This is a genomic window from Bacteroidales bacterium (assembly GCA_023228145.1).
Classification (GTDB): Bacteria; Bacteroidota; Bacteroidia; order Bacteroidales; family CAIWKO01; genus CAIWKO01.
On record JALOBU010000007.1, the window covers coordinates 1 to 115,343 of the forward strand.

Consider the following 115,343-nt stretch of genomic DNA (forward strand, 5'->3'; position numbering starts at 1 on the left):
CAAGATAATTTAACGAAAGAAAATTTCACTTTTCGGTCGCCAATAAAAAGCATTATGAAAAGCCCTCTGGAGAAACTGATTTCAAAATGGAATATTTTACCGCACTAAACGTCAGAAGTCAGGAATTAATATTGATTACAGCTCATTCTAAAAACGTACTAATAAGAATAAATTGTACCTCGTAATGTCAGATCTTTTCTAACATCTTCTCTATTAGATTTTCTGCTCCTTCGGCTATATCAGAAATTCTGGCATTCAACATATAGCAAGGGGTTGTAAAAATATTATTTTTCTCATCCACAGCCACTTCCCCGTGACCCGTGCCAGTATTATGCGCCCCCATGATTTCCAAATGCTTTGCTGTTGCCGGGTCGGTGCCAATAGTAACAGTAATATTACCAAACACCTTGGCAAGTATCACGGGGGCAATGCACAATGCGCCTATCGGTTTATTTTTTTCTTTCATGGCTTTCAACGCTTTTTCAACATCTGCATTTATTTTCATTTCTGTGCCATCAATAGCATAAGTGCAAAGGTTTTTTGCAGCGCCATAACCTCCGGGGATGACAAGTGCATCAAATTTTTCAGCATTAAATTCCGACAATGGGTAAATATTCCCTCGAGCAATGCGTGCAGCTTCTATCAATACATTGCGGGTTTCTTTCATCTCTGTTTTCGTATAATGGTTCATGACATGATACTGATTTATATCCGGAGCGAAAATAGTATAAGAAGCTCCGAGCTTGTCAATAGCGAGTAATGTCATGACGGCTTCGTGTATTTCTGAACCGTCAAGGTGTCCAGAACCTGCGAGAATAACGGCAAACTTTTTCATTTTTATTTTTTAATTGTCAAAAATACTCAAATTTTTGATTTCTGTTTCTTGGTTTAAAACCGGCATTTTCTATGGCGGAAATCATTTCGTTTTTATTCATACGGTATGTTGCTCCTGCCTTTGAAACTACATTTTCTTCTATCATCACCGAGCCAAAATCATTGGCACCTGCATGCAGACAAAGCTGTGCCACCGGGACGCCTACTGTTAACCAAGAAGGTTGTATATTGGGAATATTATCTAAAATAATGCGGCTCATTGCTATCAGCCTTATATAATCATTGGCTGAAATTAAATTTTCAATTCTGAATTTTTTACTCAAAACAGTTCCTTTGTGTTGAAAAGGCCATGCAATAAAAGATAAGAAACCATAAGAGTTCTCAGGTTTTTCGTCCTGGATTTCACGAATTCGGATCAGGTGTTCTATTCTCTCCTCCGGAGTTTCAATATGGCCAAACATCATAGTTGCAGAAGTAGGTAAGTTCAGTTGATGAGCAACATGCATGATTTCAAGCCATTCTTCTGAAGTGCATTTTGCAGGAGATATTATTTTTCTTACCCTGTCGGAAAGAATTTCAGCTCCGGCTCCGGGCAAGCTGTCAAGCCCTGCCTCCATTAAATCTTCTAAGACAAACCGATATGATTGTTTCTCTTTTTTTGCAATGAATTTTATTTCGGGCGGTCCTAAAGCATGCAACTTCAATAAAGGAAATTGTTTTTTAAGTGTTTTAAATAAATCTGTATAAAATTTTAAACCCAGTTCAGGATGCATACCTCCCTGCAACAACAATTGATTACCTCCAAGCGAAAACAATTCTTCAATTTTTTGTTTGTATTGTTCCAAAGTTGTTATAAAGGCATCTTTATCATTTTTCTTCCTGCAGAAATTACAAAAAAGGCACTGAGAAAAACAGACATTTGTTATATTTACATTCCGGTCTATAATCCAGCCAACATAATTTCCCGGATGTTTTTTCTTTCTTATCTCATTGGCAGTATAAATAAGCTCCGGCAACAAAGCTTCCTTGTATAAATAAATAGCTTCGGCTTTTGATATGACTTGTATTTTTAAAGCTTTATCAAGTATGGTGCATACATTCATACTGACAAATTTACACATTTTGGATTTTGTGTGTTAAGTGCTTAAAAGCTTTTTAGCCTATACTATTAAAAATGTATAAGCCGGTTAAAAAAAGTTAAGCTTTCTGAGTTATCAGGTGGAAGATTATATTCCCAAAATTTGTTTTACCTTTTCAGAAATAGCTTTATTATCAGCCTTTCCGGATAATTTTTTTGCTGCCATACCCATCACTTTGCCCATATCTTTCATTGATGTTGCTCCAACTTCCGCAATGATGCTTTTGATAATGGCTGTTAATTCATCTTCTCCTATTTGTTGGGGCAAATACTTTTGAATGATGTCGGCCTGATACAGCTCGGTATCTGCTAAATCTTTTCTGTTTTGAGAAATATATATTTCAGCGCTTTCCCTGCGTTGTTTTACAAGTTTCTGAAGGATTTTAATCTCGGTTTCTTCATTTACTGTTGCATTGCCTTTTTCAGATTTTGCAAGTAATAATGCTGATTTTACGGCACGTAAGGCATCCAGCAAGCTTTTATTTTTTGCAAGCATTGCCTGCTTAATATCTTCATTAATTTTTAATTCAAGGCTCATGAGATGCTCAATCTACATTATCATGCAAATATGAATTTGGCTTGATGTCGGTTTTTTTATCGGACGTTTCACCTAATGAAAGGTTTGAAATTTCAGATTCAGAGGAAGGTTTGTTATCTACCATCGGAAAATTGCGGCGTAAGTATGCAGGCTTATCTTCAATTTCTTTTAACCCCTCCTGATTTTTAATTTTCTGGCTTAATTCACGCAAATCACTCACCCTACCTGTACTTTTATATTTCAACAAATCTTTATCCGTTTTATCCAGTTCTTTTTTTGGCACATTAGGATTGAACTCATTATAATCCTGTTTTAGTGGCTCATTAACATGTGAGGTTACTGTTTCAACTTGTTTAATATATTTGAACATTCCAAAATCATTATCTTCTATTTTCAGTTCAACCTGTACAGGGCTTTCTTCTCCCACAAAATTAATGACACTATGTGATTCTTCTTTGATGTTTTTTTGTTCATCTGAAGTTTTAACACCTGAATATTTATCTTCTTGCTCAGTGTCTTTTTTTATCAATTTCATTTCATTTTCAACAACAGGTGCTATATTTTCTGTTTTTTGTATTTTTTCATCCAGGTCCCTGACTTTTCTCTCCTGTTGTTTTGTGTCATTCGACATAAATTCTGAATTGATGTCCTGCTTAAATCCAGAGGCAATAAGTGTAACGCTAATGTTATCGCCAAGGCTGTCATCATTGCCGTTTCCCCAAATTATTTCTGCAGTCATCCCTGCAGCCGATTGAATATATGAAGTTATTTCCGAAACTTCGTCCATAGTAATTTCTTCTTTACCGGAAGCAATATAAAGTAAAATGTTTTGAGCACCATTGATATCATTATCATTCAACAAGGGTGAGGAGAGAGCCATTTCCACCGCTTTTACTGCACGGTCCTCTCCTTCGGCAATACCTGTTCCCATGATGGCAGCTCCGCTGTTGCGCATTACAGTATTCACATCATTAAAATCCACATTAATATACCCCGAAACAGTAATAATTTCAGCAATTCCTTTGGCTGCAACAGTAAGAATATCATCCGCCCGATGAAAAGCCTCAGAAAGTTTCAGGTCGCGGTATAACTCCCTGAGTTTATCATTGCATATCACCAATAAAGTATCCACATATTTTCTCATTTCTTCCAGTCCGGCTTCTGCCTGTTGTTTTCTTTTTTTCCCTTCAAATGAAAACGGAATGGTAACTATCCCCACAGTTAATATTCCCATTTCCTTTGCCACCTGTGCGATAACGGGAGCAGCTCCGGTTCCGGTTCCGCCTCCCATACCGGCAGTAATAAATACCATTTTAGTATTTTTTTGTAATATTTCTTTTATTTCATCAATGGTTTCCAGAGCTGCTTTTTTCCCTGTATCAGGAATTGCTCCGGCGCCTAAGCCTTCTGTTAAAGAAGCTCCCAGTTGTATTTTGTTGGGAACCGGGCTCATATGCAACGCTTGCTGGTCAGTATTCGATACTATAAAATCCACACCTTTTATTCCCTGGTCATACATATGATTAACGGCATTGCTGCCACCACCACCGACACCAACAACTTTAATGATTGAAGGTGTATTACTTTGCATATCGAATTTTATTGTCATAGGCTTTTTTATTGAAAGTACTAAAATAAAACTAATATTAATTTTCAGTAATCTTTTTGTAAAATAATTATTAACTGTTCATTGTTAATTCTGCGTTAACAAAACCGTACTATTTCACATCTTCATCAAAAAACTTTTTCCCCTTTTTAAAAAACGCTTCAAAAAAACTCCCTTTTGTTCTTTTGGAATGGTTTTGTATCTGGTCTACTTTTATGACTTTGGGTTCAATGATTTTGCTTTGTTTTTCAATACCTTTAAGCACCAGGCCTACTCCAGTTGCAAACATGGGTAATGCCATGGCTTCTGCCACATTATCGGCAAGATGTTGATTAGGGTATCCAATACGAGTTTCCATGCCGGTAATAAACTCTGCAAGCTGGGAAATATTTTTTAGTTGTGCCCCGCCGCCTGTAAGTACTATCCCGGCGATCAGTTTTCTTTCAAAGCCCGACGATTTAATTTCATTATACACATATTCCAGTATCTCTTCCATTCTGGCCTGAATGATTCCGGCAAGGTTGCGCATACTGATTTCTTTTGCCGGTCTTCCTTGTATGCCCGGTATGGATACAAATTCGTCGGCTTTGCTTTCGCTTGCAAGTGCCGAACCGTATAATATCTTGAGTTTTTCGGCATGTTTTTTAATTATTGTACATCCTTCCTTAATATCTTCGGTAACAATATCGCCTCCAAGAGGAATAACAGCAGTATGCCTTATAATGTCGTCCTGAAAAATTGCAATATCGGTTGTGCCGCCTCCGATATCAACCAATACCACCCCGGCTTCTTTTTCTTCAGCACTAAGCACGGCATCAGCAGATGCCAATGGCTCCAGAATCTGGTCAACAATCTCTAACCCTGCACGGTCAACACAACGATAAATGTTCTTAACGGCCGTTACCATTCCTGTGATAATATGAAAATTTGCTTCCAGGCTTGCCCCGGCCATTCCTATTGGCTTTTTTATTCCGGTTTCTTTATCAACAATGTATTCCTGGGGAATTACATGAATAATTTCTTCACCGGGGTTTGTTTGAAGGCGGTACATATTATCAATTAACTGATTAATATCCTCCTGTGTAATGGTACTCTCCATCGAATTTCTAATAATATTACCTCTGTGCTGTAAGCTTCGTATATGTTGTCCGGCAATACCAACATTAACACACTTAATATTTACCCCTGATTTCAGTTCAGCTTCTTTTACAGCTGCTTTAATTGACTCAATAGTGTTATCAATATTGATAACCACGCCCCTTTTCACTCCTATGGATTCCGCGGTGCCATACCCTAAAATCTCAATTTTGTTAAATTCATTACGGCGGCCAACAATAGCAGCAATTTTGGATGTGCCGATATCAAGTCCTACAATAATTTCTGATGATTCCATATTCTTATAAATTTATTTTTGAGCAAATTATCTGATTCTTATACTTCACATTAATGGTATCATACTTATCCCAACCTTCAATAAATATAGATTTGTTATAGAAAAGCTCCAATTGTTCAAACTTTTGTTCCATATCTGTTTCATCTCCAAAAATAATAATATGTTTTCCAACTTCGGGTAACAATTCAAAATTTCCCACAGAATCAACTACAATTTGTTGTATCTGTGCCTTAAAGAAATCATTTTTATTTATAAATCTGGCCATTTTGTAAACTTTATACAGCGTTGTCATAAAATGCGCAGAATCTTTCATAATTTCTGCTGAATCTATATCCAGATTAATAACATTGTTATAAATATTGGGAATTTTGCCAGTTACCAAAACAACCCTTGCTGATTTTTTTTCTGGCACGGGCATCATGCGCCCGTCATCGCTCAAGTAATATATTTCATCAAACATGTTTTGAATTCGTGCGATAGGCAAACGTTGAGTGATTTCAATCTTAAGAATTCCTTTTATCGTTGTATATACTTTTGATTTTAATACATATGGATGGCCGTTCACCAAGCATTCTATTTTTTCAGTATCAATATCAGACAAATTAGTTCCAACTAATGAATTGTTATACGAATTAATATATGTTCTGACATCCTGTTCGGTTAAAAATGTATTATTTTCAGAAGTATTAATAATTATCTGAATGGCCTTACATTTATTCCTTCCATAAATTTTTACCACAAAAACAACCAATACTGCAAATAAAATTACAGAAACAAACCACAATACAATTTTAATCCATTTTCTTTTCATTTTTTTTCAAGAGTTTCTTCAATGGGTAAAACCAACCGGTCAATATCACCTGCTCCCATGGTAATTAGAACTTCAATATTGTTATTCCTTACAAATTCACAAATCTCGTTTTCGCTTAATATTTTTTTATTATCAATTATCATTTTTTTCAGTAACATGTCGGAAGTTACTCCTTCAATGGGTGTTTCCCTGGCAGGGTATATTTCCATTAAAATTGCTTCGTCAAGCATATCCAGCGTTTTGGCAAATTCATCAGCAAAATGTAATGTCCTTGAAAACAAGTGCGGCTGAAAAATTCCGGTTTTTTTTTTTCCGGGGTACAAATCTCGAAGAGTTGATATTACGGCTTTCATTTCTTCAGGATGATGAGCATAATCATCAATATAAACCATGTTTTTTTTCTCATACCTGATATCAAACCTCCTGCTGATACCCATGAAACTTTCGATACCTTTTTTAATCAGTATGGAATTCACTCCTGCAAGAAAACAGGCGGCAATGGCAGCCATCGCATTTTCAACATTATGCATTCCAGGAATTTGAAGCAAAACAGGTACTTCTTCCCCACGTAAACACGCCGTAAAACAATAATGCGAATCCTCTATCCTTATATCTTTAGCATAAAAATCCGTTTTGGATTGGAGGGAATATCTGTACGAGTTTATATTCTTGTTTGCATTAATATCTAAGTCTTTTTTAATTAAAAGATTTCCGTTTTCTTTTATTTTTTGAGCAAAAAGACGGAAGTTATCCTGAAGATTTTGTTTGTTCGAATAAATATCCAGATGATCCGCATCCATCGCAGAAACAATAGCTATATCTGGCGTCAACCATAAAAACGAACGGTCGTATTCATCGGCTTCCAGAACAGCTATTTCAGCATTTTCACATGTTATAAGGTTTGAATTATAGTTTTTAATAATCCCTCCAACAAATGCATTGACAGGTGTTCCGGCTGAAAATAAAATATGCGCGATCATTCCTGTTATGGTAGTTTTCCCATGAGTTCCGGCAATAGCAATAGAATACAAATTATTGGTCAATTCACTCAAAACTTCTGCTCTCTTTTTAATAAGAAACCCGTTTTTTAAAATGAACTGATATTCTTTATTATCTTCAGGGATTGCGGGAGTATATACCACCAAATCCGCTTGAGAAGGGATTTTTTCAATATTTTCTTCATAATGCACATCAATACCTTCCTCCACAAGTTGTTTTGCAAGTTGAGAAGGTGTTTTATCATAACCGCTTACATCGCAACCCTGTTTTTTAAAATATCTTGCCAAAGCACTCATGCCTATGCCTCCGATTCCTAAAAAGTAATATGTTTTTCGGGTGTTGTGCATTATTCTTGTTTTTTTATCATATCCAAGATTATATCGGCAATACTATCCGCTGCATTTTTGTGTGCAAAACGTGTAATATTGCTAACGATTTTTTCACACATCTGTTTATCATTTATCAACCCAATAGCTTCTTTGACAAGTATATCTCTGGCTTCATTATCCTTCACAAGGATTGCAGCCGTTTTTTTAGATAATGACAATGCATTCTTTGTTTGATGATCCTCTGCCACATTTGGCGACGGGATAAGTATTGCAGGTTTTTTAGTTACACAAATTTCTGATATGGCAATAGCTCCGGCTCTTGAAATCACCAAATCTGCGGAAGCATAAGCATAATCCATACGGGTAATAAAAGCGTAAGCTGCTATCCCAGCATCCTTAAAATCATTACATGCTTGTTGTGCGGTGGCAAAAAAAGCTTTTCCTGTTTGCCATATCAATTGAATATTGTTCTTTTTAAATAATTCCAATCCATTTAGAATTGCTTCATTTATTGTGCGTGCCCCCAAACTACCTCCAACAACCAGAATTGATTTTTTTGTATTATCAAGCCCAAAAATTTTCAGCCCCATCTCTTTTTTCCCATCTAAAACATAAATATCCTGCCTGACCGGATTGCCTGTCAATATAATTTTTTCTTCAGGAAAATACTTTTCCATACCTTCATAGGCAACACAGATCCTGTTAACATTTTTTGATAAAATTCTATTTGTTATTCCGGGATATGAGTTTTGTTCTTGAATCAATGTAGGTATTTTCAGGTTTGATGCCACCCTTAATACGGGTCCGCTTGCATAACCACCCACACCAATAACTATATCCGGTTTGAATTGTTTAATAATTTTTTTTGCTTTTACCAGACTCCCAATTAATTTGAAAAAAGTGGAAATATTTTTTAATGTGAGTTTCCGTTGTATTCCACTTATATTTAATCCAATAATCTGGTAACCTGCTTCGGGAACTTTTTCCATTTCCATGCGTCCTTTAGCTCCAACAAAAAGTATTTCTGCAGAAGGACATTTTGCTTTAACAGCATTTGCAATTGCAATTGCAGGAAACACATGGCCACCAGTACCGCCACCACTTATTATAAATTTTTTATCAGTCCCCATTGGTAGTATTTATTTTTATCTCCGCATTATCTTCCTGTTGCTTTTTTTGTTTTTCCAGTTCATCATTGGCCCTGCTGATACTTAGCAATATACCTATGCCAATGCTGGTCAGCCAAATGGATGTACCTCCATGGCTAATCATGGGAAGTGTTTGACCGGTATTCGGCAACAAATCAAGTGTAACTCCCATATTTATCATTGCCTGAAAAACAATAACAAAACTTATTCCCAGACACAGTAATGTTCCGAAAAACTTATCGCATTTAGACGCGATTCTTATACCCCTGTATAAGATGATGAGATACAAAAATATGATAACAATAGCGCCAATCAAGCCATATTCCTCTATGATTATTGCAAAAATAAAATCAGAAAACGCTTGCGGTAAAATATTGCGTTGAGTGCTGTTCCCGGGAAATTTCCCCACAATCCCGCCTGTTGCTATCGCAATTTTTGCCTGATTCACCTGAAAAACATTGTCAGGGGTTTTTTCTGATTTAATCCCTAAAAATGTCTCAATTCTGCTTTCCACTGTTTTAAACCTGCCGATACCCGGAACTTTTTTTGCTATCAGATAAAACATTCCCCCTGTAACAAGCATTACAGCCAGAAGAGATAAAATATATTTTGTCCTTACCCTGCCCACAAAAATCAGTATCAAACAAGTAGCAAATAGTATAGCTGATGTTGAAAAATTTGAAAGAAGAATCAAGCCGCAAACCACAACAATAGGAATTAATATTGGTAAAAAACCTTTTTTAAAATCACTCATCTCTTCCTGCCTTCTGGAAAGAAGGCGTGCCAGATACATAATAATTGCCAGTTTTGCGAAATCTGAGGGTTGGAATTTAAGATTAATAACCGGCAAAATTAACCTGCGTGTTGCTTCGTGTTCTGTTTCCCCTTTAAATATTGTTATTACTAGCAGAATAACGGAAATAAACAAAGCTATCTGAGATATCTTTGAGTAATGTGTATATTTAATCAGATGTGAAAAATACATCAATACCAAACCCATTATCAGAATTAATATTTGTTTTATCAGGTATTGCTCCGGAACCACTTCCTTGCTATAAGCAAGCGAGCCTGTAGCGCTATATACTGCCAAAACAGACACCATAGTTAAAATAATAACAACAACCCAAATAACCTTATCGCCCTTAACTAATGAAAGAAGTTTTTTCATTGCTTGTTTTATTTACAAATTGTAAACAGCTCTTTTAAATTGAGTCCCTCTGTCTTCATAATTTTTAAACATATCAAAACTGGCACAGGCAGGAGACAATAAAACAATATCCCCGGGAACGCCAAGGTAATATGAGGTATGAACAGCTTCTTCAGCAGATGTTGCTTCTTTTAAAACAGGCACTATCGGTGTAAATTCTTTTAATATTTTTTTATTATTAGTTCCAAGACATACTATGGCCTTAACTTTGCTTTTCACCAAATCTTTTAAGGCAGAATAATCGTTACCTTTATCAAGGCCTCCCACAATCCATATCACAGGTTTTGTCATGCTTTCAAGGGCAAACCATGTTGAATTTACATTGGTCGCTTTTGAATCATTATAAAACTCTATTCCGTGAACTTTTGTCACAAACTCAAGGCGATGTTCAATACCCCTGAATTCGGAAAGGCTTTCTTTGATAATGTCTTTGCGAATATCAAAAACCCTTGAAATAATGCCTGCAGCCATAGAATTGTAAAGATTGTGCCTGCCAAGTAATGAATAATTTTCCATTGATATTTTTATTTTTTTTGATTTAATATTAATAACCAATTCATTGTTTTTTACATAAGCTCCATTTCTTTGATAAGTCGAATGAAGTGAAAACGGTATGACAGAAGCCGGAGTGTTTCGTTTATTTATTTCTTCATGAAGTACTTTATCGTCTGCACCATAAATAAAATAATCTTTGCCGGTCATGTTTTGTATAATTCTGAATTTTGAATCCACATAATTCTGAAAGTTCCAATTGTATCTGTCCAGATGGTCTTCCGTAATGTTCATTATCACCGCAACGTCAGCTTTAAAATTGTACATATGGTCAAGCTGAAAACTGCTCAATTCCAGCACATAATAATCATGTTTTTTCTCGGCCACCTGACCCGCAAAACTTTGACCGACATTGCCTGCTAATCCAACATTTAAACCTGCTTTTTTCAGAATATGATAAGCAAGTGTACTTGTTGTTGTCTTCCCGTTACTTCCCGTAATACATACTTTTACAGCTTTAGTAAACCTTGCTGCAAATTCTATTTCCGAAATAATCGGGGTTCCGCGATTTCTGATTTTCAGCAGCAATGAATTATCATCGGGTATTCCCGGGCTTTTTATCACCTCGTCTGCATTCAGGCAATTTCCCTCCGAATGTCCTCCTTCTTCATATCTTATGTCATTATGTAAAAGAACGTCCTTATATTTATCGCTAATTTTTCCTGAATCTGACACAAAAACATCAAAGCCTTTTTTTCTGGCCAGTACCGCCGCACCAGTTCCGCTTTCTGCACCACCAAGTATCACAATACGGGGGTTCATTTTTATTTCATTTTTATCTAATTTTTAATGTTATTACAGATAAAACCGCGAGCAATATTCCGATTATAAAAAAGCGCATTACTATTTTTGCTTCGTGATAGCCTGACTTCTGGTAGTGATGATGCAAAGGCGCCATTTTAAATATTCGCCTTCCCTCCCCGAAACGTTTTTTTGTATATTTAAAATACCCAACCTGCAATATAACCGACAAGCTTTGTATCAGGAAAACACCGCAAAACAAGGGTATCAGCAATTCCTTGCGAATCACTATAGCAAAAACGGCAATGATACCTCCCAACGCAAGGCTTCCCGTATCTCCCATAAATATTTGCGCAGGGTATGAATTATACCATAAAAAAGCAATACAAGCACCAATAAAAGCGCTTATAAATACTACCAGTTCTCCGGAGTTTGGAATATACATGATGTTCAGGTAGTTTGCAAACACCATACTGCCGGAAACATAAGCAAAAATGGCCAAAGTAACACCTATAATTGCCGAAGTGCCCGTTGCCAGACCGTCCAACCCGTCTGTCAGGTTTGCCCCGTTTGAAACGCCGGCAATAATAAATATCACAATAAGTATAAAGATTAAAAAAACCCATTTTTGATAACCGTTTCCCATCCACGCAATCAGATTTGAATAGTCAAATTCATTATTTTTAACAAATGGAATGGTTGTCTTTGATGATTTTATAGTTTCTTTAGAATAAATCTTTGATGATTCGCTAAAGTTTTCAACTTTAAAAATGCTATTTGTATTTACAAGGTTTTCTTTCAAATTAATATCAGCTCGTTCTCTAATTACCACAGATTCGCTAAAATACATTGTCATCCCCACAATTACTCCAAGGCCTATTTGTCCCAGGATTTTAAATTTCCCGGCCAGGCCCTTTTTATTCTTTTTAAACACCTTGATATAATCATCAATAAAACCAATAATCCCAAGCCAGATAGTGGTTATAATCATCAATATGATGTAAATATTGTGAAGTTTCGCAAATAATAATGTCGGAATAAGAATAGCACAAAGTATAATAATGCCGCCCATAGTTGGTGTCCCTTGCTTTTCAATCTGACCTTGCAATCCGAGGTCTCTAACGGTTTCTCCAACCTGTTTTTTTCTAAGGTATTTAATTATCCATTTCCCAACAATCAGGGAAATAAAAAGTGAAGTAATAATTGACATCGCTGCACGGAAAGAAATGTATTGAAACACTCCTGCTCCGGGGAAATCAAATTGCTTATCTATATAATCAAATAAATAATAGAACATAACTATAAATTCATTAGTTCTTTAATAATTTTTTTATCATCAAAAGGGGTTTTCACACCTTTTATTTCCTGATATTTTTCATGGCCTTTCCCGGCAATTAAAAGAATATCTCCTGCTCTTGCTAAAGCATAAGCAGTTTTTATTGCTTCTTCTCTGTTAATAATTTTAAGCACTTTCTTCCTATCTGTTATTTCAATGCCTGTCATCATGTCGTCAATAATTGTTTCCGGGTTTTCCGATCTGGGATTGTCCGAAGTGAATATAACTTTTTGGCTCATAGCAGCAGCAATTTTCGCCATTTCGGGCCGTTTTGTTTTGTCGCGGTCACCACCCGCACCCACAATGCAAATTAAATTTCCTTTGCCTTGCCGAATTTGATTAATGGTGCTCAATACATTTTTCAAAGCATCAGGTGTATGCGCATAATCAATTATAGCTACTACATTTTTTTCGTCTTTTATGCTTTCAAAGCGTCCTTCCGGAGCCTGTAACCCACTCAGAATTGTTAATACCTGGTTTTGTTCCTGTTCAAGGAGAACAGCTGTTGCATAAATAGCAGTAATATTATAAGTGTTAAATTCTCCAGCAAGTTCAGACCATAGCTCTTTCCCCGCAATTTCTATATGCATACCATCTAAGGTGTTCTCAATCATGCGGCTCTTGAAATCTGCCATTTGTCTCATGCTGTATGTATATTTTTTTGCCTTTGTATTCTGAATCATTACCTCGCCATTGCGGTCGTCAATATTGGTAAGGGCAAAAGCATCAGAAGATAATTTGTTAAAAAATGATTTTTTTGCTTCAATATAATTTTTAAAGGTTTTATGATAATCCAAGTGGTCGTGTGTAATGTTTGTAAATATCCCACCCTTAAAATTCAGCCCGGCTATGCGTTTTTGTACCACAGCGTGAGAACTGACTTCCATAAAACAGTATTCGCATTTTTCAGCAACCATTTCAGATAACAGTTTGTTAATGGCAAATGAATCCGGGGTTGTATGTGTTGCCGGAAGATATTTGTCATTTATGCAATACCTTATAGTAGAAATAAGCCCGGCCTTATATCCCAGGTTTCTGAACAAGTGATAAAGCAATGTGGCAATTGTTGATTTTCCATTTGTTCCGGTAACTCCAATTAATTTTAGTTTTGATGAAGGATCATCAAAATAATTTGAACAAATCATTCCAAGCGCAGCGCCACTATCATTAACCTGAACATAAGTAACACCTGTCGATAGTTGCTCAGGTGTTTTTTCACAAACTATTGCTATGGCGCCATTTTTAATTGCGCTTTCAATATATATATGCCCGTCAAATTGTGTTCCTCTTGTTGCAACAAAAAGACTGTTTTTAATCGCATCATTTGAATTAAAACATATAGTACTAATAGAAACATTCTCTGTTCCGTAAATACCTTTAACTTTTAAACCCTTTAATATATGTTGTAAAATCACGTACTGCATTTGCTACACATTACTTTCCAATTTAAGTATTATCGTTTTTTTCTCTTTATTATACAATTGTTCTTGAACTCTCCCCTTTCCTCTTACAATAACTTTAACTCCTGTTTTTTCCAGAAGATATACAGCATCTTTTGCCGTCATCCCTTTTGTATCAGGCATCCATTTATCCACAATCCTGACATCAGATTGATAGACCTGATTTTTATTTTTATTTAGAGATGACCACTCTGATGTGTTTTTACCCTTTATAAATGGAAAATTCAGATGAGTACATATTTTTTCAATATCACTTCTGTAGCCTATACTTAACTGCGGAAGCGATAATTTTTCCGGCATTTTATTTTCTTTTATTTTAATGTCAACCCTTGTAGAATATACTTTATCCGCTATCTCCTTAAATACCGGAGCGGCCACATCGCTTCCGAAAACATTTATGCCTTTCATATTGAATTCAACAACAATACAGGAATACATGGGGTCATCAGCAGGAAAATATCCGCAAAAAGAAGCAACGTGCCCGACAAAGTTTCCGCCACGGTCTTTAATTTCGGCAGTACCTGTTTTCCCTGCAATTTTATAAACAGAAGAACCAATATTATGTGCAGTACCTCTTATAACAACCCCTTCGAGTAATTTTTTGACTTTTATAATTGTAGACTTTGAACAAATTTGTTCAATCAAAACTTCAGGATGCCTTTGTATTATTGTATCACCACTGGGTTTATGTTTTCCGATTGCTTTAACAAGCATCGGCTTCATATATTTTCCGTCATTGGCAACAGCATTATAAAAAGCAAGAATTTGAAGAGGTGTTAGTTCTGCGGCATAGCCAAAGGCAACGGCAATAAAGTCAGCTCTTACAAAAGGGGGTTCCATAAAAGGAAAAAACGGACTGGTTTCTCTGTATAAATCCACTCCGGTTTTTTGTGTAAGGCCCATTCTAATAATAAGGTTTTTGAATTTATCTAATTCAATATCGTTTTTATTATTGGGGTCTTTTTTAAATGCTTCCCTTGTTAAATAAGTAATCCCGACATTTGATGATTTTTCAAAAGCTTTCCCCACTGAAATATATCCATATCCTTCTTTATGACTGTCCACAATAGTCTTAGGATAGTCACTATACTTTATTTGCCCGCTTAGCACAATAAAACTTGTGTCATGCCGGCCACGCTCCAAAGCGGCTATGACCGAAGCAAGTTTAAGTGTTGAACCAGGCTCAAACCTTTGTCTGTATGCATAATTACGCTTTTCATAGTATTTTCCATCTTTACCTATAGAAAGATTAGACATGGCTTTAATATGCCCTGTCTTAACCTCCATAAGTACTGCACAACCCCAGTCGGCATGAGTTGAATCAAGACTTTTTCTCAGGGCACTTTGGGCAACATCCTGCAGATTAATATCAATAGTAGTATATAAATCATCGCCATTAGATGGCCTTAAATTTGTATTATCCGGGACATCCACAAACGTTGTTCCTACTTTACGTTGTACAACAAAACCTTTTTGCCCGCGAAGTTCATTATGATAATGTCCTTGCAGCCCGATAAAATGTGATTCCGAACATTTTTTAATATCCAAAATACCAAGGCGAACAGGGTTTTCTGTCTTTTTGTATATAGAATCAATATAACTGATGATATCTTTTTTACTTGGAATTCCATCTTTAATAACAGGAAGTTTCGTAAGCTCCTGTAGCTGAAAAACATCAATCTTTTTTTTCATTACTCCGCCACGTTTTCCCCGATATGTATTAATCAGGTCGTCGCGGTAATAATCTCGTGAATATTCACCAAAAATATTTGAAAAGCTTTGGCTTAAAGTATCAAGATTTTTTATACATTTTTTTTCCTGATTTTTTAAATCTTTAATCCGGATTGAAACATCATATTCTGCGAGACGTTCATAGCCTATAGTAAAATAAGCAAGATTTTTAAGCGGATATATTCTTTTAAAAGTTTTTGTAATAGTTAATGCATCGTGTTTTTCTTTACCCAAAAGATTATAAAAGCGTTTTATTTTTTTTAATTCAGTCAAATTAACTTCCTTAAATAATAAATAATATTTATTGTTTTGCGCTTTCCGTAATTGCTTAATATATTTACTTCTGTTTTTTGTTGTTTTATCATTAAACAAACTCAGATAGGTTCCCATATACCCTACATATTTATTGAAAGTAGAATCCTTCAGCGCACTGGTATCAAGATTGATATTTACCTGATAAACCGGCAGGGAAACAGCCAGTAAATCTTTGTTGTCTGCATATATAAACCCCGGCCTCGGATCAAAAGCAACGCTTATCTCATTTTTCTGACTGGCCTGCCTTTTCCAATAGTCCCCTTCAACAAACTGAATATGAATTATTCTCCCTACGATAATGACAGCGAAAATAACTACCAGAATATAAATCAGATATGCTCTTGCCAATATTGATTTTCTTTTCTCTCTCATGGGTTTTGTGTTGCCTTGTGTTTTTCCTCAGCATTAATTTTTGATTTGGGAGGAGTTTCAGGTTCTTTTATTCCGGTTTTTAAGCTATCCAATCTTTTTGCTACTTCCGACTGTAACTTAATAAGCATTAGCTCCGATTGTGTTTTTATATATTCATTTTCAAGTTCAATCAATTGGTCGCTTAAGATTGAAGCTTTCTTAATACCACGTTCATAGTTATAGGAGTTCCCGATATAAAGAGCCACTAAAAAACACAAATAAAAAACAAACGGCAATAGTTTTAGTACAGCCTGAGTTGTCAGAACCTCGCCGTTAAGAATACTTCTGAAAATTGACCATAGACGCAATTCGTGCGTTTTTTTTATTTTCTTTTTTTCCTTAACAGTTTCGTTTGTTTCTGTTTTAAATTCGTTTTGTGTCATTAGTTTTTTTCTGCAATTCTTAATTTGGCACTTCTGGCTCTTTTGTTTTGATTTATTTCAATATCATCAGGTGTTAAAGGCTTTTTTGTTATTAGGGTAAAAGGAGTAAAATAATTTCCAAACATATCTTTTTCCACTTCTCCATCAAACCTGCCGGATTTCATAAAATTCTTTACCATGCGGTCTTCCAGGGAATGGTATGAAATCACCGCCAGGCGCCCGCCGGGTTTTAAAACATCCAGACTTTGTGTAAGCATTTCTTTCAGAGCCTCCAGTTCCTGATTTGTTTCTATACGTAGTGCCTGAAATACCCTAGCCATAAATTTATCTTCATTGCTTTTGTCAATAAGTTCATAAATTGCCATTTTTAATTCATCAACGGTCAGGATTTTTTTGGAGCTTCTATATCTTATAATTTTTTTTGCTAATGCTTTATGATTATTTAACTCCCCGTAATTGTTAAAAATCTCAGAAAGTTTTTCCTCGGAATAATCATTCACTATTTCCACAGCAGTATTCGCATTACGTATATCCATCCTCATATCCAGCTTTGAGTTAAATCGTGTAGAAAACCCTCGTTCAGCGGTATCAAACTGATGTGATGAAACCCCGAGGTCTGCAAGAATCCCGTCAACAGGTATGGCTTTATAATATTTTAAAAAATGTTTCAAATAACGAAAGTTGTTGTTTAGTAAAATCAGACGCTCATCATCCACCTTGTTTTTAATAGCATCAATGTCCCTGTCAAAAGCCATAAGCTGGCCATTTTCTATTTTTTTCAGTATCTCTTTTGCATGTCCTCCGCCTCCAAAAGTTGCATCAACATAAATCCCGCCGGGCTTAATGTTTAATCCATCAACAGCCTCTTTCAACATCACTGGATTATGAAATATCTTCATCTGTCAGAAGTTCAATGTTCCCAAGTACCTTTTCAGCAAGGTCAGCATAACCTTCAGGTTCATCTGTTATAAGAGTTTCATACTTGTTCTTGTCCCAGATTTCTATCCTGTCTAGATATGCAAAAACCAAGACCTCTTTTTCAATACCAGCATATTTCAACAAACTTTTTGGCAAAAGCAACCTGTTAGTCCCGTCTAATTCAATTTCTGTGGCACCCCTGTAAAAATATCTTAAGAAATTCCTGGCATCTTTTTTATACCTGCTAAGTTTCTTTATTTCTTTTATGATGGTTTCCCAGGCTTCAACAGTATATAAACCCAAGCATTGCTCAAAACCCCGGTTTATAACAAATTTTTTAGCCGAAGTCAAAGGCAGCTGCTTTTTTAGCCCGGCAGGAAACACCAGCCTGTTTTTCCCATCAAGCTTACATTCAAATTCTCCTTTTAATTCCAGCATAAAAAATAAAAAAATTAGTCTGTAAAGATAAAAATAAATTTCCCACCTTTTTACACTTTTTTACACTTTTTTAGTAAAATAATAAAAAAAAACAAGCCACAAAAAATAACGGCCTGTTAATCAGCCACTTATTGTCTAAAATTGTTAATAAGTTTTTTTCGGAATTTATTGAAGGCTGATTTTAACCTTCGTCCCGGGACCTTTCTGGATTTCTGTATACCTTTTATATTCTATGGTTTCATTGTCAACAAAACAAAAATCCTCTCCGGAAGATGAAGTACAAATACTTCCACATTCAAAATTTATCGTCAAGTCGAACTTTTTCTTTTCTGCCGGCAAACCGTCAGAACCTCTTGTAATAACTATTATCCTGCACATTTCTTTGTAGCCATGTTTATGTTCCTGATTGATAATTATAAACATAATTTTTTTATTATCTGGCGACCATTCTGGGCCACAGATACCATCAATGTCCGAATAATATTCCAGTATAGATATCTCTTTTTTTGAAGGAATAAAATACTGTTTTATTTTATTGTTTTCAGCAAACGTAATTATGCCTTCATGTATGTTAAGCAAAAAAGGACATTTCATAGCCTCCTGAAAATTTTCAGGCAAATTCACTTTGATGTTATTGCTGTCATAAAGCGCATAATCAGCACAGGAAGCATAACTGTCTGTTTCAATAAACTTATATTGTCCATGGCAACAAAACATAAAACTAATAAAACAATAGTCGCAAATTTCTTCATGGAGTAGACAAATTTTATTTTACTATTTTTGCCAATATAATAAATATTGATTTTTAATACAATACAGAAAAAACGCTGTCTGAAACAAACTTTCAACTTGTATTTTGACATGAATTTATTTCTGAAAATAATTTTATTACCCTTTTCCATGATATATGGTATTGGAATTATTTTTCGAAATATATTTTATGATTTAAAAATTATACGCTCTTACGCTTTTCCTACGCCCCTTATATGTGTTGGAAATATTAACACAGGCGGAACAGGAAAAACACCGGCTATCGAATATATTATCCGTACGCTGCTTGAAAATAACATTACAAATTTGTTTACACTTAGCCGCGGATATGGACGGAAAACAAAAGGATACATACTTGCTGATTCAAAATCTACAGCAGAATTGATTGGAGACGAACCTTTACAATTTTTTCTGAAATTTCCTGAAATACAAGTTGCCGTTTGCGAAAAAAGGGCTCAGGGCATTCATAAAATTCTTAACAAATTTCCTTCAACACAGTGCATACTTCTTGATGATGCTTACCAGCACAGAGCTGTCCGGGCTGGATTAAACATATTGCTGACAGTTTATGACAACTTATATTCAAATGATTTGATACTCCCCTCCGGGCGTCTTCGTGAATTCCGTTCTGCCGCCAAAAGGGCAAAAATTATTATTGTAACAAAGTGTCCGGCAAATATTTCCGAAACAAAAAAAGATGAAATTATCAAACGCCTAAAGCCCGAGCCTCATCAGAAAATTCTTTTTTCATCCATTAAGTACCTGCCTCCTGTAGCTGTCAATACAGAAATGATGCACAAATATACTGACTTGAAAGAAGTCTTTGTCCTGCTATTTTCTGGTATAGCCAATCCGGAGCCTTTGGAAAAATATTTAAATCAAAACTGCAAAACTTTATTTTCGCTCCGCTTTAAGGACCATCATGTTTATTCTGAAAAAGATATGGATTTAATCTCCGGGAAATTCCTAAATATTGTTTCTGAAAATAAAATAATAATAACCACTGAAAAAGATTACAGCAGGCTTTGTACAGAAAAAACATTTGACAAATACAGGAATCTTCCCCTGTTTTATATACCGGTAGAAATGGAATTTCAGGAAAAAGACAAAATATTTTTCAATCAAACCTTATTAGACTATGTTAGAAAAAATCAATGAAACAATTAAGTTCATCCGAAGTAAAACAAATTTTGAACCTGCTGTTGGAATTGTATTGGGAACAGGATTGGGAAATCTTGCCGGCGAAATTCATAAGGTTGCCAGTATCCCATATCAGGATATTCCTCACTTTCCCGTTTCAACAGTAATAGGACATAAAGGGCAATTTGTGTTTGGTACACTCAAGGGAGTTAATGTTTTGGCTATGCAGGGACGTTTCCATTTTTATGAAGGATATAATATGCAAGAAATTACTTACCCTATAAAAACATTAAAACACCTTGGAATTAAAACGCTTATATTATCAAATGCCAGCGGAGGAGTTAACCCGGAATTTTCTATTGGGGATATTATGATAATCACCGACCATATAAACCTTATGGGCACCAACCCCCTGATAGGCAAAAATGATGACCTGATAGGGCCACGTTTTCCCGACATGAGTGATGCATACGATAAAAACTTAATTAATAAGGCACTTAATATTGCAAAAAAGAATAACATTCTATGTCGCACCGGTGTTTATGCTGCCGTAACCGGACCCTGTTTTGAAACACCTTCAGAATATAAATATATTAAGTTTGTAGGGGCTGATTGTGTGGGGATGTCAACGGTACCGGAAGTAATTGTTGCAAGGCATATGGGGCTTCCGGTTTTTGCAGTTTCAATTATTACGGATCTTGGAGTTGAAGGAAAAATCGTTGAGATATCTCACGAAGAAGTTATTAAAGCCGCCAACAACGCTGAGCCTAAAATGACAAAAATTATCAGCGAACTTATCACATCTGTCTGAACTTAACCTGTTCAACAATTCTGACTTTCCATTTGCCATTTTCTATTAGGCATTTACGGTATGCAAATGCCTGCAAAATTCCACCAGAAGCAATAAGTGCCGCTGCAACAATACCAACTTCTTCTTTGAATACCGGCTGTTCATTGTTTATAGAATTGTTTACCACATCAAGAACAAAATACATCGTACCAAAACCCAGCAATATGAGTGACGCAATTTCAAATCCAAACCTTGTGCGATAAATTATAGTAATATCTTTGATATTTATGACATAATTATCAGAAACCACAAATGAAGAGTCGAGGACATCTGTTATTTTCCCGGAAATTTTTTTATCCGTTTCTCCTGTCAGTAGAGAAATCTTATCTCCGGTGTAATATTTATATGATTTTCCCGTTGCTTTCCCTTCAAGAATAAGGACATTTTGGGCGTTTAAAATTAACGAAACACAAACAAGAAAAAAAACGATTACGCTTTTATTTATCATAACATTTCCAAAAGTGTTCTTTTGTTTCTGTTCATTTGCTTTACTACTTCATCATAAGAATGGTCAACCCATTGATATAATATTTCGTCAGTAGTACTTCCGTCAATTACGATAGTATTCCAGAATTTTTTATTCATGTGATACCCAGGTTGAACACAAGGATATCTCTCCCTCAATTCGATAGCTTTTTCAGGATTGCATTTTAGACTTAAAATGAAATCCCCGCTTAATCCTGTTAGGGCAAACATTTTATCCAAAACTTTAAAAACCAATGTGTCATTATCAAAAGGAAAGCATTCGGTAGCTCCCTTTTTCGAAAGACAATAAATCCGAAACTCTTCAATATTCATTATATTCATGGGTATTGTCAAACAAAAATAAATATTTATTTGAAATTAATTAATAATCTTTAGTTTAGCTACATTATTTAATGTAGTATTTAACAATGATTAACAAAAAAGAAAAAATTTATGCAATAAAAAAGAATATATTTGTTGACTTTTTCATTTAACTTAACTACCAATATATGTCTTTAAGACAAAAAACATCTGAGCTCAGGAAACGGATGCACGGTGCCTTACAGGGAGGTGGCGAAAAAGCAATTGAAAAGCAAAAAGCCACCGGAAAAATGACAGCAAGAGAGCGTATCCTTACATTGCTGGATTCTGATTCATTTCATGAATATGATCTTTTCGTGGAACATGCAGGAAAGGATTTTGATATGGATAAAAAATACCTGCCCGGCGATGGTGTTGTAACCGGAACAGGAACTATCAGCGGCTATCCTGTATGTATTTATGCACAAGATTTTACAGTTGCAGGAGGTTCTCTGGGATATATGCATGCAAAAAAAATTGCAAAAATCATGGACCATGCCATGAAACTAAAAGTTCCACTGATTGGGATTAATGATAGTGGCGGGGCACGTATTCAGGAAGGGGTAAATTCTCTTGCCGGGTATGGTGAAATTTTTTACCGCAATACGCTGGCCTCAGGAGTTATTCCACAAATTTCAGTTATCCTCGGCCCATGTGCCGGAGGAGCAGTGTATTCTCCTGCATTAACAGATTTTGTTTTTGTGGTTGACAAAATATCCAAAATGTTCATTACAGGGCCTGAAGTAATAAAAACCGTGCTTGGAGAAGATATTTCTATGGAAGATCTGGGTGGAGCTAAAGTCCACGCAGAGATAACCGGCAATGCACATTTCTATGCAGAAAGTGAGCTGGAGTGTTTTGATCAAATAAAAAAGCTGGTTTCTTTTATTCCATGGAATAATACAAAAAAAGCAGAACCATTCCCTATAAAACAACCCAAAACAAAACAATATAAAATATCGGAACTTTTTCCTACAGATTCAAAAAAACCATATGATGTAAGAAACATTATTAAAGCCATTTGTGACGATTCTGATTTTTTTGAAGTCCAGCAAATGTTTGCAGCCAATATTGTAGTCGGGTTTGCTCGTATCAACGGGCAATCCGTTGGATTTGTTGCCAACCAGCCCATGGTTCTTGCCGGAGTTCTTGACGTTGATTCTTCGGACAAAGCTGCCCGGTTTGTCCGATTCTGTGACTCTTTTAATATACCATTAATCACTTTCGTTGACTTACCTGGGTACCTGCCAGGCATTGACCAGGAACATGCCGGTGTCATACGCCATGGGGCAAAAGTTCTTTATTCATATTCTGAAGCTACAGTTCCTAAAATCACAGTTATTCTGAGAAAAGCATATGGCGGTGGCTATATTGCCATGTGTTCTCACCATTTAAGGGCAGATTTCGTCCTTGCCTGGCCAACGGCAGAAATTGCCGTGATGGGTCCAGAAGGTGCAGCAAATATTATTTTTAAAAATGAAATTCTCAACGCTCCCAACCCCGAAGAAGCACGCAGAAAAAAAATAGAAGATTATAAGGAAAAATTTGCCAACCCATACGTAGCAGCAGCATATGGTTATGTTGATGCCGTGATTGACCCCCTTGAAACCAGAAACTTTATTACTCATGCACTCGAAATTTCTGCACAAAAAAAAGAAGACAGACCTATTAAAAAACATGGTATTCCTCCCTTTTAATTGCAAATTACTATGAGTAAAAAAAAGAAACTTGTAAAACCGGAATTATATATTCTTAATGTGCTGGGAGAAGACTATAGTACTACACTAACTAACAAATACAAAAACAGAAAACCATATTCACCCTATACTCATAAACACATAACATCTTTTATTCCCGGTACCATTAAAAAAGTGTTTGTCGAAAAGGGAGATGAGGTGATAAGCGGGCAAAAACTTTTAATACTTGAAGCCATGAAAATGGATAATGAAATTATTACAAATATTTCAGGAAAAATTAAAAAAGTTTTTGTTAAATCAGGGCAAATGGTGAGTAAGAACGAGCTGTTGATAGAAATTTCCTAAACTATGATTTCCACACCCTCATTCAGGCTTTATTGAATAAATATTCAAATGAGTTTTTGTTAGAATATATATGTGTTCATTATTGCATAATGCACTTATTATTTCGTATTCTTCCGGCAGGGAAATTACAGCTTCTTCAAAAGTATTGATATTAAAAATTTTTATTTTGTTTGCTTCAACCAAAAAAATATCCTTTAAAAACACCTGAAATGAACATAGGTTTTTAAATGGTAAGAGTTTTAAATAAGTAGCATATCGGTCAAATACCAGTATTCCTGTTTCCGGAGCATATATATATAAATTATTGTTTGCCTCAACCATTGATACGGGAGAAATATCAGTTTGGGCAATTTCACTAATGTTTCCGCTGCTTTGAACCTGCTGTAATTTATTGTTAAAACGTATGATTTGATTTGTCAGCGGGTCATACAACCACAAACCATTTTCATAAGAGTTGGACATGAGTGTTGCGTTAGGATAATTCAGTTCGGAAAGCAAAATGAAATCTTTTTTCAGAGCCAACTTGTTATCAAGGTATTTTATTTTACCAAAACCTGCATTAAAAATCATTATTTTGAGGGGGTCGCTCACATCAACTCCGGAAATATGCCCGTCGCTAAATTCTGTGTAAGTATATAGTAAATTACCTTTAGCATCAAGTTTTTTTAGCGTACCCTCATTGATGAGATAAATATTTCCTAAATTATCGGCTGCCATGCTGCTTGCCTTCTGCTCAACAGCCAAAATTTTTTCGAGCTTATAAGCTTGTGCAAATGCAATGTTGATATAGCTCAACATAAAAAAAACAAACAGAATCCCTAATTTTCTCATTGTTTCGTTAAATTCAAAATCTCTTCAATATATTTTCGCCCGTTGTATAACCTGGGTACTTTGTATTGCCCCCCCAGCCTGTTGTTTTTTTTCATCCAATTGTAAAAAGTCCCTTTAGGCACATTGTGAAGTAATGGTTTTTTTAAAATCATATCATGATATCTTTTTGCTTCATAATCCGAATTGGCAGCTTTCAATGCATTATCAAAAACTTCACCAAAATAATCCAAACTGGCAGGTTCTGTTTCAAATTCAATACACCATTCATGGGTGCCATTGCTATTATCCTCAAAATATACCGGTGCTGCTGTATAATCATTTATCACGGCACCTGTTTTTTTACAGGCGATATCCAGAGCTTTATCTGCATTGTCAATCATTAATTCTTCTCCAAATGCATTTATGTAATTCTTAGTCCTCCCTGATATTTTAAACCTGAAAGGATTCAGCGAGGTAAATTTTATTGTATCGCCGATGATATACCTCCACAAACCTGCATTGGTTGAAATAATCAGTGCGTAATTTTTATCTGTTTCTACCTCAGCAAGTGATTTGGTTTGAGGATGCTCTTTATGAAATTCCTCCATAGGTATAAACTCATAAAATATACCGTAATCCAGCATCAGAAGCATATCATCCGCAAAGTTACGGTCTTGTATCCCAAAGAAACCTTCGGAGGCATTATAGGTTTCAATATAATTCATTTTATCTGAAGGAATAATTTTCTTGAATTGTTCAGCATAGGGAATAAAGCTTATGCCTCCGTGGACAAACAACTCCAGATTGTTCCAGACTTCAAGTAGGTTGTCACGGCCCGAAATTTCAAGTATGCGCCTTACCAGAAGAAGCATCCAGGAAGGGACTCCCGACAAATTAGTAACATTTTCGTTTATGGTGAATCTGACAATTTTTTCAAGCTTGCTTTCCCATTCATTCATTAAAGATACCGAAAGGTCGGGGGTTCTGATAAATTGTGCCCAAAACGGAAGGTTTTGTATAAGTATGGCTGACAAATCACCATAAAAAGCATCATTATTAAACTCGTTCATATCATGACTGCCACCAAGGGCAAGCCCTTTTCCTGAAAATATTTTTGTTTCGGGGTTATTATTGCAGTATAGTGTAAGCAAATCCTTGCCTCCTTTAAAATGACATTCTTCAATGGCATCTTCACTCATGGGAATAAACTTGCTTTTATCAGACGTTGTCCCTGATGATTTCGCAAACCATTTGATTTCCTGTGGCCATAATATGTTTTTTTCTCCCTTGCGCAAACGCTCAATATATGGTTTCAATTGGTCATAAGAAGACAACGGAACCCTTTCTTTAAACTGTTCTTGCGAAATCATTGATTTATAATCATATTTAATGCCCCATTCGGTATTTTTTGCAGAAGATACCAGCCATTGCATGCAGTCATTCTGTACTTCAACAGGATACTTTAAAAACAGCTCTATCTGATGCATACGCTGTTTCATAATCCACGACACTACCGAATTCAATAAAGCCATAACTAATGATTTCTTAGTATTTCAAAAGTACTATTTCTAAGCGAACTTTTTGCAAAAAATATATATGCCGTATATAAAAACTGAATTTTATGTTACTTTTGCAACATGGCAAATAACGAAGAATTATTCCGCAAAATCATTGCACATGCTAAAGAGTACGGCTTTGTTTTTCCGTCAAGCGAAATTTATGACGGGCTCAGTGCTGTTTACGATTACGGGCAATACGGTGTAGAACTGAAAAACAACATCAGGGCGTATTGGTGGAAATGGATGGTGCAATACAATGAAAATATCGTTGGCCTTGATTCGGCGATTTTTATGCATCCTGCCATCTGGAAAGCTTCGGGGCATGTTGATGCTTTTAATGACCCTATGATTGACAATAAAGATTCTAAAAAACGTTACCGTGCTGATGTCCTTGTAGAAGATTATATTGCCAAAATAGAAGAGAAAATTGAAAAAGAGGTTGTAAAAGCGTCTCAGCGTTTTGGTGATACTTTTGATAAAAAACTATATCGTGAGACCAATCCACGAGTTACAGAATATCAGAAAAAAATTGACGATATTAAGTCCCGTTTTTATTCGATGCTTGACAAAAATGATTTCGGGGGAATAAAAGTTTTGATTGAAGAATTGGGTATCGTTTGCCCCATTTCCGGGTCTAAAAACTGGACAGATGTTAGGCAATTCAACCTCATGTTTTCAACCCGTATGGGTTCGGTAAGCGATGATTCCGATGCTTTGTACTTACGCCCCGAAACAGCTCAGGGGATATTTGTAAACTTTTTGAATGTTATGAAAAGCGGAAGAATGAAAATACCTTTTGGTATTGCCCAGGCCGGTAAGGCTTTCCGCAATGAGATTGTTGCCCGGCAGTTTATTTTCCGCATGCGCGAGTTTGAACAAATGGAAATGCAGTTTTTTGTACGCCCCGGAGAAGAACTAAAATGGTATGAGCATTGGAAAGAAGAAAGAATGAAGTGGCATCTGTCACTGGGAATAGCCGCAGAAAAATACCGCTTCCACAACCATGAAAAACTGGCACACTATGCCAATGCCGCCTGTGATATCGAGTTTCATTTCCCTATCGGATTTAAGGAATTAGAAGGCATTCACTCCCGTACAGATTTTGACCTGATGGCTCACCAAAAATATTCTGGAAAAAAGCTGCAGTATTTCGACCCTGAAACCAATGAAAGTTATGTTCCTTATGTTATTGAAACCTCTATTGGCCTTGACCGGACATTTCTCGCTATCCTAAGCCATTCTTACAAAGAAGAAACGCTGGAAGATGGTTCTGTCAGGGAAATGATGAATATCCCTCCCGTTCTGGCTCCCATTAAAGTTGCGGTGCTTCCCCTCGTGAAAAAAGACGGAATGCCTGAAAAAGCACGCCGTATTTTTGACTCTCTGAAACTTAATTTTATGTGCCAGTACGATGAAAAAGACGCCATAGGCAGAAGGTACCGAAGGCAGGATTCTATCGGAACTCCTTTTTGCATAACCATTGACAATGAGACATTACAGAACAATACCGTTACTATCCGTTACCGCGATACTATGCTGCAGGAACGAATTAATGCGGAAAATGTAAGCCTGTTTATATCAGAAAAAATAAATCAATAAGTACTGATTTATGTCCCCAATAATATTATCTATTGACACTTTGAACTTTCATTATATTTTGTTATATTTGCTGATATAAACGACAAAAATGAAAATTTCCGTCATTTTACCCGTTTTCAATGAAGGGGATAATATTATCCCTATGTATCATAAACTTAAGGAAGTTATTGCCCCTTCGGGATTAGAGCCTGAATTTGTTTTTATAAATGATGGAAGCACTGATGGCTCTTACTCAATAATAAAAAATTTGTCTCTGGAAAACAGAAATGTTAAATTTGTCAATTTTTCAAGAAATTTCGGACATCAGGCTGCGTTAACCGCAGGGTTGGATTATGCCAGTGGCGATGCGGTAATAACTATGGATTGTGACTTTCAGGACCCGCCCGAGCTGATTCCGGAAATGATAAAAAAATGGCAGGAGGGCAATGAAGTTGTTTATACAAGAAGAAAACAAAGAAAAGACGGCTTCTTTAAAACTATTACTGCTAAATTATATTATAAAATTATTTACTGGTTTTCAGAATTCAAAATTCACGGAAATGTGGGTGATTTTCGCCTGCTCGGCAAAAAAGCGCTGGCAGAAATCAACAAAATGCGAGAAAAATCGAGATACCTGAGGGGGATGGTTCCCTGGATCGGATTTCAGTTTGCCATATTGGATTATGAACGCCCGTTAAGGATACACGGAAAAACCGGATATAAATTTTTACAAATGTTCAGGCTAGGCATGAACGGCTTGTTAAGTTTTTCTTTAGCCCCAATACGTTTTGGCCTGATTGCCGGGTTTTTTATCATTTTTTCAGGAATTGGATTTCTGATATACATGTTTTTTAATTATATGATTAACGACCAGTTTTATAAATTACTTGAGTGGATGGCTGTTGTTAATTATATTTTGATAGGTTTTCTTCTAATTATGATTTGGATTATTGCCGAGTACATCGGAAAAATTTTTAATGAAACAAAAAACAGGCCTATTTACATTATTAACGATACAGGCAATATCGAAAATATCAAATGAAAATCCTGGTTCTCAATTATGAATATCCGCCCTTAGGCGGAGGAGCCGGGGTTATTACGCAACAAATTTCTGAAGGGCTGGCATATCTTGGCCATAATATTACTGTTGTTACAACCTGGTTTGAAAAACTTCCTGAGAACGAAGAAAAAGACAACCTCAAAATCATCCGCCTGAAATCTGCCAGAAAATATACTTATCGTTCCAATGTTTTTGAGATGCTTTCCTGGATAAAGCACAGTAAAAAATTCCTTGCTGCTTATTGCTGTGAAAACAAATTAGATGTCTGCCTTACAAATTTCTCACTGCCCGGAGGAGAAGTGGGGTTTTTTCTTAAAAAAAGATTCGGCATCCCTTATACGGTAATTTCTCACGGACACGACATCCCCTGGTACTTTGCTAAAGAAATGTTTTTTTATCATTTGCTTACCTATTTTCGTATTAAGAAAATCTGCAAAGCATCGGCATTTAATTTTTTACTGAACGCCGACATGAAAAAAAATGCAGATAAATTTCTTGGTGAGAAAGACACAAGCAAAAACATTATAATACCAAACGGTTGTGATATGGATTTTTTCAAACCCGGGCAACATAAGAAATCCGGCACATTTAAAATTTTATTTACCGGCAGGCTCGTTCAGCAAAAAGATCCGTTTACTTTTCTGGGTGCTTTGAAGCAACTGGCAGAAAAACAAGTGCGCTTTACGGCAATCATTGTGGGGGACGGTATATTAAGAAATGACATGGAGAAGTATGTTAAAAACAATTTTCTGACAAATAATGTTACATTTAAAGGATGGATGACAAGAGAACAAATATTGGAAGAATACCAGTCTGCCAGTGTTTTTGTTCAGACATCAATTTATGAAGCCATGTCGGTGGCGCCTCTCGAAGCTATGGCTTGTGGCACGTATGTTATTTGCACACCAGCCGGAGCAAACAGGGATATTATTTTTGAAAATGAAAACGGCGATACTTTCTCCACAGGCAATTCATCAGAACTCTCAGAAAAACTTTTTAACTTTTATAACACAAAGTATAAAAACGGGCTTGTTGTGAGCAGTGAACTAATTGATAAAATACGGACTTTATACTGTTGGCGTAATCGTATTATTTTAAAATATCAGGAGTACCTGGGAAAAAGCTGCCGGTAAAATTATGGTCTTTTTGTTTTTTCTTTTTTAAAAACCCTTACAAATTTCCAGAAATATTTATTTATCAGGCCGGGTATTTGTTGCAAAGAAATTCTGATAATTACAACACGCAGTAGATTCTTAAATCGTTGTGTCCCGGGTGAAGGCAATAATAAGCCATATGTTTTGAGTAATTTGCCAATATATGACTTATAGGGGATTGCATTTTTATTGATACGGTTACGCCTCCACTCCTCATTTACCAGATGCAGTGCGTACCAGCTTTCCGGAACAGCATAATCCTTATACAACATCTTACGAATTATAAGCCAGCTGTCCTGGTTCGAAAAATCTTTGATGTAGTTATTGAGCTGTAACTCATTTATAGTATCATTCAGGATTTTTATCGGCAGGTTCCAGTCGCGGTTATTTTCATCAACAAGATGTACAGCCCTATCAAAGCACAGCTTCATCAGCTCGCTGCGGGGCGGGCATTTCATCATATTCCCGACCATGGCAAAATCGTGATGTGTTCTGAAAATATAAGGCTCATTAAAATCAAACGGCTTAAGGCACACCACATCCATATCCACCCACCATCCGCCGTATTCGTAAAGCAGTTTATACCTGAAAATATCGGAAAAGCCCGCATAGCTGCCTTTGCCGTGGCCAAACTGATTCGAATGCCTGTAACAAAAAACTTTTTCGCGGGGTATTATTTTGGAAGCATCCTTAACAACAAGCTTGTCGGGAAGTTGTGTTTCAATTACATCATAAGCCCAGAGCCAGAACTCATGGTTATTACGAATAAATGATTTTATACACAACAATTCCATAGCCGAAAGCTTTTTGCCAATCCATAATCCGTGTATTATTTTGTTTTCCTGCGAAATCATTTCAGAAAAATTACATTTAATTAAAATTTAGTGAATCTAAAATTCCCGCCTGTTTTAAATTCCATTCTATGCCTTTTGCCATAAGGTTATATCCTTTGGAATTAAAGTGCCCGTCAGTTTCCCAGTATAAACCACTCCTGTTTCCCGGATTAATACCCGCAATATTATTATTATAATCTCTCAAATCAAAGACAGGTATAATATTTTCTTTTTTTAGTTTTTTAATAATTGGGATATAAAAAGGATTCCCATCGTCAATAATTACAATTACAAGTTTAATATTTTTCTTACGTGATAATTCATAATATTTATTTATACACTTAGAAATTTCTTTTTCGGCTTCTATGAGTATTTTCTGGTTTTCGCTTTGGGGTAACAAATTATTGTAATGTAAAATATTATTAATGGCATAGCGAAAAATATAGCTAACGGCGTACAATCTTTCCCACCATGGGGCTTTTCTGTATTTTATTCCCGAGCCGGTAAATCGCTCAAAGCCGCCTCTCATACGGTAAAATTCAAAATCAGAAGAGCCTAATGCAAGCAAAACCATATCGGGAGAATACTTTAACAGTTTTTTTTCGAGCAATTTGTATTCAAAAAACGGATCGGATGATGATATTCCGGCATTTAAAACAGTGATTTTTTTTGTAGTATTATTTTTCAGCTTTTCCTTCAGCAGTGCCGGCCATGTGGAATCATAAGGTGCGCCTATGCCTTCTGTGAAAGAATTTCCCAGGCAGATAATACGGTATTCATTTTCTTCCTTAGTAATAGGATGATTAATGTCACGGAATCCATCATTATTTGCTGTTACAGGGAAAAAAAATCCTTTCCCATTTGACATGTATGTTGAATTGGGCTTATTGCAATAAACATCCGGCTGTTCTTCATTTATGTAACTTTTAATTACATTATATCCCGAAACATAAAAGGAACCATTTTGTTCGTTATAACTTTTATTTAATCCTGCAATACGCAGGACTGTTTCGGCACAAAGCCAGATACATCCGAAAATAATCAATACTGTTTTTAATGTTTTATATTTCCCGGGCGACAGCCTGATTTTTTTTGCAATCAGTTTTAAAATGTACCACAGTAATGTGATAATAAATAAAATCATCAGCACTGCCGTTATAAACATCGCCATGGAATATCTTAACAGAAGGTACCCGAAAAAAATCGCCAGGGCGGTAATCACAGAAAACAGTATCGTTTTAAACCAAAAGTGCTGTTTGCCGGATTCTGAATTAAATAATTTCACTTTACTGCTCTCAGTTTGTGTTTTTTTTGGCTAATACGGCTTCTGATGGAATCTTTTTCATTGCTGTTTAAAACAAAGTGTAAACAAAAGGAGCTATGGCTGAACCGCTTCCGAAAACAATAAGTACCCCTACCAGCAGCAATACTATGATAATTGGCAGCAACCACCATTTTTTCCGTACTTTCATAAAATTCCATAAATCCTTTAATGTTTCCATAATCATTCAGTGTTTATTTTTTATGTGGGATTATCCGGTTTTTCATTCTTTCATAAGTGAATCAATAATTCCCATTTCTTTCAATTTCCATTCAACACCTCGGGCAAACAATTCATATCCTTTTGCATTGTGGTGGCCGTCTTCGGTCCAGTAATATTCTGAACTGTTTGATGGCCCTATTCCTTCGTACACAATAAAGTAGTCCATCATGTTCAAAACCCCGTCAGGAATTTTATTGTGGAGCTTCTCACAAACATCTTCCAGTGCCATCATTTTTGAATTTATTTCGCCCTTTAAAGGATGAAAGGCCACGATAAAAATAAAATCATTCTTTTTTGCCAGCTCATTAAAAAGCACTACCGCTTCCATGATTTTCTCTTTATCGGCTTCATAGTTCTCTTTGGTTTTACTGCACAGTAATGCATCATACCCCAAGGCTGCAAACAAAAGCCTTGAAATACGCAGGGAAGCATAGACGGGTTCCCACCAGGGCGCTTTATTGAACACAACAGTGCCGTCAGGCCTGAAACGATCTATGCCGCCCCGGATATGAATATCCGTTATATCAGATATATTTACGGGCAGGATAACCATATCGGGTTTATACTTCATCAGTTTTTCCTTTACTAAAATGTATGAATAAAAGGGGTCGCTTCCACAAACGCCGGCATTCATGAAGGTAAGTTGTTTTCTTATCGGGTATTTCATAAGCCCTCTTTCAAGAAATTTCAGCCAGGTAGAATCGGCATGTGCACCGTCCCCCTCTGTAAATGAATCACCCACACCGATGATGCGGAATTCATTTTCAGATTTTATGATACTGTGCTCCCTGTCGGATAATTTTTCCGTGTTTATCATCCGCATATAGCAGTATTCGGCGTTCACCAGCTTATGATTGCTGTCCCATGTGTGAAAATATTTTTTGTTTTTGGTATTGTATGGGGAATAATAATAGCCGGGAAACCCATGTTCAAGCCTCGTGCTTTTGTACCCGGTGATTATAAACAAGACTTCTGTCAATAAAAGCAGCAAGGCGATGCTTGTTATGCTCAACCTTATCTCCTTCAGATGTTTCTGAGAGCGGGCTAAACGCTTAATGAACATTATCAGTATATAAACCAGCAGCATAAACAGGATAATCATAAACAAACCCGAAGTGTTTAAGTAAAAGCCTGTATATACGTAGAAGAAAATATGAATCAGCAGCACAAAAACAAATAAATACCAGAGCACTTGGTAAAAACGTCTTACCGGCATGTACTTCAGGAAAATAAACATGGAAGCTACATAAATAAAAAGCATTATTAATATAGCAATGAATCCCAAGTGGGCTTCTTTCCATGATAACATATTCCATACAATTGCCCAAAAAGAAGTCCTGGGTTTTAATTTTAAGGAAATATCGGCTTCGGTATCAGAATTTAAATGAAGGTTTTCAGCCGTGGTTTCTCTGCTACCATACAAAACTTTTACTTTCTTTATCAGAATTTCCGTGCCGGAATAAATCATAAGTTTCGAAAAATTCCTGTTGCCTTTGTATTCCCATACAGAATTTCCCGGCAGTTTATCCAAAACCAGTATTGTTTCCCGGGGTGAGTACCCAAATACTTTGATGTTGGCAGCCTGTGTTTCGGTCATTCCGTCCATGATTACATCAAATTTGCCGGATAGTAGGACCTTTGATAAATAGCATTTATAAGCAACGGCAGCCGATGCCGAAATTATCATCAAAATGATAAATGCTGTAATAACAACACGCCACTTATGTTTATGCTTAAACAATATTGAAGTTTTTAAATTTTTCGACAAATTCTCTCATGGCAAATTTAAACCAGTACGTATAAGTATCCGGCTGCTTTTTCATATCCTTTAACAGCGCCCTTATCTGAATATATTTCCATTCGTGCACTTCCTCTTTGTCCGGATGCGGTACTTCATCGGAAAAACCCAAATAGGCGTATACAATTTCGTTTTCAGTTAGTTCATTATCCAGTTTCACGGTGTACCTGTAGTTGAAAATCCATCGCAGTTGAGATGTAATCCCCATTTCTTCTTTCAATCTTTTCTCCGCTTGCTCACCTTCATTTTTTTCAGAGACAAAATGACTACAGCATGTGTTCGACCACAGACCAGCGGAATGATATTTGTTCAATGCCCTTTGCTGTATAAGCAATTCATTTTTTGAATTCATAATAAAAACTGAAAATGCACGATGCAACAAGCCTGTTTTATGCACGGTCATTTTATCCTTAAAACCAATTATCTTGTCTTTTTCATCAATTACAATAATATTCAGCATCTGATCTTTTTTATTATATAATTAATAAATCACAGAAAAAAACAACATAGCGCTTACTAATATCTATGCATGTCAATACCTTGTTTTAAATAAGTTTTTTCTATCTCTTCTATTATCTTTTTATTCGATTTGTTTTTTAGTTCCCTTATGATAATTTTTGCGGGAATGCCCTCGATTTCTTTATATAACAGGGCCAATAACTCTTTATTATTAAAATGATCAAGAATTTTATTTAAATTAATTATTAAATTCTCATTTGTTTGTTTTCTCACAATTTGTTCCGCTGTTTCGGGGTTAATTCTTTTATTAATTTCGAATAAAATTATTGTTTTTATCTCTTCAGAATCATCATGTCTTGTTTTACCTGTGTTTTTAATGAAGATGGCTTTGGCGGAATTATATACAGATATTACAGCTAATATGAAAAACACATGGGAGACCCATGCAAAAAATATAAAATAAGAAAAATAATGAAAAAGGAGAGATAAAAAAGAGTTCTTTTTTAACAACCTGTATGCAAGATGAAATAAATTAATGATTTTTGAATTGTACAACTGTCTTGTGAAATACATCCGGAGTTGTCTTATTTGATATGTATTTCTGTTATTTATAGTTCGCCATGTACTGGAATCATGCGAACTGATGTTGTATTTTTCATAATGCTTGTTTAAATCCGAATTAATCGGGATATTACAAGCAGCAACAGATGAGGCAATGCCATATCTCAAAAATCTTTTAACAAAGAATAATGTTTCAATGAAATTCAGGGTGTTTTCGCCAGGAAACCCGACAATCAGGTTGAAATTAAAACTAATATTAGCCTTGGCAGTATCCATCAGCACCCTTGCAGCTAATTTTCGTTCATAGCCCTTATTCATAAGCCTGAGTACCCGGTTGCTGGCGCTCTCAAGCCCATAATGCAGGTAATTGCAGCCCGCCTCCTTCATTTTTTTCAACAATTCAGGCGTCAGTTCTTTTCTTATAGCCAACTGAGAATCCCATGTAATATGTATTTGTTCCTGTATGAGCAGGTCACAAAATTTCTTTACCCCCTGAATATTGCCACCCATATTCGAGCATGTCAGCCAAAAGGTTTTTATCCGCGGATTTTTTTCCAGTTGATATTTGATTTCATCTGCTACTTTTACAGGATCCCTGAACTGGTATTTATTCCAGCAGGTCCATTCATTACAGAAAGAACAACGGTTTACGCAACCCCTGCTGATCATTACCGGCAAATGTTCCCAAGAATAATTATCCTGTTTAAAAAAACTCAGATCAGCAAAAGGAATATTATCAATGTCTGAGGTGGGAACATCATTTTTATAGTTTTCGGTTTCATCCATCATTAACCGGAACCAATATCCCCTGGTATTCTTGAATTTACCATTATTTTCATAATATGTAAGCAATGCAGGCAAGTCACTTTCGCCGTCGCCAGAACATACCACATCAATTTCGGGTTTAATTTGCCTTATACGGTTAAGGTTTTCATAACTGACGAAACAATAAGGCCCTCCCCAGAAAACGACTTTTTCAGGTACTTTACCCTTAATAATCCTGGTTAATTCATAACTAAACAAATTGCTTGTAGCATGAACGGAAAAACAAATCACACAAGGATTAAAGCTTAAAATCTCGTCAATAGCTTCGTATATTATTTTCTCAAAGGCCTCAAAAAGTTCATTAATAAAATCAGTGTTTGTAAAATCATTTTCAATTTTATAATTTGTCCATGATTCTGGATTAATATGTGTTTTATTATTTTTTGAGTTTTTTATCGCTAAATAAATATCTGTATTAAGGTCAAAACACCTTACTTCATGCCCGTCTCTCTTTAGCGCGCTGCCTAAGAGTGATAGCGCATAAGGAGGAGCTGTTGTTACCCATGCCGGACATTGTATCAATGCGACTTTCATATAGCAGTAAAATAAAAACTCATAAAATTGATGTCATAAATAATTTCAATGTAATGATACTGTTTCTATAATAGCTTCATGCGGATAAAAAAGAAAAGTGCCTTCTAATATTCAGCTTGATATTTTTTCGTTTTTCTTTTAAAGCATATTTAAGTTTCAACGATCTCTTTGTATACAATTTTTCTATCTGCAAAAGCAAAGCATTATAATTTCTGAGATTTTCTTTTTCTATTTCTGAATTTTCTGGCAAGTAAATACTGGTAAGTACTTTATGTATAATTTTTAATTCTCTGTTTGGCATACCAAATAAAGAGGCCTTTTGTGGGTAATAAACCGTATGAAAAAACAGCTTGACATTATTCGTATTTGAAAAATTAACCAAGTCAGGCAAGGTTTTCCAGTTCTGCTGCATCGGGCAAGCAGTAATAGTCAGTTCGGTATTATTTCTGTTACAATAATCAATGAAATAATGGATATTTTTCATTGTTTTCTCAAAATTCGCATTGATTCTTATTTTTTCGTATTTCTCTTTATCAACTGTATCTAAAGAAATATTGAATAAAAATCTTCCTTTCTCAATTAATGATTCTATTTCATCATTAAGTATAGTGGCATTGGTCTGAACGATCAGAAGGCATTTAGGATTAACCTCGATAATTTTTTTCCATATTTTATAAAAGACAGGGATCATGAATGGTTCTCCTCCAACAAAATGAGCCTGTTTCAAATGAGGAATATAATCTTCAAGTTGTTTTATAAAGTCATCATCATATGGGTTAGATAACGGCGGAAGTTTCAAGGAAGCTGTTCTTAGCATTGAAGAAGATTCCCCGTCACACATAAAGCACTCTAGGTTGCAGGTATTGGCCAGCTGGAATTCTATTTTAGTCGGGTATGTTTCATGCTGTGGAAAAAAACCATAATACCATGCTTTCATACTTTCCGGGCTGCCTTTCTTCAGGTAATACCTGCACGTGGCACAACCTTTATGCAATTTTTTACGTTTCATCAATGTTCGGAAACGCCTTATCTTGTTACCAAACCAGATATCATTCAGAGAATCTTTAGGATATTTGCCGTAGTAATATTTTCTATTTTCGCAACAAGGAAAAGCCTGTCCATAAAAATCAAAATAAACGCTCCGGTAGGGAGCATAGCAATATATATTATCTGTAATTTTATGATTATTTTTATTCTGTTCTTTTTTCATTTTCAAAAAGGAGACAAATGTGTTCTCTTTATCACAGGCTGTTCATTTTCATAAATTAAATGTAAAATAACTCAAAATTTCTGTTATGATTAGTGCCTGTATGATATGTATGCTTTTCAAACAAGATCTTTGTGCTTGAATTTTTCTTTTATGTCATAATTTGTATAAAAATGTTTTAACTGATACAGCAAATGATTAAAAGATTTAAGATTATATTGCGCAGTAATGGTCTGGCTGTTTATCTTAACTTCTGACAATTTAATATAAATGTTATTTAATTCTTCTCGGGTACATCCGAAAAAAGACACTCTGGCTGGGAAAAGTACTGTGTGAAAATGAATCTTGATATCGTTTTTATTTGAAAACCTGATCAGGTCGGGTATTTCCGTCCAGTTTTGCTGCATGGGGCAGGCAGTGAGCTTAAGGTCTGTTTTTTTTCGCCTGCAGTAATCAATAAAATAATATATATGAGCCATTGTGTCCTCAAACCTTGCATTTTTCCTTATACGTTCATACATATCTTTCTTCAGTGAGTCGATAGAGATGTTAAATGAAAACCTTCCCCTTTCCAGCAGAGATTTTATATTTTCATTAAACACAGTAGCATTTGTCTGCACTATGATCTCGCATTGCGGGTTCAGGCTGATGATCTTTTCCCATATTTTAAAAAAAACCGGAATCATAAACGGCTCTCCGCCCACAAAATGTGTTTGCTTCAGGAATGGGATAAATTCTTCCAACTGCTCTACAAAAGAATCGTCGTAAGGATTATGATATTGCTTTAATCCGATCTTTCCCCTGATTACGGATGAAGAATATGAATCGCACATAAAACATTCAAGGTTGCACTGGTTGGAGAGCTGGAACTCAATACGTGAAGGATACTTTTCAGTTCCCGGGACACATTCATAATAAGTGGATTTCGTGATCTGTCCGTTTCCCGGCGTTAAAGCAGGCTTGCATGAAACGCAGCCATGGTCTAAATTTCTTTTTTTGATCAGTAGCCGGAATTTATTTATTTTTTCACCAAACCATATCTCATGAATTGACTGATTGGGGTATTTACCATAAGAATAGGTTTTGTTTTCGCAGCAGGGGTATGCATTCCCGTGAAAATCAAAAAAAATACTACGGAATGGCGCTTTGCATACTATAGGATCAGAAAAAGACTGATTTTTGAACTTATTGATAAAGGCCAAATATATCTTTTGTAAAAAAAAAATTTTAAATGCGCTCATATGTTAATCATATCACCTGAGTTTGACAAAAATTATAAAGTTGTTTTAACCCAGCTTAAAGAAAATTATGATTTTACACGAATCAGATATTCTCCCAATTATAATATAAAAACATGATAATCCTTGCAAATATACCTAATTTATTGAGATATTACTGTGTTTTGAGAATAACTAACCCGTTACTTTTCAGGGATATTATATATTTCGAATTAATATGCCATAATAAACAATTTTGTTTCCTTGTAAAACAAATCTTACTTGGTCAGTCATTATATTTGTATGATCAAAAAATTCTAAAAGAGAACGACAAAATGAAAAAAATTCCAAAAGATTTACTAAAACAGTACAATGCAACGAGGGATCCATTTCAGACACATATATTTTGTCATGCTCCTTTCCGGTCCTTATTCTTTTCTTTAAATGGCAATGTTTATACATGTTGTGCAAATAAGAAATTTGTTGTGGGAAAATATCCAAAGAGATCCCCTCGTGAAATATGGTTTGGGAGGAAAATAAACAGGTTAAGAAAAAAACTTATATCCAACAATCTTTCTCTGGGTTGCAATTCGTGCGCCGAGAACATTAAAATGGGGAATTTTAATATTATGGCTTCCAAAATTTATGATAATGTGCCAACAAATGAAATATACCCCTCTAGACTTGATTTTAACCTGTCAAATATATGTAACCTTGAGTGCATTATGTGTAATGGCGGTGATTCATCTGCAATATTCAAAAAACAAAAAGCGCTGACAACTCTTCAAACAAAGCAATATAATTTAAATCTTTACGGAAAAAAATTTGTTGAGGAAATCCGGGAATTCATTCCCCATCTCAAAACTGCTTTTTTCATCGGGGGAGAGCCTTTTCTGATTAAAGTATTTTATGATTTATGGGAGATATTCACTGAGGTAAATAATGAATGCGAACTGGTCATTCAAACAAATGGTACCATTCTGAGCAATAAGATAAAAATGTTACTGGAAAAGGGAAGATTCTACTTTAATGTTTCCTTGGATTCGTTGGATAAAAAAACCTTTGAAATGATAAGAGTTAATGCCAACTTTGAAAAAACCATGTCGAACCTGGAGTACTTTATTGAATATGCTGAGAGAAAAAACACATACACAAACCTGACCGTATGCCCTGTCCAGCAAAACTGGAAAGAAATTCCGCATTTGGTGAATTTTGCAAACGAAAAAAAAATATCTATTTATTTTAATACAGTTTTCAAACCCGGATTCTGTTCATTTTCTGGCTTTAACAATAAACAGCGAAATGAGGTCATTGATTATTATTCTTCTTTTAATTTCCCCGAAAAAACAAATTGGGAACGAATAAACAAAGCATCCTTTAAAACTTTAATTAATCAGCTTAGAAACTTTTATTGAAATAATCACTGACCGAAATTGTCATGTAATGGTTACGTGAATCTGTAATGCAACAATAAATCCAGTGCAGTTATTTCTATTTTTTTAGTGAATCAATAATTCCCATCTCGTTTAGTTTTTGTATTACACCACGGGCAAATGCCTGATACCCTTTTGGCTTGTTGTGATCGTCCACTGTCCAAAAATAATCATTCGAATTGCTGGCTCTTATTTTTTCAACAGACTTGTAATAATGTAACAAATCCAGATACTGAATGTTGTTGTTTTCACAAAACCCTGATATTTCTTCAATAAAAAAACTCTTTCCGGTTTCAACTTCGTGTTTCCACGGATGAAGTATAACAACCATTTGAAAATTATTTAAAAGGGCAAGCTTCTGATATTTCAAAATCACATTTTTAATATCCTGTATGGCTTTAATTTCCTTATCCTTCTGCTGTGAAGGTGAAAGGAACTGAAGATTATAATTTAGAACTTTATGTACAAATAATCTAATAATATGACAGTATCCATACAACCACTCCCATTGGGGCCCATCAGTGAATTTTACAGTACCGTCATTCTGAAACCTTTCAAAACCGCCCCTGAAAGCGACATCTCCCAGATCGCTTATATTTATAGCGCAAAGCAAAAGGCTGGGTTTGTGTTTTAAAAGTAATTTATCAAAAATAATATATTCATAAAAAGGGTCGCTTCCGGCTATACCACCGTTGATAGTAAACACATTAACATTGCCTGTTAACAACCTGATATTTCTTTCCACTAATTTTAACCATGTTGAATCCTGATCCGTTCCGATTCCCTCGGTATAAGAATCCCCTATTCCCACAATGCGGTATTCTCTTTCTGCTTTTTCTTTAAAATCATTTTTTTCTGCCAAGCCGTCACTATTAGATTTGAAGTAATATTCAAACTCATTGGGGCTCGCAAACCTATGGGTACTGTTGGGTTCATATAAATTAAGCCAACTCTTGGGTGCTGTGAACATTGAATGATACTTCCCGTCAAAATAGGCTAGTTTTTCAATGGGAGTATACATGCCCCCCCACAATCTTAATATCAATTCAACAAGTATGAAAGAAGTTAATAAAGAGTAAAGCAGCAATCTGATATTTGACTTTGCTTTATCATTAGTTCTTGCCAAACGGAAATATATAAAAAACGCCGATATCAATAAATAGAAAAAAGTGACAATAATCCAATATCCTGTGAAGGCTTCAAGTCTAAAAAAATAAAATAAAATAGCCTGCACAAAAGAAATCCCGAGAAAGACTATTGAAATCCAAAAAAAAGAAGTGGTGTGTTTTTTATTCAAAATAGATGGAATGGCATATCAGTTAAACCTAAGAATTAACCTATCATCATAAATTGCATTCAGAAGATCATTATTTTCTTTATTTTCAGGATTTATCTTATTCGAATATACAACTATTACAAATAAATCTTTAAAAATATTTGAATCAAATTGCAGATTTTTTGTTCCTATGAATGAATTGTCTTTGGAATTATTAAATGTAATATTAATCTTGATTTTTGAAGAATCTTCCAATTTATTGATTGACAAAGGAAATGCAACAATAAATGTACTATCATACATGTTGTAACAAAAATAATATTTTTTAAAAGATTCAATGTCATTTGTTTTTTCCCCGGCAATCTTGTAAAAAGAAAGAGTTTCTGAATTCTGATTGTATATGACCGGTTTTTCTGTTTGCTTAATTGGGTCACAATGGCAAGTGTTTTTAAAAGGGCTGTTATCTTTGACGTACCTGACTTCCCCTAATCCAAAAAACGCTGCCATGCCCTGCCTGAAATGAAAAGTTCCCAGGTTCATATTCTTTTCAAAATCCTGATATAATACTGTTTGAGGTTGATGCTGAATTTTTTCTAAAACAACTATTTTTTTTCCGCAGCAAACATTATTATAGGTCCGTGTCAGTTTTTGTATCCGATGATCCATTTCTTTCTTATATGCAAAAATATCCCCGTTAAATATATCTGTATAGGCTTGTCGCACATTAGAAGAAGGAAAAGCGAAAGAGGAGATAAAAAGAATAATCAATAATACTTTAATAAGCGGCAGCATTCTGAACTCTTTAAGTATTGCTTTCCTTTTAAAAAATGATACATATGCCTGTATATTTAAAAACCATAAAGTAATAAAGAAAAAACAAATGGGATTGAATAGACGGTCCATATATAAATTTCCGTTCTCTCCAACAAGATAGTATGGGAGCACGGGAAGTATCATAAAAAGAAAAAATAGGACAATTGTTGTAAAAGGATGCATTATCAGATTCCCTTTGAAGTGGTTATTTTTACCTGAGACTTCAGATGCTGCTGGTATAAAAAGCAGGGATAATGCAATTAATCCGGGGTTAATAATTAAAAATTTTTTAATCGAAATAAACATTGAATTTATAGAAAACATTATCGCCTTAAATAAATTATTAAATCCCAGTAGCGATGAGACGTCGTTACTATTTTCATGCGACACAGAAATACGGTTCATGTTCCCCGGGGCAAAAACCACTATAGATGCAGTAACCACGCTAAAAAACAGAAACAACAATAAGATTTTTTTACAACTAAAGCACTTATAAAAAGCAAAACAACATGAAAAGAATAATATGGCAATAGAAATTGGAATATACATTTCGTGGAGACCATTCAGCATGAAAATGCTCAGAAAAATGAAAGTTGATCTTGCTACAGTAAATCCTTTTCTGAACCCATTAATTAGTAACGATATAAGCAACATTAAAAGCATTAAAGGGATAATATAAACTATCACAGCACAAAACCAATATAAACCGGTAGAAACAGACGGCATAAGATTAAAAAATATTGCAGTTATTAAAGAGCCAACAGTTAAAATTTTACTTATTTTATATTCACTGCCCAACAGATTGCGTAGAAATAAACAACAAACTCCCCAAAATGATATTATAATAGATAAAATAAAAAGCTTGTTTCCTAAAAGACTTTTAAACGCTAGCGGATTTATTAAATATATAATATTAGCAAAATATCTGCCGTCTTTGTTTAGATATGACGCAAATGGATTATTGAACATATCCTGTCTCATATTTGCTATAATATAATAGTCCTCCGGGGAAGGGTAAGCGAAAAATGACAGGAAAACAAACGGTATAACTGCAAGCAAAGAAACAATAAGCATTATGGAATAAAACGAAACTTTTTTTTCTACGGTAAGGGAAATTTTAAGAACCAGAGAATTTAATTTTTTATAAAAAATAATTGAAAACAATATAATAATTCCTGCCAGATTAATTAATAGCAACTTTTTAATTTGATCCCATTTTCTGATGGAAGCCAGCATTGATAATTTCGAAGCTTTAGTCTTAAATGATGGTGGTGTTATTAACACCGTCTGACCGTTCAGATCAAATTTTCTTTGCCAATGTTTATCAAGGCTGATATTTATAAAATCAAAAACCTCTTTTCCAGTTGTTATTTGAACAGCTGTGATGGCATCAATTATGCTATCATTAGCTCCGATACTTATTCCTTTAAAAAATCCATAGGGAGCATTATAGGTTCCGGTTGTTTTATTAAAAGACAGGGGTAATGTCCTGCCCCGGGGTGTTATACCACTTACCACAATTTTGTTCAGATATTTACTTTCAACACCTGAAATCTTTATACTGACAGGTTCGAAAGTAGCAACTTTTCCAAGATAGTTATTAAGAAAAAAGCCTATAATAACAAAAACTACTAAAAAAATACTTAAAACAATTAATTTCAAATACCTCTTCATAGTAATAATTTGTTATAATTATCGGTAACACCTTCAAATATCTGTTTGTTTTCCGCACCAGATAAAAGCAGGTCAGTTAGTTTCTCCTGAGGCATTTCTATCAGTTTGTGATTAAATGTATTGTCTGTATAAGTCCCGTATTTTATAAAATCACTGAATTGTTTTTTATATCTGGTTTTTAAGGTTTGTTTTTCAGGCTCCGGTAAGCCGCATAAAACTTTATTTTCTAAATAACTTTCAAGGGAATCCTTGTAGTGAGACAATAATATAGATGTATTTGACGAATTAGCCTCTTCTGTCCATGTTTTGATCTGTTTGAGTAATTGTATATAAGTCTCCTTATTATGTCTTTCATTAGGTGTGTTTGACGGGATATCAGCCCTGTTCAGGGTATCGTAAACATATTGCTGTGTCTTGGGGCCGGAATATTTTAAAGATAAATGAGGAGCAGGCCATGTTATATAAAGGAACAGGATAGCAATATTATTTTCGTTGCAAAAACGAATAAACTCCGGCATTTCATCCCAGTTTATGGTCATAAAACAAACCATCAGTGTAATGTGATTATAACCCTTTGTTCTGTTTAGTTCAAGAAGTTCTTTCAGGTTGGCTGTCGTTTTTTCAAACACAGCATTTTTGCGTATTGTTTCATAGCGTTCTTTAATAAACGAATCTATGGAAATATTAAGATAAAAATTTGACCTGTCAAGCAACATTTTTATCTTTTCGTTATAAGCTGTAATGTTAGATATCAGATTAATTTGTATTGCAGGGTTAATATCAATTATTTTCTGCCATATTTCCAAATAAAATTTAATCAGGAAGGGTTCTCCGCCTTTAAAAGAAACAAATTTCAGATGGGGTAAAAATTCATTGAGCTCCTGCAGAAATTTGTCGTCAAAAACAAAAGTTTTTTCATCAGGTATTATGCCGTACCTCCGCGAAACAGTGGATGAAAACTCGGGCGTACACATAATACAATCAAGATTGCACTGGTTGCTTAATTCAAATTCAAACGACACCGGATAAGCCGATTCATAGGGTGCATATTTATCATATCCCCTTGCAAGCACGAGTTCAAAATTCCCATTAAGAAGTTGTTCACGACACATGCCGCATCCGCGATTCAGGTCATTATTTTTAATGTGCCGTTGTAATTTTTGAACGCGCTCCCCGAACCAGATATCATGCAGGGATTGTTCCGGATACTTCCCAAGCAAGAACTTACGATTCCCGCAGCAAACGTAAATATTACCTTCAAAACTGATGTATAATTGCGTGTAGGGTAAATAACAGAGGTGCTTTCTGCTACTTGTCGGTCGTGTCATGTTGTATTTTTTAACTATACTAGGAAGCAACAGCGGCCTTTTTAATTTTTTTCTGTTAAAAAAATCTAATATCATGTTATAAGAAAGTATTTATTAAAAAATAATTATTTATCGAAATCTTCATCTATGTGTTGTTGTATTTTTTCTAAACTATAATTTAAAAACCAGCTGCCTATCATTTCTTCCGGTGTTTCAATAATTTTTAATAAAAGCTTTCTATATAAAGGTTTTTTACAATTATCTCTGAAAATAGAATCCATTCTGCGTAAAATTTCTTTATCATTTTGCCTTATAGTTAAAAGAGATGATGACAAAATACCATTAATTATAATCTTTTCAAGTTCATCTGTTTTTTTGTCAGCATAGCCCTGTCTGTCAGATTCTTTAATTTTCTCCTTTTCTTTCCAGCACTTCAATAAGTTAACCAAATCATTAAATGCCAAAGAATTTGCTCTTTCAATGTCGTTATTTTTTGGAAAAGACTGGCTTTGATAAAATAATAATATTTCATTTATGAGCTCCATCGAACTTTCCCATATTGAGCATTTAGAGGGATACCAGACACGGTTAAACGTAATAAATACTTTGTTGGTGTTACAAAAATTTATCAATTGTGGGATATCCCTCCAGTTTTGTTTCATAAAACATACAGAAATTCCCGAAAAACGGTTTTTGTCTCTGCAAAATCCGATAAAATAAAGAAGATTGTTGTAAGTAACTTCAAATGCCGCATTTTTCCGTATTTGTTCAAAATTATTTTTTACCAAAGAATCTATCGAGACATTCACGGTATAATTTCCACTGTTTAACAACTCTTTTATTTTATCATTTAATACCGTTCCGTTTGTTTGGACTATAATGTTGCAATCAGGATTTATCTTGATTATGGCATCCCAAATTTTATAATAAATCGGGATAAGAAATGGTTCTCCCCCTAAAAAATTTGCACTCTCAAGATAAGGTATAAATTCCTCAAGTTCATTAATAAAGTTGTCATCGTAAGGATATAGCCTTTCAGAGATATTATGTTTTGTTCTTGCTATAGCAGAAGAATTTTCAGAAGAACACATAATGCATTCGAGGTTGCACCGGTTCGATAGTTCAAATTGCATGTAGCGTGGATATTTTGCATCAGGATTCAGGTGGTCGTAATTTCTTGCCAATACTGTCTTATATGCCTTTTCTTCCCACTGCTCCTTGCATGGCTGGCAGCCGGGAAATAAATCCACTCTTTTTATTTTATGTATTAAATTTTTTCTCGATTTCCCGATCCAGGCTTCTTTTAAAGAAACTGCCGGGTATATTCCTAAAATATCTATTCTGTTATAACAACACACACCTATTTTGCCTTCATATCCCAGATAAAGATTTGTAAACGGAGCATGGCAAATGTATTTACAATCTGACGATTCCCGAAAAGAATTATACTCAGAAACAGTCTTTTTTGTTAACGATACAGGCTTTCTAAACATTAGTGCTGCTTTACTTTTTTCTTATAATCTTTCTGGAATGAAATTTAACAAACCCAGTGATACCATAAAATATTTTCTGTGCATAAAATTTTACAAAACCCGTAATACCATAATATAATTTACTGAAATGGAATTTTAGAAAACCAAAAAACTGGTAATAAAAATAATGAATGACAAATGCACGGACTTTATGGTAATACTTCATTCCCGGCTTCTTCATTCTGAAAAGCGGCTTAAATTCATGCAGTTTATAATTATTAATCCAAAGGTGTACAAAAAACGGCCTTTTATATAAACCATTATCTGCGAGCTGTTTTCCCAGGACTGATTTCTTATTTATTGCGTTTTTGTTGATTTTGCGCGACCTCCATTCTTCGTTAATCCAGTGGATGGCATACCATGTAGCGGGGGTATTGTAATTATTTCTTAAATAATTCCTGATGACGGCCCATTCATCCGAATTGGAAATGTTCAGGATGTATTTTTCAAGCCCCAGCCCGGCAATATTCTCATTAAGAATATTGATCGGTTTATTCCAGTCCGTGTTTTCGGCATTTACATGCGTGATAGCTTCTTCGTAGCACATTTTCATCAGCCTGCTTCCGCGGGGGCATTTCATGATGTTGCCCACCATCGGAAAATCATGATGTGTCCGAAATACATATTCTGCATCAAAATCAAATGGTTTTAAACAACATACATCCATATCCACCCACCAGCCGCCTTTTTCGTAAAGTAGTTTGTAACGAAATATATCAGAAAATCCGGCATAGCTGCCTTTACCATGGCCATATTGATTTTTATTATGGTAATTGAACACATCGGAACGTGAGATAATTTGTGCTGCATCTTCCAGTATTAGTTCTTCCGGTAACGGTGTTTCTATGATATCGTAAACCCAGAGATGAAACTCATGCCCGTGACGTAAAAAAGATTTGATACACAGCAGTTCAATTTTCGATAAGCAGCGTCCTATCCACAATCCGTTGATTATTTTATTACCCGGCATGCTCCGCAATACTAGACAATTATGTAATAATATCTTTTATCTGCTGTTCAATTCTGTCGAAGGAGTTGTTCATCAGCTGGCTTTGTAAAATTTCGCCCGGAAGTTCCAGGGTTTTCAGCAAAAGCATTTTGTATTGCGGATGTCCTTTGAATTTCTGAAAAAAGAAATCCAGCTTTTGCATTATTTCATTACGTCTCTTTGATGAAATATTTTTTGTTTTGATGGCCTCCAGAATACTGTCCCTTATTTGCTCTTCCAGTTCACTTTCTGGAGTATCAACATTTTTCTCCTCACTTTCTTCCAGGTCTTTCATTTGTTCTTTCCAGTTTTCAAGCAGGAATACAAGGTCGGTGAACGCCTGAAGATTGGCTTTTTCTATTTCGTTATTTTCAGGAAATTTCTGTTGACGGTAATAACCCAGTATTTCATCAATCAATGCATAAGAGCTTTCCCAGATGGCGCATTTGGGAGGCGACCACACCCGATTGAATGTTATGGGTATCTGATATTCGTTGCAGAAATTGATTAGTTGAGGAATGTCTTTCCAGTTCTGTTGTATGAAACATGCCGTGATTCCGAAATAACGCTTATTCTTTTTACAGAAATCAATAAAATATAAAAGGTTTTCGTAGGTGCTTTCAAAATCCGCATTAACCCTGATTTTTTCAAAGGATTCCTTATTAAGGCTGTCCATTGAAATATTAAGGGCAAAATTGCCTGAACTCAGAAGATTTTTTATTTTATCATTAAGAATAGTGCCATTGGTCTGCACCAGAATTTCACAAGCCGGGTTCAGCTGAATAATCTTATCCCATATTTTATAGTATATTGAGATAAGAAACGGCTCCCCGCCCAGAAATTTAGCACTTTGCAGATGCGGAATGAATGCTTCCAGCTCGCTGACAAATTTGTCGTCATAAGGCTTCAGTCGCTCTTCCTGCCCCAGTCTTTCCCTGGCAATGAACGAAGAATTTTCTTCGGAGCACATGACACATTGGAGGTTGCACCGGTTCGAGAGTTCAAACTCCATGCATTTCGGAAAAGGGCTGCCCATGCTGTAATGGTCATAATTTTTTGCAAGTACTGTTTTATAGGCTTTCTCTTGCCACTGCACCCTGCAACCGTAACATCCCGATAAAAGGTCTACTCTTTCAATTTTTTTTCTCAGGCTTTGCAGGGGTTTGCCGGCACAGGCAGCTTTTATCGAAGTTTCGGGATAGGTTCCAATCAGATGTGTCCTGTTGTAACAGCAAACACCGATTTTTCCGTCGTAACCGAAAAAAATATTTGTATAAGGAGCATGACATAACACAGGGTGATGAATACCACATCTCGTGGTGTTATATTCCATGATAATTTCTTTGGTAAGAGATACCGGCTCTTTGGAAAAATAATACGTGTATAATGCCTTGTACTTTTTTACCGTATCTTTCAATATCTTTAACAAGGTTCTTTTTTTTCTTTTTTTCATCTAAAGCGAAATAAAATTAATTCGTAATAATTTTCATCAGCAAGGGTTCATTCCGTTTGTATCACTATGTATTAAAAACTATCATCATTAGAATTTTATTTTTTTTATTAATTCCTCAACAGGGTTATTTATCAGCTCATCATATAATATTTCAACAGGGATATTTTTTATAGACTGATGCGCTTCTTTCACATCTATATTGTTTGCCTCAAGAAACCTAAGAATGCCGTCTATTTTGGAATGTATAATTTCCATTTCATGTTTTATCTGTGTATCATTAAATTTCCTTTGTTTCATCAGTATCAGCATCCGTTCGTAAAAATCCTGTTCATTTAATCCGTGCTCAGAGGGAATCTTCGGTTTTGGCATTTTCGATTCCTGCAGCCAGTTGTAAATCTGTGTATGAACAAGGTTATTATAAACTTTTACGTTATGAAAACTTTCCTGTTTGTCCTGTATAGGCTCGATGTGAATTTCGGATAATGTATTGTAAATATTTTCAAGTTTGGCAGTTGGCAATGCCCATATCGAGTGTTCGGCGGGCTGCTGAATGGTGTTAAACCAGAGCGGAATATTGCGTTCGTTGCAGAAATTCACAAAATCAGGCATTTCATGCCAGTTTTCTCTCATGGGATTGACCAGCAGGCATATGACGGTTCCTTTACTTTTGCAGTATTGATGGAATCTTTCAAAGTTTTGCATCACTTTGTCAAAATCCGCGTTGACACGTATACTTTCATAAATATTTTTGGTGAGAGAATCAATGGAAACATTGATATGAAAGTTTCCGCTTTCAAGTATCTCTTGCACTTTGTCGTTCCATTGTGTGCCGTTGGTGGCAACCACAATTTTCAGTGAAGGGTTCAGACGGGCAACATTGTTCCATATTTTTCTGCAGGTGGCACTTAAAAATGGTTCACCACCGTTCATTCTCATCTCTTTCAGGTGAGGGATGAATTCGTTGAGCTGTTCCACAAAAGCATCATCGTAAGGAGATAAGAAGGGAGGTTTTTTTTCCCTGTTCTTCCGGATGCTCGACGATAGCTGTCCTTTGCACATGATGCATTCGAGGTTGCAGGTATTGTCGAGTTCCAGTTCCATCATCACAGGGTATTTGCCGTGAGCAGCCGTAAGATCGTAAGCTTTGGAAAGTACCGATATATAATTGCCGTTCTGCAGGTTGGTCAGGCAGGCACCGCAGGTGTTTTCAAGGCGGTAATGCTTGATGTCGCGCCTCATCTGGTTGAATTTTTTCCCTTTCCAGATTTCTTTTATGGAATGAGCCGGATAGCTGTCGGGCTGTATAAAACTGGCCCAGCAGGGGGCCGCATCGCCGTGAATATTGAAATACATGTTTGTAAAGGGAGCATAACACAGGTATTTCCGTTTAAAAATACTACGCGTCGCATTATACTCTCTAATGATTTTTTTATCCAGTGAAGGCATTTTCTTGTAATTATATTATCTCAGCCATGCTTTTAATTGTGTTTCCAAATCTTCTTTTTTCATGGTTTTCATCCCTATTAATATATCTTCAATTCTCATGGTGTTAAGCTCTTTAAAAACAAACTGAAGTTTGTCTCCATAACCCAGTTTTGAAAGTTCGTTAACTATCTTATCTTTTGTTTTCACAGCTTCAACGCCGGGATTTTTGCTGTTTTTTTTCTTATAATAAGCCTCAAGACGTGAAACAAAAAAAGCCGCATGGTCTTTTATATCATTTATATTTGCTTTTGATTCGTTCTCGTGTTTCCAGTATTTCAGATGGGTAATAATGTCATGATAACATTTCAGGTTGTACTTTTCTTTTTCACTTTCGGAAGGAAAGTTAAATTGATTAAAAAAAGTAATGATGCCGTCAATTTCTTCAGGAGGCAGCGTCCATAAAGACAAGTCTTCGGGCCTGTATACATAGCTGAAAAAAACCGAGCACTCGAGTTTGTTACAATAATTGATAAAGTCCGGGATTTCTTTCCAGTTGGCTCGTTGCACTGATAAGCTAACTGACAAGTCTGTTTTTTTTCTCTTGCAGTAATCCGAAAACCATTCCACATTTTTCATTACCTGTTCAAAATTAGCGCCCACCCTCACTTTTTCAAAAACTTCTTTGTGCATGCCATCCATAGAAACACCAATTTCAAAAATACCGCGTTCCAGTAGTGATTTAATATTTTCGTTTAAAATAGTACCATTGGTGATAACAAAAATTTTTGTTTGCGGGTTTTCCTGAACAATTTTCTCCCAAATATCATAATATTGTTTTATCATAAAGGGCTCGCCCCCGTAAAACTTTGCCTCTTTGATATGTTTCAGGTAAGGCGTCAGCTGCTCAATAAAATTATCATCATAAATTTCAGGTGGTATCTTATCCCTGTTGGTTTCATTACACATAATACAATTCAGGTTGCAGCGGGAGCTCAGGTCAAATTCAAGCACTCGCGGCCGGTCAAGCCGGTATCCGCTGCTGTATTTGTCAAAAGTCATGGGTTTGATGCCGTTGAATTTCCGGGTTTTCAGAAAATTCAGGCAATACTCACACCCCCCCGTAAGTTCGTTGGCAAGGTGTTTTTTTATCAGTTTCCTGCGTACCGGTCCGGTCAATATCTGGTTGATGCTTTTTTTCGGATAATACCCCAGTATTATTTTCTGATTATAACTGCATGCCTGTACTTTTCCCTCTTTCGAAAACAATACATTGTTCATGGGCACATAACAGAAATGTTTCCTGGGGCCATAGGCACGGCATTTATTATAGTCCCTCAGCATATCATTTATTTCCCGGTTCCTGCCAAACATAAAAAAATGTATCAGCCCGGCTTTCATATGATTGTACTTCCTGTAGGCCGGCATCAACGACTGTTTTATTTTTACAATATAAGGGTTTGTTCCCGGCATTAAGAAATTAATACTTTATTCAATAATACGATTTTTTTTAAACACGGCAAAAACACTTTTGATATACCTGTTACAAAAAGCCTTGTAATAAAACCATTTCACAGGTTTGTAATAAAACCATTTTATCGGGTAATTATAAAGCCACAACATTTTATAACCCAGCCAGACAAAAAACGAAAGCATGGTGTGGTAAATCCATTTCAAACCTATATAAATCTTCAGCCCCAGCCAAATAATTTTATAATAAAGCCAGATGAGCACTTTTCTGAATAAAAATGAATAAATTACGGCCACAAGAATTGAGAGTAGCCAGTATATAAGTTTATTTTTAAAAATAACTACATGAAAAGCCAGCAGTAAAATATACCTCAGGTCAAAAAGGCACAATAACACAAGGAAGAAAAGGGGTACTATGTCTTCATAAATATCGTTAAGGTAGCGGTGCATAAACTGATGCACATTGAGTTTTGGTGCTTTATAAATGGCATATGCAGCTGAAACTGCTATTAAAATCAAAAGAACAACAAGATTTACACCTGTTTTACTTAAAATATAATAAGCTGCAACACCAAGGCTTAAGATTTCTAAAGGAATTAAAAAATTATTTATCAGCATTTGCGTTTTATGAACTCCCCTGTTCACAGCAAAGGTTATCAGCTGGTTATTCCTGTCGATGTCGTGGTCGGCTATCTGGTGCGCAAGGATATTGCGTATTCCTTTTGAAAAAGCCATGATGAAAATCACGGCCAGAAGAATCCAGCCTTTAGAAGGTATTTCATTATGATACCTGAACAAACTGAGGGCAATAAACGCCGGAATAAGGCTACAATATAGTGCATCGGTAAGCATGCCCGCCAGTGCAAATCTTTTTATCCGAAAGGGAGGCAGGGAATATACCGAAACCAATATAATCTGCGCTGTAAAAAGGCTTATAGCAATAATATTATAATGCAGAAAAAACCACGGCAGTATGGAAATAACAATTGTAACAAACAAAAATAAATACCGCCGGAAAGATTTCAGGGTGGCTGCAAAATTCGCTTTACCGGCTTGTAAATCTTCATCAATATCCGTAATATCATTTAAAAGAAAACCATAGGCTGCCGTGCCGACAAAACTGATAAAAAACAACATCAAATCCAGGGCAATCTTTTCCGGAGAAAGATAATAAATAAAAAATTGCATATATGCCAAAGCAAGTATGGGTGGAAAAATAAAATTCCACCAGTCGGATAAGCGTACAAGTTTTGTCAGTTTATATGCAGCCTTCAGTTTCACGGGTTTCTGTGTTAGGTTTTCCTGAACACCAGTTCCAGCAGGTCGGCATAGGCAATACGCCCGTAAACCTTGTATTCGCCAAAAAGGTCAATGTTGTTATTTCGTTCAAATTCCACAGCTTTTTCACCCATATCATGCTCAAATCGGGGAACGCCGGTTTTGATAATTTCAAAATCCAGGTTGCGTAATATGTGAAGGGTGTAGTACAAGTCAGGAAGGTTGTAAAAATATTTTTTATTCATATTGCTGCTAACCTTTTTTATAACCTTCATGTTTTTTACATCTCTTTTAAAGTAATCTTTGATATACAACACCCCTCCTTTTTTCAACAGCTTTGATGCAGATTTAAGGGCTTTTTTATGGTCGCAGGCATGGCCATAAGATTCAAGAAAATATACCACATCATAAGCCCCGTGATTATAATCCCTGTCAAGAAAATGGTAGTCACCTTTTACCACACTTATTTTACCACAAAGGTCGTTTTTTTCAATATTTTCTTTTGAAATCTGCAGCTGCACCTCCGAGTTGGTCACGGCGTCAATACGAATGTCATATTTTGATGCAAAATACACTGCCGGGCCGCAGACACCGCAACCTGCATCAAGCAGGCGCATGCCATCGCTTATACCCATTGAGGCCATAAAATATTCGAACATCTCCGGTTCTTCCGCCGTTCTGTGCGACTGTATGGCGCTGGGAACTACCTCGAGGTATTTCTTAGTGTATTTATTATAATAGTTCTCTACATCATTTATTTTATGAAATGAGCGATAAAATAAGTCCGGTTTGAAATCTGTTTTAAGCAAAAGAAATAGTAATATAAAAAGGGTTACTATTAAAAAAGTGAATATTATGAGTATTGTTATCATCATAAGATTTATTTAAACTTAATCATTCATAGCATTTAATAATTATACTTAATATGCTTGTAAAGTACTCTGAAAAATCTATACCGGTCAATGTTGTTATGAAAGTTCTTTAATATAAAGAATGCATCAATGGTCCGGCGGATACTTCTCACCCGGAATATCAAATGTAGGAATTTTTTAAAAAAAACTCTGTAGCTATGCAGGTCAATCGCCGCCTTCATATAGGACATAAAGTATGCATCATGCGTATCCGTCTGTGGTTTAAATATGACACAACTCAGATTATGATAAATCCAGTCCTGAGGATAACAGGTATACAGAAGGCGGTCATGTTTTTCCAATTCATTATAAATTTTTGTCTTGGGCAGTGGTGTATAAAAAGTATATGTAAAACTGTCAACCTTGCTTTTAATAATGTCGTTCTTCTTGCTCTCAATATCTTCAAGCGTATCGCCGTCAATACCGCAAAAAAAACCTCCCGTTATGGCTATTTTGTGTTTGTGGATTGCATCAAATGCCTTGCTGAAATGGTTATCCGAAAAATTCTTTATGAAGCCTTTATTGTAAACACTCAACTCATCTTTTTTAAACGATTCAATTCCGATAAACATCATGACACAACCTGCTTTTTTTGCCAGGTCAAGAATATTTTCATAAGCAGAAATGTTTATAGAAGTTACACACATCCATTTTTTCCGTATCCCATTCGCAATTATTTTTTTTAGAAGTTCTGCCACACGTGCTTTATGTGCATCCGTGCTGCCAATAAAATTATCATCATTGAAGATAAAAAAATCCTGATGTACCCGTTTCAGGTCTTCAATTATTTCATCAACATCTCTTAAATAATACTCCTTGTTTGTAACAGGAATGTCACAGAAAGAACATCTGTGAGGGCATCCCATTGAAGCTATTATTGTCGCAATGGGATATTTGTATTTTTTGTAGATGTTCCTGTCTGGGGTAAAACACAACCTGGTGTTTTCATTGCTATAATAAACTGGCTTCAGGTTACCATCATTGAAATCGCTAATAATTTCGAGCCATAAGCCTTCTGCTTTTCCCACAGCAACTGTTTGTACATATTGCATGGCTTCTTCCGGGAAAAATGTTGCATGTATACCCCCTAAAACAACGGGAATGTTTTTTTCGCGGTAAAGAGTAGAAATGTAATAAGCACGATTAATGCTTGTTGTATAAGAAGAAATAGCAACCAGGTCGGCCGGAATATAGTTAAATTGTTCAAAATTTTCATCTAAGAGTTCTATATCCCAGTCGTCAGGCGTCAATGCGGCAATAATTCCAAGATGTATTGGTTCGTATGCAGTTATTATGGGCAGTTGGTTGTAATTTTCTTTTTCAGGATATACATTCAGGTCAAGGCAGTTTATTAGTAAAAGTTTCTTTTTCATCCTGTTTCAATGCCTTTTTATGCTTCAAAATTAACAAAAAATATCTTAAAAATTGCATATTTTTGTATTATGGGCACCATGACTTAATGTTATAAAACATACATGTAAATGTTGGCAGGTAAAATCAAATCTTTATTTAATAAATCCGTGAAACAGAAAAAAGCCTTCTGTTATGCACCTTTCGGTTCATTGTATTTTACGTTGGACGGACGTATTAATGCCTGTTATAATAATAGAATGTATGTTCTAGGCCATTATCCTGCAAATTCGGTCAGCGAGGTTTGGAACGGAAAGAGAATAAAACATCTAAGAAAATGTATACAAAAACATAATCTGACCAGGGGTTGTCTTGGATGCAGTTCGTTGGTATCTGATATTTACAAACCCAATCAACAGTATGATTTTTTAAAAAATTATGGTAAATATCCGGAAAACCTTGAATTTCAGCTTAACAACAGTTGCAATCTTGCCTGTAAAATGTGTGTTAACGGAAACTCTGTTAATGTTAAAACACATAGTGCGAACCATGATAATAAATGTGTCTACGATTCAAAGTTCGTTGATCAGATCGAAGAATACCTTCCACATCTTAAGTCTTCTTTTTTTCTGGGGGGAGAACCCTTTCTAATAGATATCTTTTATGAAATCTGGGAAAGAATTGTAAAAATCAATAACAACATATGCATTAGCCTGACTTCAAATGGGACCGTTTTGAATGAAAGAGTTAAAAACATTCTGGAAAAAGGAAATTTCAATATAATGATATCTGTTGACTCATTTGTTGAGAACAAATATGAAAATATCAGGCGAGGTGCTTGTTTTAAATCAACCCTGCAAAATATAGAATATTTTGCTGATTATATGAAAATGAGAGGAAAAAACCTTCAAATTAATGTTTGCTTGCTAAAAGATAATTGGGAAGAAATTCCGTCAATATTTGAGTATTGCTGTAACAAAAATTATATTGTATATGTAATTTTTGCAATAGTTCCAAAACAATTATCACTTAAATATTTAAACTCAGGAGAAATTAAAAAAATTCTGTCCTTATGGAAACAACACCAAAATAGTATTCCCTGGAATGTCTTTCCGGCAAATAAACTTTTTTACGAAAATATGATTAACCAGTTAGAAATATGGGCATCCGAAGCTGCTGGTTTTGAGAATTCATCTTTGTATAAAACAGAGAACAATAACGCTCTCTTGGATATATTTAATTCCAGGCTACATGAAAGTTTTAAAAGCGAATTAAAATATTTAAGCAAATATGAACAGAAACAAATTATGCTAAATTTAGAAAATGCAATGAAAACAACAAGCGCATATTTAAATAATGAAGACGAATTTAAATCTCTCTTAAAAACAATGCTTAGATTCCCTGTTCATGAATTCGCCACTGAAGGATTAATTACAAAACAGGACAAACTTTTTGACTGTTTGTTGATGTTTCGGTAAAATTTCACATTATTTCTTTCTTTAGAAGACTTTTTTGGTCAATACCTGATTTTAGGTTTATAAAATTTAAATAAAAACCTGAAGAAAGGCGTATCATAGGTTTTTATTTGAATAATGTTAAGCATCAGGTGGGCATCTACTGTTGCCCTGAGACTTCGAGATCGTATCATTCCTTTAAAAAATTTTCTGAAAAAAATACTTATGACTCTTTTTTTATTATGGTACATATCATAAGTGGCGTTAACGTATGCTTTAAAGTGATCCGATTGCGATCCGTGCATGGGAGTAAAAGTAACATTATAACAGTTGTAGTAAACCCAATCTTCAGGAAAAGATGTATATAATAATCGGCCTTCCTGTTCTAACCTTTCAAACAATTGTGTTCGGGGGAGCGGGGTCAAATAAGTTAAAGAAATAGCCGTAAGCCCGCTTTTCACTAATATTTCTTTTTTTCTTTCAATATCTGCAGTGCTGTCTTTATCTGTTCCGCAAATAATTCCACCAAAAACAAAAATTTTATTTCTGTTAATTACCCTGTAAGCTTTTTTATACTTATCAAGGGCAAACTCCCTGTTGGACGGTTTATTGAAAATAGACAGATCCTTTTCATCTTCCGACTCAATCCCGATATAGAGCAATACGCAGCCGGCTTTATAGGCCAGTTTCAGCAAATCAGGGTATTTGGCTATATTGATAGTTGCAGCACATTGAAATTTTTTATTTATTTTATTTTCAATCATCTTGGTAAATAGTTCCACCAAACGTTGCTTGTGAAAGTCAGTATTCCCAATAATATTGTCATCATCGAAAATAAAATAATCCTCTTCCATTTCCTTCAATTCTTCAATAATCTCGTCAACATCCCTCAAATAATATTTATGATTTAAAAATCTTGGAATATTGCAAAACTCACAATTGTATGGGCATCCCAAAGATGCCATTACGGTTCCGAAAGGGTAATTATACTTTTTAAAAATGTCGTTTCTTGGCTTAAAACAAACGGGGGTATTTTCTTTGCAATAATAACTGCTTTTTAGTGTATTTCCATTAAAATCATTAATAATATCTTGCCACAGGCCTTCAGCTCTCCCAATGGCAACAACATCCACGTGTTCTTTAGCCTCTTCGGGATAAAATGAAGCGTGAATTCCCCCTAGGACTACCGGTATATTATGTTGTTTATAAATGTTTGCAATTTCATAGGCACTGTTGATACAATGAGTGTAAGAGGATATAGCTACCAAGTCAGCTTGAATAAATTGAAATTTTTCATAGTTTTCATCTATTAATTCGATATCCCAATCATCGGGCGTAAGTGTTGCAATAATACCTAACTGTATAGGTTTCCACGCTTTTATAAATGGGTTCTGGATGAACAAATTTTCCAAATCCGATTTCTTTCTGTCAAAAGCATTTATAAGCAATAATTTTTTTTTCATGCGACTTTTAACTGTTTTAGGTTTAAAGAAACAAAGAACAGTTTGTTAAACCATTTGTTATGTTTTCTTCTTTTTTATTTCAAAAAACCTGTACATAATTTTAAGAAATACCGAGGCGGAATCATTGTTATGTACGCATTTTAGTATGGTATAAACGTGAATAGTAGTATGAACGCTCCTGATATGCATAAATGCCCTGATAAATTTATTTATCAGAACAGGCATAGAATACAACTTAATCATGGCTTCATTATATGCACTGTGATGTTCGACCTCATTGCCATTTTTAAGTTTCACGGTGGCGCAATAACAATTATAATAAATCCAGTCTTCGGGAAATGATGTATACAATAACTTTCCCTTGAGCAGATAATCAGTAAATAGTTTTGTTTTGGGAAGGGGAGTAACAAACGTAAATGTATAACTATCAACACTACTCCTGATTATAGCTTTCGCTTTTCTCATATAATCCTCAAGATTGTCATTCTCAGTACCACACAGATATCCTCCAAAAATTGCAATTTTGTTTTTGTGGATTTCCCGAAAAGCTTTTTTATAATTGTTGACGAAAAATTTTTCATTTGAGCTTTTATTGTACATCAGCAATTCATTTTCGTCGTATGATTCTATTCCTATGTACATTAACACACAACCGGCTTTGTGTGCCAGTTTCAACAAGTCTGGATACTGGGAAACATTTATTGTGGCTGCACACTGCCATTTTTTATTTACTTTTTGTTCAATCATTTTTTGAAGTAACATCACCACTCTATCTTTGTGCGCATTTGAAGAACCAATAAAATTATCGTCACTGAAAATAAAATAATCCTGTTCAAGCTGTTTGATTTCTTCAACAGTTTCATCAATATCCCGGAGATAATAATGATGGTTCTGCACCACAGGTCCGGCACAAAAGTCACAATTATAAGGGCATCCCAGCGATGCCATTACAGTGCCTATAGGATAATCATATTTTTTAAAAATATCCTTTCTTTGTTTAAAAAATGCCGGAATTTTCGTATCGCAAGTATAAAGCGGCTGCAAGCTTTTACTTTCAAAATCCTTCAATATATCAGGCCAGACACCTTCAGCTCTTCCCACTGCCACCACATCAACATATTGTGAAGCTTCTTCGGGAAAAAAAGTGGCATGATAACCACCAAGTACAACGGGGATATTTTTCCCTTTGTATTCCTGTGCAATCTGATACGCCCTGTAAACGCTTGTTGTGTAAGCAGAAATACCTACAAGGCCTGCTTCAGTATATTTAAAATCTTCATAATTTTCGTCTATAATTTCAATATCCCAGTCTTCGGGTGTCAGTGCGGCTATAATACCAAGCTGAACCGGCTGCCAGGCTTTTATTGCGGGATTAGGATTAAAGCACTTTTCCCCCGGATAATATTTTTTATCAACAACACTTACTAACAGCAATTTTTTTTTCATCACTACTAGTTTTTACAAAAAATATTATACCTCTCCAAATGTTGTTTTGCAAAAACATATCTTCTCATAATTTCTTCCTGAGGTACTTTTGGAAAAATTTTTGCCGACTGACAGTGTTCAAACTCCGAATAACACGATATAAATACCTCATCAAATTTTATTTTTTTAATAAAATCCAAAGTTTCGCCAAACTCATACTCTGTTTCCGAAGGAAAACCCACCATAAAAAAACCGGAAAGTTTCATTGCCGGACAAGTTTTTTTTAGCTCTTTAATGTTTTTTTCAATTTTTTCAACATCATTGTATCTGTTCATTAAGTTCAATATTCGTGAACTTCCACTCTGAATGGTAAAAACAATAGATTTAATTTTTTTTTTTCTGATTAGTTCAATTAATTTATCACGATATTGTATGGACCAGTACGGGTTAAGTGCGTCCAGATGCCATTTGATTTTATTATAAGGCACTGACTTATTCAGGTTGGCAAGCATCTCAATAAGGTTAGTGCCTGTATCGGCTCCGTATGAGCCAATATCTTCAGAAATAAACACAACTTCTCCGGCTTTCATGCTTATCAATTCCCGGTATTCATTTTTTATGTGCTGAAGAGGCTTGCTTATCACACCATCAAAACAAAATTTTGTATTGCAAAAACTGCAATTGAAAGCACATCCGGTACCAATTTTTATAAAAAACAAATTTTCCGGTTTGCTTTTTTTAAAAATCAATCTGTGATATAAATTCTTGAAAAGCTTGCGGAAAAAAGTATGATTATAAGTATATTTTTGTATGGATTGATAATAAATCCTGCTGCTTTCACTGGGGAATATTCTGTGGTTTTCACCTGCCTCATGAAACGGTATGTAAATATCGTCAATTATTTTGTCTATTTTTTCAAGATGCCGGGGAGGAATAAACATTACATGGTCCTTAAGGCTCTGAACTACGTTTTCAGAAATACATCCGGTTAAAACAATTTTTTTTCCGCTTTCAATATGTTTTGTTATTTGCCGGTTTGAATGATCAAGTTTTACAGTATCAGCAAGGCAGCCCGTTACAATTACGATATTTGCCTCCTCATATAATTCAGTATAGCGCAATTTATTACCGAGTAAATGATTTTTGATTTTTTCAGCATCATGCGACCTCAGGTGGCATCCAAGATTATCAACAAAAAAAGACGGCGGTAACATCATCAAATTATTTCTTTTGTTTTATGTTTTTATCCCCTGATTTACTCACAAATAAACAACGTTATTTTTCTGTTTTTATGGGCCGTTCCCTATTAAGATATTAACTCATTAAATTTTCTCGGAAATTATAATTTAAATTACCTATCGGTTAAAAGTTATTTTTGGCCTTCTTAACTTGAACATAATTTTCCAGAAAACCGACCTGTAACCGCCAAGATTATAAAACGACTGAAAAATATGAAAGTCAATAACATTTTTAACGCTTCGTGTATTTAAAATTGCCAGAAAGAACCTGTAAATATTATCGTCTTTTATTAATCCTTTATGATGCCCATAAATGATTCCCATCGTTTTGAGGTATGCATCAAAAAACTGTTCCGGGCTCCCGTGTTCCGTTTTAAATGTAACATTAAAAAAGTTATAATATATCCAATCTTCAGGAAAGTTTGTATATAGAAGTTTCCCTTCTTTAAAATATTTTTCAAAAAGCGGTGTTTTAGGCAATGGAGTCAGAAAAGAATAAACAATATTATCAAGCTTTGTATTTCTGATTGCATGAGCCTTTTTCACAATACTTTCGAGTGTTTCTTTTTCGCCGCCGCATATAAACGCACCCGAAACAGGCATTTTATTTTTATGAAACACTTTTATGGCGCTTTTATAATCATCTTCAACATATTTTTTATTGGTGTGCTTTGAAAATTGCAATAATTCGTCAATATCAAAAGACTCCAGCCCGACAAAAACAGAAACACATCCGGCTTCCCCTGCAAGTTTTAAAACCTCAGGATATTTTGTGATATTAACAGAGGTGTGACAAAGCCATCTCTTTTTAATTTTTGCCTTAATCATTTTATTGAACAACTCAACAGTTCTTTCGATGTGCTTATCGGTAGTTCCAAAGAAATTATCGTCATTAAAAATAAAATAATGTTGTTCTATTTCCTTTATTTCATCAACGATTTCATCAACATTTCTTAAGTGATATTTATAATTCTGAAATATTGGCCTGTTACAGAAATCACATTTGTTGGGGCACCCAATTGATGAAATAATATTGCCTATAGAATAACCGTATTTTTTAAAAATATCTCTTTTGGGTTTAAAAATTACTTTGACATCCGGGTCGCTGTAATATATTTTTTTTAATGCTTTATTATTAAAATCATTTAAAATATTCTGCCATACACCTTCGGCTTTTCCCACGGCTACTATATCAACATATTGCGATGCTTCTTCGGGGTAAAATGAGGCATGCATTCCTCCAATTACAACAGGAATATTTTCTTTTTTAAAAATCTGTGCAATCCTGTAGGCCCTGTTTATACTGGTTGATGAAGCCGAGATGCCTACAAGGTCGGCTTTTCTGAATGAAAAGGGTTCAAAATATTCGTCTATCATATCTATTTCCCAATCATCGGGTGTGATAGCCGCTATAATTCCAAACTGTATAGGTTGCCACGACTTGATAACTGTAATGGGTAAAACATTTTTCCTACCTGAGTAACTTTCCAGATCCACAACACCTATCAATAAAAGTTTCTTTTTCATCACAAATAGTTATCAGAAAAATGCATGTATAAATAAATTTATCATGCATTTAAAGAAATTATTGCAATACAAAATTAAAATTTTTCCTGAATTTTTTACAGCTCTTGTTTGCCTGTTCAATGATAAATGATATATATCAGGATTTCGTTACAGGGTTTTATGTAATTTTGCCTAACATAATTAACAACTTATCAAAATGGGATCTGTTTATATAACTCATAATGGTTGCCAGATGCGCAGTTTGGATGCATCAAAGATTGCGGCATATTTTAAGAAAAATGGCTATGAACTCTGCAATGATCCTCTGGGTGCAGATTATTCATTATTCATTTCTTGCTCTGGAATAGATTCCCAGGTCGGGAATACTTTTGAAACTATTAATTGGCTTGATAAAGAAACAAAAAGCAAATTAATCATACTGGGTTGCACACCAGCAACGATGCCTGATAAAATTTCAGAAGTTTTCAACGGGCATTCAATTCCTTTAAAACAGACCAATAAGATTGATGAGTTATTCCCTGACTTTAAGTACAAATATGATGAAATTGATGAACCTTATCAGCTTTATGGAAACAGGTTTGATACTGACAAAGTTGATTTCACAAACGGAGTTTGTGTTCCTGTTAAAGAAAATATCTGGTCTTTTTTAAATATTTTTAAACACAAAAAAATTAAAAAAACCGCGTCCATAAAAATATGTGATGGCTGTAATAGCGCCTGTTCCTATTGCAATATAAAGATTGCTGTCGGAAAGCTAAGGAGTTTGCCGGCCGAAAGTATTATTAAAACTTATAAAACAGCTCTTCAAAACGGATTTAATAATATTGTTTTTATGGGGGATGATACTGGCGCTTATGGAACCGAAAACGGTTCCGATCTGCCTTCTCTAATGAGAGAATTGTTAAAACATGAAAAAGGATACCGCCCTACCTGGGCATTTGACGAAATGAACCCACAATGGTTATTAAAATATAAAGATTTTTTCTTTGATATTGCTAAAAAGGGCAAATTGTCTGTTTTAGCTTGTCCAATGCAAAGTGGCAGTCAGCGGATTATTGATTTAATGAATCGGCCCTATAATGTTGATGAGGTTATTGCCTTTTTAAAACAAATAAAAAAAATAAACAAGAATATAGAAATCCATACCCACATAATTATTGGATTTCCTTCAGAAACCGAAGAAGATTTTAATTTATCCAGCCAGCTTTTCGATAAAGTACGCATCGATCATTCACTAATTGCAAGTTATTCGGAATTTGACAACACCCGTTCTAAAAAACTGGATGAAAAAATCACCAAAGAAATCCGGAAAGAAAGAATATATAAATTGCAGGCAAAATTTAAAGAGAAAGAAATCACATTCCTAAGTAATATGGATTAGGTATTGCTATTATACCTATTTCAGAGATTTTTTAAATTTTGTTTCTAAACATTAACACTATATTTGTAAAAATTATATATTTCTTTTGCTAAATCAAGTGACCTGGTAGTATATAGGGTTAATATAAACTTTATATACTTTATTGATCGGGAATTTAGCAACAACTGGCCTCTTTTATATTCTTGATTAAAATCATCTGCCATTATCTGTTTAGGTGTAAATGACAATTCGGAAAGATTATAACGAGTCCAGTCTTTGGGATAGTTATTGTAAAACAATCTGTTTTCAAATAACATTTTTTGAAATAAATCGGTGCCTGGCAATGGGGTAAGCACAAATAATGCAAAACCATTGACAAAAGAGTATTTAATAAATCGTATTAACTTTCTAATGTTTTTTTTATCATCATTATCATTTCCGATAATAAACCCCCCATAAACCATTATTCCATATGAATTTATTTTTTTTATAAGCTTATTTACAGATGCTGTTTTAGATACAATGTTTTTTGATTTATTCATTTCTTTAAGCACCAACTTATTAATTGACTCAATGCCAATATAAAGCCAGCGGCATCCACTTTTAGCCGCAGATTCGAGTATATCATCATGATATGCTATTTCAATAGAAGCAAATGCATGCCAGTTTATTTTAATATCATTCTCGATAATTTGTTTAAACAACATCCTTGCTCTCTCCCATCCGGATTTTGAATTTCCAATAATGTCATCATCACTAAAAAAAACCATTTTGCCTTGTTTGATTTCTTTAAGTTCACAAATAACACTTTCAATTGGTCTGTGTCTTTGTTTTCTCCCGAAAAATTTTGTAACTGCACAAAAAGTGCAATTACTTGGACAACCCCTTGATGTATAAACAACAGAAAAAACATATTTGTCAGAAAACAAATCTCTTCTGGGTAAAACAGCATTATTCAAATCAAAAAACGTATCCGTTTTATACAGTTCTTTAAGACAGTTGGTTTCATAATCATGTATCAGTTCACGCCACACCATTTCTGCTTCACCAATAACAACTATATTAAAAAACTTTTTTGATTCTTCAATATTAACTGAAGCATGAATGCCGCCAATAATAGTTTTAATATTTTTTTCTCTGAACATTTTTGAAATCTCAATTGCCCGCGGGATAGTGCAGGTATCAGAAGTGATCGCGACCAGGTCATAAAACTCACAAGTAGATGTTTCTGTTAGTTCTTCAATGCACTCGTCCAAAATCTTTACATTCCACTTTTCGTTTGTTAATGCAGCAAGAATACCCAGGCAAAGCGGTTCAAACAAAGCATAATTACTTAATCCTCTTTTCAGAGAATTGCTTTCAACTTTCAACAGGTCTCTGTTGAACGGGTGTATTAATAACAACTTATATTTTTGCAAAACACATGTTATTTATACATCTAAAATATCTTCATTTACAAAAAACAAATAATCACCTGATATATGGGGTTTTTAATTTCCGCAGAAGTGCTTCTGCAATTAAAATCCTTTTTTGAATTGTCTCTTCAGTTATTTTAGGCAATATTTTTGCCGAGGGCAATGTTTCCAGCTCAGAATACCCTTTTAATGTAACGTCTTCAAACCTCATTTCCTTTAAAAAATCCAATGTTTTATTAAAGTCTTCATCTGTTTCAGTTGGGAAGCCTGCAAAAAACAAAGCATTTATTCTAAACCCCGGATTTATTTTTCTATATGATTTTAGTGTGTTTTTCAAATCCATTATTTTATACTTTCTGTTCATTAGTTCAATAATTCTGTCGCTTCCACTTTCAACAGCAACTGTTACTTCCACTATTTTTTTGGATTTTATAAATGGTATTATTTTGTCTTGATTTTTGACCAGCCATTTTGGATTCAATCCATGTAAAGACCAACGCACAATATGCTTTTTATCAACAACAGATAAGGCCAGCAACAATTGGTCTATGGAACTGTTAATATCAAATCCATAGGAGCATAAATCCTCCGCTATGAAATGAAAATTTCTATATCCGTGATCTAATAATGTAGAATATTCTTTAACAAGACTTTTAATCGTCTTACTTTTTATTTTACCAATGGCTCTTTTAATATTACAATAGGCACAATTGTTAACACATCCGGAACAAATTACCAAGTAACATTTATCTGAATAATTAAAGCCAATGTTTTTTCTGATATATCTTTGTATGTCTTGCTGCCTGATAATTTGCCTGATAAATAATTTTGAAAAACCATATTTTCTTAAAAGACTAAAATGCGGTTTAATATCATTTATTTCTGCAAATGTGTTGTATAGTTCCAGGTCGTATAAATGACTTTCGGGTACTTGATGAAACTTAATTCTGAAATCGCTGAAATATTCATCAATATCATTAATATTTTTGGTCATTATTGTTTCCCCCGAAAAAATCATTTTAAGTTCTTTTTCATTTGTGCCCGGCAAACATCCCATGACAATCAGTTCTCCTGAAATTTTTTTAATTCCATCTATCACACTCAGTGAATCCTCAAGAGCCGCTTTTGTAACTGCACAAGTAACAAAAATAGTATAATCTGCACCCTCCACTGTATCAATTACTTCATAATTATTCAAATTGAAATAATTTCTTAATTTCGATGCGTCAAGGGTCCTCATAGGACAACCTGAGCGTGGCGAAATGACATTAACTTTTTTCTTTTTTATAGAATCAGGCATTAGAAAATGATATTAATTTGATTTCTCTCTTTGTTTAACACGCCCAAAAAAATAGTACACTTTCAGCAGGTTTTCAATAAATGTGTTTTTATAATTGGCAAAATGAGTACAGTAATAATAATATAGAACGATCCCATTTATTGATTTTGTAATAAACAAGGCTTTGAAAAAGCTCATCATGCTTTGGTTAAATGAATCCCTGCATATTATTCCCAGTTCCTCAATTCTCTTATTTTCAATATTGTTATGTTTAAAAAGACTTTTTGTATAATGATATTTCGACCAATCCTTAGGAAAATTGGTATATAAAAGACGATCTTCTTTTATAAGTTTTTGATAGATATATGTGTTAGGAAATGGGGTTAAAATTACTCCCGAGCATATCTCAGTATTTAATTTTTTAAAAGTCTCAACCCGTTTTAATATCCTTTCTTCTGTATCATTTTCGAGGCCTATCATAAAATTACTGATAACCAAAACATTGTTCTTGTGGCACGATCTAATGATTTTTTTATATTCATTAAACAAATCGTCAGTATCAAAAACATTTTTCTTATTAATATCTTTAAGTGAAATCTTTGTATCAACCTCAAAACCAACAAATATCATTTTCATCCCGCTCCTTGATGCTAGTTTTATCAGGTCTCTATTTTTGAAAAAATCAACAGAAACCCCCGTCAGCCAAGATTTCTTTATGTTTTGTTTAATAATTTCTTCAAATAATCCTATTAAATATTCATCATCATTCCCATAAAAATTATTATCAATAAAAAAAACAAACGAACTTTCAGCACATTTAAGTTCGTCGATAACCATATCTACAGGTTTTCTTTTATAATCTTTTCTATACCTTCTCGTAACACAAAAAGAACAATTGTTGTGGCACCCCCTGGATGTTTCAATTGCATTAAGAAAATATTTATTGCGAAAAAAACTCATGTCCGGTGAAACAAAATCGAAATTAGACCCATGATTACAATAAATACCTTTCAATTTATTGTTTTCAAAATCATCAAGCAATGAATGCCAGACATTTTCCGCATCCCCGACAACAACGGCATCAGAATATTGTAAGGCTTCATTAGGCATGGCAGATGCATGACAGCCACCCATTACAACCGGTATCGATCTCTCTCGGAAAACTGTGGCAAGCTCATAGGCCCTGTTTATAAACATTGTGCTTGTGGTAATACCAACTAAATCAAAGTTATAGTCATTAATGGCTTCTATGTTTTCATCAACGATATTTATATCCCAGCCCTGTGGGGTCAATGCCGCAATTACACCCAGAGAAACAGGAGGCGTAAAATTAAAACTACTGATCTTTCTACTACTAATAGGATTAATAAGCAACAGTCTTTTTTTCATATGGATACCTTGATCTCATTATTAATTTACCAGTTAAACTTGGTTTTCGGTCTGCGGAACTTAAATAATATTTTCCAGAATTTTGACTGGTATTCGCCAACAATACAAAATGATAAAAAAACGTGGGAATCAATAGCTATCCTTATACTTTTAGTTAAAATAACAGTCTGGAAAAACTTGTACTTGAAAGGATCTTTTATCAATCCCTTATAAGGGGCAAACATTAATTCATGAGTTTTTTGGTATGCCCGGTAAAAATCATCGGTAGTACCATGATCAGATTTGTAAGTTATGGTTGCCAGGTTATAATAAATCCAGTCCTCGGGAAATGAAGTGTATAAAAGTCTTCCTTGTTGTTCAAGCCTTTCGTATAAGCGTGTTTTAGGCAAGGGCGTTAAAAAGCGTAAGATAAAATTATCTATCCTGGTTTTCCTTAACGACAGCCCCCTTTGCATCATGGATTCTGGAGTTTCGTGATCTCCCCCGCAAATAAAACTGCTCATGACAGCAATTTTATTTTTATGAAAAACATCAATAACACTTTTATAACTATCGAGGGCAAACTCTTTATTTGAATGTTTATTAAAGGACTTCAATTCATCCTGGTCAAAGGATTCCATGCCAACAAAAGCAATAACACAGCCTGCTTTATGGGCCAGCCATAATACATCCGGGTATTTTGAAATGTCAACAGAAGTTACGCACCACCACTTTTTATTGATTTTTGCGTCTATCATTTTTTTCAGCAATTCCACCGCTCTTTTCCTTTGTTTATCGGTTGACCCAAAAAAATTATCATCATCAAATAAAAAGTAATCCTGTTCTAATTCCTGAATTTCCCTTACAGTGTCATCAAGATCCCTGTAATGGACTTTATAGTCCTGAAAAGCCGGAATATTGCAAAAATCACAGTTATTGGTGCAGCCTATTGATGTTAATATGTTTCCAATTGAATAGTTATATTTTTTTAATACTTTTCTATTGACTCTAAAACAAACCTGGGCATCGGGATTACTGTAATACCTTCTTTTTAAACAGCTATTATTAAAATCATTTAAAATGTCTGTCCATAGTCCTTCAGCTTTCCCAATAGCTACTGTATCCACATATTTTTCTGCTTCATCGGGAAAAAAAGAGACATGCATGCCTCCAATCACTACTGGTATTTTATTTTTTTTATACTGTTGTGCAATTCTATATGCTTTGTTGATACTGGTAGTGTATGAAGATATCCCTACAAGATCGGCCTCCTTATATTGAAAAACTTCAAAATTTTCATCTATGATTTCCACATCCCAATCCCCGGGTGTGATTTCTGCAATAATTCCCAATGCCATCGGTTGCCAGAATTTAATAATGGTAACAGGTGACACAAAATTTTTTTTCACATAACTTTCCTGGTCAACAACGCTAATCAATAAAAGCTTTTTTTTCATGATTATTGAATAATTTACTATAGATTAACAAGCATCATTTAATTATGTGGCTTAAAAAACTAAAAAAAGATTTATGTGTTTTTTTTGAATAAAAGATGCATTGAAAAGGACATGGGGTGGCTTCCAGCGGGCATTTCTTAATTTTTTTATCTGGGATAAAACTATCATCAAAAAAGTTGCCATTGGAATCAGTATTTCCATTTTTATATAAAGGTTCACATCTGTATGCTATTCCTTTTTCATCAATCATAAAAGATCTTCTGCCTGCTAAACACCAATTGTCTTTATAGCTAATAATCCCCACCGTGCTTCCTAACTCATATTCTTGTTTTCCATATTTGTTCAAGATCTCTAATCCCCGGACTGTATAAGAATTCGGATATACCTTGTTTTTATAAGTTCCCATGAATGGCCGCAGCACAACCTCATTCACCCCGCCTTTTTCAAAAAGTTCAAAATCCCGTTCTATTCTTTCAATCATTTCAGGGTGAAAAATATATGAGATAAATAAAGAAAATCCTTTATCTCGTAATAAATTAATATTTTTTATAAACTGTTTAAAATCTTTATCATATTTTTCTCGCTCCAGAACATGAGCGGCGACATTAAGACCATATACATTTTGCGGGCTTATTTTTTTTGCAAACTCTTCTACATTGGAAGTGCTAAGATTAGTATTAATATGAACGTAATGATTTTCTGTTAGGGTTTTAATAATTTCAATAAAATTTTTTTTTAGAAAAGGTTCTCCTCCAGTAATAATAATCAGCCATTTTTTATTATCTCTGTTAAAGTTCTTTTTAATTGTATTCAAGTCAAAATTTCTTTCGTCAACATCAGAAGGAACTGTGCAATATTTACATCTAAAATTGCATACTGAGTTAATTTTCCATATTATTATATCTTCATTATTGGTAAAGAATTTTTCAGCAATAGAAGAATAATCGATAGACTTGTATTCGGCTATGTATTTTTGTATGTTTCTGATGTTATCCATTTAAGTAAATTCATTATTCAATTTATTTGCTCCTCATATCTTTCCAAACGTGGCCTGATAGGGCACTGAAAAGAGGAATACAATGTCTTCTTTTTTTCAGTTGCCTGATCGTCAATAAATACCCCAATTTTTATATAAAAAGCATCGCTTACTTCTATGTAATTTGCTGCGTATTCTCCCACATAAGTAGTAAAATAAAAACCAAAAGAGAAAATACCTATATTTAAAAAATCGGGCTTGATTTTTATGGTAGAACGAAAAAAACCCGTTGCTTTGTTTTGTTTAAGATCCTCTTCCATGTCAGGAGTCGATATAAAAAGTAATTGTTTCATGTAGTGGCAATTTAATGAAATTCCAATATAAGCATTTTCTACCAATCGTTCGAATTCCACTTCAAAATTTATTGTATCTTCAATATTAATTGGGTCACCGACATTTTTTCCCGAAGCTTTGGCTGATATTTTCATGATTCTAAGATATTTATTATGTGGAGCGACATCCGGGTCTTCCCAATTAATAATGGGCGGAGGGAGTTTTTTATGTTGTTCAGTAATATTTATCTGCTCGTTTTTAAAAATAACAACATTTTCGTTCTGAGCTTCAGTTTTATCTTGTATCTCATTTATTTCATACTCTTTATCAACCGTTTCAAATACTTTATCCGCTTCAATTTTTTCTATCAGGGTGTTTTCAAAATACCGCATAATAACTTCCTGGTTCCCCTGGTCTTTAATTCTTCCTTTTTCGAGTAAAATAAAACGTTGGCAATATTTCTGCACATCAGAAAGATTATGACTAACTAAAATCATGGTTTTCTTTTTTTCAGATAATTCCTGAATTTTATCCTGACATTTCATCTGAAACCCTATATCCCCAACGGCCAATACCTCATCAAATAATAAAATATCGGCATTGATGTTCACAGCTATCGAAAAAGCAAGGCGCATGAACATACCACTAGAATAAAATTTAACAGCCGTATTAACGAACTTGCCAATTTCAGCAAAATCAATAATATCATTAAATCTGTTTTCAATAGTTCTCTTAGGGATACCCATCAGTGTCCCGCTCAGGAAAATATTCTCTTTGCCTGTTAATTCAGGATGAAAACCCATTCCCATTTCAAGAACAGAAGCCACACTGCCGTTAATATCTATTTTCCCTTCAGTCGGAACCACAACTTCGCTCAGTAACTTTAATAAAGTGCTTTTACCGGCGCCATTGTATCCTATGATCCCGATGGATTCTCCTTTTTTTATTTCAAAGTTGATATCATTTAATGCATAAAATTCACCGGGATAAATATCCTTTCTTTTACTTTTTGTTGTTACCATGTGCCTGACCCTGTCAACAATGGCAAAATCATAATCCTTTTTCTGAAGATTGTATTTTTTACTTAACCCCGTTACCCGAATAGCAAAATCTTCCATAATCCATTAAATAACATCGGCCATAAGGTTTTCAACCCGGCGAAAATAATATAAACCTGAAATAAATAACAATATCATGGGAATAATACCATAGAGGTATTTTATGTCCAGTGCGGTGTCAAGTAGGCACCAGCGGATAAAAGCAATTACCCCTGCCATCGGATTGACATATACCAGAAAAGAATATCCGGGAGGTAACATTGCCGATGGGAAAAAAACAGGTGTGATAAAAATTCCAAAGCCAATCAAGTAAGGTATAATATGATAAAAATCACGAAAGCGAAACGTCAGTGCGCTGAGCCATATTGCCACACTCAATCCGGTAATCATATTTAAAAGAATTCCAAATGGCAAAAAAACTGTTTTGTATGAAAGGGGGTACTGGTAAAAAAGTAAAATAGCAATGTAAAAAATAAACCATACGGCAAACTCTATGAGTCCCACCATCGATTTTGATAAAGGAAGTATCAGTTTTGGGAAATACACCTTTTTAATGATATGTTGCGATTGTTGTAATGATGTTCCTGCCTGACTTATTATGGTTGAAAAATAATACCATGCCATCATTCCGGGATATGCAAAAACAATATATGGAATACTTTCAGGAATTACCACTTGAAACAACCATCCAAAAAAGAAAAAAATAATGAGTCCGGCTGTTGACGCCTGTACAAAACTCCATAAAATACCAAACCGGGTCTGAGCATATTGCACTTTGATATCCCTGAATGTAAAACTTGTCAGCAAATACCTATACTGCCAGACTTTTATTAAATTCAACTTTTTCCAGCCTTTACTGGGGGCTTCTATTGTTTTTATAATGTTTTAATTTTAAAAAAGCAAAGTTACTATTATTTATTTAAAATAATTCTTTCATTGATTTATATCATAAAAAACCAAAAAACTTTTGCCGGATTTTAACGAATTATTTGCAAATAAGAGAATCTATAATTCCCATTTTTTCTAAATTCCAGAGCACTCCTTTTGCCATGACTTCATAGCCTGTTGACCTGCAATGCCCGTCAACAGGCCAGTAATATTTATGATGGTTTAAGGGAGTTATTTTTTCAATTTCTTTAGTGTATTGAAACAGGTCAATAACCCTGATTTTGTTTTCCGTCAATAACTTACTTTTAATGGAATCATATCCTGTGCCCGTATCGTCAATAAAAACAACTATCAATGTAAAGCCTTTTTTTAAAGAAAGTTCGTGAAATCTGTAAATACAATTTTCCGTATCCTCTTTTGCCCTGATGCTGTCGGCTTTATATTCAGACGGAGATAAAAGTTCTTTGTATTTAAAAACATCATTTACAAACAGCCTGACAATATAACTCAGGGCATACAAGGGTTCCAATCGGGGAGCTTCACGAAAACGCACACCTTCGGTAGTAAAACGTTCAAATCCGCCCCTGAACCTGTAAAACTCAAAATCGGAAGAACCCAGAGTTAATAGTACAAGGTCAGGTTGATATTTCAACAACCTTTTTTCCAGCAGTGCGTAATGAAAAAACGGGTCAGAACCTGACATGCCTGCATTAAAAACCGTTATTTTTTTACCGGAAATATGTTTTATTCTTTTTCCGAGCAAGCCTGGCCATGTTGAATCCTGAGGAGCGCCGATACCTTCAGTAAATGAATTGCCAAGGCAAATGATGCGAAACTCGTTACTGTCTTTTTTTACAGGGTGGTCAATGTCTCTTAATCCTTCGGAATTGCATTTCATTTCATAGGCAAATTCTTTCCGCTTGTCAATATAAGAATGATAAGGAGAATGTATCATTAAACCCTGATGGTCTTTGCTATTAATATCATATTCGATAAAGCCGGAGGAGTAATATAATCCAACTTTTTCACTGTAACTTTTATTAATACCGGCAAGCCTCAGAAACAACTCAAATGCCAGCCAAAGTATAATTAAAATACTCAGGGCAAAATACCATTTTTCTTTTACAGCTCCAGAAGTTTTGCATGCATATGTAATAATCCGGATTAAAAACCACAGAAAAAGCCCGCACATCAAAATAAAAAGCACGGAAGTGACAAGTGTGGCGAGATTAAATCTGAAAAAAAGATATCCAAAGAACAGACTGAATGCAATCAATACAGACACGATGATGATTTTAACCCATAAATAAATTTGTTTTTTTGTAATTTTCATACTTTTAAATTTTACAATGCCTGTCCTAAAAAACAAATTTGTAAATTCCAATGGCTTTTGAAGAAACCGGTTGAATGTATTTCTAAAAGCCTGTCTGTAAACTTTATTTTTTGTAACCGTCTTTAGTTTACTTTTTATCCTGATGAAAATAGAGAAAATTAAAATCACAAAAAATAACACAGCAAGAATAACTATTCCGGGTTTAAATTCTTTCCAATGCGTAAGCGACCATAAAACAGAAAACAATGGTGTTCTTCCCTGTATGTACCCGGGAATTAAATAATATTTCAACCCAACACTGATGCCATATGAATTAAGGTCTTTTAATTGAAGTGTTTTTTTATTCTGGTTAATATATATTTCAATTACAGAAGCCTTTCCTGATAGACTGTCCGGAATTTCCACCTCAATTCTCTTATGAAAGCCCCAGGTACATACCCATTGTATTTGTTGTTCGAAAAAAGGGAAAGGAATTTTACGGTCAAGTGGCGTTATACTATAAACCTTGATTTTATTTGCCTCCTTCAAGGATATTCCCGGGAAACTCATCGTAACAGGCTCATAAATCTTTATATTCCTGAGATATAAAAAATAAGCAAGAACAAAGGCAATGGCAAAAATTGAAAAAAACACAACAATTACCCTGATGCTTAGTTTTTTTGAAAATTTCATAATAATTTCTGTCTTGAGTATATAAAATTATAAAAAAACAGATTTAATTTTGTATTTGCAGGCAATAATTAATTCAACATCTCGTATTCCCTTGAAATTATTTTTAATATCTTTAATAATTCTTCCTGTTGCTGTTCAGTTGTTGACTTTCTGAAAAAACCGATTACCTCGCCGGACTCCCTTTCCTTATTAAGATAATATAAAACAAGTTCCTCTGGAATTTTGCTTTCTTTCAAAGGTTCCGATAAATGAATGATACTGAGAAATGCTTCGAGTTCTTGTTCGGAAAATCCATGGTACTTTAAAAGATTTTTATATTCTGTTGCAGATTTCTTTATCTGTAAAACACTGACAGTTCTGATTTTTTCGGAAACGCTTTCCTGTTCTTCGATCAGGACGGAAAACTCATTATCAAAGGACTCATTTTGTTCTTTGCATTGATACCAATATTCAACAGACGAAACAAGTTCGTCAAAAACTTTTATGTTTTTCTTCTGCAAGTACCTGCCTGTATCAAAAAAAACAGATTTATAATACGAAACAATTTCTTTTAGTGCATCTTTTGGAAGGCTCCATAATGCTAGCTCCCTGGGATGTATTACTGTACTCACGTCAAAATAAAAGTCATGGCTGTTGCAAAAATTTACAACATCCGGTATATCCCTCCAGTTATTTCTGAAAGGCGCTGCAATAACGGATTTATTTTTCAGGTTGTTTCCAAGCCACCTGACATTACTCATGGTATCTTCAAAGTTTGCATTCACTCGAATGGATTCATAATTTGTCTTATTCATTGAATCCAGAGAAATACCAACCATAAATTTTCCTTTTTTGAGGATATGTTTTATCCTGTCATTAAGTATGGTTGCATTGGTCTGAATATACATAGATACTGAGGGCTTCATGCTTATAATTTTTTCCCAGATATCAAGATAAACAGGGATAAGAAACGGCTCGCCACCATAAAACTTAGCTTCCGACAAATGCGGAATAAACTCATCCAATTGTTTTACAAACGTATCATCATAAGGGAATTTCATTCTTTCTTTACGTTCCCTGTTCACCTGAATGGCAGATGACACTCTCCCTGAACACATCACACATTCCAGATTACATGTATTGCTTAGTTCAAATTCAATTACTCTGGGGTATTTTTTCAGCGGAAGCATACCGTATTTATCAAAAAAAACGGCGGTTGTTGAACTGTAATTTTTTTGTAGAATAGATTCTCTGCATTTATAACACCCCAAGGAAAGGTCGTTTTGTAGTATAGATGTACGCAACAGTTCTGCTTTTTTATTAAACCATATATCATGGATGTTATTTTCGGGATAGTTTCCCAGGATTAGTTTTGTGTTTTTACAACAAACGATTGCATTTCCTTGTGTGTTGAAAAAAAGATTAACCCACGGCGCATAGCAAAGCCTGGGTAGCATCCCGAAGGGACGGTTTTTGTTAAAATCAATATAGGTTTTTTTGTCAAGTGAGCCTGTAGTATCCTCAGGCATCCTTTTATTATAAAATATGTTCCTGCATCTGTTAATCCAGCGGGAGGTTGTATATATTATTTTTCCGCTTAGTTCGTTCATTGAGCAAGGTAGAAATTATTCTTATTTGTTATTTGAAACATATCATTTTAATAAGCTTTCTGGAATAATACTAATGCCTTTCGGTATCCAATGAATTGTTTTTTTGTTTTATTTTTTCTATTATCTGGAATTCACTCATTTCAAAAAAATCTATAAATTCCTTTTCGTTGGTTTCAAGAAAATATTGAATAACATTTTCTTTTGAAATAAATGAAATAGTTTTTTTATAAACGGCATTAAATTTATCAATTTGATTTCTTAGTGAAATTGCCTGGTTTGCTGAGCCGGTTTTTTCCCTTTCATGAAAATACGAATTATAATATTTTTCTGTTCTTTCTATAAGCATTTGTACGCTGTTTTCAAAGTTTGTAATGTTTTGCTTATCCAGGCCCTTTTCTTCCAGTTTTCTCTTGTCGTTCATCCAGGTATGAATCTGTTTCAGCATTGACTGGTAAAGAATCAGGTTTTTTTTGCCTTCGGGGCTGATAGCCGAAGGAACATTATTATTGAGGAAACGAATAATATCGGCAAGGTCTTTTGAGCTAAGAGACTTAAGAGAAAGGTGAAGCGGGTATTCTACATAATTGATAAAAATTCCAAATTGATGCTTATCGGCAAAATTGAATACCTCGGGAATATCCTGAAAATTGTTCGTCATCAGGCATGTGCAGGAAGTAAATGTTGTGTTTTTTTCTTTGGTATATTCTATAAAATAAAGAAGGTTTTTATAAAAAACATTATAAGAAGCGTTTTCCCGTATTTGCTCATAGCGTTCTTTATTAAAGGAGTCTATGGATATATTGATATCAAAATTGGTCCGGGATAAAACACTACGTACTTTATCGTTAAGAATAGTGCCATTAGAAGTTACAGAAACGGAAATTTTTTTGTTAAGCCTGATAATCTCTTCCCATATATCATAATATAAATCTATCAAAAAAGGCTCCCCGCCCTTAAAATTTGTCCGCTTCAAATACGGAATGTATGGTAAGAGCTGCTCAACAAATTTATGGTCATAGATTATTTCTTTAGATACAACGCTTTTATCTTCGTGCTTGTCTGATAAAAGGGAATTGCACATCACACACTTCAGGTTACAACGATTGCTAAGCTCAAATTCTACAGATGCAGGAATGTTGGAGTGTTTAAAATTATCCTTGTATGCCTGAAAAATTGCAGATTGAAAATTCCCTTCCATTAATTTCCCATAGCAGTATGAACAACCTCCTAAAACTTCGCCTTTTCTGAACCTCTCTGAAATTTCTTTCCTTTTTTCCCCTTCGAATAATTCCTTTACCGATTGCTCAGGATAAACTCCCAATATATCTTCGTTATTTGAACAACACATTAACACAAACCCGTCAATCCGGAAATAAACATTATTCAAAGGCGCATCACAATAATCGTTCAACCCCCGGGCTTTTAATTTAAGTTTCTTTAATATCTGTTCAAAATGCACGTTCATTTGTTATACATCCCCGTTTATTTCACTTTTTATTTTTATCTCATCGGTTTTGCACTCTTCAATTATGCTTTCAGTAACATCTTTTAATTTATCAATGTCCGAACCCAATAGCTCCTGAACAATAAGCTCATCAGGAAAATCATTCAGTTTATATATGGCACGTTTCAGGTAAATATCCTGTTGAAAGCCATCAATAACCATATCAAGTTTTTTTATCAGCGAAATGCTGTCGTTGTCATTTTGTTCAACAGTTTTATTTTGCTGAAAATAATGAATTATTTTGTTCCGTATGCTTTGAACAAGTTCGTTGGTTTCCGTCTTTTCGAGCCAAATACCATCCTCTTCCCATTTTGCAAATTCCTGTTTGTTTTTTTCAAGCTTTTCTCTCTTCTGAATTACCCATGACTCTAATTGTTTTACAAAATCATCAAAATGAATTTTATTTCTTTTTGCTGTTAATGAATTTGATGGCAATTTTTTAAATTTGAGTGTATCCCAGACAACGATAAGCTCTTTCAATGGCATATGATATAATGAGCATCCTGCGGGAGTCCACACTGTATTAAAATATACGCCCGCATTCCATGTATTACATTGCTCAATAATCTCTGGTAATTCCTCCCAATTTTGTCTCATAGGGCACACAGAAATACTGAAAGGCGTTTTTTTTCTCTTAGCATATTCTGAAAAATACACAATATTTGAAATAACTTTTTCAAAGCTGCAGTTTTTTCTTATCCTTTCAAGAGTTTCTTTTCTTATTGATTCAATGGAAACGCCCACTCTGAAATTTCCTCTTTCAAGTAATGATTTAATTCTGTCGTCAAGCACTGTCGCATTTGTCTGAACCAACAACATGCATTTGGGGTTCAGTTGTATGATTCTTTCCCAGATTTTATAATATGCTTTAATCAAAAAAGGCTCTCCTCCTAAAAATTTCGCTTTAACCAGATGGGGTATAAATTCGTCAAGCTGACTAACAAAGTTTTCGTCATAAATATTTTTTTCGGCCGCCGCTTTCCCCATCTCCCGCCCTATTGAAGAAGAAAATTCGGGCGTACACATGATACACTGAAGATTGCACTCATTGCTCAACTCAAATTCCATCATTGCAGGATAGTGATTTTTCAATGGAATTACATCAAAAAGAGCTGCTTCCACTGCGTCAAAATTCCCATCATCTATTCTGTTTTTACAATGAAAACAGCCTTTTGACAAATCGGCATGCTTTAATACATCTCTTAGTTCTTTTATCTTTTGCCCGTTCCATATTTCGGATATATTTTGTTCAGGGTACCTCCCAAAAACATGCGAACGGTTCAGGCAGCAAGCAACCACTTTTCCATTCATGCCAAAATACATGCTTTTGAATGGAGCATAACAAATTACCGGTTTAGGGCCTAAGGGCCTGCACAATTGATATTTTTTTATAGAATCCGAATAATTTGGCTTATGTAAATTAACTAATAATTTATTTTTTCGCCTTACCAATGCAAGCAAAATGCGTTGTATAAATTCAGGAAGCCACAAAAAGCGATACGCATTCATATCTTATTTTTTATATAAACCAGCAAGCTGCGCATCTTTTCATATAATATTTCAACGGGCTCTCTTTGAATTTCTTCTAAAAGGGTTTGGTCGAATATTATCAGGTGCATATTGTTTAAAATCATCAATTGTTCCTCCCGGGTAAAGTGCTTTAAAACACTATCAACTTTATACAGAATTATTTCTCTTTTTATTGTTCCGGAATTATTATTTACAGTATGTATTTCTTGTATTTTGCTGTTTATTTTTTTTTGAAACCTGCCTGATAAATCCTCCAGATTCTTTTCAACTATAGTCTTTACTTCATTGGCAGAGGTAAAATTACTATTCTTTTCTGTTTCCTCATCTTCCGAAACACCATAAAGAGTGGAACTTATGTTTACTGGATTCTCAATCCACCATGCTACCTGGCTTATCAGGTCCGTAAAGCAATCATGGTTTCTTTTTTCAATATAGGTGTCATTTTTTAATTTGAATGATTTGTAATATTGCAATATGTCTTTAAGCGCTTCCGGCGATAAGTTCCATAGTGCATATCTGCGCGGGCTTTCCACAAAACTCAAATACACAACAGCTTTTTTCATGTTGGCAAATTCTATCAGGCCGGGAACTTCCTGCCAGTTTATATTCATAGGTGTTATACTAATTGAAAAAGGAGATTTGCTTTTTCTTTTTAGAAAAAAAAACTTATCAATATTCCCTATGACCTCATCAAAGTTTGCATTTTTACGTATTGTTTCATAAAGCTCTTTATTAAGTGCATCCAAAGAAAAGCCTATTACAAAATTTCCTTTTTCTATATAATGCCGGATTTTTTCATTAAAAACGGTTCCGTTGGTTAGTAAAAAAACTTTTATTGACGGTTTTATTTTAATTATTTCATCCCAGATGTCATAATATAAGTTTATAAGAAAAGGTTCCCCTCCATAAAAGTTTGCTTCTTCTGCATAAGGCAAAAACTCCTTCAATTGCCTTACGAATTCATGGTTGTAAGGTATAATGATTGAGTCAAGATTTTCGCGGTTTTTACGTATGGCAGAAGAAACACGCCCTGTACACATCACACATTCGAGGTTGCACTGATTGCTTAATTCAAATTCAAGGATTTTGGGGTATTTTTTTAGCCTGGTGCTGGCATAAAAATCATTTGTCCATGGCTTAAAATTATTATACCTTCCTGTTTTAACTTGATAATAACAATAATCGCAACCGAAAGACAAATCATTATGCATCATATGTTTGGCAAGTTTTTGTCTCTCCGCGCACTGCCACATTTCTGTTAAACTTTGTTCGGGAAAAGTGCCTAAAACAGCTGTGTGATTAAAACAGCATGTCAAAGCCTGACCGTCTGTGTTAAAAAAAATATTTGTAAATGGAGCATAACAAAATAATTTTCTGGAACCCAGGTTGCGCCTTTTATTATACTCTTTATACAAACATTTATCAATAGGATGAAACCCATCTTTTTTTACAGGATAGCTTTCAAATAAATTTACTCCTTGCCTAAAGGTCTTATTGATTTTTAACAATATGTTTTTACTTTTTTCTGAAATCCGGTTCCTCAAAAAATGTTTCATCTTACATCACCCATGTAGTTATCATCTCTGCTAGTTCTCTTTCTTTTTTCATTTCTATAATATTTATCATCCCATCATCAACCGGGAAAAGAAGCAATCGCTCATAAATAATTTCTTTATCAATATCCGGGAATAAAGCAAGTGTAAGGTTTATTTTTTTAACTATTTTACAGTATCTTTCTTCTGATTTGCCGGGTTCTTCGTTATTGTTTTCAAAATAATCACGAACCCTCATGAAAAATCGTTTCTCATTTTCACTCATACCCATCAGTGAATCGCTAAATATTTTTTCTTTTTTTTCTCTCTCTGAAGCTTTGTTATGCCATGTATGAATTTGTTCTGTAAGGTTTTTAAAATTTGCTTTGTTTGTTTTTTCGTGTATTTTATTTTCAGAAAACTCAAACTGTTTCAAATATTGATATATCTTTTGCAACTCTTCGGCTGGCATACTTTTCAGCGTTAGCTGTGGAGGCTTAATCACATGATGAAAATAAACGCAAATGCCATGCTCGTTACCATACCTGACAAATTCGGGAAGTTCGCTCCAATTTAATTGTAGCGGGCATACAAGAAAATTCATCGTAGTCTTATTTCTATTTACATAATTATGAATGAATGAAATATTTTCCATTGCAATTTCAAAATTTCCATTCACTCTAATAGATTCGTATGTGTTTTTTTGAAGACTGTCAATAGAAACATTAAAACTAAATTTATTGTATCGCTCCATTAAATCCCGGAAGCGTTTGTTCATAGTATTGGCATTGGTTGTAACCAAGATATTACATGCCGGATTTTTTTCAATTATTTTTTCCCAAATATCATAATAAATATCTATAAGCAGGGGGTCGCCACCGGTAAATTCAGCCACCTTAAGATATGGAATATATTCTTCAAGCTGTTTAACAAAATTTTCATCATACTTTTTTTCAACAGGTGAGAGCTTTTCTCTGTTTTTCCTGATGGAAGAAGAAAGAAAACCTGAGCACATCACACACTCAAGGTTACAGGTATTTTCCAGCTCAAATTCCATGATGCTTGGATATTTTTTTCCGTAAAAAGAATAATGGTCATACTTTAACGACAACATACTGCCAAAATTTTTCGTTATCATTGAAATATGACAAAACCTGCATATATCCGACAAATCGTTGTTCTTTACCTGTTGTCTGATATGGTTAAATCCGTTTCCGTTCCATATTTCTTTAATGCTTGATTCTGGGTACGTCAATTGTTCGCTAAAATATGTTGCATAGCATGGGGATGCTTTACCAAAAACACTGAAAAACATACTTGAAAATGGGGCAAAACACATCAGCGAATGAGGGCCAAAAGGCCTGCTGTCATTGTAGTCTTTAAGTAGTTCTTTTGTATATACCCCTTTTATTTTTTTACATAAAATCCACGATAAAACAAAACGTGCTTTATTATAAACATTGATAAGCCTGATAATAAAAACCTTAATAACCCCCGGCATTCTCTGATATTTTTTTCTTAAGATTTTTATCATGATGTCTTTTTTTTATATCCCAGAAAACGATAAAATTTCTGTGCATAAACATTACAACAGAGTTTGTAATAAAGCCATACTATGACTCCATGAAATAAATAATGAATCAACACTATATAAAAAATCTTTTTAACAAGAATAAAAATTGGTTTCCCCCTAAATAAAAAAAAGTGTATAAGAAGCAGGAGAATATACCATTTATCAAAGAAAATACTTAATGATATAATAAATAAAGGTAGCAGGTCCGCATATAAATTGTTCAGTAATTCTGAATACCACAAACTATTCTTCTTAACTTTAAATAATAAGACTGATATCAATACGTATAACAAATATAATGGTATAATAATATAAAATTTTTTTACAAGGGTAAAAGAAATAAACACAACTAGTACGATAATAACAACAATCTCTAATGGAATTAATACTCGGGATATTAATTTTACAGTATATTTTTGGCCTTTTTGAGTAACAAATGTTCTGAACCCTGATTTCCTGTCGTATTCTTCATCTGAAATCTGATGATAGAGAATATTTCGAAAACCTTTAATAAACATAAGGACGGAAAGAATAAATACAGAAATGACGAAATTATTGCTTAATAGGGATTTACCCGCAAACAAGAGCAATCCGATAATAGAAAATATCACACTGCTATATAAAGCATCTATTGCCAGACCTGCATAAATAGCTTTTTTTAACCTAAGGGGCGGTAATGTGTAAACAATCAACAATATCAACTGAAAAAAAAACAGAAAAAAAATTATTAATCGGGGGTAAATGAAGAATAAAGGGATTATTGATATAGCCAGTAATAAAATTAACAGTAAATATTTTTTCCAGAATGACAAGATAGCGGCAGTGTTTTCTTTGCCCGCAGATGCATCAACTTCTATATCAGAAACATTGTTTAAAAAATAACCAAACCCAGCCGTACCAAAAATACAAAGCAGAAAAAACAAGAGGTTCAGATAACTGTCTTTAAGAGTACAATTATTAATAAGTATGCTTAGGTAAGTAAATGCCAGTATGGGTGGGACAATATGATTCCACCAGTCGCTTACTCTGAAATATCTTGTAAGATCATTATATATTTTCCAAATAAACACGATAAAATCCTAATCTGATCAATATAATATTAATAAAAAGCTCATTACACATACATGTGCCACTCAAAATTAGTACTTTTATTGAAAAAATAGGTTGCATTATGGACTTATTTTGTACAAAGCCATTTGTAAACAGCTTTGTTTTTATAATTTTATAACTTTAAACTATCCTGACAATTATTTTTTTATGAAAATCCCCTATAAAAAAACTAGGCTTTGGGTAATTATTTCTCTTGTTTTTTTTATACCGGTTTATTTTTTAATTAATAATTATTTGTTACGGGAAATCCTCTTTTTCAAGCCCCTACTTATTTCTGTCAATAGCAAGCACCCTTTAATCAATGACAAGGTCTATTGCTTTTCAAAAGGCATGTTTAACAATATTTACAGAATTGATACATTTTTGTGTGATAATATATTCAGTGAAAAATATTCCTTCAGAAAGGATATTATTGTTGCCGTACCCTATCAGGAACTTAAAAATATTGAAAGCATTTCACTGATTTATGGTAAAGAAACTGTTAGGTTTAACAACAAAACACTTTCTGAATTTAAATTAAATGTATTACCCGGGGAATCAAAATACTTTGTTATTAAAATAAGTTCGCTTTATTCGCCGCGGCAATATTGTTTTTATAAGACACTGACAATATTTTTATGGGGTGGGAAAATAAGAACAATATGGGTTTTGCTCCTGGTGATTTGTTTATTTTTATTATTATGGAAATTCAGATGGTTCTCTATAAACAAATTAGTAGCGAAATCAAAAAGTGGCGCACATTTGTTAAAAATACTTATTGAACATGTTGCTTTAAGAAAAATTTCTTATTTACTGTTTTTTGTTTCATTTTTTGCTTTTTTTAGTGTAAAATTTAAGTTCAACAACGGTGTCAGATTTGATTCTGCTAATATTTTTGACCACTCTGTGGCTGTCAACTTTGCCTGCAAACAAGGATTCCCAAAATTTGGCGGAATAGAAAACTTTGAAAAGTATAAATTTAATGAATTTGATGGTAATGTTGTTTTTAATTATAAACTGTTCACCCGGATGGCAGGTGCCACTTATCTTCTCAGGCCGCCGGGAAATTCTTTTTTATATGGTTTTATTTATAAAATTTTTGGAATTAATCCAATCATTATTAAATATACACAACTGTTTTTTATAATTCTTTCAGCAACCTTTTTAATTTATTTAGGTTACAAATTTTGGGAATATAAAGGGTATATGGCCGGCTTCATCTCGGCAATAATTTTTCTTTTCAACTATGCTTTTTATGCCGAAACTTTTTGTTATGAAAATGTTCTTTTTTTAATTGTACTCTTTGTAATATTTGCAACAGAAAAATACCTTAACAAATCTTCGTACAAAAAAATTATCATCCTGGGATTTATAACAGGAATAAGTTTACTGATAACTTCATTTTTTATAATTTTGCCTTTTATCTTTTTTGTTTATTTTCTTTTTTACTATGTAAAATTTCGTTATAAAAAATATTTAGGGCATTTGTTGGTTTTTATTATAACATTTTTACTGCCTGTAATTCCCTGGTCTATATATGCCACTTTACAATCAAAAAAAATTCATCTAAGCAGGGATATTATAATAACTGAAATGCAGAAAAAACCATTATCAAAGGCAGACAGCCTTTTTCTGATGCCTATATTAAAAAACATTCCCGAGGCTGTCACTATGAACTTCTCCATTCATGAGGGCATGGAAATACCTGTGAAAGAACATAACCGGTTGTCATTAGATATTGGTTCAGGTGCATTGCTTTCTCAAAATTTTGTATTTATTTCGACGCAGGGTAAAACCGGCGGACTCCTTGCATCAAATAACGAATACGTTGATAATGGAACATTTAATTTTAAATATTACTATGACAAAAACAGTTTTTATAACAATGATGGATTAAGCGAATCATCGGAATTCATAAGGATAATTAACTTCTACATTCACTATCCCTGGAAATTGTTTACAAACTTCTTTAACAGATTTTACAACACATTTGGAACTAACAGGTTTTTTCTTATTTTTATTATAAGTATAATATTAAATGGATTCATCAGTATTGTAAAATCAGAATTTTTCAAGAAAAAATTAATAAAAACAATCGGCTTTATTTTTTTAAATACCTGCCTTCTTGCTTCATTACTATTTTTGCCCGGGAAAATAATTTTTTTAATAATTTTCGTAATCTCAATAACAACGGTTCTGATATGTTTTCTAAAGAAAAATGTCAACTTATTAAATTTTCTGCCTTTATCCGCAAGTATAATTCTAATAACCTTTTTGATTTTTATCATTCTTACTGCAGGATTGCCGAGATATCTGGACGTCATCAACTCTGTAATTTACCTTATTGGTATTTATTCCGTTATACATATTAACCACAGGTGGATTTATAAATATTAAAATCAATTAACCCAAATGATATTTATCAATTCATCACCCCGAAACTCTTTAAAAATCTTTCAACCTTTTCTGCCGGTTTTTGTTCCTGTGGGAATAGGTTACTTAATGACAGTTCTCAAAGCAAACGGAATTGAAAGTGTTTGTTTCGACGAACAGGTTGAAAATAACATTCTTAAAAAAATTGAAAAAAAAACAAAAGAATTTCCACGGCCATTAATATTTGGGTTTAGCGTGCTAACAGCTGCTTTAAAAAATGCTTTACAGCTTTCTGAAAAACTAAAAATGTTATATCCCGACAGTATTATTATTTTCGGGGGTATTCATCCTACTGCTTGCCCGGATGAGGTTTTAAACTATTGGCAGGTTGATTATGTTGTACGTGGCGAAGCTGAAAATATAATTTCAGAATTATATCATGGTATTCGAAATCAAAAAGATATCTCGCAAATTGAAAGTCTTTCTTATCGGAAAAATAAAATCAAAGTTCATAATCCGAGATCTGAAGGTATAACAGACCTTAATGTTCTACCCAAATTCCCATATCATATATTCGAAAATAAAAAGTATGATCTGGGCTTTGTAATGAGTTCACGCGGATGCCCTTATAATTGCCTTTTTTGCAGTAATAAAATTAACAGCCAACGCAGATTCAGGTATAGAGACCCTGACAGTGTTGTAGAAGATCTGACGCTTCTTCATCAAAAACATAAGCGTAAATATGTTTACTTTCTTGATGATAATTTGCTGGCAGATAATGACCGAATTATTAAACTGACACAGAAAATTAAATCCAGCCCTATTGCAGGTAAAATGATATATAATTTTCAGGCAAGGGGAGATAACAGTAATCATGAGGTTCTGAAAGAATTATTTGAGGCAGGGTTCCGAGGGGTATATTTCGGAATAGAAACTGCTTCGGAATCACTTATGAAAACGGTAAATAAAGGAGAGACTGTTGCCCGTGTTATTGAAGCAATTAAAACAGCAAAGGGAATCGGATACCATGTAAGCGGTAATTATATTTTTTCCCTACCCGGAGAAACACACAAAGACAGAATGGATGCAATCAGCCTGACAAAAAAAATCAATTTAGACCTCGTAAAATATAACAATGCCACACCATATCCCGGTACAGAATTATATAATATAGCAAGAGAACAAAATCGTCTTCATATTATAGGCAATTACGAAAACATAAATTCAGTGTCAACCTTTATTGAAAATCCATTCAAAAAAATTCCTTTTTCTTATATTCCTGAAGGAAATACTGAGAAAGAAATCAGGCGTGACATACTTGCCGGATATTTTAGCTTTTATTTCAACATCAAACACCTTAAAGGTGTGTTTACGCGTCCCGACCTAAATAACGCATGGTTTGATTTCGGCCATAGTTTTTTTGATTTTATAAAAAAACTTCCTGCCTTACTAGTATTATCAACGCTACTTACGGTTAAATTCGGAAGTTTTTTATTTTCTTGCCCATTTTCCAAAAAGTCTGCTTTGCAAAAATAATTTTATGCGTATCCTTTTTTTCGACATTGGAGAAATTGACTATAAGGGAATAGAGATTCTTACTGCAGTGTTAAAGCAACACGGACACACTGTTGATTTATTACTCGACCCTGGCCTGGGAAAACATTATTATCTAAAACTTCCTTTTTTAAACAGATTGTTTAGTAAAAACTTTCTTGTAAAAAAAGCTATTGCATTTAACCCTGACTTAATAGGAATGTCTGTTGTTACCAATAATTTTCATTATTTCAGGGAATTCGGGCAAAAACTTAAATTGGCGGCTGATATTCCTATTATCGTAGGCGGAATACACCCCACTTCTGTTCCCGAAGAAGTCATTAAAGAAGATTGGGTTGATATGGTTTGTGTCGGCGATGGCGAAGAAGCCATATCCGAACTGGCTGAAAAAATGGAAAATCATCAGGACATTTTTCACATTAAAAACCTCTGGATTAAAGATAAAAACGGAAAAGTCTATAAAAATGAATTAAGGCCTTTAACAGAAAATATTGACCTGCATCCGTTTCCCGACCGTTCCATTTATCATCAATATGGGGTTTTGGGAAAACGTATCCGGTTTATGACAGGCAGGGGCTGTCCGTATCAATGTACTTTTTGTGTAAATAGTTTTAGAAATGATTTATATCCCGGACAAGCGTATCTTAGAAAACGGAGTGTGAAAAGTATTATTGAGGAACTGGAATTAATAAAAAAAGAATATAAACCTAAAGCTATACGTTTTGAAGATGATGTTTTTGTGTTAAATATGGAATGGCTCAGGGAATTTAAAATAGAGTATATAAAAAAGATTGGCTTACCTTTTCATTGCTACATTACTCCTTCGGGCGTGAAGCAGGATGTTATAAATGAATTAAGAGCCTGTGGCTGCAATTCTATTGCCATGGGAATACAATCAGGGAATCCGGAACTGCGCTCAAAAATATTAAACCGTCATTATAAAAATTCGACTGTAACAGAAGCTGCAAAAATCATTAAAAAAAGCGGAATAAAACTTTATGCAGAATACATGTTTGGAATTCCGGAAGAAACCCCGGCAAAAATGTGGGAAACCGTAAGGCTGGCAGAGGAAGTTAATGCTGATAACAATTGGACAAGTATATTTTACCCATACCCCAAAACCAAACTCGGAGATTATGCCATAGAAAACAAACTTATTGATTATCCAGCTTACAACAAAATGATTAGCGGATACGGGAATCCTCACTCCATGAGTATTTTAAACCATCCACATGCTACTGAAGCATTCAAATTCAAAGCATTATTACCGCTATACCTTGCTTTACCCTTTTTCTTTAAACCTATTATAAGACTTTTTCTAAATACAAATTTCGGGGTCATTCACAAATTTTTATATATAGTAAGCATTCCTCTGCTTGAAAAAAGAGAATTTTTCTACCGGATAAGACGAATCCCTTTAATTATCTATAAAACAATAAGTGTTTTAAGTCGTTTTAATCATTCCAATTCCTGTTAAAGAAAAAAAAACGGCTTTTTTCGAAAATAACTATTTCGGAAAACTTAATTCGCCTTAAAGAAACAACCGCGGCATAAGCTCTGTGCATAAAAAACAAAAAACGAAAGAACTTCATAAAGGGAAGTCTCGTCAACAAACGAATAACAGGTAATAAAAACGGGACACTGACAGCCAGGGAAAACAAATAGTGTAGCCTTTCAATTTTTCTGATATCTTTTGTCTTTAATACACTCCTGCCATATAAAAACGAATCATTAAGCAGTTCAATACCACCTTTAAAATATCCTTGCTGCTTTGAATATTCAGCCAGTTTTGTCATGGGATAAGGTTGGTAAATAGAATTCCAGGCATAACTGGGCCTGCATTTAATATTAAGTTTAGTAGTCTGAAATGCCATTTCAAGGGTCTCATCCGGGAGCCCCAAAATATTTACCGACATTGTTCTTATTTTATACTTTCTGAATAAATCAGCAGCATGAAGAATCTGTTCGTCAGATATATTACGGTTTAATAATTCATTTCTTAATCTGAAATTTCCGCTTTCGATGCCATACATTGCTAATGTACAACCAGCGCTTTTTAATTCTCTCACAATGTCTTCATCAATAAGATTAACCCTTAACTGTACCTCAAACGGAAGACGAATTTTTTGCCGGTATTTCTCACAAAACTCATATACCCATTTTCTGTTAACTGTGAATACATCATCCTGAAAATGAATTTTTTTTGTATTATATTTTTCTTTTAGCAACCTTATCTCTTCTATAACATTATCAACACTTCGCTGCCTGACATAACGCCCCTTATGACGGAAAATCGCCTTGTTGGCATGGTTAAAACAATATGTACAATTGTATGGGCACCCTCTCGAAGTTATAACATCCCTGCGCTGCATCTTTTTATAATGAGAATAAACATTAACCAAATCGCGATCTGGAAAAGGAATTTCGTCAAGGTTGATACACAGATTATCAAGTTCGTTACTAATTATATTTTTGTTTTCTTTTACCCACAAATTTTTAATATCAATAAATTCTTTGCCATCCTGAAGTTTTTGCGCCAATTCCACTACCGCTCTTTCGCCCTCTCCCCGGCACAGTACATCAACATTTTCTTCATTAATAAATTCCGGAAAAAAAGTACAGTGTGGCCCTCCAAAAACGGCAATAAAATTATGATGTTTTTTCAGTTCAGTATTAAACTGTTTATAATCATGATGACTTCCGGTAATCAACGAATAAGAAATAATATCTGGAGAAAGTTTCTTTATTTTTTTTATGATATTCTTTTCAAATTTCAAATCCAGATACTGGCACTGATGGCCCCCTTTTTTAAGAACAGATGAAAGTGTCATTAATCCCAGCGGTTCGTAATTTGCATAAGAGTATATAAACAGTATTTTCATTGATTATTCTTTTCTCTTATTTTAGGCAATATGAGCAAATCACTTATAAGATGTTGTCTGGAAATAAATAAATGATTGATAACTCTGTGAATAAAAAAAATAAATTGATAAAATTTTGTAAATGGTAATTTAATCAAAAATTTCAGCATAGGTAATAAAACAGGAAAAGCTGTAAAAAATGAAAACAGGTATTGTAATCTTTTAATTTTCTTTGCTTCTTTGGTTTTCAAAAGACATTTGGCATACATGAATTGAAAACTGATTTTGTTATAATCCCCGTCAAACAAACCTTCTCTTATAGCATAATCTCCGAGTTCTGTTTGGGGATAAGGAGTGTACATAACTGTATGTGGATAGGTAACCTTACTGTCAATATTAAGTTTAATAGTGGCAATACATTGTTCAATTGTCTCCTTTGGAAGCCCAACCATATTAAGCGCCATTGATTTAATTTTATATTTCCTAAGCAGATGTGAAGTTTGAATAATCTGCTCGTTACTTATTTTTCGTTTAAGCAAATTATATCTTAACCCTTCATCACCGCATTCAATTCCGAATTCTGCTACCATACAACCTGCATTTTTCATGGAAATTATTAACTCTTCATCCAATAAGTCAATTCGCACACATGCAATAAAGGGAATTTTAATTTCTTTTTCATAAGTACCAAGAAATTGGAGTGCCCATTTTTTATTATAAATCAGCGTGTCGTCAACAAATTTTATTCTTTGGGGCTTGTATTTCTTTTTAATTTCGGATAATTCGTGAATTACATTTTCAACACTTCGTTGCCTTACACTTGAGTTATGAATACCCATTATATTCTTAAGTGCATTACTATAACAAAAAGTACAATTAAATGGGCATCCCCGTGTTGTTATAACATTTCTTCTCCCAAGTTTATAATATTGATTATATCTGTCAAAAATGGAGCGGTCCGGAAAAGTAATTTCATCAATATTCTTGTGGCAATCTCTTATTTCATTTTGATATACTTTTCCGTCTGATTTAATCCAGAAATTTTTAATAAACCTGATATCTGATTTTTTTTCCAAAGCATTTATCAATTCCAAAAAAGCGATCTCGCCTTCTCCCCTGCATACAGCATCAACATCGTTATTATAAATTAATTCGGGAAATAATGTACAATGCGCTCCTCCAAAAACAGAAAAAAAAGTATGATTTTTTTTTAATTTAGAGTTAACTTCTATTAACGATTTTCCAAAACCGGTAATCATATTGTATCCAATTACTGAAGGATTTATTTTTTTTACTTTTTGGATAATGTTTCGCTGCAGTTTAATGTCCAGGTAATAACATTCATGACCATGTTTTTTTAAGTACCCAGAAAGAAACATTATGGGTATATTTTCAAAAAAATAATATTTTCCTATAAAAAGGACTTTCATTTATCAATAAGATTATGAAATAAAACGAAATTTAATAATTGTACTCAATAATCTAAAACCATCTTTTAATCTGATTTTTTTACCCTCTTGCAAGGTTCTGGGATAAAAATTAATTGGCACCTCAGTTATTTTTGTCTTTTTTAAAACTTTTGCCGTTAATTCTCCCTCCATCTCGAATCCATTGCTTTTTAAATTTATTTGTTTCAAAAACCCGGCTTCAAACGCTTTATAACCAGTAAGCACATCCGTTAGTGTAGCAAAAAACAACATATCGCATAAGGCAGTAATCAATCTCCCTCCGAGATAAGGGATGAGTGAGTGCCTGGCATGTTTTTTAAACAAAAGAAAATATCTTTTTCTCAGCTCTTTTCCTTTGTGTCTTGAACCGTAACAAACAAGAGTTTCCCTCTCAACGATTGGCTGTATAACTTTTTTTATATCGCCTGGATCATATTCCATATCCGCATCCTGAATAATAATTATATCTCCTGTAGTGTTTGTTATCCCGGTTTTGACTGCAGCGCCTTTCCCCATATTCACAGGATGTTTTATAAATCTTAATCCGGCATATTTGGTTGCAAATAATTCAAAAAAATCATTCATGTCCTCACAGCTTCCATCATCAACTACAACAACTTCAATATTTATTTTTTTCTCAAAAGTTATGCTGTATATTTTATCAATAACCTTAAATAAAGTCGGCTCATTGTAACTGGGAACAATAATGGACAATAACATTTTTCGAAATTTATTTTTTTCTTTTTTCTTTTATAAAAATTTCTCTCAAACTTAGTCTTTTAAAAACAAAAATCACATAATATGCTCTATAAATAAAATACCATGATTGGTATATTTTATTGAGCGGGAATTTAATGAGCATTTTTATCAATGGCAAAAGGCGGGGATATTTCGAACCAAATGCAAATAAGTAATGAATACGCTCAATACTTTTTATATCCGGTGTTTTTATTACACTCTTACCATATAAATAATTTTTATCAAAATTGTCAACTTTACCATCATAAAAATTCATTTTAAATGCAATTTCTGCAAGCTTAGTGCCGGGATATGGTTGATAAATGCTGTTCATAGCATAAGTAACTTTGCATTTTTCGTTTATTTTGATAGTTTCAATGGTATCCGAAATTGTTTCTCCGGGGATTCCAACCAGATTAAAGGTGTTTATTTTAATTTTTTGTTTTTTAAAAATTTCAGATGCATTTAAAATCATTTCATTACTGATATTACGATTTAATAATTTGTTTCTTATTTGCGCGTTTCCCGACTCAACACCAAACTGCACAGAATAACACCCTGCATTTTTTAGTAACTCAGCAATTCTCTGTGTAACCAGATCTACTCTAATATTAACTTCAAAAGGAATATTTATTTTTTCTTTTTGATATAATTCAACAAATTTTTCAAGCCATTTTTTATCCAGAATAAAAATATCATCATGAAATTCAAAATTAACAGGTTTATATAAGTCTTTTAGTTGTTTCAGCTCGATGATTACATTTTCCGGTGAGCGGTGTCTAACATATTTCCCTCCGTTTGCATATATTTCGCGGTACTTTTGATTAAAACAATATGTACAACTATATGGACATCCTCTGGATGTTATTGTCCTGACACGACTTCTCTTTTCGTAATGCCTGTACTTGTTTATCAAATCCCTGTCGGCAAAAGGTAATTCATCTAAATTTTTAATTAATGGACGTAATTCGTTTTTTACAACTATGTTTTTTTGTTTTACCCACAGATTTTGAATAAGAGAATAATCGTTTTTGTTCTTTATAGCCTCGGCTAATTCGAGCAAAGCATATTCTCCCTCTCCTCTGCATATTACATCTACATCTGGTTCATAAATAATATCCGGGAAAAAAGTGGCATGAGGGCCTCCAAAAACAGACAAAAAAAACAATTGTTTTTTCAGAGCCTTGTTTATTTCAACATATTTCTTCCAGTTATTAGTTGTTATGGAATACGCAATAACATCCGGTTTTATTTTTTTTGCCTCAGAAATATAATTTAAATGAAATTTAAGATCCAGAAGTTCACAGTGATGTCCGTTTTTTTTAAGAACCGATGAAAGTATCATGATTCCTAAAGGTTCATAATAATCAAAACTATGAATAAATAATACTTTCATAAACTCATCCGCGTAATACTTTCATAAATAATCCCCCAAAAACATCTATTTTTTTATTAAAAAGGGAGCAGTCTTGTAAAAAACATATTTAAGATGATATAAAACATATTGTTTCAAAATGAAGGGCTTTTTATAGATAAATAACGCAAGGTATGATTTAGAAACAAAAAAGATTAATTTATAAAGAGGCTTCATGGGTATTTTGACTAGAATTCTAATGAGTGGAATCAGTAAGGGTAATTTGACACCAATAATAAATAAAAAGTGCAAGCGTTCCATTTTTTTCAAAACGTCAAAATGAAGCGGGCTTTTCCCTTCTGTGATTATTTTACTTAACCTTTTCGTGTTCCCATCAAAATAACCCTTATCTATTGCATACTGAGTTAGTTTATAATTTGGGAAAGGCTGAAACATAAAACATAATGGGTATGTAATTTTACACTGAGCATTAATCTCAAGAGTTTCAAAAGTATTTTCAATAGTTTCGTCGGGGAGGCCAGTCATATTAAGAGAAGCAAGTATAATATTATTTTCTTTTATTAAAGCAGATGTTTCAAGTATCTGTTTTTTGGTCATATTTCTTCGTAATACTTTTTCTCTTAACTCCTGATTCCCAGTTTCTATACCAAGATATAAAGCATAACAACCCATTTCTTTTAAAGTTTTAACAACATTTGGTGTTGTTTCTTCAACTCTTACATAAGCTTCAAAGGGTAGGTTGATATACTTTTGATATTCTGTGGAAAATTCAAACAACCAATCTTTATCTAAAACAAAAATTTCGTCAACAAAAGCAATAAACTTGGCTTTATATTTATTCTTTAAAATAATGAGCTCTTCTATAACATTCTGTACTGATCGGTGCCTGAGATATCTTCCATTATTTACATAAAGTTTTTTATATAAATGGTCTATGCAGTAAGGGCAATTATATTTACACCCCCTTGACGTTTTAACATAGAACATTCCCGTGTTTTTATAAAATTGATATTTTCTTATTATATCCTGATCAGCAAAAGGAAGAGCATTCAAATTTTCAAAAGGGGGCCTGAGCTCGTTTTTATATATTATACCATCCTTCTTTACCCATAAATTTTTAATATTAGTTATATCTTTGTTTATTGTCAAATTATTAACTAACTCCAAAAAAGCATGCTCGCCTTCTCCCACACACATAATATCTATACCTTCTTCATTAATAAAGTCTGGATATGAACTGCAATGAGGTCCTCCGAAGACAGAAAGCGCATTCAATCGTCTTTTAATTTTTAAATTTATATTTACATAATACTGCCAGTTGAAACTGACGATGGAATAGGCAAGAATATCAGGTTTATAATTAATGATTTTTCTTAAAAAATACTTGTCAAATCTCAGGTCAATAAAATTACAAGTGTGTCCCGCTTGTTTCAAAACAGAGGCCAACATCATTATTCCTAATGGTTGGGTGTTAAAATCACATCTAAAAACAAATAAAATCTTCATAACTTTTTCACAATTTTTCTTGTCTTTCTAATTACTCTGGGAATCATAACGATTCTTCTGCGAAATTCATAAAATTCATTTAAAGGGACGGAAATTAAATGAAAAAAACGATGAATAATGCCATATCTTCTATTTAACATCCATTTAAAAAACATTTTAAACAACCTTCCACTTTTTATATATAGTGGTGTTATGGCCTGATATTTATAAACATCTTCTTTATAAGGATGGTTTAGCAAAAGGGTTGTATGGTAAGATCCCTCGCCATTAATAGCTTTATTATATAATTCGCAATTTAAAAAACCCTCGTTCAGACATTTTTCTGTTAAAGTGGTTTTGGGAAAGGGATAAAAAAAACTTGGAGTTACTGATTTAAGGTTTAATGTAGAGCAAAAATCAATAGTTTCCATCATTTCATCAGGTGTTTCTGTCGGGGTTCCAAAAATTAAATCAACAGACATATTTATTTTGTTTTTTTTCAACAGATCAGAAATTTCAACAATTTTAGAGTTTGTATGGAAACGGTTCATTATTTCGGAGCGGACTCTGGAACTTGCAGACTGCAGCCCCATTGTTACACTTTCACATTTACTTTGTTTAAGTATTGAAATTATCCCGGCATCTGTAACTACAGGGTTTAGTGTACAGCGATATGGCAGAGCAATATGTTTATTATAATCCTGCCCAAATTCATGAAGCCAGTCAATATCATAAGCAAATGTGTCATCAAGAAAACGAAAACTTTTAGGTTTGTATTTTTTCTTAACCTGTATTAATTCTTGAATCACATTCCGAGGGCTTCTTCTCCGCAAATATGTTTCTCCGCGATATAATTTCTTTTTAAAACTATTGATACAAAAAGAACAAGCATTAGTGCAACCGCGCCCAGTTATAATATCTATTCTTTCATAAATCAATCCGTATTGTTCAAAGATATCCATATCTGCAAAGGGCAAATCATCCAGATTTTGAATTAGTTTTCCTAAAGAATTTTTATGAATATATCCCGAAGAGTCCTTCACCCACAAATTTGATATTCCTTTATAATCTTTACCGGAAGACATTTTTTCGACGAGCTCCAGCAAAGCGTACTCTCCTTCTCCTATACAAACCATATCAACCCAGTCTTCATTTATAACTTGTTCGGGCATTATTGTGGAATGAGTGCCTCCGGTAATCAAGGGCACAGAAATTTCTTTTTTTAACCAGCGCCCGGTTAATTGCATATCAATAAACTGATTAGTTACAAAACTAAAAGCAATCAGATCGGGCTTAAAATTCTTTGCTTTTTGTATAAGGGCTTTTTTGCTTATTAAACGGTTCATTAATGGAACATCCAGATAGTGATTGTTGCCAATAGCAGGATCAAATAATAAATCTGTTACATGTCCCCGTTCCCTTAAAAAAGAAGATAATAAAGCTATTCCCGGATAATAAACCGAATTATAATAAAACAGTATTTTCATTTAATCTAATCTTCCCAAAGCCATTTTGTTTCTTCAAGATTCGCTGTTATTGTAGGACAGTGGGAATTTATTATTTTATAATCTGTTCCTTGAATCATATTCTTTTTTTTACTTATATCCATTCTGAGAATTGAATCCTTATATATATTCCCCATATAAAAAACAGATAAGTCATCCTTTTGAATTAAATTTAACCTGTGTAATGAACTTCCGCTTACCAGACAAAGGTCAAAAATGTCCCCGTTAGGATAAATCATAATATTATGGGGGGAGCAGTTTACGCAGGTGCCTAAAATTTCAGGATATATAAGCAATTTTAATCCGGTATTTTTTTTTATAAAAAACGAAATGTCTTTTATACACCTATTGTTTTTATTATCCCATTTTGTATATATTTCCCTTGTAACAGCAACTTTTTTTAATCCCATTCGATGCATTTCGTTATAGAAACTTTCCACCTTTTCGACATCTCCATCATGGATTATGTAATAGGGTATGATCATTTCTGGATTAATGCTGCATGCATATTTAATAATATCTGTTATATGCTCATAATTTTTTTCAGAGATGTTTTTATGTTTAGAAAAATATTCAAAATCATTATCGTAACTTATAAATATGCCAATGTTTTGACTTAGCAAGTAGTCCGTTTTTTGTTTCTCAAGTAGAATCCCATTTGTAAAGAGAAAAAAATTGCATTTAAAACTTTTGTATTTTTCTTTGAACCAATCCAGATACTTGGGGATGATATCAAAATTCAACAGGGGCTCGCCACCGAAAAACATTATATAATGGTAATTATAATTGACGTCTCTGTTTGTATAATAAAAGTCCGTTGCAGTTTGGGCTGTTTCCAATGACATATTTGTTTTTTTACCTAAAAGTAAATGGCCATAACAAACCCCGCAATCTAAATTGCATTTATCACTTAAATTAAGAAATAAGTGCTTGGCTAAAACTTTTTGTATCTTAAATATTTTCATAGTTAACAACCAGATCGATTCCTCCGGAGAAATATATAGATGTATAAATTAACTCCAAAGGAGTGGATAAAATGGCTATTATTATTTGTTTTCTTTTTATTGTGTCCTCAGTATCTTCAATCTTTGAGAATATTTCTTTATTTAATTCAAGTATCTCTTTATTGTCAAATTTATGATACTCAATAAAGCTATTAATCTTAATGATAAGTAACGCTATGAGATCATTATCCGTTTTTTTTTCATAAATCAATCTGTCTTTTTCAACAATTTCTATCTTTTTTTTCCAGTTTATGGAAAGATTTAATATGCTTTGAAATGATTGTTGATTTAGTTTTTCGATATTTGTTTTAGGTTTAAATTTTACCTTTTTATACATTTTTATTATACGATTCAGTATATCAGAATTACTGTTCCAAAGAGCACAATTTGTTGGGTACCAAACCCTGTTAAAAGTTATTGAAATATTTTTTTTATTGGCAAAGTCAATTATTTCTGGTATTTCCTGCCAGTTTTGTCTCATAAAACAAACAAATAAACCAAAATATTTAGAAAATTCTTTAGAGTAATTTAAAAAATATTCAAAATTCTCCATTGTTTTTTCAAAGTTGGCCCCTTTTCTTATTTTTCCATATGTTGTTTTATTTATTGAGTCAATTGAGATAAAAAAATTAAAATTTCCACGACTCATATAATCTTTAACTTTATTATTTAAAATAGTTCCGTTTGTGTTTACTGAAAGCTCGCATCCGGGATTTAGCTCAGCAAACAAATCCCATATTTTATAATATAAATCAATAAGAAACGGTTCCCCTCCAATAAATGTAGCATGTTTTAAATGCGGAATGAATTCTTCAAGCTCTTTTAAGAATCGTTCATCATAAACTTCTTTTTTAATAAATTCTTCATTAGTTTCAAATCTGGAGGAAAATTCCTTTGAACACATCAGGCATTTTAAATTGCACAAATTTGAAAGTTCAAAGTTGGCAGATTGAGGATAGGGGGTAAAGTCAGTATTTTTATCATACCACCTTGATAATATGTTAAAGTAATCTTTTTCATTAATTTCGGTCTGACAGGTAAAACACCTAGATAAAGGGTCAATAAATTCAATGTTTTTTAGTTGAGCACGTTTTTTTCCAAACCACGCATCTTTTAGAGTTGTTTCGGGATATAAGCCGTAAAGTTTTGTTCTCTTGCATACGCATGTGCCTATTTTACCACCTATTGCAAAATAAATGTTTGAATGAGGAGCATAACACAATATGCCCTTATTCTTAATAATCCTGGATTTGTTGTATAATTTTACTTTCGATGTAAAATCAATATCACAACAATTATTGTTCGGCGAGATATTTGCATCCTTATTTTTTTTAATAAAAGATAATATTTTTTTATTCCCGCTCATTAAGTTTCGTTTCTTTTTTTTCTGTATTAATTGAATACGTGAGCCATTCCTGATCGGGCATCAGTGGACTGACATTCTGATGAAAACCATCTAAGTATATTTTTTTTCTTTCGTTTAAATTAATTTTGATAGTTAATACATCACTGTCAGACCATATAACTTTATTATCGTCTCCAGAAACTGAAAACCCGATATTTATAATGGACTCATTAAAAAAATTCTCTTTAAAGATCAACTTGGTTTTATAAATCCCTGCTTTTAAGTATTTATTTTCACTTTTTGGTGCAAGAGAATAAATAGAAGACAAAAAATAAAAACCAAAAGAAGAAAGATATATGCAAAAATCAAAAACCGGATTATCGACAAAAAGTTCGAAATCGACCACTATCCCGATACTATCATCAGAACAAAAAATTTCATTATTATTTGTTTTCTCATTTACTGCATAAATCTTAATCACACGAAACTCATTATTTCCCGGCCCTTTGTCTTTATATTCCTTCCATTCTTTTTCATATATGTTTTTAAATTCTATTTTTTTAGCAACATTATTTTTTTTATCAGATTTTGCTAATGAATTTTCATAATATTTATGAATAACACTTGTATTATCATGAGCAAACATTTCGCCATCATCGAGACAAATAACAGAACTACATAAATGCTGAATATCATTCATGTTATGGCTAACTATCAGCATGGTTTTCTTTTGATTAATTATTTGTTTGATTTTCTGAGCACATTTAAACTGAAAAGCAATATCCCCTACAGCCAAAACTTCATCAAAAAGCAAAATGTCAGCATCCACATGTGCTACTACTGAAAATGCCAACCTTACGTACATCCCGCTTGAATAATGTTTTATGGGGACATCAATAAATTTTTTAACGCCAGCAAAATCAACAATTTCATTAAAATTTTTCTCGATTTCTTTCTTGGGTATTCTCATCATTGACCCATTCAAAAAAACATTTTCCCTTCCTGTTAGATCCGGATGAAATCCCATCCCCACTTCAAGAACTGAAGCCACTGTTCCATTTATCTCAATAAGGCCGGTAGTGGGTTCTGTAATTCGGCTAAGTATTTTTAAAAGTGTGCTTTTCCCTGCTCCATTTAAACCAATAATTCCAACAGCTTCTCCCCGCTTTATTTCAAAATTAATATCTTTTAATGCATAAAACTCATCGTTATTATTTTTGCTGTAATTGTTTTTATTAAACAACAAATTTATTCTGTCCTTAAAAGGTATTCCTATTTGATTTTTCGATAAAGAATATTTTTTTGATAATCCTGTTACCCGAACTGCATAATCTTCCATTTTCTCATTATATTATATCTGACATAATACCTTCTATTTTCCTGAAATAGAACAAACCGCTGATAAAAAGAAAAACGGTAGGAATTATTCCAAACAAATAATACACGGATATTTCAACATCAAGTAAACACCAGCGAATAAAACTTATAACGCCTGCCATAGGGTTTAAATAAACTAAAAAATGATACCCATCGGGAACCATTGCGGTAGGGAAAAAAACCGGTGTTACAAACAGCCCAAATCCCACTAAGTAAGGAATAATATGATAAAAATCACGGAATTTAACAGTTAATGCACTCAACCATATAGCAACACTCAGACCTGTAATAACATTAAGCAGAATGCCCACTGGTAATAATACAACTTTTATGGACAGAGGATGCTGATACACTAATAAAATAATTATATAAAACAAAAACCAGATTATAAAATCAACAATCCCAACAATTGATTTTGAAAGAGGTAATATTAATCTCGGAAAATACACTTTCTTTATCACTTGTTGTGATTGCTGTAATGAAGTTCCTGCCTGACTTATTATCATGGAAAAAAAGTACCAGGCCATCATTCCCGGGTAAGCATAAACAATATATGGTATTTTATTTGGAATAGGAATTTTAATTAGCCATCCAAAAAAGAAAAAAATTATTATACCGGCTGTCATTGCCTGAATAAAACTCCAAAGTAAGCCCAATTTAGTCTGGGCATATAAAACTTTAATATCTCTGATGGTTAAATTAATTAATAGATTTCTATATTGCCATATTTCACAAAGCTTTAAACTTTTCCATCTTCGAGTATCTGCCTTTATGAGAATTTTTCCAACCAATGTTTTTTTTACAAATATATAAAATTTAAACGTTGTTTTTGCATTATTATATTTAGGCTGCAAATGAATTTACTTATTATTAATACTTTTCATATTATGTTTTTTTAAGTATCTTTTGTCTATCACTTTTATGATTTTATAATATTTGATTTACTAATTAATTATTTTTTACCTTTGTCAAAAAGTATTTGTGAGTAAATTTTTCAAATTATGGAAAAAAATAACATGGATATATGTCCGTTTTATTCAAAAAATATTGATTACTATTTTTTTAACGTTAACTTATGTTTTATTTTTCCCCTTTCTATGGTTTTTTCGTTTGCTTTTTAGTAAAAAAAAATTAATCACGCCATTTAGCATCTCAAACTCATACTGGGAAAAAAGCATCCCCCTCTCAGATGATTCATCTCAATTTTTAAACCAGTCCTAATCACATATGAAAAAAGTTTCATATATTCTTAAACAAATGTGGGTGTTGATTAAGAAACATAAACTGCGGCTTTTAGCTCCATTGTTAATAATTTTGGCTGTGCTTGCTATTTTGGTTTATTATATTGGGCCTGCCGTTATCGTTTCATTTATTTATGCAGGAGTTTGATAATTGTTTATGAAGATAGATGAAACTTTGGATTTGAGAGGATTACCATGCCCTGGTAATTTGCCAAAGCTGCTTATCAAACTTGAAACTATGGATTCCGGCGAAATATTGAAACTAACAGTTGATGATATGGTAGCGCTTGACAGGATCCCGTCTGCTTTGAAAGAAGAATCAGCTTATGAGCTTTTAGAGATTAAAAAGGGCGCTGATTCCAATATTCTCATATATATTAAAGTAATTTGAAGCCTATAATGACAGACACTCTTAAAATTTGTAAACGATGCATCATGCCAGAATACAAGCCTGACATCACGCTGAATGAAGAAGGGCTTTGTAATCTTTGTGTCGCTCATGATACTGCAAAAAAATTTGAAACAAGAAAACCTCTTGAAAGCGACCTGATAAAAATCCTTTCAAAATATCAGGGAAAATACAAATATGATTGTATGGTGATGTGCAGTGGAGGTAAAGACAGTACTTCTGCTTTGTATTATATGAAAAAACGTTACAAACTGAATGTTCTTGCATTCACTTTCGATCATGGATTTGAAACGGACGAAGCAATGGATAATATTAAAAATGCTGTGGAAAAACTGGAAATTGATTTTGAAAGAGGTAATATTAATCTCGGAAAATACACTTTCTTTATCACTTGTTGTGATTGCTGTAATGAAGTTCCTGCCTGACTTATTATCATGGAAAAAAAGTACCAGGCCATCATTCCCGGGTAAGCATAAACAATATATGGTATTTTATTTGGAATAGGAATTTTAATTAGCCATCCAAAAAAGAAAAAAATTATTATACCGGCTGTCATTGCCTGAATAAAACTCCAAAGTAAGCCCAATTTAGTCTGGGCATATAAAACTTTAATATCTCTGATGGTTAAATTAATTAATAGATTTCTATATTGCCATATTTCACAAAGCTTTAAACTTTTCCATCTTCGAGTATCTGCCTTTATGAGAATTTTTCCAACCAATGTTTTTTTTACAAATATATAAAATTTAAACGTTGTTTTTGCATTATTATATTTAGGCTGCAAATGAATTTACTTATTATTAATACTTTTCATATTATGTTTTTTTAAGTATCTTTTGTCTATCACTTTTATGATTTTATAATATTTGATTTACTAATTAATTATTTTTTACCTTTGTCAAAAAGTATTTGTGAGTAAATTTTTCAAATTATGGAAAAAAATAACATGGATATATGTCCGTTTTATTCAAAAAATATTGATTACTATTTTTTTAACGTTAACTTATGTTTTATTTTTCCCCTTTCTATGGTTTTTTCGTTTGCTTTTTAGTAAAAAAAAATTAATCACGCCATTTAGCATCTCAAACTCATACTGGGAAAAAAGCATCCCCCTCTCAGATGATTCATCTCAATTTTTAAACCAGTCCTAATCACATATGAAAAAAGTTTCATATATTCTTAAACAAATGTGGGTGTTGATTAAGAAACATAAACTGCGGCTTTTAGCTCCATTGTTAATAATTTTGGCTGTGCTTGCTATTTTGGTTTATTATATTGGGCCTGCCGTTATCGTTTCATTTATTTATGCAGGAGTTTGATAATTGTTTATGAAGATAGATGAAACTTTGGATTTGAGAGGATTACCATGCCCTGGTAATTTGCCAAAGCTGCTTATCAAACTTGAAACTATGGATTCCGGCGAAATATTGAAACTAACAGTTGATGATATGGTAGCGCTTGACAGGATCCCGTCTGCTTTGAAAGAAGAATCAGCTTATGAGCTTTTAGAGATTAAAAAGGGCGCTGATTCCAATATTCTCATATATATTAAAGTAATTTGAAGCCTATAATGACAGACACTCTTAAAATTTGTAAACGATGCATCATGCCAGAATACAAGCCTGACATCACGCTGAATGAAGAAGGGCTTTGTAATCTTTGTGTCGCTCATGATACTGCAAAAAAATTTGAAACAAGAAAACCTCTTGAAAGCGACCTGATAAAAATCCTTTCAAAATATCAGGGAAAATACAAATATGATTGTATGGTGATGTGCAGTGGAGGTAAAGACAGTACTTCTGCTTTGTATTATATGAAAAAACGTTACAAACTGAATGTTCTTGCATTCACTTTCGATCATGGATTTGAAACGGACGAAGCAATGGATAATATTAAAAATGCTGTGGAAAAACTGGAAATTGATTTTTTGTTTTTCAACTCTTCCTTCATGAAAGAAATGTTTGCTAAAATTATTTCAAGCGATTCTAAAGCCGTTATTTGTCACCCCTGTTCCATCTGGTACATGGATCTTGCTTTTGATGTAGCCGCCCGTTACGAGATACCTATTATTGTTGCAGGATGGACCAAAGGCCAGTCCAACAAACAGGAATTAATGTCAAAATGCGGTTGTAACGTCCACACTGCCGAATTTAAAGCTATGGCAGAAAACACTGAACATTTTCTTGATAATGAATTGAAAGGAATGCCTCAATATAAAAGATTTCCTCACAGTATGGAAGAAGTCCTATCAAAGGCAAAAAAGCGTTTTAATTCTATCGTTATTTCTCCGCACTGGTTTTTGCCTTACGGACCAGAAGAATATGTAAAAGTTATAAAAGAGGAACTTGGATGGAAGATTCCTGTATTAAGTTATCCTGCCGGATCAACCAACTGTTTATTAAATTTCATGTCTGTTTATTTGTCTATGAAGAATTATGGATATACTCACTATCATGTAGAAGCAAGTAAACTAATTAGAGAAGGCCTTTTACTTCGTGAAGATGCATTAAAACAACTGGAACTTAATTTTGATAAAAAAATACTCTTCGACATAACCTCTAAACTTGGCATAGACCAATTCGAAGCGCTATGAATATATTGGGCATTTCTGCATATTACCACGATTCTTCCGCTTGTGTAATTAAAGATGGTGTATTAACCGCAGCGGTTCAGGAAGAACGATTTAATCGAATAAAAAATTGTTCTGATTTCCCGATACAAGCAATAAACTTTTGCGTACAGCAAAGCGGAATTAGTTTCTCTGACATAGACTATGTCGCTTATTATGAACAACCCTACATTAAATTTAACCGAATACTACTTGACTATATTGAAAAGTTTCCTTTTTCATACCTTCCTTTTTTAAAAAATATTCCTTACTGGCTACAGGATAGATTAATTTTACCAATAACTATAAAAAAAGAGTTAGGATATACCGGTAAAATATTTTTTGTTCCTCATCATTATTCTCATGCTGCAAGTACTTTTTTCTTGTCACCATTTGAAGAAGCTGGGATTATTACGGCTGATGGTGTTGGTGAATTTGCAACAACCTGTACTGGAACAGGTAAATTAAACACTATAAATATAAATCAACAAATTAATTATCCTCATTCTCTTGGATTATTATACAGTGCTTTTACAACTTATCTAGGGTTTAAAGCTAACAGCGGAGAAGGGACAACAATGGCTTTGGCAAGTTTTGGGAACCCTGACTTTGTTGAACCTTTTAAAGAACTTATAAATATAGCAGATGATGGTAGTTACAAATTAAACCTAAAATATTTTTCTTACAATACTGGGAAAAAAATGTATTCCCGTCGCCTTGAAAAACTTTTAGGAAAGCCCCGTATGCAGAATGAAGAAATAACCGACCGTCATAAAGCAATTGCAGCAACATTGCAATATGTTGTTGAAGATGTACTTTTAAAAACAACCCGTCATTTAATTAAAACAACACATCATAAAAATCTTTGTATGGCAGGAGGAGTTTTTTTAAACTGCGTAGCCAACCAAAAAATTCTTGATATAGCAGAAATAGATAATGTTTTTATTCAACCGGGAGCTGGTGATGCTGGAGGATCTATTGGAGCAACATATTTTGCATGGAACATCCTTCTAAAAATGCCAAGAGGTAAGCCTCTTGAACATGCATATTTAGGCCCGGTATTTTCAACAACAAATATCAAAGCCGCTATTGTAAAAAATCAGCAAACATACATTGAACTGAAAGAATCAGAATTATTAGACATCGTTACGAGCAAGATCATGGAGGGTAAAACTGTTGGCTGGCATCAGGGTAGGCTTGAATTTGGTCCGCGAGCTTTAGGCAACCGCAGCATTTTAGCAGATGCCAGAAACCCTAAAATGGTTGATATCTTAAATCATAGAATAAAACATCGTGAATGGTTTCGTCCATTTGCTCCCATCGTAAAAGAAGAAAAGGTATCTGAGTATTTTAATATGAAAAACTTTTCTCCATTTATGCTTCTCGCCCCTGAAGTTATTGAAGAAAAAAGATCTGTTATTCCGGCCGTAACACATATTGATGGAACAGCCAGAGTGCAAACAGTTTCACAAAAAACTAATCCGTTGTTATGGAATTTAATTGACACATTTGAAACGAAAACAGGTGTCCCTGTAATTATTAACACTTCTTTCAACCTTAAGGGAGAGCCTATTGTGTGCACACCCGAAGAAGCAATAAATGATTATTTAAAATCTGAAATGGATTGCCTTGTTTTAGGTAATTGTTTTCTTGAAAAAACTAATTAATCTTTAAAAAAGATTAAAAAATTTTATTACTGTTTTGAAAAAAATAAAACTAACACTATTCTGTTTTTTTATCGTTTATTCTTTTTCTTCGGCACAACCTTCCATTACTTATACAATAACAGGATTAAATGATTGTAAATCTACGCTTTATTCTACACATGGGAGTTTACACTTTTCTGTCGATTCATGCATTTCAAGTAAGGGTTGTATTAATTTCGCCGGCAATAGTAATCTATCTCCCGGCGTCTACCGAATTTCTTTCATGGACAGTCTTTTTACCGATATTATCGTTAATCATGAAGATATTGTCATGACTAATAATATCTATAACCTAATAGATAGCCTGAAAGTCATATCTTCAGAAGAAAACAAAATATATCATGAATACTGGCGAGCATTCGCCGATATCAACGATAGTATTGAATTGATTTCTGAATTGGGCAATGTAATTTATGAAGCGAACAACCACACTTTCACACCCGACCTCGACAGCATGGCGCACAAGGCTAACAAATTTTCCAAAAAACTTGATAGTATAACCAATAGCCTTATTATTAAAAGCCAGGGGCTTTATGTTGAGAAACTTCTAAAAGCTTATTTGACACCCGACTGGAATGAATACAAAAAAAGAAGCGATGCAAAAAAATACAGAAATAAATATGAATTTCTGAAAGAGCATTTTTTTGATAATATTGATTTTTCTGATTCTACTTTGTTAAACTCTGAAGTATTTTATGTGTTAAGTACAAAATATCTCACCGAATATATTGATGCTAAATCTGATTCCGCTTATATAAAAGCTCTGAATTTTATTTTAGAGAAAACCACCCCCACTACTCCCGTTTACGATTACTTATTACACCTTTTTTTGAATACTTTTGAAGACGAGAGTGAAGATGTTTTTCTTTTTCTGGTTGATAATTATCTGTTAAAAAATACCTGCCAACAGACAGAACAGATTTTAAAAATCAGTGAAAGGGCTGAAATTATAAAAAAACTCAAGCCGGAAAATCCTGCTCCTGATTTTACTGTTAATGACATAAACACTAAGCCGGTAACATTATATTCACTTCAAGCAAAAAACATTTTGCTTATGTTCTGGTCTTCTGATTGTTCCCACTGTGAAGAAGCCATGCCTCAGATAATAGAAATATTTTCCCGTTATAAACCCTTAGGGCTTGAAATTGTTTCTTTTGCTATTGACAAAAATATTAACCAGTGGAAGAATGCTGTTACAAAAAATAAAATGAACTGGATTAATGTGTCGGATTTACTAGGGTTTGAAAGTCCGGTAATTAAAACGTATAATGCTTATAGCACGCCCACATTTTATCTCATTGATAGTAATAAAATTATTATTTCCCGTATTTATTCTCCTAAACAAATGAATGAAGTATTGGAAAGAGCTTTCAAAAATTAATTTACTTACTCAGCTGTCCTTTAATTTGGCTCATAATTTTATCAGTAGCTCCCGCATGAGAAATAACATATTCAGAACAAACTTCGGAGCATTGCCTGCGATGATTAACATCATTTAATAATTTAGTAAATGCCACTTCTAGTTCTTCAAAATTTTTCACCGTATGTGCACCGCCAAGGGATATTAAATCATGGGCTTCCTGAAACTTATGATATTGGGGGCCAAAAACAACAGGAGCTCCAAATGCGGCTGCCTCAAGAATGTTATGAATGCTTTTCCCAAAGCCGCCACCGATATAAGCAAATGAAGCGTATTGATATAAATGTAATAATAGGCCAATGCTATCAATAATTAATACCGTTGCACTTTCAATATTATTTTCATTTGCTTCAGAGAATTTCAGTGATTTCTTATCCAGTTTTGAACAGAAAAGTTCTATCCTTTGTAAATGAATTTCATGGGGCGCAATAATAAACTTTACTTTATGGTCAAGCTTATTAATGATTTTTATAAGCATGTCTTCGTCTGCAGGCCAGGTGCTACCGGCAACTATGGTATTACTGTTATGTGAAAACTTATCAACTAAAGGAAAATTTTTTTTATGCTGTGTAACACCCAAAACTCTGTCAAAACGGGTATCTCCCGATAATATAACATTAGGTATGCCGGCAGATTTTAACAGATTTACCGAGTTTTCATCCTGAACAAAAAACCAGTTTATTTTTTTCAGTTTTTTCAGAAACCATTTCCCATACCTTTTAAAGAAATACTGTCCGTTGCGGAATCTCACCGAAAAGAAATAAACAGGTATTTGTTTTTTATGAATTACCTGTAAATAATTAAACCAAAACTCATACTTAATAAAAAACACGATGGATGGATTTATCGTATCTAAAAATTTTGAAGCATTTCCGGGAGTATCAGCAGGTAAATAACAAACATAATCAACCATGGAATAATTTTTCCGTACTTCATAGCCGGAAGGAGAAAAAAAAGTCAGAATAATTTTGTAGGAAGGATGCATTTCTCTTAGAGTTTCAATAACAGGCCTTCCCTGTTCAAACTCTCCTAAAGATGATGCATGAACCCATATATATTTGTTGTTTTTTTGAATTACGGCTGTTAATGAATTATGCCAATATCTACGCCCTTTTATCCATTTTCGTGCTTTTTCATGAAACAAAGATGCGAGTTTGATAAGCCCAACATAAAAATAAATAGCGATGTTGTATAAAATCAACATTCCTGGCTGTTAATTAATAATAGTATCCCTTGGGGGCTCTTTTGTAAAGAGGAATAAGCCATCCAACCCGAATGGAATAAAAAAAATCATATTTTTGTTCGGTGTCTCTGGTTCTGGATTTAAAATCATAATCCCTTCTGCATTTTGTAAATGCCTGAGTAAACTCAAATCCTGCATAAAAAGACACCAGGCGTTTATTTCCCATATACATATATCCTAAAAATTCGCTCAATGAAAAGCCATTATGAAGTTTGTCATACCCTTTCGCATAATCGCCTTCAATCTGTGGAACATTATTGGCACTACTTGTAGTAATCTTCATTTTATGTTGTATAAAACCTGGCTCTAAGGTTAATAGAATGCCGCAATTTGGATTAGGGCCTGTAACAGCAAACAATTTTCCCACTTTTAAACCCACTCTGTATCCTCTTTCATGAAAAAAAACATCGGCGTACTCCCCATTAGAACCTATGATAAATCCATCAGAAGTAGAAATATTAGAAAGTATTGACAATTCATTTTTAACTTGTGAACCAAAAAAATAATTGTATTCAGCCGCAAAAAGCCAGTTTTTTTTCGTTTTTATCTGAAAACCTCCTCCTATGGCAGAATTTCCACCAAAATTCTTAGCTATATCACCGCTGACAAACTGATAAGCATAGGAAACATAAAACATTGTTGAAAAAACAGAAGAATCTTTTATGCTTACTTGTGCTTTAAGTAAGTTACCAAAACAAATCACAGTTAATATCAGTGTGAGTTTTTTCATTTTTCTGGGAATGCAAAATTAACCAAAATTGTTTGCATTAATATAGTGTAACATCTTTTCAACAATATTATTTCCCTTATCATAAGAATTTTCATAATATTAATCTTAATTGATTTTCACCTGTTTTGTTCAAATATTCTATCTTTGCACCCATAAATAACACATAATTATTAAAAACTTAACATTATGGGTAAAATAATGATGGTTGACCTGAAACGCCAGTATGAAGATATTAAACCCGAAATTGACACTGCCATTCACGAAGTTATTGAATCCACAGCATTTATAAACGGGCCTGCTGTAAACAGGTTTCAGAAAAATCTTGAATCTTACCTTAATGTTAAGCATGTAATTCCTTGTGCCAATGGCACAGATGCATTACAAGTTTCAATGATGGCTCTCGGGTTAAAACCAGGGGATGAAGTTATAACTACCTCTTTTACGTTTATTGCCACTGTTGAAGTTATTGCACTTCTTGGCCTAATTCCTGTTCTTGTGGATGTTGAACCCGACACTTTCAATATTGATCCAAAAGCTATTTTACGTGCTATTACACCTAAAACCAAAGCTCTTGTCCCTGTTCACCTGTTCGGACAATCAGCAAATATGGAAGAAATAATGAAAATCGCCGGTCAATATAATTTGTTTGTTATTGAAGATAATTGTCAAGCTATAGGTGCAGAATATATTTTTTCAGATGGAGCCAGAAAAAAAACAGGAACTATAGGTACACTGGGATGTACATCTTTTTTCCCTTCCAAAAACCTTGGGTGTTATGGCGACGGAGGAGCTGTATTCACAAATGATGATGATCTGGCGCAAAAACTCAGACAAATTGTTAATCACGGAATGACAGTAAGATACTATCATGATATCGTTGGTGTGAATTCTCGTCTGGATAGTATCCAAGCGGCTATACTTGATATTAAACTCAAATATCTTGATGAATATGCCAAAAGGCGCAACTATGCAGCAGATTATTACGATAAAGCCTTTGCCAACGAACCAAAAATAAAAACTCCTGTACGTTTTAACAAATCAAACCATGTTTTTCATCAATACACTTTGGCAATAAGAGACATTGACAGAAACAAACTCCAGGAGTTTTTAGCTTCAAAAGATGTCCCTGCTATGATATATTATCCGGTACCTTTGCATATGCAAAAAGCATATCTTGACCCTCGCTACAAAGAAGGAGATTTCCCAGCAACAGAAATGCTTTGTAAATCCGTGATATCGCTCCCTATGCACACTCATCTTGACGAAGAACAGTTAGCATATATTGCCTCTTCGGTTCTCGAATATTTCAAATAACAGCGAAACATTATGAAAAAGGATTTTTTTGCACACGAAACATCGGTAATTGATGAGGGTTGCCAGATAGGCAAAGGAACAAAAATATGGCATTTTTCTCATATTATGTCTGATTGTCAAATAGGCGAAAATTGCAATATAGGACAAAATGTCGTTGTGTCTCCGAATGTGAAACTTGGGCACAATGTTAAAGTTCAGAATAATGTTTCTATTTATACCGGGGTTATTTGTGAAGATGATGTCTTTTTGGGCCCGTCAATGGTTTTTACCAACATTGTTAATCCCCGAAGTGCAATAATTAGAAAAGAACAATATGTAGGCACTATCGTAAAAAAAGGAGCATCCATTGGCGCCAATGCGACTATTGTTTGTGGGCATAATATCGGGGAATATGCATTTGTGGGCGCAGGATCAGTTGTTACAAAAGAAATTCCCGCATATGCGTTAGTTGTTGGGAATCCTGCCAGGCAAATTGGCTGGATTAGTGAATATGGTCATCGCCTGAATTTTGATGAAAAGGGGATTGCTATCTGTCCTGAAAGTAATGATAAATATCAATTTAAAGATGGAGTGGTTACCAAAATCAAATAAATGAAAAGACTGCTTTTTATTGGACTCATGTCCGCATTTACAATATTTTTTGCAGGATGTAATAAATCCGGTTGCGATGATTGTGTTCAGCAAAAACATCAATTTTGTATTGCACTTTATGAAACAAATTGTAACAGCGCTTTTTTAACTACATATATTGATAACCTTATAAAAGCCTGTGGTACAGATGAAGCAAATAATTATATTTCAGTAACAACGCAACAATGCACACAGGGTACACTGGATTGCCCCGATGAATGTGAATAAATCATGATGGAACAAAAAAATAATACAGAAAAAATTAAATTTGCCGTTGTTGGCTGCGGGCATATCGGAAAACGCCATGCCGAAATGATATGCCGCAATGAAGAAGCTGAATTAATGGCATTATGTGACATAAAGCCAAAAGAAGAATTGGGCATAGAACAATTTCATGTGCCTTTTTTCAATAATATTGATGATTTGCTGGCATCAGAATTAAACATTGATGTTGTGAATGTTTGCACACCCAATGGAATGCATGTTGAGCATTCAATAAAAGCTTTAGATGCCCTAAAACACGTTGTATGTGAAAAACCAATGGGCTTAACAAAAGCATCCGTTGAGAAGGTTATTTATAAATCCCTGCAAGTTTCCAGACAATTATTTCTGGTAATGCAAAACCGCTATTCCCCGCCTTCCTTATGGATAAAAGAAGTTATTGATAAAAAATACTTAGGGGACATTTTTCATGTACAATTAAATTGTTACTGGAATCGTGATGAAAGTTATTATAAAAAGGGCGGATGGAAGGGCACCAAAGACCTTGATGGCGGCACACTTTTCACGCAATTTTCTCACTTTATAGATATTATGTTCTGGCTCTTTGGAGACATTACCGACATTCAGGGCATATTTGCCGACAATAATCACAAACATCTTACTGATTTCGAAGATAGTGGGATCGTAAGTTTCAGGTTTTTAAACGGGGGATTTGGATGTATTAACTATTCAACTTCTGTTTGGAATACCAATCTTGAAAGCAGCATCACTATCATCGGCAGCAAAGGAAGTATCAAAATTGGCGGGCAATATATGAACGAAGTTGAATACTGCCACATAGAAAACTACACCTTGCCAAAACTTGACCCCGCGAATCCCGCCAATGATTATGGTACATACAAAGGTTCCGCAGCAAATCATCACTACGTTATTGAAAATGTTGTTGACACACTAAAAGGAAAAACTACTATTACAACAAATGCCCTTGAGGGATTAAAAATTGTTGAAATTATTGAACGCATTTACGCTGTCCGGGATAAAAAATTCAAAAAATAATATCTGTTTTAAACATTTTATAATGAATACTTACGAACAACTTATAGCAAAAAAAACAAAGCTATCCGTAATTGGCCTTGGATATGTTGGACTACCAATTGCCTTGGAATTTGCAAAACAAATTCAGGTTATTGGTTTTGATATCAAAGAAGACCGCGTTGAAAAGATGAAAAATAAAATTGACCCAAGTGAAGAGCTCCCTGATTCGGCTTTTGAAAATTGTGATATTATTTTTACATCAAACACAGAAGACCTGAAAAATGCCTCATTTCATATTGTTGCAGTGCCTACGCCGATTGATAATCATAATTTACCAGATTTACATCCTTTGCTTTCAGCTACCCGTACAGTTGGAAAAGTGCTTAAAAAGGGGGATTATGTCGTTTACGAATCAACGGTCTATCCCGGTTGTACTGAGGAAGATTGCATTCCTATATTGGAAGAGTTATCTGGTTTGAAATTTATTAAAGATTTTAAGGTGGGATTTTCTCCCGAGCGAATTAATCCGGGAGACAAAGACCACACTATAACAACCATTACGAAAGTTGTTTCCGGTTGCGATGAGGAATCTTTGGAAATTATTGCAAAAGTTTATGAATTAGTTGTAAAAGTAGGTGTTCACAGGGCATCGAGCATCAAAGTTGCTGAATCGGCAAAGATTATTGAAAATACTCAGCGGGATGTAAATATTGCATTAATGAATGAGCTTTCAATTATATTTAACCGCATGGGAATCAATACCTTTGAAGTACTGGAAGCAGCAGGGACCAAATGGAATTTTTTAAAATTTTTTCCAGGCCTTGTCGGGGGGCATTGTATTGGTGTTGACCCCTATTACCTGACATATAAAGCAAAAGAATACCGATATCATGCACAGATAATAAATTCAGGACGCTTTGTGAACGACTCCATGGGTTTTTATATTGCAAAACAAACTGTCAAGAAAATTATTGCCACAGGAAAAAATGTTTTGAATTCCAGAGTACTTGTGATGGGTGTTTCATTTAAGGAAAATGTTAGTGATATTAGAAATTCAAGAGTAGCAGATGTGGTGAGCGAATTAAAAACCTATGGATTAATCGTTGATGTCGTAGACCCTTTTGCTGACGCCAAAGAAGTAGAAGAAGAATATGGTTTCGGTTTAATAAAAGAACCTGCCGGAAAATATGATGCTATTATTGTCGCTGTCTCTCACAATCAATATACAGGGCTTAAAGAAGAATTCTTTAAAAATTTTTCAGCAAATAAATGTATTTTAGTTGATATTAAAGGGGTGTATCGTGGTAAAATTAAAGAACTTACTTACTGGAGTCTTTAATGAAAATTCTTGTAACAGGGGGAACCGGGTATATAGGGGCACATACAGTTGTTGAATTACAACGGGATGGATACGATGTTTGCATTATTGATAATTTATCCAACTCTTCTGTGGAAGTTGTTCAATCAATATATAAAATAACCAACAAGCTTCCAATATTTGAAAAAATAGAAATGTGCGCAAAGCCCCAGCTTGATAATTTTTTTGAAAGGCATCAGGATATTGAGGGGGTTATACATTTTGCCGCTTTTAAAGCTGTCGGTGAATCTGTAATGCTTCCAATAAAATATTATCACAATAATTTATTTTCGCTGATTAACCTGCTTGAATGCATGCATAAGAATAAAATCAATACAC

The 115,343-nt window shown here is 33.9% G+C and carries 97 protein-coding genes (1 of these 97 running past the window's edge); 27 read left to right on the forward strand and 70 right to left on the reverse strand.

Going from position 1 to position 115,343, the window contains the following annotated elements; translation table 11 throughout:
* Window positions 1–187: 187 nt before the first annotated feature.
* The 17 genes from elbB to M0R16_04925 all read right to left on the reverse strand — a co-directional run bounded on the left by elbB (window position 188) and on the right by M0R16_04925 (window position 19,005).
* Window positions 188–835 carry an isoprenoid biosynthesis glyoxalase ElbB gene (elbB, locus tag M0R16_04845; protein MCK9612208.1) on the reverse strand — a complete coding sequence of 216 codons (648 nt, stop codon included), beginning with the start codon at window positions 833–835 and terminating at the stop codon, window positions 188–190.
* Window positions 836–851: 16 nt separating this feature from the next.
* Window positions 852–1,955, reverse strand: a complete 1,104-nt coding sequence (gene mqnC, locus M0R16_04850) for a dehypoxanthine futalosine cyclase (GenBank protein ID MCK9612209.1) — start codon at window positions 1,953–1,955, stop codon at window positions 852–854.
* Window positions 1,956–2,060: 105 nt separating this feature from the next.
* Complete coding sequence (locus tag M0R16_04855) at window positions 2,061–2,510, reverse strand: GatB/YqeY domain-containing protein (protein ID MCK9612210.1); 450 nt, start codon at window positions 2,508–2,510, stop codon at window positions 2,061–2,063.
* Between the two features lie 7 nt (window positions 2,511–2,517).
* Complete coding sequence (ftsZ, locus tag M0R16_04860) at window positions 2,518–4,119, reverse strand: cell division protein FtsZ (GenBank protein ID MCK9612211.1); 1,602 nt, start codon at window positions 4,117–4,119, stop codon at window positions 2,518–2,520.
* 109 nt (window positions 4,120–4,228) lie between these two features.
* Complete coding sequence (ftsA, locus tag M0R16_04865) at window positions 4,229–5,509, reverse strand: cell division protein FtsA (GenBank protein ID MCK9612212.1); 1,281 nt, start codon at window positions 5,507–5,509, stop codon at window positions 4,229–4,231.
* 4 nt (window positions 5,510–5,513) lie between these two features.
* A complete protein-coding gene (locus M0R16_04870) occupies window positions 5,514–6,320 on the reverse strand; it encodes a hypothetical protein (GenBank protein ID MCK9612213.1) in 807 nt (268 codons plus the stop codon).
* Entirely contained in the window at window positions 6,317–7,666 is a 1,350-nt protein-coding gene (gene murC / locus M0R16_04875; protein MCK9612214.1) for a UDP-N-acetylmuramate--L-alanine ligase, read from the reverse strand. Before murC ends, M0R16_04870 begins: the two co-directional genes overlap by 4 nt.
* Window positions 7,666–8,778, reverse strand: coding sequence for an undecaprenyldiphospho-muramoylpentapeptide beta-N-acetylglucosaminyltransferase (gene murG / locus M0R16_04880; GenBank protein MCK9612215.1), 1,113 nt, complete (start codon window positions 8,776–8,778; stop codon window positions 7,666–7,668). Before murG ends, murC begins: the two co-directional genes overlap by 1 nt.
* Window positions 8,768–9,964, reverse strand: coding sequence for a putative lipid II flippase FtsW (locus M0R16_04885; protein MCK9612216.1), 1,197 nt, complete (start codon window positions 9,962–9,964; stop codon window positions 8,768–8,770). The genes murG and M0R16_04885 overlap by 11 nt, the downstream gene beginning before the upstream one ends.
* Before the next feature lie 12 nt (window positions 9,965–9,976).
* On the reverse strand, window positions 9,977–11,317 hold the full coding sequence (gene murD / locus M0R16_04890; GenBank protein ID MCK9612217.1) for a UDP-N-acetylmuramoyl-L-alanine--D-glutamate ligase: 1,341 nt from the start codon (window positions 11,315–11,317) through the stop codon (window positions 9,977–9,979).
* Between the two features lie 13 nt (window positions 11,318–11,330).
* Entirely contained in the window at window positions 11,331–12,593 is a 1,263-nt protein-coding gene (mraY, locus tag M0R16_04895; GenBank protein ID MCK9612218.1) for a phospho-N-acetylmuramoyl-pentapeptide-transferase, read from the reverse strand.
* A 2-nt stretch (window positions 12,594–12,595) separates the two neighbouring features.
* Window positions 12,596–14,047 (reverse strand): UDP-N-acetylmuramoyl-L-alanyl-D-glutamate--2,6-diaminopimelate ligase, encoded by a 1,452-nt coding sequence (locus M0R16_04900; protein ID MCK9612219.1) that lies wholly within the window; start codon window positions 14,045–14,047, stop codon window positions 12,596–12,598.
* A gap of 12 nt (window positions 14,048–14,059) precedes the next feature.
* Complete coding sequence (locus tag M0R16_04905; GenBank protein MCK9612220.1) at window positions 14,060–16,510, reverse strand: penicillin-binding transpeptidase domain-containing protein; 2,451 nt, start codon at window positions 16,508–16,510, stop codon at window positions 14,060–14,062.
* Entirely contained in the window at window positions 16,507–16,932 is a 426-nt protein-coding gene (locus M0R16_04910) for an FtsL-like putative cell division protein (protein ID MCK9612221.1), read from the reverse strand. Before M0R16_04910 ends, M0R16_04905 begins: the two co-directional genes overlap by 4 nt.
* Window positions 16,932–17,831 carry a 16S rRNA (cytosine(1402)-N(4))-methyltransferase RsmH gene (rsmH, locus tag M0R16_04915; protein ID MCK9612222.1) on the reverse strand — a complete coding sequence of 300 codons (900 nt, stop codon included), beginning with the start codon at window positions 17,829–17,831 and terminating at the stop codon, window positions 16,932–16,934. The genes M0R16_04910 and rsmH overlap by 1 nt, the downstream gene beginning before the upstream one ends.
* Window positions 17,815–18,288 (reverse strand): division/cell wall cluster transcriptional repressor MraZ, encoded by a 474-nt coding sequence (gene mraZ / locus M0R16_04920; protein MCK9612223.1) that lies wholly within the window; start codon window positions 18,286–18,288, stop codon window positions 17,815–17,817. Before mraZ ends, rsmH begins: the two co-directional genes overlap by 17 nt.
* A gap of 165 nt (window positions 18,289–18,453) precedes the next feature.
* Window positions 18,454–19,005 (reverse strand): hypothetical protein, encoded by a 552-nt coding sequence (locus tag M0R16_04925; GenBank protein MCK9612224.1) that lies wholly within the window; start codon window positions 19,003–19,005, stop codon window positions 18,454–18,456.
* A gap of 144 nt (window positions 19,006–19,149) precedes the next feature.
* On the opposite strand from M0R16_04925, the gene lpxK reads away from it, so the two are divergent.
* Both lpxK and M0R16_04935 read left to right on the forward strand, forming a co-directional pair.
* A complete protein-coding gene (lpxK, locus tag M0R16_04930) occupies window positions 19,150–20,217 on the forward strand; it encodes a tetraacyldisaccharide 4'-kinase (protein ID MCK9612225.1) in 1,068 nt (355 codons plus the stop codon).
* On the forward strand, window positions 20,198–21,010 hold the full coding sequence (locus tag M0R16_04935) for a purine-nucleoside phosphorylase (protein MCK9612226.1): 813 nt from the start codon (window positions 20,198–20,200) through the stop codon (window positions 21,008–21,010). The genes lpxK and M0R16_04935 overlap by 20 nt, the downstream gene beginning before the upstream one ends.
* Here the strand turns inward: M0R16_04935 and M0R16_04940 are convergent.
* Entirely contained in the window at window positions 20,997–21,497 is a 501-nt protein-coding gene (locus M0R16_04940; protein MCK9612227.1) for a hypothetical protein, read from the reverse strand. The two genes, M0R16_04935 and M0R16_04940, sit on opposite strands and share 14 nt — an antisense overlap.
* Window positions 21,494–21,847 (reverse strand): MmcQ/YjbR family DNA-binding protein, encoded by a 354-nt coding sequence (locus M0R16_04945; protein MCK9612228.1) that lies wholly within the window; start codon window positions 21,845–21,847, stop codon window positions 21,494–21,496. The genes M0R16_04940 and M0R16_04945 overlap by 4 nt, the downstream gene beginning before the upstream one ends.
* A 176-nt stretch (window positions 21,848–22,023) precedes the next feature.
* On the opposite strand from M0R16_04945, the gene M0R16_04950 reads away from it, so the two are divergent.
* Together M0R16_04950 and M0R16_04955 are read left to right on the forward strand one after the other, a co-directional pair.
* On the forward strand, window positions 22,024–23,571 hold the full coding sequence (locus M0R16_04950) for an acyl-CoA carboxylase subunit beta (protein ID MCK9612229.1): 1,548 nt from the start codon (window positions 22,024–22,026) through the stop codon (window positions 23,569–23,571).
* Window positions 23,572–23,583: 12 nt separating this feature from the next.
* The gene (locus M0R16_04955) at window positions 23,584–23,916 is read left to right on the forward strand and encodes an acetyl-CoA carboxylase biotin carboxyl carrier protein subunit (GenBank protein ID MCK9612230.1); all 333 of its coding nucleotides are present in this window, start codon (window positions 23,584–23,586) and stop codon (window positions 23,914–23,916) included.
* An 18-nt stretch (window positions 23,917–23,934) separates the two neighbouring features.
* Here M0R16_04955 and M0R16_04960 read toward each other — a convergent pair whose 3' ends face one another.
* Together M0R16_04960 and M0R16_04965 are read right to left on the reverse strand one after the other, a co-directional pair.
* The gene (locus tag M0R16_04960) at window positions 23,935–24,747 is read right to left on the reverse strand and encodes a hypothetical protein (GenBank protein MCK9612231.1); all 813 of its coding nucleotides are present in this window, start codon (window positions 24,745–24,747) and stop codon (window positions 23,935–23,937) included.
* The gene (locus M0R16_04965; GenBank protein ID MCK9612232.1) at window positions 24,744–26,258 is read right to left on the reverse strand and encodes a GH3 auxin-responsive promoter family protein; all 1,515 of its coding nucleotides are present in this window, start codon (window positions 26,256–26,258) and stop codon (window positions 24,744–24,746) included. The genes M0R16_04960 and M0R16_04965 overlap by 4 nt, the downstream gene beginning before the upstream one ends.
* Window positions 26,259–26,363: 105 nt before the next feature.
* Between M0R16_04965 and M0R16_04970 the strand changes: the two genes are divergently transcribed.
* The 3 genes from M0R16_04970 to M0R16_04980 all read left to right on the forward strand — a co-directional run bounded on the left by M0R16_04970 (window position 26,364) and on the right by M0R16_04980 (window position 30,056).
* Window positions 26,364–27,884: a glycine--tRNA ligase gene (locus M0R16_04970; GenBank protein MCK9612233.1), complete on the forward strand. Its 1,521-nt coding sequence runs from the start codon at window positions 26,364–26,366 to the stop codon at window positions 27,882–27,884.
* Between the two features lie 88 nt (window positions 27,885–27,972).
* Window positions 27,973–28,905, forward strand: coding sequence for a glycosyltransferase family 2 protein (locus M0R16_04975; protein ID MCK9612234.1), 933 nt, complete (start codon window positions 27,973–27,975; stop codon window positions 28,903–28,905).
* Window positions 28,902–30,056, forward strand: coding sequence for a glycosyltransferase family 4 protein (locus M0R16_04980; protein ID MCK9612235.1), 1,155 nt, complete (start codon window positions 28,902–28,904; stop codon window positions 30,054–30,056). The genes M0R16_04975 and M0R16_04980 overlap by 4 nt, the downstream gene beginning before the upstream one ends.
* Before the next feature lie 2 nt (window positions 30,057–30,058).
* On the opposite strand, the gene M0R16_04985 is transcribed toward M0R16_04980, so the two are convergent.
* The 8 genes from M0R16_04985 to M0R16_05020 form a co-directional block, all read right to left on the reverse strand.
* The gene (locus M0R16_04985) at window positions 30,059–30,931 is read right to left on the reverse strand and encodes a hypothetical protein (protein MCK9612236.1); all 873 of its coding nucleotides are present in this window, start codon (window positions 30,929–30,931) and stop codon (window positions 30,059–30,061) included.
* A gap of 16 nt (window positions 30,932–30,947) precedes the next feature.
* Window positions 30,948–32,195: a GDSL-type esterase/lipase family protein gene (locus M0R16_04990; GenBank protein MCK9612237.1), complete on the reverse strand. Its 1,248-nt coding sequence runs from the start codon at window positions 32,193–32,195 to the stop codon at window positions 30,948–30,950.
* Between the two features lie 67 nt (window positions 32,196–32,262).
* On the reverse strand, window positions 32,263–32,412 hold the full coding sequence (locus M0R16_04995; protein MCK9612238.1) for a DUF5989 family protein: 150 nt from the start codon (window positions 32,410–32,412) through the stop codon (window positions 32,263–32,265).
* A 42-nt stretch (window positions 32,413–32,454) separates the two neighbouring features.
* Window positions 32,455–34,194, reverse strand: a complete 1,740-nt coding sequence (locus M0R16_05000) for an energy-coupling factor transporter transmembrane protein EcfT (protein MCK9612239.1) — start codon at window positions 34,192–34,194, stop codon at window positions 32,455–32,457.
* Complete coding sequence (idi, locus tag M0R16_05005) at window positions 34,187–34,711, reverse strand: isopentenyl-diphosphate Delta-isomerase (protein ID MCK9612240.1); 525 nt, start codon at window positions 34,709–34,711, stop codon at window positions 34,187–34,189. Before idi ends, M0R16_05000 begins: the two co-directional genes overlap by 8 nt.
* A gap of 56 nt (window positions 34,712–34,767) precedes the next feature.
* A complete protein-coding gene (locus tag M0R16_05010; protein ID MCK9612241.1) occupies window positions 34,768–36,630 on the reverse strand; it encodes a radical SAM protein in 1,863 nt (620 codons plus the stop codon).
* Window positions 36,631–36,706: 76 nt separating this feature from the next.
* On the reverse strand, window positions 36,707–37,840 hold the full coding sequence (locus M0R16_05015; protein MCK9612242.1) for a radical SAM protein: 1,134 nt from the start codon (window positions 37,838–37,840) through the stop codon (window positions 36,707–36,709).
* Window positions 37,841–37,956: 116 nt separating this feature from the next.
* The gene (locus M0R16_05020; protein ID MCK9612243.1) at window positions 37,957–39,039 is read right to left on the reverse strand and encodes a radical SAM protein; all 1,083 of its coding nucleotides are present in this window, start codon (window positions 39,037–39,039) and stop codon (window positions 37,957–37,959) included.
* Between the two features lie 350 nt (window positions 39,040–39,389).
* Here M0R16_05020 and M0R16_05025 point away from each other — a divergent pair, with 350 nt between their 5' ends.
* Window positions 39,390–40,469 (forward strand): radical SAM protein, encoded by a 1,080-nt coding sequence (locus M0R16_05025; protein ID MCK9612244.1) that lies wholly within the window; start codon window positions 39,390–39,392, stop codon window positions 40,467–40,469.
* Window positions 40,470–40,545: 76 nt separating this feature from the next.
* Here M0R16_05025 and M0R16_05030 read toward each other — a convergent pair whose 3' ends face one another.
* From M0R16_05030 to M0R16_05080, 11 genes are all read right to left on the reverse strand, one after another.
* Complete coding sequence (locus tag M0R16_05030) at window positions 40,546–41,613, reverse strand: hypothetical protein (protein ID MCK9612245.1); 1,068 nt, start codon at window positions 41,611–41,613, stop codon at window positions 40,546–40,548.
* Window positions 41,614–41,802: 189 nt separating this feature from the next.
* On the reverse strand, window positions 41,803–44,250 hold the full coding sequence (locus M0R16_05035; GenBank protein ID MCK9612246.1) for a hypothetical protein: 2,448 nt from the start codon (window positions 44,248–44,250) through the stop codon (window positions 41,803–41,805).
* Window positions 44,247–45,578 (reverse strand): radical SAM protein, encoded by a 1,332-nt coding sequence (locus M0R16_05040; GenBank protein MCK9612247.1) that lies wholly within the window; start codon window positions 45,576–45,578, stop codon window positions 44,247–44,249. Before M0R16_05040 ends, M0R16_05035 begins: the two co-directional genes overlap by 4 nt.
* A gap of 104 nt (window positions 45,579–45,682) precedes the next feature.
* Entirely contained in the window at window positions 45,683–47,050 is a 1,368-nt protein-coding gene (locus M0R16_05045) for a radical SAM protein (GenBank protein ID MCK9612248.1), read from the reverse strand.
* Between the two features lie 10 nt (window positions 47,051–47,060).
* On the reverse strand, window positions 47,061–48,059 hold the full coding sequence (locus M0R16_05050; GenBank protein MCK9612249.1) for a hypothetical protein: 999 nt from the start codon (window positions 48,057–48,059) through the stop codon (window positions 47,061–47,063).
* Window positions 48,060–48,078: 19 nt separating this feature from the next.
* Window positions 48,079–49,530, reverse strand: a complete 1,452-nt coding sequence (locus M0R16_05055) for a radical SAM protein (protein ID MCK9612250.1) — start codon at window positions 49,528–49,530, stop codon at window positions 48,079–48,081.
* An 87-nt stretch (window positions 49,531–49,617) separates the two neighbouring features.
* Window positions 49,618–50,883, reverse strand: a complete 1,266-nt coding sequence (locus M0R16_05060; protein ID MCK9612251.1) for a radical SAM protein — start codon at window positions 50,881–50,883, stop codon at window positions 49,618–49,620.
* A gap of 108 nt (window positions 50,884–50,991) precedes the next feature.
* Window positions 50,992–52,425: a radical SAM protein gene (locus tag M0R16_05065; protein ID MCK9612252.1), complete on the reverse strand. Its 1,434-nt coding sequence runs from the start codon at window positions 52,423–52,425 to the stop codon at window positions 50,992–50,994.
* Window positions 52,426–52,440: 15 nt separating this feature from the next.
* Window positions 52,441–53,703, reverse strand: coding sequence for a UbiA family prenyltransferase (locus tag M0R16_05070; protein MCK9612253.1), 1,263 nt, complete (start codon window positions 53,701–53,703; stop codon window positions 52,441–52,443).
* Window positions 53,704–53,714: 11 nt separating this feature from the next.
* The gene (locus tag M0R16_05075) at window positions 53,715–54,575 is read right to left on the reverse strand and encodes a class I SAM-dependent methyltransferase (GenBank protein MCK9612254.1); all 861 of its coding nucleotides are present in this window, start codon (window positions 54,573–54,575) and stop codon (window positions 53,715–53,717) included.
* A 32-nt stretch (window positions 54,576–54,607) separates the two neighbouring features.
* Complete coding sequence (locus tag M0R16_05080) at window positions 54,608–55,984, reverse strand: B12-binding domain-containing radical SAM protein (protein MCK9612255.1); 1,377 nt, start codon at window positions 55,982–55,984, stop codon at window positions 54,608–54,610.
* A gap of 108 nt (window positions 55,985–56,092) precedes the next feature.
* Between M0R16_05080 and M0R16_05085 the strand changes: the two genes are divergently transcribed.
* Entirely contained in the window at window positions 56,093–57,439 is a 1,347-nt protein-coding gene (locus M0R16_05085; protein ID MCK9612256.1) for a radical SAM protein, read from the forward strand.
* Between the two features lie 38 nt (window positions 57,440–57,477).
* Here the strand turns inward: M0R16_05085 and M0R16_05090 are convergent, their stop codons facing one another.
* From M0R16_05090 to M0R16_05105, 4 genes are all read right to left on the reverse strand, one after another.
* Window positions 57,478–58,878, reverse strand: a complete 1,401-nt coding sequence (locus M0R16_05090; protein MCK9612257.1) for a B12-binding domain-containing radical SAM protein — start codon at window positions 58,876–58,878, stop codon at window positions 57,478–57,480.
* A 57-nt stretch (window positions 58,879–58,935) separates the two neighbouring features.
* Window positions 58,936–60,324 (reverse strand): B12-binding domain-containing radical SAM protein, encoded by a 1,389-nt coding sequence (locus tag M0R16_05095; GenBank protein ID MCK9612258.1) that lies wholly within the window; start codon window positions 60,322–60,324, stop codon window positions 58,936–58,938.
* Between the two features lie 5 nt (window positions 60,325–60,329).
* A complete protein-coding gene (locus tag M0R16_05100; GenBank protein ID MCK9612259.1) occupies window positions 60,330–61,520 on the reverse strand; it encodes a radical SAM protein in 1,191 nt (396 codons plus the stop codon).
* Between the two features lie 138 nt (window positions 61,521–61,658).
* Window positions 61,659–63,068 carry a B12-binding domain-containing radical SAM protein gene (locus M0R16_05105; GenBank protein MCK9612260.1) on the reverse strand — a complete coding sequence of 470 codons (1,410 nt, stop codon included), beginning with the start codon at window positions 63,066–63,068 and terminating at the stop codon, window positions 61,659–61,661.
* Window positions 63,069–63,264: 196 nt separating this feature from the next.
* On the opposite strand from M0R16_05105, the gene M0R16_05110 reads away from it, so the two are divergent.
* On the forward strand, window positions 63,265–64,449 hold the full coding sequence (locus M0R16_05110) for a radical SAM protein (protein MCK9612261.1): 1,185 nt from the start codon (window positions 63,265–63,267) through the stop codon (window positions 64,447–64,449).
* A 44-nt stretch (window positions 64,450–64,493) separates the two neighbouring features.
* Here M0R16_05110 and M0R16_05115 read toward each other — a convergent pair whose 3' ends face one another.
* The 14 genes from M0R16_05115 to M0R16_05180 all read right to left on the reverse strand — a co-directional run bounded on the left by M0R16_05115 (window position 64,494) and on the right by M0R16_05180 (window position 84,005).
* On the reverse strand, window positions 64,494–65,831 hold the full coding sequence (locus M0R16_05115; GenBank protein ID MCK9612262.1) for a B12-binding domain-containing radical SAM protein: 1,338 nt from the start codon (window positions 65,829–65,831) through the stop codon (window positions 64,494–64,496).
* 67 nt (window positions 65,832–65,898) lie between these two features.
* Complete coding sequence (locus tag M0R16_05120; protein MCK9612263.1) at window positions 65,899–67,143, reverse strand: radical SAM protein; 1,245 nt, start codon at window positions 67,141–67,143, stop codon at window positions 65,899–65,901.
* A gap of 12 nt (window positions 67,144–67,155) precedes the next feature.
* A complete protein-coding gene (locus M0R16_05125; protein MCK9612264.1) occupies window positions 67,156–68,511 on the reverse strand; it encodes a B12-binding domain-containing radical SAM protein in 1,356 nt (451 codons plus the stop codon).
* Between the two features lie 26 nt (window positions 68,512–68,537).
* Window positions 68,538–69,947 carry a cobalamin-dependent protein gene (locus tag M0R16_05130; GenBank protein MCK9612265.1) on the reverse strand — a complete coding sequence of 470 codons (1,410 nt, stop codon included), beginning with the start codon at window positions 69,945–69,947 and terminating at the stop codon, window positions 68,538–68,540.
* 34 nt (window positions 69,948–69,981) lie between these two features.
* Window positions 69,982–70,944 carry a radical SAM protein gene (locus M0R16_05135; protein MCK9612266.1) on the reverse strand — a complete coding sequence of 321 codons (963 nt, stop codon included), beginning with the start codon at window positions 70,942–70,944 and terminating at the stop codon, window positions 69,982–69,984.
* 17 nt (window positions 70,945–70,961) lie between these two features.
* Window positions 70,962–72,374, reverse strand: a complete 1,413-nt coding sequence (locus tag M0R16_05140; protein ID MCK9612267.1) for an ABC transporter ATP-binding protein — start codon at window positions 72,372–72,374, stop codon at window positions 70,962–70,964.
* Between the two features lie 6 nt (window positions 72,375–72,380).
* A complete protein-coding gene (locus tag M0R16_05145; protein MCK9612268.1) occupies window positions 72,381–73,154 on the reverse strand; it encodes an ABC transporter permease in 774 nt (257 codons plus the stop codon).
* A gap of 145 nt (window positions 73,155–73,299) precedes the next feature.
* The gene (locus M0R16_05150) at window positions 73,300–75,207 is read right to left on the reverse strand and encodes a GDSL-type esterase/lipase family protein (GenBank protein MCK9612269.1); all 1,908 of its coding nucleotides are present in this window, start codon (window positions 75,205–75,207) and stop codon (window positions 73,300–73,302) included.
* A gap of 68 nt (window positions 75,208–75,275) precedes the next feature.
* On the reverse strand, window positions 75,276–76,796 hold the full coding sequence (locus M0R16_05155) for a radical SAM protein (protein ID MCK9612270.1): 1,521 nt from the start codon (window positions 76,794–76,796) through the stop codon (window positions 75,276–75,278).
* A 70-nt stretch (window positions 76,797–76,866) separates the two neighbouring features.
* Window positions 76,867–78,261, reverse strand: a complete 1,395-nt coding sequence (locus M0R16_05160) for a radical SAM protein (GenBank protein MCK9612271.1) — start codon at window positions 78,259–78,261, stop codon at window positions 76,867–76,869.
* A 3-nt stretch (window positions 78,262–78,264) separates the two neighbouring features.
* On the reverse strand, window positions 78,265–79,809 hold the full coding sequence (locus M0R16_05165) for a radical SAM protein (protein MCK9612272.1): 1,545 nt from the start codon (window positions 79,807–79,809) through the stop codon (window positions 78,265–78,267).
* A complete protein-coding gene (locus M0R16_05170; protein ID MCK9612273.1) occupies window positions 79,806–81,386 on the reverse strand; it encodes a twitch domain-containing radical SAM protein in 1,581 nt (526 codons plus the stop codon). The genes M0R16_05165 and M0R16_05170 overlap by 4 nt, the downstream gene beginning before the upstream one ends.
* Window position 81,387: 1 nt before the next feature.
* Window positions 81,388–82,896 (reverse strand): radical SAM protein, encoded by a 1,509-nt coding sequence (locus tag M0R16_05175; protein ID MCK9612274.1) that lies wholly within the window; start codon window positions 82,894–82,896, stop codon window positions 81,388–81,390.
* The gene (locus M0R16_05180; protein ID MCK9612275.1) at window positions 82,893–84,005 is read right to left on the reverse strand and encodes a UbiA family prenyltransferase; all 1,113 of its coding nucleotides are present in this window, start codon (window positions 84,003–84,005) and stop codon (window positions 82,893–82,895) included. Before M0R16_05180 ends, M0R16_05175 begins: the two co-directional genes overlap by 4 nt.
* 370 nt (window positions 84,006–84,375) lie before the next feature.
* Here M0R16_05180 and M0R16_05185 point away from each other — a divergent pair, with 370 nt between their 5' ends.
* The 3 genes from M0R16_05185 to M0R16_05195 are packed head-to-tail and all read left to right on the forward strand — an operon-like array spanning window position 84,376 to window position 89,428.
* Window positions 84,376–86,421 (forward strand): glycosyltransferase family 39 protein, encoded by a 2,046-nt coding sequence (locus tag M0R16_05185; protein MCK9612276.1) that lies wholly within the window; start codon window positions 84,376–84,378, stop codon window positions 86,419–86,421.
* A gap of 15 nt (window positions 86,422–86,436) precedes the next feature.
* Window positions 86,437–87,933 (forward strand): B12-binding domain-containing radical SAM protein, encoded by a 1,497-nt coding sequence (locus tag M0R16_05190; protein MCK9612277.1) that lies wholly within the window; start codon window positions 86,437–86,439, stop codon window positions 87,931–87,933.
* A 4-nt stretch (window positions 87,934–87,937) separates the two neighbouring features.
* Window positions 87,938–89,428 (forward strand): B12-binding domain-containing radical SAM protein, encoded by a 1,491-nt coding sequence (locus tag M0R16_05195; protein ID MCK9612278.1) that lies wholly within the window; start codon window positions 87,938–87,940, stop codon window positions 89,426–89,428.
* On the opposite strand, the gene M0R16_05200 is transcribed toward M0R16_05195, so the two are convergent.
* From M0R16_05200 to M0R16_05245, 10 genes are read right to left on the reverse strand one after another with little or no spacing between them, the layout of a single operon-like run.
* Window positions 89,406–90,833, reverse strand: coding sequence for a B12-binding domain-containing radical SAM protein (locus M0R16_05200; protein MCK9612279.1), 1,428 nt, complete (start codon window positions 90,831–90,833; stop codon window positions 89,406–89,408). The two genes, M0R16_05195 and M0R16_05200, sit on opposite strands and share 23 nt — an antisense overlap.
* Window positions 90,830–92,242 carry a B12-binding domain-containing radical SAM protein gene (locus M0R16_05205; GenBank protein ID MCK9612280.1) on the reverse strand — a complete coding sequence of 471 codons (1,413 nt, stop codon included), beginning with the start codon at window positions 92,240–92,242 and terminating at the stop codon, window positions 90,830–90,832. The genes M0R16_05200 and M0R16_05205 overlap by 4 nt, the downstream gene beginning before the upstream one ends.
* Before the next feature lie 12 nt (window positions 92,243–92,254).
* Window positions 92,255–92,980, reverse strand: coding sequence for a glycosyltransferase family 2 protein (locus tag M0R16_05210; GenBank protein ID MCK9612281.1), 726 nt, complete (start codon window positions 92,978–92,980; stop codon window positions 92,255–92,257).
* A 10-nt stretch (window positions 92,981–92,990) separates the two neighbouring features.
* Window positions 92,991–94,394, reverse strand: a complete 1,404-nt coding sequence (locus M0R16_05215; protein ID MCK9612282.1) for a B12-binding domain-containing radical SAM protein — start codon at window positions 94,392–94,394, stop codon at window positions 92,991–92,993.
* A 45-nt stretch (window positions 94,395–94,439) separates the two neighbouring features.
* Window positions 94,440–95,879 (reverse strand): B12-binding domain-containing radical SAM protein, encoded by a 1,440-nt coding sequence (locus tag M0R16_05220; GenBank protein MCK9612283.1) that lies wholly within the window; start codon window positions 95,877–95,879, stop codon window positions 94,440–94,442.
* Complete coding sequence (locus M0R16_05225; GenBank protein MCK9612284.1) at window positions 95,876–97,345, reverse strand: B12-binding domain-containing radical SAM protein; 1,470 nt, start codon at window positions 97,343–97,345, stop codon at window positions 95,876–95,878. Before M0R16_05225 ends, M0R16_05220 begins: the two co-directional genes overlap by 4 nt.
* Before the next feature lie 5 nt (window positions 97,346–97,350).
* On the reverse strand, window positions 97,351–98,328 hold the full coding sequence (locus tag M0R16_05230) for a radical SAM protein (GenBank protein ID MCK9612285.1): 978 nt from the start codon (window positions 98,326–98,328) through the stop codon (window positions 97,351–97,353).
* Entirely contained in the window at window positions 98,315–99,733 is a 1,419-nt protein-coding gene (locus M0R16_05235) for a radical SAM protein (protein MCK9612286.1), read from the reverse strand. The genes M0R16_05230 and M0R16_05235 overlap by 14 nt, the downstream gene beginning before the upstream one ends.
* On the reverse strand, window positions 99,720–101,051 hold the full coding sequence (locus M0R16_05240) for an ABC transporter ATP-binding protein (GenBank protein MCK9612287.1): 1,332 nt from the start codon (window positions 101,049–101,051) through the stop codon (window positions 99,720–99,722). The genes M0R16_05235 and M0R16_05240 overlap by 14 nt, the downstream gene beginning before the upstream one ends.
* 7 nt (window positions 101,052–101,058) lie before the next feature.
* Window positions 101,059–101,880, reverse strand: coding sequence for an ABC transporter permease (locus M0R16_05245; protein MCK9612288.1), 822 nt, complete (start codon window positions 101,878–101,880; stop codon window positions 101,059–101,061).
* A 436-nt stretch (window positions 101,881–102,316) separates the two neighbouring features.
* Between M0R16_05245 and M0R16_05250 the strand changes: the two genes are divergently transcribed.
* From M0R16_05250 to M0R16_05285, 8 genes are all read left to right on the forward strand, one after another.
* Complete coding sequence (locus M0R16_05250) at window positions 102,317–102,478, forward strand: DUF5989 family protein (protein MCK9612289.1); 162 nt, start codon at window positions 102,317–102,319, stop codon at window positions 102,476–102,478.
* A gap of 9 nt (window positions 102,479–102,487) precedes the next feature.
* Window positions 102,488–102,721, forward strand: a complete 234-nt coding sequence (locus tag M0R16_05255; protein ID MCK9612290.1) for a sulfurtransferase TusA family protein — start codon at window positions 102,488–102,490, stop codon at window positions 102,719–102,721.
* Between the two features lie 44 nt (window positions 102,722–102,765).
* The gene (locus tag M0R16_05260) at window positions 102,766–103,164 is read left to right on the forward strand and encodes a 7-cyano-7-deazaguanine synthase (GenBank protein MCK9612291.1); all 399 of its coding nucleotides are present in this window, start codon (window positions 102,766–102,768) and stop codon (window positions 103,162–103,164) included.
* A 732-nt stretch (window positions 103,165–103,896) separates the two neighbouring features.
* A complete protein-coding gene (locus tag M0R16_05265; GenBank protein ID MCK9612292.1) occupies window positions 103,897–104,058 on the forward strand; it encodes a DUF5989 family protein in 162 nt (53 codons plus the stop codon).
* A gap of 9 nt (window positions 104,059–104,067) precedes the next feature.
* The gene (locus M0R16_05270; protein ID MCK9612293.1) at window positions 104,068–104,301 is read left to right on the forward strand and encodes a sulfurtransferase TusA family protein; all 234 of its coding nucleotides are present in this window, start codon (window positions 104,068–104,070) and stop codon (window positions 104,299–104,301) included.
* A 44-nt stretch (window positions 104,302–104,345) separates the two neighbouring features.
* A complete protein-coding gene (locus tag M0R16_05275; protein ID MCK9612294.1) occupies window positions 104,346–105,332 on the forward strand; it encodes a 7-cyano-7-deazaguanine synthase in 987 nt (328 codons plus the stop codon).
* On the forward strand, window positions 105,329–107,014 hold the full coding sequence (locus M0R16_05280; protein MCK9612295.1) for a carbamoyltransferase: 1,686 nt from the start codon (window positions 105,329–105,331) through the stop codon (window positions 107,012–107,014). The genes M0R16_05275 and M0R16_05280 overlap by 4 nt, the downstream gene beginning before the upstream one ends.
* A 34-nt stretch (window positions 107,015–107,048) precedes the next feature.
* The gene (locus tag M0R16_05285; protein ID MCK9612296.1) at window positions 107,049–108,434 is read left to right on the forward strand and encodes a redoxin domain-containing protein; all 1,386 of its coding nucleotides are present in this window, start codon (window positions 107,049–107,051) and stop codon (window positions 108,432–108,434) included.
* A 1-nt stretch (window position 108,435) separates the two neighbouring features.
* On the opposite strand, the gene M0R16_05290 is transcribed toward M0R16_05285, so the two are convergent.
* On the reverse strand, window positions 108,436–109,677 hold the full coding sequence (locus M0R16_05290) for a 3-deoxy-D-manno-octulosonic acid transferase (GenBank protein ID MCK9612297.1): 1,242 nt from the start codon (window positions 109,675–109,677) through the stop codon (window positions 108,436–108,438).
* 13 nt (window positions 109,678–109,690) lie between these two features.
* Window positions 109,691–110,446: a hypothetical protein gene (locus M0R16_05295; protein MCK9612298.1), complete on the reverse strand. Its 756-nt coding sequence runs from the start codon at window positions 110,444–110,446 to the stop codon at window positions 109,691–109,693.
* Window positions 110,447–110,632: 186 nt separating this feature from the next.
* Between M0R16_05295 and M0R16_05300 the strand changes: the two genes are divergently transcribed.
* The 6 genes in view from M0R16_05300 to galE are tightly spaced (at most 22 nt apart) and all read left to right on the forward strand, a layout consistent with a single transcriptional unit that may run on beyond the window.
* Entirely contained in the window at window positions 110,633–111,760 is a 1,128-nt protein-coding gene (locus tag M0R16_05300; GenBank protein ID MCK9612299.1) for a DegT/DnrJ/EryC1/StrS family aminotransferase, read from the forward strand.
* 12 nt (window positions 111,761–111,772) lie between these two features.
* On the forward strand, window positions 111,773–112,351 hold the full coding sequence (locus M0R16_05305) for an N-acetyltransferase (protein MCK9612300.1): 579 nt from the start codon (window positions 111,773–111,775) through the stop codon (window positions 112,349–112,351).
* Window positions 112,352–112,618, forward strand: a complete 267-nt coding sequence (locus M0R16_05310; GenBank protein ID MCK9612301.1) for a hypothetical protein — start codon at window positions 112,352–112,354, stop codon at window positions 112,616–112,618.
* Between the two features lie 3 nt (window positions 112,619–112,621).
* The gene (locus tag M0R16_05315; protein ID MCK9612302.1) at window positions 112,622–113,668 is read left to right on the forward strand and encodes a Gfo/Idh/MocA family oxidoreductase; all 1,047 of its coding nucleotides are present in this window, start codon (window positions 112,622–112,624) and stop codon (window positions 113,666–113,668) included.
* 22 nt (window positions 113,669–113,690) lie between these two features.
* Window positions 113,691–114,986, forward strand: coding sequence for a nucleotide sugar dehydrogenase (locus M0R16_05320; GenBank protein ID MCK9612303.1), 1,296 nt, complete (start codon window positions 113,691–113,693; stop codon window positions 114,984–114,986).
* Window positions 114,986–115,343: the 5' end (the start) of a UDP-glucose 4-epimerase GalE gene (gene galE / locus M0R16_05325; protein ID MCK9612304.1), read on the forward strand. It continues 662 nt past the right edge of the window; the window shows 358 of its 1,020 coding nt (coding positions 1–358); its start codon is at window positions 114,986–114,988; its stop codon lies beyond the right edge, outside the window. The genes M0R16_05320 and galE overlap by 1 nt, the downstream gene beginning before the upstream one ends.

Bases quoted from the DNA above. Each gene is read 5' to 3' on its own strand.
- M0R16_04985 (MCK9612236.1), bottom strand. From the start codon at position 30,931: ATGATTTCGCAGGAAAACAAAATAATACACGGATTATGGATTGGCAAA.
- M0R16_05025 (MCK9612244.1), top strand. From the start codon at position 39,390: ATGAAAAAAATTCCAAAAGATTTACTAAAACAGTACAATGCAACGAGG.
- M0R16_05215 (MCK9612282.1), bottom strand. From the start codon at position 94,394: ATGAAAGTATTATTTATTCATAGTTTTGATTATTATGAACCTTTAGGA.
- M0R16_05220 (MCK9612283.1), bottom strand. From the start codon at position 95,879: ATGAAGATTTTATTTGTTTTTAGATGTGATTTTAACACCCAACCATTA.
- M0R16_04965 (MCK9612232.1), bottom strand. From the start codon at position 26,258: ATGGCTTTATTGAATTCGGTAGTGTCGTGGATTATGAAACAGCGTATG.
- M0R16_05155 (MCK9612270.1), bottom strand. From the start codon at position 76,796: ATGAACGAACTAAGCGGAAAAATAATATATACAACCTCCCGCTGGATT.
- M0R16_05150 (MCK9612269.1), bottom strand. From the start codon at position 75,207: ATGAAATTTTCAAAAAAACTAAGCATCAGGGTAATTGTTGTGTTTTTT.
- lpxK (MCK9612225.1), top strand. From the start codon at position 19,150: ATGAATTTATTTCTGAAAATAATTTTATTACCCTTTTCCATGATATAT.
- M0R16_05135 (MCK9612266.1), bottom strand. From the start codon at position 70,944: ATGGATAACATCAGAAACATACAAAAATACATAGCCGAATACAAGTCT.
- mraZ (MCK9612223.1), bottom strand. From the start codon at position 18,288: ATGCTGGAATTAAAAGGAGAATTTGAATGTAAGCTTGATGGGAAAAAC.
- M0R16_05090 (MCK9612257.1), bottom strand. From the start codon at position 58,878: ATGAAAAAAAAATTATTGCTTATAAATGCTTTTGACAGAAAGAAATCG.
- M0R16_05170 (MCK9612273.1), bottom strand. From the start codon at position 81,386: ATGAAACATTTTTTGAGGAACCGGATTTCAGAAAAAAGTAAAAACATA.
- M0R16_05185 (MCK9612276.1), top strand. From the start codon at position 84,376: ATGTTTAACAATATTTACAGAATTGATACATTTTTGTGTGATAATATA.
- M0R16_04945 (MCK9612228.1), bottom strand. From the start codon at position 21,847: ATGAATATTGAAGAGTTTCGGATTTATTGTCTTTCGAAAAAGGGAGCT.
- M0R16_05195 (MCK9612278.1), top strand. From the start codon at position 87,938: ATGCGTATCCTTTTTTTCGACATTGGAGAAATTGACTATAAGGGAATA.
- M0R16_05075 (MCK9612254.1), bottom strand. From the start codon at position 54,575: ATGATGATAACAATACTCATAATATTCACTTTTTTAATAGTAACCCTT.
- M0R16_05045 (MCK9612248.1), bottom strand. From the start codon at position 47,050: ATGTTTAGAAAGCCTGTATCGTTAACAAAAAAGACTGTTTCTGAGTAT.
- idi (MCK9612240.1), bottom strand. From the start codon at position 34,711: ATGCTGAATATTATTGTAATTGATGAAAAAGACAAGATAATTGGTTTT.
- M0R16_05320 (MCK9612303.1), top strand. From the start codon at position 113,691: ATGAATACTTACGAACAACTTATAGCAAAAAAAACAAAGCTATCCGTA.
- M0R16_04910 (MCK9612221.1), bottom strand. From the start codon at position 16,932: ATGACACAAAACGAATTTAAAACAGAAACAAACGAAACTGTTAAGGAA.
- M0R16_05015 (MCK9612242.1), bottom strand. From the start codon at position 37,840: ATGAAAAAAGAACAGAATAAAAATAATCATAAAATTACAGATAATATA.
- M0R16_05280 (MCK9612295.1), top strand. From the start codon at position 105,329: ATGAATATATTGGGCATTTCTGCATATTACCACGATTCTTCCGCTTGT.
- murD (MCK9612217.1), bottom strand. From the start codon at position 11,317: ATGAACCCCCGTATTGTGATACTTGGTGGTGCAGAAAGCGGAACTGGT.
- M0R16_05060 (MCK9612251.1), bottom strand. From the start codon at position 50,883: ATGTATTTCAATATTCACGGCGATGCGGCCCCCTGCTGGGCCAGTTTT.
- M0R16_05300 (MCK9612299.1), top strand. From the start codon at position 110,633: ATGGGTAAAATAATGATGGTTGACCTGAAACGCCAGTATGAAGATATT.
- M0R16_05310 (MCK9612301.1), top strand. From the start codon at position 112,352: ATGAAAAGACTGCTTTTTATTGGACTCATGTCCGCATTTACAATATTT.
- M0R16_04960 (MCK9612231.1), bottom strand. From the start codon at position 24,747: ATGAGAAAATTAGGGATTCTGTTTGTTTTTTTTATGTTGAGCTATATC.
- murG (MCK9612215.1), bottom strand. From the start codon at position 8,778: ATGGGGACTGATAAAAAATTTATAATAAGTGGTGGCGGTACTGGTGGC.
- M0R16_04885 (MCK9612216.1), bottom strand. From the start codon at position 9,964: ATGAAAAAACTTCTTTCATTAGTTAAGGGCGATAAGGTTATTTGGGTT.
- M0R16_05255 (MCK9612290.1), top strand. From the start codon at position 102,488: ATGAAGATAGATGAAACTTTGGATTTGAGAGGATTACCATGCCCTGGT.
- M0R16_04905 (MCK9612220.1), bottom strand. From the start codon at position 16,510: ATGAGAGAGAAAAGAAAATCAATATTGGCAAGAGCATATCTGATTTAT.
- M0R16_04925 (MCK9612224.1), bottom strand. From the start codon at position 19,005: ATGTTTTGTTGCCATGGACAATATAAGTTTATTGAAACAGACAGTTAT.
- M0R16_05250 (MCK9612289.1), top strand. From the start codon at position 102,317: ATGAAAAAAGTTTCATATATTCTTAAACAAATGTGGGTGTTGATTAAG.
- M0R16_05305 (MCK9612300.1), top strand. From the start codon at position 111,773: ATGAAAAAGGATTTTTTTGCACACGAAACATCGGTAATTGATGAGGGT.
- M0R16_05010 (MCK9612241.1), bottom strand. From the start codon at position 36,630: ATGAAAGTCGCATTGATACAATGTCCGGCATGGGTAACAACAGCTCCT.
- elbB (MCK9612208.1), bottom strand. From the start codon at position 835: ATGAAAAAGTTTGCCGTTATTCTCGCAGGTTCTGGACACCTTGACGGT.
- M0R16_05035 (MCK9612246.1), bottom strand. From the start codon at position 44,250: ATGAAGAGGTATTTGAAATTAATTGTTTTAAGTATTTTTTTAGTAGTT.
- M0R16_05260 (MCK9612291.1), top strand. From the start codon at position 102,766: ATGCCAGAATACAAGCCTGACATCACGCTGAATGAAGAAGGGCTTTGT.
- M0R16_05190 (MCK9612277.1), top strand. From the start codon at position 86,437: ATGATATTTATCAATTCATCACCCCGAAACTCTTTAAAAATCTTTCAA.
- murC (MCK9612214.1), bottom strand. From the start codon at position 7,666: ATGCACAACACCCGAAAAACATATTACTTTTTAGGAATCGGAGGCATA.
- M0R16_05040 (MCK9612247.1), bottom strand. From the start codon at position 45,578: ATGACACGACCGACAAGTAGCAGAAAGCACCTCTGTTATTTACCCTAC.
- M0R16_05165 (MCK9612272.1), bottom strand. From the start codon at position 79,809: ATGAATGCGTATCGCTTTTTGTGGCTTCCTGAATTTATACAACGCATT.
- M0R16_05160 (MCK9612271.1), bottom strand. From the start codon at position 78,261: ATGAACGTGCATTTTGAACAGATATTAAAGAAACTTAAATTAAAAGCC.
- M0R16_05265 (MCK9612292.1), top strand. From the start codon at position 103,897: ATGAAAAAAGTTTCATATATTCTTAAACAAATGTGGGTGTTGATTAAG.
- M0R16_05055 (MCK9612250.1), bottom strand. From the start codon at position 49,530: ATGAAAAAAAGAAAAAAAAGAACCTTGTTAAAGATATTGAAAGATACG.
- M0R16_05205 (MCK9612280.1), bottom strand. From the start codon at position 92,242: ATGAAAGTCCTTTTTATAGGAAAATATTATTTTTTTGAAAATATACCC.
- M0R16_05105 (MCK9612260.1), bottom strand. From the start codon at position 63,068: ATGAAAAAGAAACTTTTATTGATAGGTGTTGTGGATCTGGAAAGTTAC.
- M0R16_05120 (MCK9612263.1), bottom strand. From the start codon at position 67,143: ATGCCTGATTCTATAAAAAAGAAAAAAGTTAATGTCATTTCGCCACGC.
- M0R16_04955 (MCK9612230.1), top strand. From the start codon at position 23,584: ATGAGTAAAAAAAAGAAACTTGTAAAACCGGAATTATATATTCTTAAT.
- M0R16_05290 (MCK9612297.1), bottom strand. From the start codon at position 109,677: ATGTTGATTTTATACAACATCGCTATTTATTTTTATGTTGGGCTTATC.
- M0R16_05140 (MCK9612267.1), bottom strand. From the start codon at position 72,374: ATGGAAGATTTTGCTATTCGGGTAACGGGGTTAAGTAAAAAATACAAT.
- M0R16_05275 (MCK9612294.1), top strand. From the start codon at position 104,346: ATGCCAGAATACAAGCCTGACATCACGCTGAATGAAGAAGGGCTTTGT.
- mqnC (MCK9612209.1), bottom strand. From the start codon at position 1,955: ATGTGTAAATTTGTCAGTATGAATGTATGCACCATACTTGATAAAGCT.
- M0R16_05295 (MCK9612298.1), bottom strand. From the start codon at position 110,446: ATGAAAAAACTCACACTGATATTAACTGTGATTTGTTTTGGTAACTTA.
- M0R16_05065 (MCK9612252.1), bottom strand. From the start codon at position 52,425: ATGCCGGGAACAAACCCTTATATTGTAAAAATAAAACAGTCGTTGATG.
- rsmH (MCK9612222.1), bottom strand. From the start codon at position 17,831: ATGAAGATATTTCATAATCCAGTGATGTTGAAAGAGGCTGTTGATGGA.
- M0R16_05270 (MCK9612293.1), top strand. From the start codon at position 104,068: ATGAAGATAGATGAAACTTTGGATTTGAGAGGATTACCATGCCCTGGT.
- M0R16_04935 (MCK9612226.1), top strand. From the start codon at position 20,198: ATGTTAGAAAAAATCAATGAAACAATTAAGTTCATCCGAAGTAAAACA.
- ftsZ (MCK9612211.1), bottom strand. From the start codon at position 4,119: ATGACAATAAAATTCGATATGCAAAGTAATACACCTTCAATCATTAAA.
- M0R16_04870 (MCK9612213.1), bottom strand. From the start codon at position 6,320: ATGAAAAGAAAATGGATTAAAATTGTATTGTGGTTTGTTTCTGTAATT.
- M0R16_05080 (MCK9612255.1), bottom strand. From the start codon at position 55,984: ATGAAAAAGAAACTTTTACTAATAAACTGCCTTGACCTGAATGTATAT.
- M0R16_04970 (MCK9612233.1), top strand. From the start codon at position 26,364: ATGGCAAATAACGAAGAATTATTCCGCAAAATCATTGCACATGCTAAA.
- M0R16_05095 (MCK9612258.1), bottom strand. From the start codon at position 60,324: ATGAAAAAAAAATTGCTGTTAGTAAGTGTTGTTGATAAAAAATATTAT.
- M0R16_05240 (MCK9612287.1), bottom strand. From the start codon at position 101,051: ATGGAAGATTATGCAGTTCGGGTAACAGGATTATCAAAAAAATATTCT.
- M0R16_05100 (MCK9612259.1), bottom strand. From the start codon at position 61,520: ATGATGTTACCGCCGTCTTTTTTTGTTGATAATCTTGGATGCCACCTG.
- M0R16_04995 (MCK9612238.1), bottom strand. From the start codon at position 32,412: ATGGAAACATTAAAGGATTTATGGAATTTTATGAAAGTACGGAAAAAA.
- M0R16_05230 (MCK9612285.1), bottom strand. From the start codon at position 98,328: ATGAAAATATTTAAGATACAAAAAGTTTTAGCCAAGCACTTATTTCTT.
- M0R16_05130 (MCK9612265.1), bottom strand. From the start codon at position 69,947: ATGAAAAAAAAGCTTTTATTGATTAGCGTTGTTGACCAGGAAAGTTAT.
- M0R16_04975 (MCK9612234.1), top strand. From the start codon at position 27,973: ATGAAAATTTCCGTCATTTTACCCGTTTTCAATGAAGGGGATAATATT.
- M0R16_05210 (MCK9612281.1), bottom strand. From the start codon at position 92,980: ATGTTATTGTCCATTATTGTTCCCAGTTACAATGAGCCGACTTTATTT.
- M0R16_05125 (MCK9612264.1), bottom strand. From the start codon at position 68,511: ATGAAAAAAAGACTGTTGCTTATTAATCCTATTAGTAGTAGAAAGATC.
- M0R16_04855 (MCK9612210.1), bottom strand. From the start codon at position 2,510: ATGAGCCTTGAATTAAAAATTAATGAAGATATTAAGCAGGCAATGCTT.
- M0R16_05050 (MCK9612249.1), bottom strand. From the start codon at position 48,059: ATGCCGGGTAATAAAATAATCAACGGATTGTGGATAGGACGCTGCTTA.
- M0R16_05175 (MCK9612274.1), bottom strand. From the start codon at position 82,896: ATGATAAAAATCTTAAGAAAAAAATATCAGAGAATGCCGGGGGTTATT.
- M0R16_05200 (MCK9612279.1), bottom strand. From the start codon at position 90,833: ATGAAAATACTGTTTATATACTCTTATGCAAATTACGAACCGCTGGGA.
- M0R16_05315 (MCK9612302.1), top strand. From the start codon at position 112,622: ATGATGGAACAAAAAAATAATACAGAAAAAATTAAATTTGCCGTTGTT.
- M0R16_05225 (MCK9612284.1), bottom strand. From the start codon at position 97,345: ATGAAAATACTGTTTTATTATAATTCGGTTTATTATCCGGGAATAGCT.
- M0R16_05110 (MCK9612261.1), top strand. From the start codon at position 63,265: ATGGGATCTGTTTATATAACTCATAATGGTTGCCAGATGCGCAGTTTG.
- M0R16_04940 (MCK9612227.1), bottom strand. From the start codon at position 21,497: ATGATAAATAAAAGCGTAATCGTTTTTTTTCTTGTTTGTGTTTCGTTA.
- M0R16_05085 (MCK9612256.1), top strand. From the start codon at position 56,093: ATGTTGGCAGGTAAAATCAAATCTTTATTTAATAAATCCGTGAAACAG.
- mraY (MCK9612218.1), bottom strand. From the start codon at position 12,593: ATGTTCTATTATTTATTTGATTATATAGATAAGCAATTTGATTTCCCC.
- ftsA (MCK9612212.1), bottom strand. From the start codon at position 5,509: ATGGAATCATCAGAAATTATTGTAGGACTTGATATCGGCACATCCAAA.
- M0R16_05235 (MCK9612286.1), bottom strand. From the start codon at position 99,733: ATGAGCGGGAATAAAAAAATATTATCTTTTATTAAAAAAAATAAGGAT.
- M0R16_04950 (MCK9612229.1), top strand. From the start codon at position 22,024: ATGTCTTTAAGACAAAAAACATCTGAGCTCAGGAAACGGATGCACGGT.
- M0R16_04980 (MCK9612235.1), top strand. From the start codon at position 28,902: ATGAAAATCCTGGTTCTCAATTATGAATATCCGCCCTTAGGCGGAGGA.